The organism is Latilactobacillus graminis DSM 20719, from assembly GCF_001436415.1.
Taxonomy (GTDB): Bacteria; Bacillota; Bacilli; order Lactobacillales; family Lactobacillaceae; genus Latilactobacillus; species Latilactobacillus graminis.
Genome location: NZ_AYZB01000003.1, coordinates 115343 through 203697 on the forward strand (window position 1 = coordinate 115343; position 88355 = coordinate 203697).

Consider the following 88355-nt stretch of genomic DNA (forward strand, 5'->3'; position numbering starts at 1 on the left):
TATTCCTCCTTATCAGTTATACAAAAAAAGAAGCCCAACAACCATTATCGATTGTTGGACCTCTTAAAAAACGTCTCTATTTCTTCTTGTTCATCAATTCATTCGCTTTTTTCTCAAGATTAACCCCGAAGAATCCAGCGACCCCGGCAGCTAGACCGATGACATTCCCAAGAATATAGATCCAGCCACCTAGCGCCATCGAAAGTTTAGCGCCAGTATCGGCTCCAACTTCATCGCCCACTTGGCCCTTTAAAACAAAAACGAAAATAAACGTAATCGCTGGTAGCACAAGCTTAATTAACTTATCATACTTTTTCAAACCATCAACATAATTTGTAATCAAGACAATCAAGGGTAAAGCAATCATTAAAGTGCCTAACATATACTCACTATTAAAAATTAGCTTATACCCCGGGTAAGTAAATGTCGCTGCAAATGCACCGCCGTCATCCTTATAGAAAGCCCCTAAAAATAGCGCAACAATCATAATGATTGCCCCAAGTACGTCTAAATTATCAAAAATCTTCTTTTTTGTTTGTTCACTCATAATACCCACACTCCATTATTTTATATTATTCTTAAAGCCTAATTAAGTTGACCTCGATACTCCCCCGAGACGGTCGCTCCACGTTTACATAGTATAGGTTAGAACCTTTTTAAAGTTTCTACGGTGCCATTTAATGACACTAAATGTTGGCCGTTGAACTAACAATTCTAATTGCTGATTATTAATTTCAAGGTACATATGGTCCCATTCGTTCGTAATTGGATATTTTTCAATATCCATTTTAGTGACGTCACTATTTTTGATGAAGTGATTGTCGTCATTGAATTTCATCATGCCGATACACCCCATTAATAGAATGCCGTCTGCCTCGAAACTCATGATATAGTGCTGACTCTTCATCCCGGTCAAACCACCAATCGTAATCAGATCTGACCAATCGATCGGCGTGGCGACGTAAACAAAATTATCGGGATTATCGGAATAACCCAGTTCGATTTTTCTGTCGATAATCGCCCGTTCACGCATCAACGGCCCGACATCCATCCCGTCTTTAGCCACTAATCCCAATAAGGTATCCGTTGCCGAACTAGTAACATTGCCTTCACTCAATGTTTGTTGCAATTGATCACTATCTTGTTCATTGACTTGGTCTTTTTCTCTCTGTTCGGAAATCACCATCACTTCTGGTGAATCAGCTACAACATCAGTCGTTGATGTTTGCTCATCTTGAACCTCAATCGGTTTAGTAGCTATGGCTCTTTGAATCTCTTCCACCGTTGGCTGTTTTTGCCCACAGTTCGTACAGAATTTCGCTTGTTCTGATAATTCTGTACCACAATTAGCACAATATTTTTGCATATTCTACTTGCCCTCTTCCTAATAATGATTAATTATTTCTTTGTCCAATTGCTTTACTAATCCAACGTTGCGAGTAATCATATTTGTGCATCAGCTCGGCTGTATTGTGCCCGTTAAACTGCTTTTTTACAGATTTCGCAACTTTTTCTCCGGCATACATTCTCATTGGTAATGTTAGCAGTTGACCACGATATACTGTAAAAAGTTTTAACATTGCTTCTTCACCAATTAAATCTACTAATTGCCCATAAGTATCTTATAAATTTTCTTTTTCTACCCCCACATACAGCACTTCCCCTTCAAATTTATACATCAAATATTATCATTAGTTATGTTATCAAAATAGTAAGTCACATGATAACGCCTAACAACTTGCAAAGTGCAATACAACTAACCATTTCAACCACCACCATTCCACAAAAATAGACCCGATTATCTATTCAATAATCGGGTCATAGTTATAATATATATTTAAAATTTAGGTTAGTTCAAATTATCTACCTATTTGTGATACGGCGATCCCTGATTAATCATAAATGCCCGGTAAATCTGTTCGGTCAATACTAAGCGCATTAATTGGTGCGGTAACGTGAGCTTGCCAAATGAGAGTGTATCATTGGCGCGTTTGTTAACTGCATCGCTCGTTCCAAGTGACCCACCGATGACAAACGTGATATCTGATTTGCCATAGGTTGCTAAATCTTGAATTTCTTGCGCAAATTCTTCTGAAGCCCGTTGCTTGCCTTGAATCGCCAAAACAATCACATGCTCCTTATCCTTAATCTTATTGAGAATTCGTTCGCCTTCTTTATCTTTGACGTTGATCATTTCCGCATTACTCAATGATTCCGGCGCTTTTTCATCCGCCACTTCAATCATTTCGAACTTACAGAACTTACTAAGCCGTTTAGCATATTCAGCGATGCCTGCTTTTAAATACTTTTCCTTTAATTTACCGACCGTGATTACTTTAATGTTCATAAAAGCCTCCTACTGTTACTTATATTTTAGGGGAAAACCCTCCAGAAAAAAAGCTATTCACAGTAATTCACCGATATTTACCGGTTATCCACAAAAGTTGTCCACATATGCACAGATGTTCGTCCCAAATATTGTGTCTTGAATTTATCTTGCTACTAAATAGCTAGTAATAAAGTTTTTAAACAAAATTTTCAAAAAAGTTATCCACCATTTTAAAATTGTTCGGTCTTCTACTTATCAGTTAAAAATGCTGTTATTTCAGCGTTTAATAATGGTTATATTTAATCTAAAAATGTTATCCACCGACCTTTTATATTTTTGTGGATAACTTTAAAAGCTTTTCAAGCGTGTTATACCCACAATCCACAGACTTATCCACAACCATTTTATTCTTATGGGTTCTTACTATCCACATTGACATTTTTAAAACTTAACATTCACTCGTAGTTCTCTCAAATTTACCTAAAATTAAAAAGCTGGGATGATCGTATTGATCATCCCAGCTTTTCTTTATTTGGTTGTTAATGGATTATCGGTGGCCGCTGATTCGGTCAACTTGACGTTGGCTTTCTTCAAATGACCATTATGATAATACTGAACTTCAACCGTACTATTCATCGCATAACTGTAAAGTGTCGTGTGTAGGTCAGCCACACTCGTAACGTCCTTGCCACCTAATCCCACAATAACGTCATATTTACTAATACCAGCTTTTTTAGCAACTGAGTTGGTGTTAACAGATGCAACTACCACCCCACTCTTAACAGTGGTTGGTAATTTTAAGACAGATGCTTGTTGAGTGGCTGAAACGTTAGTTAAATCAACGACACCGATTCCTAGCGCTGGTCGCACGACTTTCCCATTGGCAACCAATTGATTGATAATTTTAACAACTTCATTACTTGGAATGGCAAACCCCATTCCTTCAACAGTTGTGCTCCCATTGGAAGCCAACTTCATTGAGTTAATCCCAATAACTTGACCGCCCATATTAACCAACGGGCCACCTGAATTTCCGGGATTAATCGCCGTATCGGTTTGAATAACAGTTGCTTGGCCGGTTGCTTGACCAGTGGTTTCATCGGTTACGTCAATTGTTCGTTTCTTTGCAGAAATAATCCCTTGTGTCACCGATGTCGCGTATTCTGAACCTAGCGGTGAACCAATTGCAAGTACTGATTCTCCAGGTTTGATACTGTCAGAATCACCAAATGTGGCAGTTTTTGTCACCTTAGCGCTATCAATCTTTAAAACGGCTAGATCAGAAACGGAATCCGTCCCGACAAGACTGGCATCAATCTTGGTGCCATCACTAAGAATGGTTTCTAGCTTATCCGAACCGGCTACTACATGGTTATTGGTTACAACGTAAGCATGTCCGTCTTTCTTTTCGTAGATCAGGCCTGAACCTTCACTTGATTCTTCTAATTCACTATTACTACTCTTTTTGCTATCTGAACCAAAAAGGGCACTCAAATCATTATCTTGTTGTTTTTGTAAATTTACAACTGATACAACGGCTTTATTAACTTTATTAAAAGCGGTCGTCGTTTGTGATGAGGCATTCACTTTCACATTACTAATTTTGGTACTACCTGATTTAGTTGGAGTCTGTACGGTACTTGCAACATTCGCGTTTCCCATCTTTGAACCGAAATAGCTAGCAACCCCACCACCAATTAGTGCAGCAACAACAGCAACAACAGCTGTTTTCATTAATCCTGAATTTTGATTCATCTTAACTCACCCAAACTTTCTGATAAATTCTGTTTATCGACTATCTACAGCATAGAATATAAATTTGAAAAAATTATGAACAAGCTACGAATATTAAATTGTTTTTCTACTGCGCATTTTAATCAACTTATTTCGCAAAAACAACTAAAATGTCTTCCAAACAGCTCAATTAAACAGTAAATAACGGATCAGCAACTGTTGGATCAGTATCCAAAATTTCAAAATCGGTGCCAACACCGTAATCGTGTTCCTTTAGGATCGACGCAACCGTCAAATGAGCTAGTTCCTTCATATTATTCTCCTGACTCAAATGGCCCAGAAAAACGCGCTTCGTTTGGTTCCCCATAAAGGCCATTAAAGCTGAAGCACCATCTTCGTTTGATAAATGGCCTGTATCACTGAGAATTCGTTGTTTCAACGACCAAGGATATTTCCCCATCCGGAGCATCTCTAAATCGTGGTTACATTCTACCAAATAAGCATCCGCATTTTCAATTGTGCCACGCACTTGATCAGAGACATAGCCCGTATCGGTCAAGATTGCAAAGGCCCGGTTATTATGATGGAATTGGTAGAATTGAGCAGCGGCAGCATCATGTGACACCCCATAACTTTCGATATCTAAATCGTCAAGTGATAAGGTACTCCCCATTTCAAAAAGGTGCTGATGTTCAGCCGGTACTTCTCCAATAATCGAAGCCATTGCATCCCACGTTGGCTGGTTAGCATAGACATCAATTCCATACCGCCGTGCCAAAACACCAACTCCACTACTGTGGTCTCGATGTTCATGCGTTACTAATAAACTATCAACATCTTTAAGATCACGCCCAATACTGTGCATCAAATCCTGTACGCGTTTACCACTCATGCCGGCATCCACTAACACCTTATGCTTGGGTGTTTCAATATACGTTGTATTACCTGAACTACTGCTTGCAAGCACGCTGACTTGCATTGCGTCTTTTTCTACCATTTTTTGCGCTTATCCCCTTGGTCTCTTTCTAAGATAACTAAACTTCACTGCGATTTTTCATCAGCGCACCAGTAAAGGCATTGATCCGCTTGACGACCACACTTTTTGAATTTTTATTTTCGATAGCGACTTGCCATGCTGGTACGTATACTGTACTACTATTAGCATCTAACAAGGCACTATAGCCAAGTTTAACCCACATAATTCGGGTATTATTTGGAATTTCATTGTCTGTATATAAATCGATGACTGCATCTTGAGCAGTTACCTTCGTACTTTCTTTTTCACGTAAAACTCGAATCTTATTCGTATAAGTTTGCGTGTAATGGCTAATCTGGCCATCTTCTAATGTAAATACTAGCTGGCCATGTTCATCCATCATCTGACCACCGGGCACTTTTTGGATATAAACCAACTGTTGATCACTTGATAATGCGTGTGAATATTGATAATCACCTGCTCGAATAATGTGGCTTTTATCTTTCATAAAGGCGTCTGTTACCAAGCGTTGCTTCCCTTTATGGTAATTCAGCGGTTTGTCCAACTCACTAGTAAGCGTCATCCGGGCCTTATCAAATGAAACAGTTTGCCCAGTTAACGCCGCGCTAGCTGTCTCCAATAATGTCTGATCCTTTTGACGACTGGCCAAATAGTAGCCATCCATTCTGCGATTAGAAAGCCGTTTGACCGAAATTTGATCATCTTTTAAATCCTTCATAATCTGGCTAGTCTGTGAACTGCTAGTAATTGCTGTTGACGTAATCGTTTGACTCCCCTTTAATGAAGCAAACAAATAGATATCCAGCGCAATAAAAATGGCGATAAAAATCATTTCAATTCTGCGAAAATCCATTCATCTAACTCCCTTCGGTTAATTCCGCTTTTTGTGCCATCAATGCTGCCAAGCTGCGCCAAACCCCTTTATATTGCACAAAATAGGTCGGATTTAAATCGATTACTTGTTCATTGCTAGTCTCTTTAGTCCATTCATAACCAACCTGGACATTTTCTACGTCTTCCAGTAAAAACCCGCTACGCGTTAATTGATTCAAGACCGACTCTGTACTTGGAATCGTTACTTGCTTGTCCTCGGCTGGCACCGGTACTTGTAAGCTATAATTTGAAAAATCAATTTTCTGCCCCGTTGACAAGAGTTGAACCTGGACACTGCCAAAATTCGTCTGGTAAAAGACTGGGAATCCTTCAACAAACGTCCGATAAGCGGTTGCGTTTGTTGCCTGGTCGTAACTATAGAATCGCATTCCAGACATTGCATTTCCTGTTTTCTGTAAAACATCAAAACTTGCCTCAAAATTTTTAGTTAGACTAGTTGGCAACTTTTGATCCGCATACTTCACGAAAGAAATTTCCCCCGTCTCATGATTAATAGTCAAACGTTTATATAGATTACTATCTGTCCCATCAGTATAGATGGCGCTACTGCCTTGTTCTTTAGTATCAATTTTATCTGTATTTCGTTGATTCAACAAAGTTGTGATGTAGTAATTTTCTGGTTGTTGATTCACTAAATAACTATATGGTAGCAATGTCTGATCAGCAGCCACATACAACAATGGTTTGTTATTCAACATTTTTTCGGTTACTTTCAAATGGACATCAGCATTTTCAAGTACTTTTTTAACGCGCGCTGGTGGAAAAGCCTTCAATGATGCCTGATAGACTTGATGATTTTGATCATTCATCAACCATAGCTGAGGACTTTTACCTAACGTAATCCGAATCCGATTGAACGTGACGTTTTGACCTAAGTTGCTGTTATGATAACTGAATACCTTTTTAAAAATCGCATATGAAATCTTATCAGGATAGAGCATTGTCACCGTATCGTTTTGATTGATAGCCTGATAATAATCATCTTGATCTAGCTTAACTTGGTTAAACGATGCCGAATTAGTAAGTTTCAAGGTGGCTTTAAACTGTGGTATCAAACTTTCCTTGGAGTTGTAAATTAACTGACTCTGATTTTCCGTCCGCCACAATAATTGCGTTGGTAAGAAAACATCGCCGATTTTGCGCTCGGTTTTATGACTAGTGGACTTAGTTGTTGTTTGACTATTTGTTTGACGCTCATAATGCGCATTACTAGTCCAAATTAGCCATGATAAGACCACACTAACGGCAACGGCAATCAATAATACAATGCGCATTAAAAAATTCTTAAATCGCATCCCAATCACCTCCATCAGAATCAATCGGTTCATAAGGTAACGAGATATAGAACGTTGACCCTTTACCTTCTTGACTATCTACCCAAACTCGACCGTGATGGGCTTCAATCACTTCCTTAGAAATTGCCAGGCCTAGACCAGTACCGCCTTGTTTTCGCGAACGTGCTTTGTCGACCCGGTAGAAACGATCAAAAATCTTTCCCAGATCTTTACGCGGAATGCCTAAGCCTTGGTCTGAAATGCTTAAAATAACATGCCGATGCGTTTCCAATAACCGACAAGTAATGACGCCGCCATCCGGTGAATATTTAATCGCATTATTCATGATATTATCAATAACTTGCATAAATTTATCGGTATCAATTTCAACCCATAAATCACGCTTAGTAAAATCTCGAGTAATACTGTATTTTTTATTCGGATCATCAGTTGGCAATTTCCCAGTACTAATCGAGCTCTTCTGAATATCGGCTTCATGTTCTTGATCACGCTTGATCATCATATCAAACCGATCTAGAGCATAACCAAAAAACTCATTCAAATTGACGTATTCGAGATTCATCTTGGCCGTTCCTTGATCCATTCGCGATAAACTCAATAAATCGTTAATCATCCGAATCATCCGGTCCGTTTCTTCTTGGGTTACCTTCAAAAAATTCGGTGCAATCTCTGGATCTTGCCAAGCCCCATCATTCAAAGCTTCAATATAACTCCGCACACTTGTCAATGGTGTCCTTAATTCATGGGACACATTGGAAACAAATTCCCGTTGTTCTTGTTCGTTCTTTTGTTGTTCTGTGACATCGTGCAATACACAAACCAAACCGGTAATATAGCCTGTTTCTTTTTGAATTAATGAAAAATCAACATGTAAAATTAAATCATGGTCTTGTTGCTCTGAAAAGTCCAAAACCATTTCCTGCTGTGTTTCTAATAAATCACGTAATGAATATTTCTCACTAATGCGTAAGACTTTTAATAGTGACTGCCCGAGCAATTCATCTCGAGTAACATTTAGAAAATCCTGACCGGTTTCATTGATAATCGTAATATTGCCACGGCGATCAGTCGCAATAACGCCATCGGTCATATGACTAAGCACACTGTCCAATCGCCGTCGTTCCGATTCGGAAGCTTCTTGTGCCTCTTCAACACGCACCGATAAGTTATTAACTGCAATTGCGAGTTGTCCTAATTCATCTTGACCGTAAATCTTAACTTGACCAGAGTAATCACCACGTGCCATTTGAATCGCTTGTTTTTTCATCTCATCGATGGGCCGCGTGATTGCCCGGGAAATAACAATCGACAAGGCCATCCCTAATAAACCTGCTACTAAAGAGGATGTTAAAAAAATTACAGTAATTGATGAAATACCTTTATAAACGTCCTCCATACTAGCCCGGATATAAACAGCGCCGACCACAGTATTGCTATCGCCACTTGGATTCGTCAACGGTTGAATCGCTGTATAGTAGCTACCGAGACTTTCACTGTAAGCAACTTCTTGTTCCATATGACCAGAATAAATAACCTGCTTAACGCGCGGATTACGTGTCTTTTGCCCAACAGTACTTTGATTATTTAAGTTCGTAACCCCGCGAATAGTCCCCTTATTATCGATTACCTGAATTTCGGCAGAATTACCCATATCACCGATAATCTCTTTAATATTCTTATTTGTATTACCATTATTATTTACCAACTCACTACTGAGTTGATTTTGAATGTATGGTGTCACTTGTAATGACTGCTTAAAATCACGAATATTTTCATATTCTAACTGTTTGACAAAAGAAGCCCCGATAACTTCTAGCGTCACCAGTAGCAACAATACAAACACAATGGCAATTTTAAAATGAATCGATTGTAGCAACCGAATTTTCTTATTCATGCGGCAAATTTACTCCTGATCAGGATTTCTTAAATAGTAACCAACACCCCGGCGCGTCACTAACCATTCCGGATGACTAGGGTTGTCTTCAATTTTTTCACGTAAACGACGCACCGTTACATCTACTGTTCGGACATCACCGAAATAGTCATACCCCCAAACAGTTTGTAGCAAATGTTCACGGGTCATGACTTGACCAATATGTTTAGCTAAATAGTGTAATAATTCAAACTCGCGATGCGTCAACTCGATTTTATCACCGCGTTTAGACACAATATAGGCGTCAGGATGAATCGTTAAATCACCAATCTTGATCTCATGATTTTCTTCATTGGCTTCTTTATCTGATTGACTAGTTGTCCCTTGACGACGTAAATTAGCCTTAACGCGTGCTACTAATTCCCGGTTTGAAAATGGTTTGGTGACATAGTCGTCAGCACCTAGTTCAAGCCCAATGACTTTATCAATTTCAGAATCTTTAGCCGTTACCATAATAATTGGCATGTCATGCGATTTACGCACTTGACGGGCCACTTCTAATCCATCAATTTTAGGCAACATCAAGTCCAATAAGATTAAATCAGGGACTGCCGCTTCAACTTGTTGTAAAGCTTCTTCACCATCATAAGCCGTATAGACTTCATAGCCTTCTTTAGTTAGATTAAACTTAACAATATCAGAAATCGGTTTTTCATCATCAACGACGAGTATTTTTTTAGCCATGTACAGATCCTCCTTGGATGTAGATGCTTTGCTTCTCATTATACTCATTTTCAGAGGTCAATTCAAAATTACGGTGCTTGCTGGCAATTAAATTAACCATTAATTTGAACGCACTCAGTTATTTTATTTAAAAAAATATAAATTACTGTTTACAAAAGTTTGTGTAATATGCTATGATATTTAAGTCGTAAGGCGAGACATTACATGGGTGGTTAGCTCAGCTGGCAGAGCAACGGACTCTTAATCCGTGGGTCCAGGGTTCGATCCCCTGACCACCCATCAAGTATACATGATAAGTCGTTATAGAGGTGCTTAGGCATTGATATAACGGCTTTTTTATTTCTTTACACAACATAGCATTTCGTAGTGAATACGACAACCAAAATCACGTACAGGGCCATATACAAGTGACCTACATTAAATATAGGTCGTCGAAGAATTATATAATAACTACCAATTTTTCATCGTAAATTACGACTATATTCATTATATCGGTGCCCAAGGGACGTAAAACCTTATAATGAATTTTTAAAAATATAACTTTTTTATAAGATGGCAGTAATGTGTGCGATCTTCACTTGTGAAAGTAAGGGTAGGGTTAATTTTGCATATGCTGAGAATCGACAGTTGCGCTTGCACCAGGGGCTGGTTTTATTTGAAAATCTACTTTTGCACCATCTGGTTCACTAATATTTTCGTTTTCAAACTCTACAACGCCATTATTTACAGTGTACCTAAAGCTATGTCGTGATGCTCCTTGCTTTATACTTAGTGTCCCATTAGATATGCCATAATATCCATCAGAGGCTCCCCCCATATGAGATAACCGCACGCTTTGATCATCTTTGATATACCCATCTGTATAGCCGTCATACATCAAGTTTTGTGGTGCCTTATTTTCCGCTATAGCTTTGGTGACATCTTCCCCATTATACATAATAGGCATAATTATAAAGCCGTCGTTAATATATTTTTTTACTACCAATTCATCCCCACTATACTTACCATCTTCTGAACTAGAGTCAGCACTCTGACTAGTTGAGCTTTCAGTATTTGAGGTACTAGCCTGTGCCGCACTACTTGAAGTTAATTGGGAGTCATCATCTTTTCCTGTAGATTCATCCTGATTAGAATTTACAGAACTATTAGTTTCATCGTCTGATTGAGCGGTACTTGCTACACTTGAACTAGTGGTTGTACTGGTTTCTACTTCTGCCGGTTTCGCAATACGCTGTGCGTTCCCTTTCTTAGAGAAGTAAAATCCGCCACCGGCCACTATTACTAATATGACAAACGCTTGTATCGCTATTTCTATTCTGCGTTTTGATCTAACTTCTAAAAAATCGGCTCGCCATTGCGGATTATCTCTTCGCTCTTTGTAGAATTCGTATGTATGCTTCGTCCTAGTACTTTTACTCAGATATTTTCTAGCCATTTGTATATCCCCCAAGATTAATACTACCATTATAGCAGATTAATCCCTGGACATAAGCAAGCTTCCAATAACGTCTATAGCCCATATGAAAGGGGAGCTTAACTTGCTTTTTAAACACGCAAAAACCGGCCAAAATTTAGATAATGGTCGGCTTTTAGGATTATGCTAAAAAGGCTAACGCCTGCTTGGCAAATAACGTCGGTTCTTGGAAGATTGATGCGTGACCTGCATCTGGATAAATAATTAAGTCACTGTCTTGAATTTTCTTGGCTAAGACGTATGAATTTTCAGTCGGTACCATCCGGTCTTGATCACCATTAACGACTAAAGTTGGTTGGGTAATAAAGTCAAGCGCCTCACTGGATTGTTTGCCCCAAGTATGAATTGCCTTTAGTTGATGGACGTACGCTGGTATCGTAATATTCTTATCACGATTCTTTTTGCGTAAATGTATTTGTTCTAAAAATAAACGTGCTTTTTGTTGGCTAGCAGTACTTGATGTGAAAAACAAGTAAGTTTTAACATCCTTAAATGTCACCAACGACTTTACTAAATCAATATTGCTAATCCGTGTGACCGCCCTAATACCAACTCCTCCACGGGGACCAGTCCCACTGAGAATTAGTTTTCGAACCCGTTGCGGCGCAATTTTAATCAGTTCTTGGGCAACCATGCCCCCCATCGAAAGTGATAGAATATCGACCTTATCATACCCGAGTGCATCAAGCAATGGTAAAACATCGCGTGCCATCTGTTCAATTGTTATTGGTACCCGCCCGCTAGACAAGCCGACACCTTGATTGTCGAAGGTAATCACATATCGTTCTTTAGCTAAGGCATCGATTAACCGTGGATCCCAATTATCCAAATTGGCAGATAAGTGTGTCAACAACACCAGAGGCACTGCTTCTTGAATTCCGGATGTTCGATAAGCGTATCGTACACCATTTGAGGCAGTGATCATTTGATTAGGAACTTCAATATAAGCTTGCATGTATACCCTCCTTAAAATGTAATAACTACTTTACCCTTTGGATGACCCGCACTAACTAACTGTAGAGCTTCGTTAATGTCATCAATCTTGAACTGATGAGGATCAAGGCGTGGCCTAATGTCATGAGTTTCAACTATTTTAGTAACTTCAGCCAATTGCTTAGCATCTGCACGGACAAAGATGAAGCGGTATTCAACCCCTTTGGCATGAGCTAGTCGATCAAACTTACGCCCAACCATTGAAAAGAGAAATTTTTTCACTCCATTAAAATGATGATCAATCGCAAACTGTTTGTTCGGACCGGTTCTTAACGATAGCAAGCCCCCCCCTGGTTTAATAATCGATAGTTCCCTTTCAAATTCTGTTTTACCTAATGTATCAATTACATAATCAACATCTTGCAATAATTCCCAATAATTTTCCACTCGATAATCTAAATAGCGATCCGCCCCGATGGCTAAACTATTTTCACGGGTAGCTGCATTTCCACTGACAATCACATTTAAACCCATAGCTTTAGCAATCGGAATTGCTAATTGACCAAAAGAACCGGAACCACCTGGAATAAAGACTGTTTCGCCCGGTTGTGCTTGCAATTCTTCATGCAACCCTTGATAAGCTGTGAGACCGGTCAATGGAATCGCTGTAGCTGTTTCAAATGCCATGTCTGTCGGCATCTTAGCAATTGCTTGTTCGCTAACAGCTGCAAATTCTGCGACCGCCCCAATTTTGCGTAATGGTAGGCGCGAATAAACATAATCTCCGGGTTGATAGTTCGTCACAGCAGCACCAACTTTTTCGACAATCCCACTTAATTCATTGCCAATCGTGAGCGGCATTTGATAGTTCTGAATCAATTTCACACTGCCACTACTGATGAGCATTTCAAGTGGATTAACAGCCGCCGCCTTCACGCGAATTAATACTTCATCTACTGCAATTGTTGGAATTGGAATATCGCCAACTTGTGCGCCTACGGTTTTTGAATAACGTGTAATCTGTGCTGCTTTCATATTTTAATAACCTCTTTATATTCTATTTTTTTAAGCTTATCGCATTTAGTTACAAAAATCAAATTATGTAACTTAATTAAAAATATGCTATCATAGTGCTTAGAAGGAGGTCTTTTTATGACCAAACATACCCAGACAGAAATTATCCAAGTAACCCTTCAACTGATTCAAACTAAGCAACGTGCTGACTTAACCCTGACAGAAATTGCAGATCACCTTGGCATGACACATGCTGCGTTATATAAACACTTTAGAAACAAACAAGCACTTTGGACGGCAGTCACTACCGCTTGGTTTCATCAAACTATTCTACAAAAAATTCGACAAATCACGCCAATCAAAGATGATCCGGTCGAAACACTCCATCAATGGCTCTGGACATTTGCGACAGCCAAAAAAAACGCCTATCTTAATGATCCTGCCCTTTTTGCACTAACTACCCAATACGTCGACAATCATCCTATCATTTTACGGACCGTTCTCACAGATTTAATGGCAGCCATTGATCAACTGATGGCTTACAACGATCCCGACTATCAACGCGCAGAAACAATTCTCAGCGCCTTTGCACCTTTTACATTACCTACGTTTAAAGAAACTTGGACAGCCCCTAATTATCAACAGCGCTTCGAAACGCTCTGGCAACTCATTAAACCTGGTTTGCAATCAGTTCCACAAGCGTTATAACGCATTACTATTAACAGCCGATACCTGTTAATGACGACAATTTTAATCGTCTACATCTTTTATCTTTACCCCATAGTCTTGACCGAATCGATGACCAGCCTATTAATTTTAGGCATCACGATTATATTAACCAGTTCCAGTTACTTCAAAACGCACCAATTTTATCCAGACAGACCACACACTAAAAAGCCACCGAAATTGGCAATCAATTCCGGCGGCTTTTTAATTTCCCGGGTTAATTCCCGAAAACAGCTAACGTTTGCTGCGTTGCCTTTTGTGTCTTTACGAGTTTGCCCTGAATACACCATCTACGGACCGTTTTGTCACAGGTAATCAATGTCATCATTTTGCGACCTGGTACATCATCAATGACTTTAACATCATAAGGACTAATCGAAGCTTTATAGTCAACTTGATACGTGTAAACCTCCTCCATATCGGTCAAATAAACTTTATCCCCGACTCGTACATTTTCAAGTGGTAGGAAGATATTTTGGAAGGAGTGCCCAGCTAAAGCGTAGTTATTCACGGCACCCATTTGCTGATCAGGTTTCATTGTCCCACCACCTTGCGCCATTGTGTCCTCTGAAACGCCTTTCATGACTGGCAGTGCCATCTTGACACTTGGAATCGCAACTTTTCCGAGAACAAGTACATGCCCCTTAACAGCAGCATTCACAATCTGTTTTGTATCGAGTGAATCAACTTTATCAAAATCAAAACTCGCTTTTTTATGCTGATTCTGTTTAATTTTTGCTGCGGTAACATCCATTTGACGATGAGCCATCATTTTAACCAGCTGATTACGAATTGGATTAATGAAAATCAGTACTAATCCCATTATTAGTAGAATGGCTAAAAGGCCATTAATCAATCTATTTTTCGTCTTTTTTTGCATTATAATTTAAACCCTTCACTAGTATTTAGGCCTATTGTAACACATTATGCCTGACTTACCGGTGCTAGATCCTTATTCCGAAATACTTGATAATGCCATAAAAAACGCCCAGCCTAAATTTATAGCTACGCGCTTTTTACTTATTTCACGTTCAAAATATACATGAAACCTAAGAAAACAAAGAATAAAACATACATAATCGGATGAATTTCTTTACGCCGCCCGGCAGTAATCATAGTGATAGGATAGATGATAAAACCCAGCGCAATCCCGTCTGAAATACTGTAAGTTAATGGCATTCCCAAAACAATTAGAAAGGCTGGAATTGCAATTTCTAGTTTTTCCCAGTCAATTTTTTTCAGTGACTGCGCCATTAAAACGCCAACGATTACTAATGCAGGCGCCGTTACTTGTGACGTGACAACTGTCAATAATGGCGAGAAGAATAAACTACCAATGAATAAAATTCCGGTCACCACAGCCGTTAAGCCTGTTCGACCACCAACGGCAATCCCTGCGGATGATTCAACGAAAGCCCCCACTGGCGAAGTCCCCAATAATGAGCCAGCTAACATCGCCGTAGAATCTGATACCAAAGCTTTCCCCACACGTGGCATCTTATTATCCTTCATAAAACCTGCTTGTTCAGCCAAACCAACTAGTGTTCCAGCTGTATCGAAAAAGGTCACTAATAAGAAGGTCAACACAACGACCCACATTTGTACCGTATTGATATCACCAATATGGTGCAACCCAGCTAGGAAAGTTGGCTTTAAACTGGGGGCTGCAGCAACATAATGTGTCGGTAACTTAATCAAGCCACTAATTGCTCCCACAATTGAAGTTAATAGCATACCGATAAAAATCGCTCCCGGTACTTTTCTAACCATTAAAATCACTGTAATGATTAACCCAAAAACCGTTAGCCAAGTCGTTCCTTGAGAAAAATCACCTAAGCCAACTACGGTCGATTTATTCGCAACAATTAAGCCCCCGCCGTGTAAACCGATGAAGGCCACAAACATCCCAATCCCAGCAGAAATCGCTAATTTCATATCTCGCGGAATCGCATCAATGATTATTTCGCGTAACTTAAAAACCGTAATTAACATAAAAATTAATGAAGCCACGAACACGCCCGCCAACGCAGTTTGCCACGAAACACCCATTCCAATTACTACTGAATAACTGAAAAAGGCGTTAATTCCTAAAGCCGGCGCGGTTGCAATTGGATATTTAGCATATAGCCCCATTAAAAAACAACCAATGGCGCTTGCGATTGCGGTAGCTGCAAAGACAGCCCCCTTATCCATCCCCGAAGCACCTAATACGCTCGGGTTAACAAATAAAATATAAATCATTGAAATAAACGTAGTAAAACCAGCTAAGATTTCCCGCTGAACTGTTGAATGCTGTTCTTCAATTCCGAAGAAACGACTTATTTTTTCCATAACTACTCCTCTGAATCAACTAATTTTCCCACTATCTTTTTAGTGGTAATGTGTGTATAATACTGACTGGTGCCAAACCCACGAGAATGAAAGTTTGTTGGCGTGTTTAACGACATGTTTAGAAAACGAACTTTGCATTCTCTTTTTTTGTGTCTTTTTTCAGCGAGACCTACCAGATGGCTGATAAGACATTAGTTTGTTCGCGGTCTGGTCCGACAGCAAAGGTCGCCAATGGTAAATCAACTAATTCTTGAATCCGTTCAACATAACGCCGGGCATTAGTCGGTAAATCTTCAAGTGTCTTGACCCCAGTAATATCTTCATCCCACCCAGGGAATTCCTCATAAACTGGTGTACAACGAGCTAATTCACTTAAACTGGCCGGATAACGATCAATCCGCTGACCATCTAGTTCATAAGCAATACAAATTTTCAAAGTCTTAATCCCCGTTAAAACATCGACACAATTTAATGAAAGACGAGTCACACCAGCTACTCGTTTTGAATGACGAAGTACAACGGAATCAAACCAACCTATCCGTCTTGGACGACCAGTTACGGTTCCATATTCATGACCAGCTTCCCGAATAAAATCACCAGTTTCATTTAATAATTGGGTTGGAAATGGGCCATCCCCCACTCGAGAAGTGTATGCCTTAGCCACACCAACCACTTCGTCGATCCGTGAAGCACCGACGCCTGAACCCGTTGAAACACCACCAGCGGGATTTGAAGAAGTTACAAATGGATAAGTTCCCTGGTCGATATCCAACAAAATTCCTTGGGCGCCTTCAAACAGAACATTCCCATTTCGATCCAAAACATCATTTAAAACCACTGATGTATCACAAACATATTGTTTTAAAGTTTGTCCATATTGATAATATTCTTCAAAGATAGCTTCATATTCAAGTGGTTCAACACCATAAATTTTAGTAAAAAGCGCGTTTTTTTCATCTAAATTTTGTTTTAATTTCGTTGCAAAAAGTTCCTTGTCTAGTAAATCAACAATCCGAATACCGCTTCTGGCCGCTTTATCCATATAAGCTGGGCCAATTCCCCGATTAGTCGTCCCAATCTTTTGATCCCCTTTGGCCGCTTCTTGTAACCCATCTAATTTAGAATGATATGGCAAAATGACATGGGCGCGATCTGACAATCTTAGTTGGCTCGTATCAATCCCCTGTTGTGCTAAGTGCTTCAATTCAGATACAAGGGTCTTAGGGTTAACAACCACGCCATTGCCAATCACACTGAGTTTATCGCTATTAAAAATCCCGGAAGGAATTAGCTGTAAATGATAAGTTGCGTCACCCAATTGAATGGTATGACCTGCATTGTCGCCACCTTGATACCGAGCGATAGCATCAGCATGCTGACCTAAAAAGTCAGTGATTTTACCCTTACCTTCATCGCCCCACTGTGTTCCAACAACTACTACAGATGTCATATAAACATACCCCTCTATTCGAGCCCATCTTCAGACTCGCTATTTAGTACAAAACTATTGTAGCAACAAATTATTTTAAAATCAATATAAAAGCGAACTTTAATAATACAATTCAATTTATATCCATTAAAATCCTAACTATAAATAAATTAATCAAAATACGAACGCAAATAACGAACATTAAAATCACATTTAACTATCATTTTAAAAAAGAATTAAAATTCATTTGGAATGTATTCAAATTAGATACATTCCACTTTAAATTCGCTATACTTAAGACAATATTTGCTTTGAGAAAGGATTATTGATTATGTTAAACAAATTAAAGTTGCTCTTCCCCATTGTATTTACCGTAATACTAGGTCTCAATGCACAATCCGTTTTTGCTGATAGTACTACAGATTGGTCTCAACCAGTTGCCACGGTTGGGACTAGCCTTTCTAGCACCCAAAAAGCCGAGACACTCAAGACACTCGAAAACGCCGCCAATATCACGGACGTCAGTGAGCTAACAGTAACCGGCTCAACCCTTGTAAAATATCTTGATCAAAATCAACAAACATTTAACGCCAACTCGAGTGTTTACTCAAGTGCTTTAATTCAAAAAAATAACAGCAATACCGGTATTAATGTCAAAATTATTGACTTTAATGGCCGGAACAACATTACAACCATTACCGCTAACCAATACAAAAATGCAGCCTTAACCGCCGGTGTTACCAACGCAACGATTTATGTCACTTCCGCAATTCCAATCGATGGTTCTGGCGCTTTAGCCGGGGTCTACGCTGCTTTCGCTGAAAATGGTGATTCACTCAACCAAGCGCAAGTGACGGCTGCCCAAGATGAAATGAGCACCCTTAGCGACATTACACAGGCCAATAAAGGCACCGATGGTTATTCAGACTCCCAATTGAACAATGCCGTCACCGGCGCCAAAAAAGACATGGCCAACAAAGGCGATAACCTAACTGTTAATCAAATCACGACCATTGTTAATAATCAACTCGAACAAAATAATTTAACTAACATCATCAACAATAATCAGAAACAACAAATCATTAATGTCCTCGTCAAAATTCAAGATTCGGGCGCTTTGAATTCAGATGATTTCAAGAATCAAGCCGGCAAGTTGATGAATAATATCCAAAGTGGTGCGAAAAACATCTTCAATAAACTCAACACCCAAAGCAATCGGAACTTCATTCAAAAACTCTTTGATCGCATGGCTAATTTCTTCAAAGGATTATTTAACTAATAACACACCAAAAAGCCCCGCAAACTGAAGTTTGCAGGGCTTTTTATTTATTCATTATTTCGTTGTTGCTTTTAATGCCACTGCATCGGCAGCAACTGTGGTGTCCATCGCATTAAATTTGATGTAATCAACAGCTGGCATGTTGGTAATAATCACCATCATTGCCGTATTCTTACCAGCAGCAGTAATTTGCTCCAAATCAACCGTTGCTAATAAGTCACCATGTTTGATTGTCTGACCTTCTTCCACAACGACTGCAAACGGAGCACCGTTTAATTCAACTGTATCAATCCCCATGTGCACTAAGACTTCTAACCCATTCGTTGTTTTAATCCCAATGGCATGTTTCGTTGGGAAAACCGTCATGACAGTCCCATCAACTGGCGCGACAATTTTACCATCGGTTGGAATGACAGCATACCCATCACCGAGCATTTTTTGCGCAAAAGTTGGGTCATCAACATTTTCAATATCGATTAATTTACCATTAGCAACCGCGTAAAAAATATCTGTTTCACCCGAGTGAATATCGCTATCGACCGGCGTTGCAACTGATGTAACAGCCGGTTCTGACGTACTTGTTGCAATTGGTGTGTTGTGCTTATCAAGTTCCCTTAAGGCATCGGCCACAAATTGCACTTCTGTCCCGATAATAATTTGAATGTTTGTTTTATCTAAAACGTTAATTCCAGCCGCACCAGCCGCTTTAATCGCTGCTTGGTTGACATTGGCAGTGTCTTCTAATTGTAATCGAAGCCGCGTTGTACAATTATCAATCACCTTGATATTGTCTTTACCACCGATTGCAGCGTAGATCCGTTTTGCTTGGACCATGAACTTGTCGTCGGCAGCATCTGTTTCAACACCGGCAATCTCTCCATCGACAGCATCTTCTGCTTCCCGGCCGGGGGTCATCAAGTTAAATTTCTTAATGGCAAAGTTGAATCCAAAATAGTAAATGACTGCCATAACCACCCCTTCAACCAATAACATCAATGGTTGGTTAGCAACCGGGTTTTTCAGACTTAAAACATAATCGACTAACCCAGCACTAAATGCAAAACCGGCTGTCCAGTGGAAGAAAGCAGCGACGGCAAGTGAAATGCCGGTGAAAGCTGCATGCAATACATAAAGAGGCCATGCCACAAACATGAATGAGAATTCAAGTGGTTCTGTCACCCCGGTAAAGAATGAAGCAAAACCAGCGGCTAACATCAATGAAGCTGTTGCTTTACGCCGTTCTGGGCGAGCATTTTTGTAAATTGCGTAAGCACCAGCTGGTAATCCAAACATCATCACTGGGAAGAAACCGGCTTGATACATCCCGGTCTTACCAATCACAGCTGAACCATTCGCAAGTGATTTTGCCCCTCCTAAGAAGTTGCCAATATCATTGATGTTAGCCACATCAAACCAGAATACAGAATTTAAGGCATGGTGTAACCCAGTTGGAATTAGTAACCGGTTGAAGAATCCGTATAGACCGGCACCAACCCAACCCAATTTAGAGATTGCTTCACCAAATGAAACTAATACTGTAAAGACGGCTGGCCAAACGAAGTACAAGATAGCTGAAACAACCATCATTGCCGTTGCCGCCATAATTGGCACTAGACGTTTCCCACTAAAGAATGAGAGGGCCATTGGCAACTTCACGTTGTGGAAGCGATTATACATTGCAGCAGCAATTAAGCCAGCAATAATCCCGATTAAAACATTCCCTTCAATCTTACCAAAAGCTGGATTTACTTTAGCGATGTCTGATAAACCTTGCATCGCTTGAATTGAAGCAGGTGCCAAGATGGTCTTCGGCACTAAGAAAGCCACTAAACCAGCCAGAGCAGCTGCCCCATCTTGATCCTTAGACATCCCGAGTGCTAAACCAACGGCGAATAATAATGGTAAGTTATTTAAAATTGCACCGCCACCGGCTGATAAGAAAATTGTAAAGACGTTTGCGTTTGAATCGCCATTGCCAACCCAGTTCGCAATCCCCATTAAAATTGCGGCTGCTGGTAAAACAGCAACTGGCAACATTAATGAACGACCCATTCGTTGTAAGTAATTCTTCATACGTTGTTCTCCATTCATTTTTCGTTAATATGATTAAATCATTAATGCAAACGATAAGCAAGCGCTTAATAATCGGTATAGACCTTTATAAATATTAATCGAAGCGGTTACATAGTCACAAAAATTATTGGTCTATACCTAAAAAAATCAATAAATATGCTCTGCTTTATTAAAAAAAAGTTCATCTACGCTAAAGCTGCAAAAAAACCGCTAGAACACTCTTTACGGTGTACTAGCGGCTATTTTATAACATTTTCCCCAATTTAACAGTGCCTGGCAAACTATTCATTAGCAAGAGCTTCAAAATAACTTGCTTTTTGCTGCGCCCAGTAAGCCTCTTCTGCCTCATCAATCGGCCGGAGTACCCGACATGGATTACCAACTGCAATCACATTATCAGGAATATCTTTGGTCACAACTGATCCAGAACCAATCACCACATTATTTCCAATGCTTACGCCTGGATTAACAACGGTATTGCCACCAATCCATACGTCATTCCCGATGGTGATTGGCTTGCCATATTCCAAATCATCCCGGCGTTCTTGTGCGGTTGTTGGATGCCCAGCTGTGTACAAGCCTACTCGGGGACCAAAGAAAACGTGGTTCCCAATTGTCACTGGTGCTACGTCGATGATAATACAATCGTAATTCAGATACACATGTTCACCAATACGTGTCTGACAACCATAATCCGTGCGAAATGGTGGTTCGATATATAAGTCTGCACCACTTTTTGCAAATAATTGTTGCGTTAATTCGCGGCGGTAAGCCTGTTGTTCTTCAGTCGTTTGATTGAACAGACGCGTAAGCACGCGCGCGTGTTTCATATCGGCCCGCAACTCTGGATCGTTCGCCCGATAAATTTGCCCGCCAATCATGCGTTTTTTTTCTGACATTTTTTATCCCCCATCGCTACTAAAATCGGTGCGTCACAATTGTAGCGCACCGATTTAATTCACCAAATTGCAACCCGTTTAGCGGGTGCTAAATACATCTGATCAGCTTTTGTGACATTAAACGTCTCGTAAAAGGCCGCCAAGTTTTGAACTTGAACATTGGCCCGCAACGCATTTGGGGCGTGAACATCGATATTTAATAATAATTGTTGATATTGTTGGGTGGCTTTCATCCGCCAAATCGTTGCCCAATTGATAAAGAAAGCTGCCAAATCAACATCGGGTTCTCCCTTCGCTGCTTCAAGCGCACAACTCAAGCCACCCGCATCGGCGATGTTTTCCGAAACAGTTAATTTTCCGTTGACTGTTGCCCCTGCATATTCTAGCCCATCAAATTCTGCAACCATTTCTTCTGAAAGTGCCTTGAAGTGGGCTAAATCTGATGCTTGCCACCAATTATGCAAGTTGCCATACTCGTCGAATTGCGCACCATTATTATCGAAAGCATGTGAGATTTCATGCGCAATCACCGCACCAATTCCCCCGTAGTTGGCACTGCTACTTTGTGTCAAGCTATAAAAAGGCGCTTGTAAAATCGCCGCCGGGAAAACAATTACATTCTTCGAAGGTGAATAATAGGCATTAACTGTGGCAGCGCCCATTTCCCACTTATTACGATCCACGGGTTGCGTCAGTTTTGCAAAATTCTCCGTTTCAATCGTCCGAATAAAGTCAGCTGTGTTTTCAAATAATGTCCCGTCTTCTGCTTTGGGCACTGTGACCAACTTTTCAAAAATGGGGGCAATTTGATCTGGATAACCGACATGAATCCCGAGGTGATTGAGTTTTACAATCGCTTGCTGGCGTGTTTTTTCGGTTAGCCAATCATTTTGTTCAAGACGTTTTTGATAAACACTAATCATTTTTTGGACCATCTTTTGAACGTCGGCCTTGGCTGCTTCACCAAAGTATTGCCGACCATAATAATCACCAACGACTTGATTAAACATGCCTAAGGCAAGGTAATAAGCACTCTTTTGTTGGGGCCGTGCTTCCTTGCTGCCGGATAACGCCCGACTATAGAGCGAACTAATTTGGCGTGCCTCTTCATTCAGATAACCACTCCAACGACGGACCGTCATGACTAATAGCCACGCTTTAAAAGTTTCAAAGTTGTCGTCTGTCACAAGCTGGTTAAGTTGAGCAAAATATTTCGGCTCTGTCACGATAATTTTTTCTGGTTGAACGGGTAATACCTTATTAAATAAACGTTTAAAATCGAGCGTCGTCTGGTGCTGCATAAAATCACTCAATGGCTGTGGATTATAGAGTTTCGCGTAATCAGCCGCTTCCTCGGTACTCTTGACAAAGGGCGCAAGTGAGCGATCAAATGCCAAGGCTAATTTAACCGTCTTTGTTGCATCCACTGGCGCAATTCCAATTTTCTGTAAGAGCTGAACCATCATATCCGTAAAGACCGTTAATAAATGGTCCGCATTAGGATTATCGGCTTCATAATATGTCTTATCTGGCAAAATTAAGTCGCTAGCTTCCGCATATAATGCGTGATGGGCTGTATCTTTCATATCAGCATCGACAGATAAGCCAAATGGTGTTGGCAAGCCAGAGAGCACCCAATCAGTCAACCCGCGATTATATGTCGCTAAACTATCGAGCGATTGCACCCGGGCCACCATCGGTAAGATTGGTTTTATACCAAGTGCATCACGCGTTTGAAAGTCTGCTGCTAGTTCGTAATAATCTAGAAAATGTTGTAACAATGCGTTTTTGGCAGTTGACATCTTAGCAAAATCAGCCATTAATTGCTGATCAATCTCATCAACCAACGCAACAAAGCCCCCTGTTGCTGGTTTGTCCGCTGGGATTTCAGCCGTTTTTAACCATTCTTGATTCACCGCCGTATAAAAATCATCTTGCATTCGCACGTTTGTCATCATTATCCTCCTCAAAAGCAGATTCTTTCTCAATTCTACCATTTTGCCGCTTTTTCCGTTAATGCTTTGCCCCCGTAATTGTGAAAAACCGCCATTCAGCGGTTATTTCGAAGGCAATTTTTTGATCACTTGATAGTTTGCATCCTGGTTAAGTTTAAAAGTCTTCTTCAAGCCGTTTGATAAATAAATTTTATTATCTTTTGTAATCATGATGGCTTGGATATTCTTCGGTTTGTTGTTAATGAGCTGCATACCGCCAACAATTCCTTTATTAAAGACGGCATTTGAAAGGGCGTCGCCATCCACTGATTTTGGCGAGATGATCGTGACACTTGCCAGATTATTCTCATAGGGATAACCAGTATGGCGATCAAAGAGATAGATGTAAGTATGACCATCTTTTTTAAGATAATGTTCATAAATCCCCGCCGTAACAACTGAAATATCGCGGCCTTTAATCGTGCCGACCGACTCACCACGTGCTTTTTTCGGATCTTGAATACCGACCGTCCATGGTTTGTTCTTCCCTAATGGTGAATGCCCCATAACAATTACATTGCCACCTAAATCAATAACGGCTGATGTCACACCATTTTCCTTGAAAACGTGTTTGACTTGATCGGCAATATAGCCTTTCGCGATACCGCCAAAATCAAGCCGCATGCCTTTTTTCTTAAGGTAAACTGTCCGGTTAGCCTGATCCAAGACAACATCATGATAATCGACTAATGGTAAGGCTTGATCAATTTCTGCTTGTGCCGGCACCCGTGCGCCTGGTAACCCGATTTGCCATAAATTGGTAATCGCACCAATGGCCATATCAAACGCGCCATCCGATTCTTGACTATAATGTAACGCTTTTTCCATTAGTGGCCACATGTCTTTGCTAACCTGGACAGGCTTAACACCGGCATTATCATTAATTTCATCCAATTCAGACCCTGCCTTGGTTAAGGTTGCTTGATTTTCGGACTTTTTAATCCGCGCAAAAGCCTTATCTAGCACAGCTTCCTTGTCTTTATTATAGATTCGTAACGTACAAATCGTCCCCAGATAGTAGTCACTTTTTTCATAGGGCTTTTTGACTAACGTTTCTTGAGCAGTCGGTTTATTCTGACACCCCACTAATCCAATCGTCACCCCTAAAAGTGCCAGACCGAATTTCAGCCATCGTTTTTGCATCCTTTAATCGCTCTCCTTGCTACTAAAATCACGTAGGTCTATCATACCATGAATCCGCTTTAATTGGTTGTCAAAATCGATTACTGGTGCCATTCTTTGTGTTGCTGATAGGTGGCAAACAATGCTTTAAAAATACCTTTGTCGGAATAAACTAGAATATTCCTACGATAGACAAGCAACGCTAAGTAAGTCAGTCCGATGAGTGTCACCATAGCAATCAGAAGCCCCATGCTCGCTCCTAATGTGCCAACATCGCCATTGGCCAGGCGCACCGGTAACATAATCTGTGAAAACAACGGCACATAGCTCACCACGCGAAGCATTGGCATATCGGTCTGTGATGCCAATAAAAAGCCACCCAAATAACTTAGGGTACCTAGTAGAATTAATGGCGAAATAGCTTGTTGTACTTGGTCCATTCGGGACACAGCAGCACCTAACATTGCCGCCAATACCGTGTAGAGTAAGACGCCAATAATTAAAAAGATCCCTGCATACCACATCGCCGGTGCAACCAAAGCACGACGAATAACCGGTAATAATTCTGCTAGTGGTAAGCTTTGTTTCAAAATTTGAAACCCGATAATCCCAACCAAAATATAGGTAACAATCTGCGTGACTAGTAAGGCTAAAATCGCGACAATCTTTGCGAAAAATTGAATTTCAATCGAAACACTTGATAGGACAATTTCCATGATGCGTGACCCTTTTTCTGTCGCAATTTCCTGGGCAATCATTCCAGCATAGTTCACGATAAAGATAAACATCAAGACGGTAATTCCAATTGAGATAATTTGGCTCACTTCTTTGGTGTTTTCCCGGGAAATCTCTTGATGACCATTTTGATAATTAATGGTCACTGGTGCAATGACCGTTGGCGTCATCAAATTCTGAATCTGTTCAGGCGCAACGCCTGCTTGTTGTGCCAAGGTTACTAAATGAATCTGATTTAACTGATTTTCTAGGATACTCGCATCAAATGATGGACTATCTTTTCGTTGATAGTAGCGACTGATAGTCTGTCCCTTTTCTTCACTTAGCAATAAATAGCCATCAATCTGCTCTTTCTGGAGCGCTTTAGTAGCTTGTGCTTGAGTCGTAATCTGCTGATCAATCTGATATGTTTTATCTTTTAACTGCTGTAATTCAGTCTGTTCCGCTGGTTGGGACGCTAAAACTCCAATTCTAACGGGTTCTTTGCTATGATTCATCAAGCGACTGACACTAAGCGTAATCCCGAGCGTCACAATTGGTATTAAAATCATGATTAGATATGCTGGGCTCTTAATATTCTTTAGAAATACCTGCTTAAAAATCACTTTAAACTTAAACACGGCCTTCCTCCACTTTCATTCTAAAGATTTCATCGAGCGTTGGTGCTTGTTGACTAAACTCTAAGATGTACCCCTTTTGGGTGGCTAAGTCAAAAACTGTTTTACCGACCGTTTCGTCAGCCAAAGTTAATTCAAACCGCTTTCCGTGCTGTGTTACACGTGAAACACCATCAATCTTCGCTAAAATTTCAGGTGCTAGAGGCGCTTCTAAGAATAGTTGCGTTCGACCGAACTGATTCCGAATTTCATCGATTGTCCCAGACAACACCACTTGGCCATCACGTAGCATCACGATTTGATCGCTAATCCGGGCGACATTCGTCATATCGTGGCTTGAAAAAATGATTGCCGAACCTTGTTCTTTAAGCCATAAAATACCTTCTTCTAAGCGTTCTGCGTTCACTGGATCGAGTCCACTAAAGGGTTCATCAAGAATAATGAGTTCCGGTTGATGAATCAAAGTCGCAATCAACTGAACCTTCTGCTGATTTCCCTTAGAGAGCGCGTTAATCTTATCAGTACGCTGTCCTTTGACTTGAAATCGTTCTAACCATTCGTCAATTTTCGGCTTAATTTCGGCCCGATTACGACCACGAAGCTGCGCAAAGTATAGGATTTGTTGTTCCACGGTCATCTTTGGATATAAGCCCCGTTCTTCTGGTAAATAGCCAATTTGATCATAATCCGCAGTGGTAATCGCGTGACCTTTCCAGAGAATAGTCCCCGTATCTGGTGCCATAAAATTCAAGATCATCCGAAAGGTCGTTGTCTTTCCAGCTCCATTTTGACCAATTAAGCCTAATATTTCGCCCGGCTTAACAGTAAATGAAACATCGTCGACCGCTAGCATCGTTCCGAAACTTTTGGATAAATGTGATAAAGTCAGCACGTCCCCAACCCCCTACTTTTCATTACCTTAACTATACCGTATTCGTTCCAAAAACGCATCGTCCAAATAAATAGCGATTAAGATTAATGACTGTCTCATCAATGATCCCATTGTTTTGTGATACTATCACCATTCAATTATTCACAATATTTATCGCTTTAATTCTCGCTTGTCTTTCACCTTTTATTTTCGCAACCCAAAGCTACATTTAACTAAAAAAAGCGGTAACTACTATCTAATTTAGTAGTTACCGCTTTTTTGATTTTAATTAATGGATTTCAATATGATTGGCTGGTTGATCTGATTCATTTAACTTCGGTAACATCAATTGTAAGACGCCATCTTTATATTGCGCATCGATTTGATCCCGGTTGACACCAGGTAGATAGAACTGCCGACTAAAGCGACCATAATGCCGTTCGCTTTGAACGATATTCCCTTGACTATCACTATGATCAGCGAAACTATCACGTTTAGCACTAATCTTCAATGTATTATCTTGATAATCCACGTGAATATCTTTCTTGTCCAGTCCTGGTAAATCAACCGCTAATTGGTAATCCTTATCGGTCTCTTTGACATCTGTTTTGAGTAAGTTGTCCGTTTCAGGCGACATTGCCATCAATTGCTGACCGAAATTCTTGAACCAATCATCTCCACCAAAACCATCTAACCAATTTTGACGACCATTCATTAATTCGTTTGCCATCTCTAAAACTTCCTTTCTTAATCTTTACAATTCTATTGTAATTCATTAATCACGAAATGCAAGTATTTAGCACTCAAACTTAGCGACTGCTAATAACTAGTTATAGTTCTACCTTTTTCATTTTTGATATCCGTCCTATCTAGTTTTATGCTATACTTAAGGTTCCAAAAATATTCGGAGGTAGGTTCATATGAAAATTGTCGTCTTAGCGGGCGGGCGTAGTACCGAACGTAACGTTTCATTGACGTCTGGACACAAAATTACCAATGCATTACAAACAAAAGGTCATGATGTTGCCTTCGTTGACCTCTTCTTAGGCAACGATCTACAGGACGTCGCATCAATCGATGATCTTTATTCTGCAACACCCGTTGAAAAAGATTATGACATCAGCGATGAAGTTTTAACGGATGACGCCATTAACACATTACGTACAGATGGCTCGACTCAACTCTTTGGCCCGAATGTCTTAGCGATTTGTAAAACTGCTGATATTGTCTTCCTCGCCCTTCATGGTGGTGCAGGTGAAGATGGTAAAGTTCAAGCGGTTCTCGATCTCTATGAAATTCCCTATACTGGTAGCGATACGCTCGCAGCTGGTATTACAATGAGTAAAAAAGTTTCAAAAGAAATTTTATTGTACAATCAAATTCCAACGGCACGTTTCGTCGCAGCCTATCGGAATCAGCCAATCCCGAAAATTCCATTTGACTATCCAGTGGTGGTTAAACCTAGCAATGGTGGCTCAAGTGTCGGCACGCATATTGTCCATGATGCTACTGAATTACAGCCAGCTGTTGAAGACGCCCTACGTTTCGATCGTGAAGCGTTAATTGAAGAGTTCATTAAAGGTCGTGAATTCTCACTAGGGGTCATCAATGGTCAACCATTGCCAGCTATCGAAATTGTTGTCAATGACGGTTGGTATGACTTCGAACACAAATTTGTGACTGGGAATACCACTCAATTTATTACACCTCCCAACGATTTGCCTGATGAAGTCCATGCCGCAATGAAGCAAATGGCGCTTGATGCCATGCATGCACTCGGTTTAATAAACTATGCCCGGATTGACTTCTTCTGGAGCCCAGAAAATGGCTTACATGTCATTGAAGGTAATAGTTTACCTGGAATGACACCACTTTCACTAATTCCCCAAGAAGCAGCAGTCCTTGGTATCGGTTATGCTGATCTTTGCGAAATGATTGTGCAGGGTAAATTAGACTTACTTAAAGCAAAATAATCAAAACAAATAGCTCCACGGCTACTAATCAGTCGTGGAGCTATTTTTTAGTGCATTGAGATAAACTATATAGTTCCTAATTAGGAACTAATCTTTAAAAAAAACGTCAATTGGAATCCCTAACTGATCATGGAGCAGTTTGATTTCTTTGACGGTAAATGGAATTTTCCCCCTAATTTTACGGTTGGCTGTTGTTAAGGTTTTTCCCAGTAAATCAGCAACAACTTGCTGTTTTAAATCATGACTCTTTAAGTAACCTGATAGAACAAATAATTTTTCTGCCAAATTCAGCACCCCCAGGAAACGTTATCAATTCCGTTCCACATCAGGAATATTACGATAATGTGTTAAATTTGTCAATTAAAAATTATATTCCCCAAGTGTTCACTTATTGACGTCATTTGTCATATAATTAAATTTATAAGTCAAATGTACAAAAAAGGACGGTGCTAAATGTTCGGACAATTATTACATGATAAGCGAATCGCTAAGAATTTAACCATGCAACAGCTCGCTAATCTACTCAGTACAAAATATAATACTAAGATTAGTAGTTCAATGATTTTCCGTTGGGAAAGAGGCGCTGCCCCATCGTTGAAAGCGCTGTTTATCGTTGCTGTTGAATTACAAATTGACCTCAATCAATTAGCGACCTTGGTTGCTGATTCAAATCGCATTAACTAGTTTTATTTTTATCTGCTCGATGAATCGTTTTTACACCTAATACATCGAGAAAGAACGTAAAAATTGGTAAGCCTACAATTAAACCCCAGGTTCCCAAGAAGCGTTCTGCCACAAATAAAACTACAAATGTGAAAAATATTGGTAACTGTGTTTTGCTTGACATAAACCGGGGATTTAGCACATATGCCTCCAAGGCATGAATGACTAAAATCATGATTAAAATGTAGACCACATATTGAATTCCCCCGACGGAAAAAGCAATAATACACAATGGGATGCACGATATAATTACCCCGGCAACTGGAATCATTGATAGTAAAAATATCATAATTGCCAAACTAGGAATATTGGGCATCTTCATCACGGTTAACGTAACCGTCGTTAATACAGTATTTACAATCGCGATAAAGATTTGCGCTTCGATGACTACTCCAAAGGTGTTCACGAATTTTTTAGCAAAATACATGATATCTTGGAAAAACCAGCCGTAGGTACTTTTCAAAAAGAGTTTTCCAAATCGTGGTAAGCGATCTAACTCAATCGTATAGAAAAAACTTAAGACAAATGATAAAACAATTGTCACACCCATTGTCCCAATTCCGGTAATATAGTTAACGATCGTTGATACACCATGTTTTAGTTGATCTGTCAGATTAAACTGCTTCATATAATCGCCGATAGTCCGCATAAACTGATTAGCATCAAATGAAGGACTTTGATAGAAATTATAGACACTTTCAACTAATTTAATCGACTGCTTGGCAATCTGAGGCACATAAATCGTTACAGCTAGATACACTAAAAAAATGACCAGCACATAAAGCGGGACCACTACGGCTGCCGGTGGAATTCGCGTGTACTGTTGCACTTTCCGAACTAATTGAGTTACTAAAAAAGTAAAAATAAACGTTAACAAGATAATGTTCATCATCGAACGCGAAACATAAATGACACCAATCAGCGTTAAGAGCACAACTAACCGCCTTAGCTGTTGATTTGCCACAAATTTTTGATATAAACTCACACAGTTTCCTCCTAGATTAATTCTATATCACCATTTTACAACACTTCCAACTAATTGGATATTCTCGAATTCCAGTAATTGCGACTTACATCTTGCTTAAATTAGTCGTATACTACTCTGGTACTTCAAATTTTCATCCAGAAAGGATTTTCAGTATGTTAGAAAAAACTTTTTATAAGAAATTGCTACAACACTCTTTTGATTTCCCAGTGACCGTTAATTATTGGGACGGCAGTTCTGAGATTTATGGTTCTGGAGAGCCTGAAGTAGCCATTACTTTTAAAAAAGCAATTCCCATCAAACAACTGTCAAGCAATGCTTCATTAGCCCTTGGCGAAGCATATATGGCTGGCGATGTTGAAGTGACTAGTGATACAACAGACACCCCACTTCAAAAGCTCTTAACAGCGGCGTACAACAGTGCTGATAGTTTCATGCGTAATCGTCATTATATTCATCTGATTCCAAAACAATCACATTCAGAAAAAGCTAGTAAGAAAGATATCCAAAGCCATTACGATTTAGGTAATGACTTCTATCAACTTTGGTTGGATAAGACCATGACTTACTCATGTGCTTATTTTGAAAAACCAACTGATGACTTGGAAACCGCACAAATTAACAAAGTGCATCATATTTTACGCAAACTCAATCCCCAACCCAACCGAACATTACTTGATATCGGCTGTGGTTGGGGAACATTGATGTTAACGGCTGCCAAAGAATACCATCTCAACGTGGTCGGAATTACATTGAGCCAAGAACAATATGATTTCGTCCAACAACGAATTGTCGACGAAGGTCTTAGCGATGTTGCTAGCGTCCAACTTGTTGATTATCGCGAACTCAAACATGCACCATTTGATTACATTACTAGTGTTGGTATGTTTGAACATGTTGGTGAAGAAAACCTTGGTGCTTACTTCCAAGACGTGGCTGATTACCTCACTGATGACGGTGTGGCACTCATTCACGGTATCACTCGCCAACAAGGTGGCGCACGCAATGCCTGGATCAATAAGTACATCTTCCCCGGCGGCTACGTACCTGGTTTAGTTGAAAATACCCAACACATTGTTAATGCTGGCTTACAAATCGCTGATATGGAACCACTCCGGCGCCATTATCAAAAAACCCTCGAAATCTGGACAGCTAATTTCAACGCCAAAAAAGACGTGATTTTACCAAAATCAGGTTTAGAATTCGTACGTATGTGGGATCTTTATTTGCAAGCATGCGCCTCATCGTTTGAATCTGGAAATATTGATGTTATTCAATATTTAGTTTCAAAAGGCCCAAGTGCAAGAGATTTACCTATGACTAGAGATTATATGTATAACGTATAGTTCCTAGATCTACTTCTTGCAAGCCATAGCAACAGAATCGATTACAACTAAAAAACGTCCCGATAATCTTTATTGATTATCGGGACGTTTTTTAGTGTACCTTATTTTAGAAGTGCTTCTGCCTTTTCTTTAACATCTGCATTACTCATCTTAAGATAAGGTTTCATCGCAGCGACGGTTTGATCCGTGTTGTGGGCGTTAGCTTCCATATAATGATTCCATAAAGCATCACGGACAATTGTATCATCATCACTCCACTCAAATACCTCGGACATCTTCATATCTAAAACCAATGTTTTTTCAATAGCTGTTGCCATATTAAAAACCTCCCATTTCTTTTACTACAACTTCTATGATAAGCCTCTTTTAAAAAAGTGGCGTAAAATACGCACTTTTATTTTTCAGAGTCTTATCAGGCCGTTCAAAATCACAATTTGACCAATCACAACAACTAGTACGACGTGAGTCACAATTTCAAATAGCAAAATCGCATAGGTGCGATCAAAACGCGCACCCCGTGATTGAAATAAACTAACGCCAATTGCAATATTTAAACTAAAAGCCATCATGACAGCCATGATTAGTACAAACCAGATTGCTACGATTCCAAAAAATAAGGCCGCTAACAGCGCACCTAAGGCTATGACTAAGGTAATACTACTATATGCACTAATCTCCGTTAAAAAGGCGCGTAGCGTGGTTGTCGTCTTTTTCAATAAATAGTGCTTAATTAAGAAGCCACTTCCCACGATAATTACTAAGAATAGTACTTGTAACCCCAACACTTTTAAATCAACCGGTAATAGTTGTGGTCGTTGGCGTAATACAACTTGTGATGCCATCACGCCCGCGACGGCCCCTACTTGCTCTGACCAACTAGCAATCAATAAGCTAACTGTTGCAGTATTCATCAACAAAACCAGACCAAACGTCACTAAACCAAACCATGCATCATACCATTGCCAACGTACCTTTAACGGGTGTTTTAAACTTTCCGCTAAAAATTGATAGTATTGCTGCCACGGTTGTGCCCGTTGGGGTCGTGTAACATGCCGTACCAGACCACAGTTGGGACACTGGCGTAATTGACGGCCATATTTAATATGACATTGTGTACATTCTATCATTCGTCTGATCTCCAAATACTTATTTTTACCGTACGACTGTAACTGAACATGGCGCATATTTCGCTAAATAGCTTGCATGGGTCCCAATTAAATGTTTAGAGGGTTTGGTCTTGGACCCACAAATGACTAAGTCAGGTTGGAAACCCGGAATCACTTCTTCAACAATCACGTGTCCTGGGTTGCCCTCACTTAAAATCGGTGTCACTTTTTCAACACCAAATTCCTTAGCTTTTTGGACATAAATATCTAAGTCAGCTGCAATTTCGTCACGACGCGCTTCAACCACATTTGGTGATAGCGACTGATAGATATTTAAATCACCGGTTTCCAAAATGCTAACGATCCCAAGTGGAATTTGATACGCTTTAGCTAACGTACAGGCATAGTTAAAAGCTCGTTTTGATGAGGTCGTGTCATCGTCATCGATCGCAATTAACAATTTTTGATAGTGCATTGATTCAACTTCAATATTTAATTGGCGTTTTTCAGACATAAGTTAAGACTCCTCGTTTATTTAATTAATAATGCTTCTTTAGCATGGATTAATTCTGTGATTAATTGGTTAACAGGGGTAGCAATCTTCTGTTTGGCTCCCTTACGTGCCACGTAGCCGTTTAAGTAATCGACTTCGGTTAAGCGGTGATGTTGCACTAAGTCCTGATGCATTGACGGGTAATGGCCACCCGCTTGTTCTGGTGCAAACATCTTGCTAATGTATGCAACCATTGTTGGAACGTCTAATTCGACGGCCTCCGTTGCTGCCACAGCTGAAAATTCAGCGACAATCGGTCCTAAGAGCTGTTGGACTTGTGGTGTTTGCCCCAATTGTGCGATATTGCAATCTAGCAAGGCACATAAACTGTTCAACGTCCCATTGACACACGCTTTGCGCCAGATTGAAAAAAGCACATCTGAACTATATTGCGCGTTTAAGCCGGCAGCACTCAACAAGGCCACTAGCGCCTGTGCTGCTTCTTTACCATTTGGATCAACGTTTTGTAACTCAACATTGCCCGAGCCTGTCAATGTAATGGCGCCCGGTCCCGTTAAACCTGCCGTCCAAAGTGTAATGCCTACAAAAATGTTGTTTTTAGGAAGGTATTGTTCAATTGTTTCGGGATGGCCTAAGCCGTTTAATAAACACACAACCTTCGTTTTAGCGCCGATTAATGGTTTGATGGCTTGCAACATGGCCTCCAACTGCATCGATTTTGTGAACAAAATAATGACGTCTTGAACCTCTTTAATATCCGTTGGCAAAGCAGCCGGAATTCGAACCTGAACGGGTTCGTGCCCCGCTGATACAACCGTCAGGCCATTGGTATTAATTGCTTGAACATGTTCTGCCCAATTATCAAGTAACACAACATCATTTCCAGCTGATTGTAGCATGTAACCAAAGCGACTGCCCATTGCGCCTGAGCCAGCGATTGCAATTTTTGTCATAGCTTATCAAAACTCCTTTGCGGATTTGAACTCTTTTTAATCATGCCATATTTTCATAATTTTTTCACCCGTAACCGCTTGCTGCTACTAAAAAAGAAGCTATCTATCCGCTCTGGACGGCCTATCAGCTTCTTAAAATAGGAATTTTCGTTTGCGCAAAATTAATTGATCAATCAATAATAATACTAAACTGTAGCCTAGACTCATTGCCCAAGCAAGTAAAATATCAACCAGTGAAATGGTTCCCAACGTATTAAAGAGTTGTGCCATTGTTGAAACTGGCGGTAAAATGCCTAAGATATAAAGGTAAGGATGCCAATACTTAACAATTGCCTCTCCGAAACTCCCCAATACCACCATTAGAATGGTCAGCAGCCCAGCGATGCGCCGATTAGCTAGAATCCGCCGTTGCCAAAATAAACCGGTCATTACTGAAACTGGCAAAACACTCGTTAACATCAATGTTCCCCCTAACCAATCCCACCAATTTAGCCCCCGTCCAAAAGCCTGCCTACCATTAAGCCAATCAGTAACCGCTAAACTTAAAATCCCAATTAACACAAAAATTAGCCCCAACAAGCTTAAGTAGCTAATCAATCCAAGATAAAATCGCCGTTGCTGCTTTAATTTCAAAATTAAAAGTTTTTCCATTGGTAACGGAAATTGATTAATATAACTGTAAGTTAGCCATGTCATTAAGACAAAGAGCACCATTAATAAGAGTGCCAAGCTACCCACAAAATCTTGTGGTTGGGCACCATAATTGAACAACAAACTGACAACCCAAAATAGTAACGGCCCCCATAGATTACCATTATCAAAAACCATTTTTTGATGTAACCGCAACTGCGCACTAAAGGACTTCATAGCGTAACCCCCTTAGGCTAAAACCACTCTTTAACATTGCGCGAATCAATTCATCGCTGTTTTTGACGTTTGCATACAAGATGACATAGCGTGTCCCATCAATAATTTTCAATGCAAGTTTTTGTAAAGCGGCTGGTAAGGCTAGTGAGCGCGGTGTTGTTGCAAATTCCAAACGCATGACTTTTTCTTCGGGTTGCGGTAATTCCTCGATGGGCAATAAACGCATTGCATCTAAGACGTAAATTTCAGTTGCCAGCTGCTCAATCAAAAAGGCATTGTTGGTACCTACAATAATGGCACCACCTTTTTGCCGATAATCTTTCAACCAATGAATCATCCGCATCTGGGTCGTTCCATCTTGGCCGGTCAGTGGTTCATCAAGTAATAGAATATCTGGCGTGCGCAAAATAGCCTGCACAAAATTTACTTTTTGCAGACTTCCACGTGATAATTGATTTAACGGTGTATTTAACGCCGCCGCTAGCCCAAATTCATACGCCAATTGATTAATTTGGACTTCTAAATTACGGTTGCTAAACTGATCCAATTCACCTAACAACCGTAAATAAGTCTTAGGCGTAAGTCCATTTGGTGCTAGCTGTTCAGCCATATAACCAATTCGCATCTTCGGCGCAATTACCAGTGTGCCACGGTCAATATTGGTTAATCCCGCTAATACATTCAACAAGGTAGTTTTACCAGCCCCATTTTGACCAGTGATAGCAATACAAGCTTGCCGATCAATTGTTAAATTGAGCCGTTTAAAAAGTTGTCGTTGCTGGTATTTTTGCGAGAAATCGCGCAGTTCAAGCACTGATCCCATTTAAATTGCCAACCTTTACTGGATTATTTTGCTTGCCAATTAGCAATATTTTGCGCAGCAAGCGCAAGGCTTAGCACAGCATCTTTTGACAAATCGGCTTGGATTAAGTTGTGTTTAACCGTTACAGCCACTGCACTAATAACGACCAATCCATAGGTCAGGACTTCTAAATCACGTTTAACCAAATATTGATCTTCATAAACGGCTTCATGACTATATTCAAAGTTGACCTTATTATCAGTCAAAACACCATCGACGTGCGTAACCATAATGCGATCCGTAACATCAATCAATAATTTGCGATCATCTGACAAAGTTAATTTGTGATCGGACTCTGACTGATAGTATGTTTCTTCTGTAATATCGAAATATTTAACAACGGGGTTATTTAAAACACCAAAGCTGTCTAAAACAGCAAAAACCGTTTCTGGATTAAGTTTAACCTTACGATCGGCAATTGCTGCCTTATTTTCTTCTAACCAATCTGCTAGTTGGTGAACGTTTTCCTGTGTCATTTATGTGACTCCTTTAAATAATCTAAATTAACTTTATCCTTCCATAATACACCATCCGCAATATTAGCGCGACCGGCTACCTCCAAAAAAAAATTACTGTGGTCTCAAATGATCATCAACTATCCCAATCACTTGTAAAAACGAATAAATAATGACTGGGCCAACAAATTTAAACCCACGCTGTTTTAGATCCTTACTAATCCGTAACGATAAAGCCGACTCAGTAGGTACTTCAGTCCAAGTTTTGGGATGATTTACAATTTGCTGGCCGTCAACAAACCCCCATAAATATCGATCAAAACTCCCCTCACTTGCCTGCACATTTAGCACTGCTTGAGCATTATTAATCGTTGCATTTAACTTAGCGCGATTGCGAATAATCATCGGATTCACCATTAACTGTTCAATATCTTCTGAGGTCATCTGGGCCACTTTTCGAATATTATAATTTTTAAATGCCTTACGAAATGCGGCTCGTTTATTCAATACTGTCCGCCAACTCAATCCGGCTTGATACAGCTCTGAACACAACAGCTCAAACAAGCGCTGATCATCATGTTCCGGTTGTCCCCATTCCGTTTGATAATACGTTAATAATTCTGGTGAGTCATACATCCAATCTGCTTTTGCCATTTTTGCTTACCTCTAAACTAAACGACACAAAAAGGCTAAAAAGAGTGAACACCTTCTAGCCTTTCAGTTCATCATTTATTTTGCTTACTTGCTTTTTGGTATGGTTGGTTCTCAACGTCTGTCTTAACAATTAGGACATCACAGACAGCTGTCCGATTAACATATTCCGTCACAGAACCCATTAACATTCGTTCAACTGCATTTAACCCCGTAGAGCCCATCATGATTAAATCTGTGCCATATTCTGTTGGAAAATCACGGGCAATCACGTTTTTCGGGTTTCCAAATCGCACATGTATTTCAATATCTTTCAGCCCATCAGTGGCCTTAATATGATCTTTTAAATTTTTGAGATAATTCTGTGCATCTTCAGAGATTTGGAAAATTGCATCTCCTGAAAGCATTCCACTATAACTCCCGGCAAATTGCTTGGTATCCAAAACATTTAAAATATCCAAACTTGCCTGATTCATCTTAGCCACTCGAACAGCTTTATTTAGCGCTAACTCAGCTTCTTCAGAGCCATCAACTGGGACGAGTATTCTTTTATATTCTTGAATCATGTCTGTTCATCTCACTTTCTCGATATGCACTTGTTACACTCTAAAGAATATACCGCTTCACAGAACAATTCAAGCAAAAGGCTAAGCGCTTCCGTGGCAATTTAACTTAGAAATAATCCCTCTTCTTTAACCACCAACCGACCGTTATGCTGATTATGAGTGATAATCCTAATAAAAGCAAAAAGCCCCACTTACTATTGGCTAATGGTACCGGGACATTCATCCCCCAGAAGCCTCCGAGGATCGTTGGCACAGTTAAAACAATCGATAATGAAGTCAGTGTTTTCATAATATTATTTAAACGATTCGAAATAATATCTGAAAGTAAAGCACTCAGCTGTTCCAATAATTCACGGTAAGTCGTAATGGCCTTATCTGATTTAGCAAACTGTATATCAATCCGATACAGTAAATTGGTATGCAGTGCGACCCGTTCAAACAGTGGGCTAGCCTTAACTTTCGGCATGATTTGTTGATTACTTTTAAGGCCTAAATCAAGATAGACAACACTTTTTTTCAGTGATTTAAGCGCATATAATAACCGATTACGAGTCGATGTGTGCACATTTTTTTCCAACTGTTCAATCTGTTGTGCAACCACCGCTAAAGCAGCCAGATAACGCTGATAAATCACTGAAACACTCCTTAATGCAAGTGTTTCAATTTGTCCATCAAGTCCTTCAAGCGTCATTAATTCACTAATTAATGACGCTTGTTGATGGCCGACAGTCAATAATGTTTGCCCACTAATAATCATCGAAAACGGTCGAGTGATATATTCTGCGTGCTCTTGGCCATCATACTTTTTCACTGGGACTAACAAACAAATATGCGTCAACACCGCACCCGTCTCGGTTGTAAAGGTCTCATAGCGCGCCACCTCGTTTATATCTTGTGCCACTTCGAATAACATCGTTGGTAAATGATATTTTTTGGCAAAGTGATACATCTCATGTTTAGTAGGCACTTCAAAATGTATCCAGTCCGCATTTTTCTCAGAAGCCCCTTGCACCAGTCGACCTTCATCCGTCATTTCAAAATATGTAATCATCAGATCACTCCACTTCTAATAGCTTTATCATACTGTTTAATCACTCCCACTGACAAGTTAAGTTGATTAACGCTTAAATATGCTACAATATTAGTATCATCAGATAGGGAGTTGACCCAAATGACACACCGCATCTTATCACTTGAAAAAGGCCATAATTTTAGAGAACTCGGTGGCTATCAGACTAAGGATGGTCGATCTCTAAAATGGCACAAAGTCCTCCGTTCTGCCAGTCTAGCGCACTTATCCCCTCATGATTTAGCGTATTTGACTGATTATGGTGTTCGGTACGATGTCGATTTTCGTTCACCTGAAGAAATTGCCAAAGCTCCCGACAAGCTACCTAATCAAGTCAGCTATACGTCAATCCCCGTTTTCAAAATTGATGAAACGGCTAGTACGGTTTCTGAAAATGAGCTTTTTAAAACATTCAGTGCTAACCCTCAAAGCGGCCACCAGCGTATGGTACAAGTCTACAGTGACTTAATTAATCAAAATCACTCCAAGCAAGCCTACCGGCAATTTTTCGATTTACTACTGACTAACGACCAGGAAAACCAATCCTTGCTCTTTCATTGCACTGCTGGCAAAGATCGAACCGGCATGGGTGCCGTTTTCTTGCTGGGCGCACTTGGTGTTCCAGAAAAAACAATTCGTATCGATTATTTACTCACAAATCAAGCCTCTGCTGATTTTATCACCCGATCACTGACAAAAATACAACAGAAAACACAAAATCAATCCGTCTTCCAAAGTTACCAAGCATTACTAACAGTCCATCAAGATTATCTCGATACTGCCAAACAAGCAATTGAAGCCGCTAATGGCTCATTACAAGACTATCTAACCCACGACTTGCAGTTAAGTCCTCACGATTTAGCTGACCTACGTAAAATTTATTTAACATAACCTAACTGTTTCACATGAAACATATAACAAAGGAGCGTCCTTTTCAATGCCCACTTTAAAAGAACAAGTAATCACGGCAAGTAAAGCCATTGGAATCGATAAGATTGGTTTCACATCGGCTGCCCCTTTCGATTACCTCGAAGCCAGTCTTAAAGAGCAGAAAAGCAATGATCATTCAACTGGCTTCGAGCACAAAGTACTCGAAGAACGCCTTTACCCCAATTTGATATTTGACCAACCACAATCAATTATTGCAATTGCCTTGGCCTATCCAACCAAAATTACCAACAAACCCGCCCGTACCGGTGCCAAGCGGGGCAGTTTTGCCCGTGCTTCTTGGGGGATTGATTACCACGATATTTTACGTGATAAAATGGACCAGCTCATTAAGACCATTGAAGAGCTTGCGAATTCGGATACTAAAATCACCTTCAAACCAATGGTCGACACTGGCGAACTGAGTGATGTCGCAGTAGCCCAACGTGCTGGACTCGGCTTCATTGGTTTGAATGGCTTATTAGTTACTCCGGAATTTGGCTCTTATGTCTATCTTGGGGAAATCATCACCAACATTCCATTTGAACCAGACACACCAATGGCTAATCAATGTGGTAGTTGTACGCGCTGTGTCGATTATTGTCCGCCACAGGCACTGATGGGCGATGGGCGGCTAAATGCTAAACGTTGCTTATCGTACCAAACACAGACCAAGGGTTTCATGCCTGAAGAATTCCGTCCTAAAATTCGTAGTGTGATTTATGGCTGTGATATTTGCCAACAAGTTTGCCCATTCAATAAAGGCAAAGATTTTCACTTTCATCCCGATATGGAACCTGATCCAGAATCTGTCATGCCCGAATTACAGCCGATGTTAACCATTAGCAACAAACAATTCAAATTACAATTTGGCCACCTAGCAGGTGCTTGGCGGGGGAAAAAACCACTTCAACGTAATGCCATTATTGCCCTAGCAAACGTCAAAGACCGGACGGCAATTCCCAAGCTATTAGAACTCATCGATACCGATGTACGTCCGGTAATTCGCGGTACCGCAGCTTGGGCCATTGCTCAACTAGTCCGGGATGTCACGCCTGAAATTTTAACTTTCCTCGAAACTGCCGCTAAACGCGAATCAGAACCAGAGGCGCAAGTCGAATTCGATAATGCCCTTCAAATCTTAAAAAAACGTTATTCAGAGAGGTAGGTCCCATTTGTATGTCAGCTATTGCAACCAAAAAAACAATCCTCACTCAACCATTAATTCTGCTAATGGCCTTTATCACTGGCGTTGCTGTTTCTAATCTATACTATATTCAACCGATTCAAACCCTCGTCGCTTCCACTTTTCACGTTACAAGTGGCGCAGTTGGTACGGTGGCAATGCTGACACAAGTTGGTTATGCACTTGGATTATTACTCATCGTGCCATTTGGTGATGTCATGAGTCGCTATCAACTCATCTTACGCATGCTTAGCCTGTCACTCATTTCGCTATTAGCAGCTTATTTATCACCAAACTTCATTTTTTTCGCACTAACCGGTTTGCTCATTGGACTCACTTCTGTAGTCCCACAAATTATTATCCCGTATGCGGCAGTCTTAGCTCAACCACAAAAACGCGGGGCGGTGCTCGGGACGATTCTCAGCGGTCTACTAATGGGAGTTCTTCTTTCTCGTAGTTTTAGTGGAATTATCAGTAGTTATGTAAACTGGCGTTGGGTCTATCTCATCGCAACGATTGCAATTGCCCTACTAATCCTACTGACCGCACTTAAATTACCACGTGACCCCCGACCTCAAAATGGGCCTAATTATTGGCAAACAATCAGCTCTATCCCAGGACTGATTACAAGCCAACGACTGTTACGTGAGGCGGCTATTAATGGTTTTTTCATGTTTGGCACCCTCAGTATCTTTTGGTCAACTTTAATCTTCTATATGGCCAGTCCTGCCTATCATCGCGGTAGTGGGACAGTTGGTCTATTAGCTATTTTAGGCGCGGCCGGCGCACTATCGGCACCGCTCATCGGTCGCTTAGCTGATGCCAAATCCCCACGGTTCATCATCGCAACTGGCTTATTTATGATGACCCTTAGCTACATTTTATTCTTATTCTGGGGCCATTTAATGCCAATTCTCATGTTAGGGATCATCTTATTAGATGTCGGTAATCAATGTGGGCAAGTGGCCAACCAAACCCGTGTCCAAATGCTTGGCGAAGCAACCAGTAGTCGTAACAACACCGTCTTCATGTTTGCTTATTTCATGGGCGGTGCTTCAGGTTCCTTCTTTGGTGCGCTAGCTTGGAATGCCGGTGGCTGGGTTGCCGTTTGTCTTTTAGCATTGGCTTATCAATTTCTCGCTTTATCAGCTCACTTTATTATTTTCCGCGCTAAACAATCAATCTAACCCAAGGACCGGTGTAACCTCTTTAAATAAGTTACACCGGTCCTTTTTCATTCTAGCGTTAATCGTAAGCGCATTCATTGACAGCTATTTGTTACGTACTTAACATAGTTATTATATAGCTCACGCTTTTTAACCATCACAATCGGAGGTCCCTTATGACACATTATCTAACGTTTGATCACGTTTCAAAGCTCTATCGCGGCGGTAATAAAGCCGTTGATGACATCAGCTTCACTGTTGATCAAGGTGAGTTCATCTGCTTAATCGGCACATCTGGTTCTGGGAAAACGACAACGATGCGGATGATCAACCGCATGATTACGCCCACCCAAGGATCCATTACCCTAGCTGGCGAAGATCTCGCCAACGTTGATCCAGTAAAGTTACGCCGAAGAATTGGCTACGTTATTCAAAATATCGGTCTAATGCCGCATATGACGATTCAAGATAATATCACAATAGTCCCCAAACTGCTCAAGTGGTCACCGGAAAAACGCCATACCAAAGCCCTTGAATTACTGAAATTAGTCGAAATGCCTGCTACCTTTTTAGATCGTTACCCGAGTCAACTATCCGGTGGTCAGCAACAACGCATTGGTGTTATTCGGGCACTGGCAGCTGGCCAAGATATTATTTTAATGGATGAACCGTTTGGTGCCTTAGACCCCATTACACGCGAAGCCTTACAAGATCTTGTAAAACAACTCCAATCTGAACTCGGTAAAACAATTATCTTTGTAACCCACGATATGGATGAAGCACTAAAATTGGCGTCACGAATTGCAATTATGGATAACGGCCAAATTATTCAGATGGGAACTCCAAATGAGATTCTCCGCAATCCTGCCAACCAATTTGTTGAGGATTTAATTGGCCATGAGCGTTTAATTGAAGCCAAACCCAATGTTGAAACAGTTGGTCAAATTATGCTCAAAAGCCCAGTTGCTATTACCCCCGGCAAGTCGCTAGTTGATGCAATTCGTTTAATGCGTCAACGTCGTGTTGATACGCTATTAGTTGTTGATGAAAATCGCCATCTAAAGGGCCTAGTCGACATCGAAAATATTGATCATCATTATAAAGATGCAACTAGTGTGAGTGATATTATGACCACCCAGGTTAGTTATGTGAACGAAAAGGACTTAGTGCGTGACACAATTGAACGGATCCTCAAACGTGGCTGGAAATATGTACCTGTCGTCAATGATGACCACCAGCTAGTTGGAATTGTAACGCGGACTGCATTAGTTGATGTTGTGTATGATGCAGTCTGGGGCGATACTGATGAACCAGACACACAATCTGAGCAATAATAGCAAAGGAGGAATCGCTAATGCTAACTTTTTTAAATCAACACGGATCTGATTTATTAATTAAAACCTGGGAACAACTCTATATTTCTACAATCGCTCTGATACTTGGCATAATTGTTGCGGTCCCCTTAGGCATTATTCTAACCCGATTCTCAAAGACCGCTAAAATCGTGATAGCCATCGCTAGCATGTTACAAACAGTGCCCTCATTAGCTTTGTTAGCCCTGATGATTCCATTGTTTGGAATTGGTAAAATTCCGGCAGTCATCGCGTTATTCATATACTCCTTGCTACCAATTTTGCGCAACACTTACATCGGCATGCACGATGTTGATCCCATCTTAAAAGATAGTGCTAAAGGAATGGGCATGACAGCATTTCAATCCATTATGCAAGTTGAAATTCCAATGGCGACGCCCGTCATTATGGCCGGAATCCGTTTATCCGCGGTTTACGTCATCGCTTGGGCAACCCTTGCTTCTTATATCGGTGCCGGTGGCCTTGGCGACTTAATCTTTAACGGATTGAACCTATTCAAGCCTGATTTGATCATTGGTGGGACAATTCCCGTCACATTATTAGCACTAATAGTCGATTTTGGCTTGGGCCGCTTGGAACAACAAATGACTCCGGCCGCTATCAAATAAGGAGGCTTTTATGTCTAAAATACGCCATTTCATCTATTGCTGTGGATTATTGCTTGGCAGTCTTCTCTTGTTGAGTAGTTGTCACTCAAATGGTCTTGGTACTCGTCAATCTCAACCAGTCCGCATCAGTTCACTGAGTACCACTGAATCGCAAGTTCTCGCCAATATTCTTAGTGAACTAATTACCCATGAAACCCACCATAAAGTTACATTAATTAACAATCTTGGCTCCTCAACCGTCACCCACGAATCACTAATTCGTGGTGACGCCGATATTGCTGCTAGTCGGTATGCCGGAACTGAATTAACCGGAACTTTAAAAATGAAACCAACTAAAGATTCTAAAAAAGCGCAGCAGATTGTTAAAAAAGCCTTCCGAGAACGCTACGACCAAAAATGGTTTCCTTCTTACGGATTTGCTGACACTTACGCTTTTATGGTGACCCAAGAAACCGCCCAAAAATACCATCTAGAAACCTTTAGTGACCTAGGTAAGGTGGCCGCCAAGCTAACCGCCGGTGTCGATTCTGTTTGGGTCAACCATGAAGGTGATGGTTATCCTGCTTTTAAACACACCTACGGCTATGACTTTAAGAAAGTCGCTCCAATGCAAATCGGGCTCGTCTACAGTGCTCTTGCAGCTGGTAAGATGGATGTCGTTTTAGGCTATTCAACGGATGGTCGGATTAAAAGCTACGATCTTAAAGTCTTAAAAGATGATCGCCATTTTTTTCCACCTTATGACGCCAGTGTCGTGGCCACTAATCAAATTCTCAAACAACAACCCGACTTAGCGCCACTGTTACACCGTCTTGATGGCAAAATTAATCTTGATACCATGCAAACCCTCAATTTTAAAGTTGATAATGACTTATTGGAACCCGCCGTGGTTGCGCAACAATTCCTCCAAGAACACCACTACTTTCGGAAAGGAGCCGCTAAATGACTGACTTAAATACTTGGCAACAACTCATTTATTATTTTCAGCACAACGGTAGTTATGTATTACGCCAATTTAGCCAACATTTCTTAATTTCGATTTATGGCGTCCTAATCGCCGCATTGCTTGGAATTCCCTTGGGAATTTTTATTGCTCATCGAAAAAAACTTAGTCATGTTATAATTGGAATAGCAAATGTCATTCAGACTGTCCCTTCACTAGCGATGCTCTCAATTATTATGCTTGGCCTAGGGCTGGGGACACGAACCGTCATTGCGACTGTTTTTTTATATTCCTTGTTACCGATTATCAAAAATACTTATACTGGGATGGAAAACGTTTCTGATAATATTATTGATTCAGGGATCGGCATGGGGATGACCAACTGGCAATTACTGCGATTGGTTGAGCTCCCCTTATCATTGGCGGTTATTATGGCCGGGATTCGCAATGCTTTAGTCGTTGCGATTGGTATTACTGCGATTGGCGCCTTCGTGGGAGCTGGTGGCTTGGGTGACATCATCATTCGTGGTACCAACGCAACCAATGGGGGGGCCTTAATTTTAGCTGGCGCCCTACCAACCGCTTTGACGGCCATTATTGCTGATTTGACATTGGGCTTTATCCAGCGCCATTTAGAAGCCCCACAAACACGATCTTAAATTTTAATATTAGGAAGGTGTCACTATGAAATTGTACCAAGCATTAACCCAAGTCACACTGAATACGAATTTGGTTAATGATTTACCTGATTTTCAGATTACGCCGATTTTATCGCAGCCTCTGAACTTCTCTCCTACTCAGCTTTACCACTATATTGATGCTGTCTTAAAGAGTGGTTCGCGCCATGACGAAAATAATCTTCTATACGTGACCGACGCAATTTTTATCACCGAAAATTATCACTTTCAGCAAACCGAATTTGCCGTTTCGGCTGAAAGTTTCGAAGATCGCATCACCTTAGCACGGAAAATTGTGGCTGATCTCAACCGTCATGTTTCAGTTAACCTCGATTTAACGCACCATGTATTTCAACTAATCTTTGTTGATTAGCACTAACCCTGCCAGATTGATGTTGCGTTCTACATTGTCTGGCATTTTTTATTGAAACTAACGAATGGAGTCCTCACCGTGCCAAATGCTCAGCGCCAAAATAGCGCCCTTTACAAATTAAACCGACCTACTAACCAACTGACCGCTCAACAGCAGTCGATCCAAGAACAAGTCATTCAATTTTGTCTAGCCAATGCTAATGCCAAGCAGGCGACCTTCTTAATTCAAGGAGCTGCTGGGACTGGTAAGAGCGTACTGCTCAGTAACCTTTTCAAAACACTTCAGACACTCGCCCGCAAAACACCAACATCACCGCTCTATGGTTGCCAAAACTATCTGCTAGTCAATCACCCCGAGATGTTAAAACTGTACAAAAGTGGTGTCACACCTAGCTCTGTTTTATTAAAAAAAGATTTCCAACGCCCCACAACGTTCATCAATCAAGCAGCTAAAAATCAGCAATCAGTCGATATTGTCCTCGTTGATGAGGCCCATCTATTATTAACTAAACCTGACCCCTACAATCACTTTAAACAAAATAATCAACTTGATGAAATTCAGCGGCACAGTCGTATTACAATTCTCGTTTTTGATGAGCAACAAGTCCTAAAAGTAAAAAGTTACTGGCAACAGCAACAGCTCACCCAGCGAATTAACTTGATTCCTCATCAAACAGCACAACTAACCCAACAGTTTAGAATACAAGCTCATTCGAGTATCGAAAATTGGATTCAAGCTTTTCATCACCAGCAAGTACTCGCTTTGCCTCATGACCCCCACTTTGAATTCAAAGTTTTTGCTGATGCTAATGATCTCTATCAAGCAATTCGGTTTAAAAACCAAACCAGTGGTCTCGCAAGAATGTTAGCAACTTATGATTTCCCAGCTACACTCAACGACGGCCACGATCACTTCGTTGAGACACCAACTTTCAAGCTCCGTTGGGATCGGTACCAACCGACTGCTAAAACTTACTGGGCAGAACGCGAAGATAGCATTGATGAAGTTGGTTCAGTTTACACCATTCAAGGCTTCGACTTGAACTATGCCGGGATCATTATTGGTCCATCTGTTACTTATGACCCTCAAAATGACTGTCTCGTCATTCATCCTGAATATTATGAAGATCAAGCAGCTTTTGCTGGTGCCTCACACCTAGCTGACCCAATAGCTGCTAAGCACCGGATTATTCTCAATAGTCTTTACGTTCTAATGAGCCGGGCTCGCAATGGACTCTACCTCTATGCGATTGATCCCGCACTCCAGACTAAATTATTGAGTCTTTAAGCAACTTTAATTTATTTCCTGGGAAATAAGTCATTTTCCTGTCTATCTTTGCAGAAAACAGGTAGACTAAAGCTAGTATCTTTTGAAAATGAAAAAGGAGTGTTTTATATATGTCTAATTTAACGACCTCATACACACTGACTAATGGTGTTCAAATCCCTAAACTGGGGTTCGGTACTTGGCAAACACCCGATGGTCAAACGGCTGTTGCTGCTGTTAAAGAAGCACTTAAGGCCGGTTATCGTCACATCGATACTGCCCAAGCTTATGGTAATGAAGGCAGTGTTGGGGAAGCTATTCAAGCAAGTAAAATTGACCGTTCTGATTTATTTATCACGACTAAAATCTGGAATAGCAATCATACTTATAATTTAACAATTAGTTCTTTTGAAGAATCACTCAAGAAGTTACAAACTGATTATGTTGACTTACTCTTAATCCATTGGCCTAACCCAATTGATTATCGTGATAATTGGGAACAAGCTAATGCTGAAACCTGGCGAGCCATGGAAGCCCTCTACAAAACGGGTAAAGCGCGTGCAATCGGGGTCAGCAACTTCCGTGTCCATCATTTAGAGGCTCTCAAAAAGACTGCCACTGTCCAACCAATGGTCAACCAACTCTTCTTGGCTCCCGGTGAATTAGAACCTACAACAGTAAAATATTCACGTGACCATGGTATGTTATTAGAAGCATACAGCCCACTAGGAACTGGTAAAATCTTCAGTGTACCTGAAATGCAAACCTTAGCAGATAAGTACCAACGCTCAATCCCACAAATTGCCTTACGTTGGTCATTGCAACACGCATTTTTACCACTACCTAAGTCAGTTCATGCTGAATATATCCAACAAAATACCCAAGTTTTCGACTTTGAATTAACTGCCGAAGATATGGCCCTGATTGATCAGTTAGACGGAGTCGTCGGCCATGCACAAGATCCTGATCAAACAACTTTCTAAACTATGTTTTAAAGCCACTCTAATCAGGTGGCTTTTTTGATTGCTGTTGCCATTTTAGTTTAGATATTTAACAATTTAGTTTACCTTCCTCTAAAATTATGTTATTTTCATTATTATCAAATCCTTTAAAATCGGACTAAAGCCCGACGTTATTTACCGTTTCAAGCTTGAAAATGGTAAAATAGAACTAGTTAGTTAAGAAATGGGGAATTATTTTGTCAAGTGGTGAGTTATTCACTAATCTATTCGTAATGTTAGTTACCTTCTTTTTGGCGGCGTTCTTCGTAGCTGCTGAATTTGCACTCGTTCAAACCCGTCCTAGTGCTCTAGAAGATGCCATCCATTCAGAAAATGGTAATCCAAAAAAATTAAACCTTGCGCTCAAAATGACGCAAAACTTAAATGAATATCTTTCAACGACTCAAGTTGGTGTTAGTGTGGCTGGTATTATTTTAGGGTGGATTGGTGAGTCAACTGTCGAAACCATCTTGGTTGACCTACTCGGACTCACGCATCTCATCTCAGGTGGTGGCTTACACATTATTGGGGCCGTTGCCGGGGTCTTAGTTTTAACTTACTTAGAAGTGGTCTTCACTGAAATTGTCCCTAAAAATATCAGTATTGATATTCCCATGGAGATGTTGATGGCGGTTGCTAAACCCTTGCACTACTGTCACATCATCTTTTACCCATTTGTCTGGTTACTTAATATTTCAGCAACTGGTGTTGTTAAATTAATCGGCTTTTCACCAGCTGAAGAAGGTAGCGATGTCCTTTCTCAAGCAGAAATTATCAGTCTTTCCAAAAATGCAGTTTCCGGCGGTGAATTAGATCGTAACGATTTAGTTTATATGCAACGGGCCTTTGATTTTAACGATCGAATCGCTAAAGACGTCATGGTCGATCGTACCAGTTTATACGTGGTTGATATCACCGATACGGTTAAAGATGTCTTAAAAGATTATTTGCAACAAGGGTTTAGTCGCTTCCCAGTGGTTGCCGAAAATGATAAAGATAAGATTCTTGGCTATGTCTACGCATATGATTTAGTCCGCCAAGCCCAAGTCGATGACTCGATCCGGGTCAGCAAATTACTGCGTTCGATTATTTCAGTGCCTGAAGCAACGCCTATTCATAGTTTGTTAAACCAAATGATTAATAAACAAACTCCAATCGTCGTCGTTGTTGACGAATATGGTGGCACTAGCGGGATTGTCACTGACAAAGACATCTATGAAGAATTATTCGGAACAGTCAAAGATGAAATTGATGATGTTTCAGACGAATATATCATCAAAGAAGCCGACAATCGTTATCGGGTCAGCGGAAAAACGACTTTGTATGATTTTGAACGTTTTTTTAGAACTAAAATTGATGCCTTTGAAGCGTCTGACAGTGTAACGCTTGCCGGTTATGTCCTTGAAAATTTCACCGATTTACAACAAAGTACGGTAATTAATATCAACCAGTTTACCTTAGAGGTTATGGAATTCAGTCGTGGCTATATCGACTGGTTTGAAGTCTCTAGTAATTCACAAAATAAAACAGCTAATGCCACTTTAATTGAAACCAATTAAAAACAACCTTGCGCGAGGCGCAGGGTTGTTTTTTTGGGGACTTATGCTAAATAATCACGACTCCAGATGAGCCCCATGACCTTTTCACCGGTATGCACACCAACCACCGGGCCGATATGACTCGTTTCAATCGGCATCCCTGGGAATTGTTCCGTTAACGTCGCAACCCACTGGGCACTTTCTTCGGGGTTATTCCCATCAATCACACTAACCCGTACTGGATAATCCACGGCCTCGACAGCTGATTTAAAATCGGCTAAAACTTTTTGAAAAGCCCGCTTTTTGGTCCGTTCTTTCGTCAAAGCAACAATTTGACCAGCACTATCAAAACTCAAAATTGGTTTAATCCTTAATAAGTTCCCAACAAAAGCTGCGCTGTTAGAAATTCGCCCTGTTCGTAAAAGATGGCTTAAATCATCGACAACGAAATAAACACCCATCGTTGATCGTAAGGCTGCTAATTGCGGCATAATAGTTGTGGCATGTTCACCTTGTGCAACTAATCGTGCGGCCTCTAAGGCTAAAAATCCCTCACCCGCGCTGGTAATCTTCGAATCAAAAGGATAAACTTGAATTCCCTCAACTGATTGGGCATAAGCCGTTAGATTATTAACAAAACTCGTAATACCACTTGAAAGATGAATACAAATCACCTCATCATAGCCGTCTTTAATCAATTGATCAAAAACCTGTTGCATCTGTCCCATTGTAATTTGTGAAGTCGTTGGTAATTTCTCAGTAGTACGCATTTTTTCATAAAAAGTGGCACTTGTAATATCAATATTTTCTAAATAAGTCTGCTGTCCGAAAATAACGGTAATCGGTACAACGATGATGCCATATTCTGCGGCAATTTGCGGCGCTAAATATGCCGCACTATCAGTCACAATTGCTGTTTTCATGTTAGGCTCCTCTATTAAACTGTTTTTGTTATTATCCCACCTTCGCGTTTAAAGTACAAATCACACCATAAAAAAACATCAGACAATCAAGCTTGTCTGATGTTGATTGATTAGTACATCATTACTTCTTTTTCAAATACTACAATTGAGATGTGGCCATCAACCAAGCCACTATGATTACTCAAAGTTAACATTTGATTTTTGTCGTTAATATCTAAAATTTCATGTTCATCAAAGTAACTAGCTGCATAATCTTTGTAATAAACGGGTCCCAAATTTGATTCGAATTCACCTGGGTAATCCTTAATGTCAGCATCTGCTGGTACTAATAGTAATCTAAAGCTCGTATCTAACGAGCAATACCCAACGTTTGAAAATGGTCCGACTCCATCATCTAAGTCTAACAAAATTTTTTGTCCGGAAGTCATCTTAGCCTGAATCTTAGCAATTGCTGCGGGTGTCATTGTTAATGTCATATCAACCATCCCTTTCATGCATTTAGTTTACTGCTAGTTTTGATTTTGCACAATCTATCTGCTCAAACAATATGCTACAATCGGTTTAACAACTTTTTAAAGGCGGTATTTATGCTTTTTTATCGATATTCATACTTCAGCAACCAAAATGATTTCGAATTTTACCTTAAATTAATTCTGTCAGTGATTATCGCTAGTTTAATCATCATCTTCTTAATTCAATACCTCCGTAACCGTTCAGATTCAAAGTATCGCGATTTACTGATTATCTTTGGTTTAGTCGGGATTTTACTCGCCGGAATTCAGTATACGCGCATTCAACAACTCAACACCGCCCATTCACAACAAGCTCAAATGATCCAATTCATGAAAAGTGTGGCAACCGCACAAAACGCCAAACTTAAAAACGTCGCGGTCAATACGAATGCGCTTCAACAAAATATGGTCGTCCGCGTCGGGCATGAAGATTATCAAGTCACATTTGATAACAATTTTACCAGTTACCAGCTCCAAAAAGCTCAGCTAATTAATCGAGCGATTACTTACCAAAATTAAGGAGTTTATCATGCCATCATATTTCGATATTACGATTAAATTAATTTTCGGTTTTTTCTGCTTAGTATTGCAAATCAATCTGTCAGGTAAAGGTAACTTAGCACCTAGTAGCGGGATTGATCAACTACAGAATTATGTCCTTGGCGGGATTGTTGGCGGCATGATTTACAGTGTTGATGTTTCACTCCTACAATTCCTACTCGTCTTACTCATCTGGACGTTGATTGTCTTCACGATGAAATTCTTAACCACTCATAATCGCTGGATCAAACGTTGGGTCGTCGGTAATCCCCAAACCATCATTACCAATGGCCACATTGATGTTCAAACGGCTGCAAAAAATAGCTTGTCTGCGCAAGATTTATCCTTTAAATTACGGATTGCCGGGATTAACGATATTCGAACCGTTAGCCGCGCGATTTTAGAACAAAACGGCCAATTAACCATTACGCAAAAAGGCGATGCAACAATTAAATACCCACTTATTATGGACGGTCAGATTAATTCAGAGGCACTTGAATTAATCGATCATTCAGACGAATGGCTTCTTGCTAATATTGCCCAACAAGGCTACTCTCTGCAACAAATTTATATGGCTAATTACTTAAATCATAAAATTGTCATTACGCCCTATTAAAAAAGATGACCATTAAGGTCATCTTTTTTAACGTCGTAATTTTCGATAGATCCCAGTCACAATCCATATAATGACCCCACCGATTAAGGCCCACATACTCATCTTCAGACTATCAGATAGGACATTCAAACTATAATCAGTGAGTGTTTGGTTAAACTCACCGGCTTTTTGGGCGACTTGTTCAATCAATCCACTATATTTAATGGCGGCGCTCATTAAAGTTAAGAGTAGACCACTCCAAGCAAAACTTATGCCAATACTTTCTAATAGATACATAAATTTACCACTTAGGCCCCATTGAACAAGCGCTAAGACAATTCCAAGGATGATGGCAACCCACATCAAGACATTCACTACGTTTTTAGTAAACTGTAATTCCGTTGCTAATGGTGTCAGATAAGGGGCTTCAATTTGATTTGTTAGGTACTCTTGTAGTGGTGGTTGCACTGCAGCAACAGCCGTATCAATCAAAACTTTTGTTAATGCATTATCTGGTATAATGGCCGTCAAATGCCCCGCTAATTGTTTCATCATTTGCGTGGTTGGTAATGGTTTTTCTTGACCAGTATACACATTATGAATCGTCTTGGTTAAGTCGGCCTTCACATCAGCCTTCGTTAATAATTGTACTTGGACTTCTGTTGGTAACCCATTTTTTTGTGCTGCATCTAATAAGACAACATTGATTTTATCAGTTATCACAGCTAGTGTTCTCGGCTCACTGAGCTGTTCTTGCGTAAACGCTTCTTTTAAAACTGTTTGATTTAAAATCATTCCGCCAATTCCGCAAAAAACGCACAGAAAAATTAAAAATGTTAAAAACCGACTTAAATGCCGGTGTGGTCTGACTTGTGATTGACGCTGATTTAAACGACTCTGTAATTCCATTAGGTAAACACCCTTTCTATTTGAACCCTCCCCAACCTCAAGACTAGGATTCTCAACCATTAAATGCTAAAGTGAACATATCAGTAGTCACAGGAGGCCATTCAATGTTAAAAAATTTATCGATTCTCTATATTTCTCTTGCGGGTAACACGCGCTCATTTGTAACCGATTTGCAGGACTATGCAAGCAACCAACACGCTACCGACCCTGCATTACCAACGATTAATCTGACGGAAATTTCGGACGCCACGCCTTTAAAGACGGAAACCGAACCGTTTTACGCATTTGTCCCAACTTATCTAGATGGTGGTAACGGGATTGATAATGGCGTCAAAGAATTAATGACCAACAGCCTTGGTGAATACATCGATTATGGTCAAAATGCACAGCTTTGTTACGGCGTCATCGGTAGCGGTAACCGCAACTTCAACGAACAATATTGCTTAACCGCTAAACGGTATGCAGATCAATTCGACGTACCGTTTATCGCCAATTACGAGCTCCGTGGCAATTCTAAGGACGTCGCGCGGATTTATACCCTATTGGTGGCTAACGCGCAACAGCATGCCTAAAATTTAAGATTAGCTGGTAATGACGTGATTAACTCAGTCGGGTGTTGGACGATTTGAACCGCCCCCGCCTTTTTTAGTTCCGCAATCGTCCCGAACCCGTAACTGACTCCGACCGCATCCATCGCATTTTGCTTAGCACCTAGAATATCATTTTGACGATCACCGACCATCATTATTGGTACCATTTGAGGTGATAACCCCAGTTCCGATAACGCATAGGTAATCACATCCGCCTTTTTAACCCGCGTCACTTCATCAACACTAGCGCCAAAGACTCCGCTGAAATAATCGCCTAAATCTAAATGCTCGATAATCTGCTTAGCAAACGGCTCTGGTTTCGATGTAGCAATTGCTAGTTGTAAATCCTGTGCCTGTAATGCGGCTAACGTTTCACGTATCCCTGGATAGAGCTGATTTTCATATAGTCCTTTAGGTGCATAATACGCTTGAAAAACCTTAATGGCTTCTTGAGTTGCTGTTTCATTTAACCCAAAGTGAGTCATAATCGTCTCATTTAATGGCGGCCCGATAAACGTAACTAATTCAGCCCTTGTTTGTGTAGGTAACGCTAATTCTTCAATCATATACTCCAAGGCATTGACAATTCCTTCTTGTGAATCAGCAATCGTCCCGTCTAAATCAAACAACACGGTCCCGTTTATCATATTGATCATCTCTCTATCTTCTATAAAGTACCTTTATTCTAGCATATTCTTCGAAGCTTAAACTTTCCTTATCGCTTTTTTCATAAATCTATAAATCTCTCGTCACAAAATCTTCACAAAATACGATTATAGTTAGCAGTATAGAAAAGTTAATCTTTTCTATTTCATACTACTTAACTTTTTCATTTTACTCCTCCAAAGTAAAATTAAGGTAGATGTTATCTACCGAATACGCATTATTTCCCCCAAAGTAGTGCGTATACCCCTTATTCCTTTTTTGATCTTCGGATCTAACCAAGACCAGTCTTTCCAAGGCTGGTCTTTTTTATGCCTTATTTACAATCCAATAATGATCCCACATCTTTATCATAGTATCTCAAACGAAACAAACCACTGTAATCCGCGAAAAATGCTTTTAATAAAAGGTTACACTTAAATTAACCATTCATTTTAACCCAAAAGGCCGCTAGCATCATCCTGATGCTAGCGGCCTTTTGGCAATCCTTATTGCAGATATTGTTGCATTAGCGCCACAGTTTTGAACTGCGCATCGTCTGATACCTTGTGTTGTCCATTTTTTTCGGTCGTCAATGTTACTAATGCAGTGGTTGGACTTGGTTGGTCTTTAATTTGTTTCATAAAATCCGCGGTGAATTGATAAGGGACCATTGTATCAGCGGTTCCATGATAAAAATGCAATGGTCGTCCAGCTAATTGGTCGCTATTCAATGATAAGTCATAGGCTGTCAAGCGCGCTAGCGTCTCTTCAATTACCCCTTGATACTTAGTTTGCATTGCCATTGGTAATTGACTGACCTGCCATTTAGCAAGTGCTACTGGCATTGGCGCACCAATCTTGTCAACACCAATTTTAACATTGGAATAGCGGGTTAGAATGGCATCGGTTGTAATGCCGCCCATCGAAGTCCCAGTCACACCGATTTGTTCCGGATCAACCAATCCTTCATTACTTAGGACTGCAACCAATTCACCAAATTCGGTGACCGACTGCATCACGATGTCCCAAAATTCAAACATTAACTCAGAAAAAAGCTGACTACCATGGCGTTTACCATGATATTTGGCATCTGGTAAAATAACGCGAAAACCAGCCTTGGCTAAAAAATGGGCCAGCATTAATTCTGATTCTTTCCGGTGGGTCCAGCCATGATATACAAAGACGGTCGGTAATAGACGGTCTTTTTGACCACTAGGGGTCACAATTAAGGTACTTACTGCACCAATTTTTCGTTCTTCAGTGCTAATCATCTCAAATCCTCCTCTGCATCATTCATTTCCCGGGTGATCCTATCCGAAGAATGTTCCTGTAATTTTAAACCGCCGCTTGATATAGATTCGAACCCCAATTAAGATAACCGCGACTACGACTTGAATCATTGGGAGTATTACTGGATTCAAGAAGCTTGGAATCATAATGGTTACCCCATAAGCCACAACGAAAGCCAACGTTAAGCCAATCACTACGAGGGCCATCTTCCAAAATGGTGGCCGTTGTTCTTTTGGCATTTGCGTATAGCGCATTGGATAAGTCATGATAACGCCGGCAAGTGCAGCTGTAATGACAATTGATGTAATCCCAATACTAGTTGCTGAGCCCTTTTTTGAGAAGTAAGCTGCAATGCCATTAAAGGCCAAATACATAATTAAAAAGATTAAGCCATTATCAAGCATTTGAAGCTGAAGTGATGTTTGTTTAGGCTTTTGGGGCGCGTGCAACAATTGATTAATCTTAGTTGTCACTGGACCATATAATTGCGTTGCTGGTTTACCCTTATGTTGTTCTGCCAACATTTCTGGTAGCATCTCTGCTAAAATTTCAGTTTGGCGTTCGGCCGACACTTCTTCAGTCTTTAATGCGCGTTTGAATTTAAATAAATAGTCTGCATTTTTCTTACTGAGTTTTGCTTCTAATCCCTCAATATCAACTGGTTCTGCGGTTACTACTGGTTGGTCATTTTTAGCCAATTGTCTTCCTCCTCGATTATAATTAAACGTTAAATCTGAATTCAATGATGTCGCCATCTTCGACCATGTACTCTTTACCTTCTAAGCGTAAACGGCCAGCTTCTTTAACAGCTTGCATTGAGCCATATTGATCTAAATCAGTAAACGAAACTGTTTCTGCCCGGATAAACCCACGTTCAAAATCTGAATGGATAACACCAGCGGTTTGAGGAGCTTTCATCCCTTGACGGAAAGTCCAAGCCCGCGTTTCCTTCCCGCCGGCGGTGAAGAAGGTTGCAAGGCCTAATAAGTGATATGAAGCGCGGATTAGTTTGTCTAGCCCTGATTCATTGACCCCCTCAGCTTCTAAAAATTCAGCTTTATCAGCATCATCTAATGAAGCAATTTCTTCTTCCGTCCGTGCTGAAATTGCGATTACTTCGGCACCCTCTTTAGTTGCAAAAGCTTGAATTTGTTTAACATAATCGACTTGATCAGGATCAGCCATTGCATCTTCAGCAATGTTTGCAACATACAAAACCGGTTTTGAAGTCAACAGGAAAAAGCCTTTAACCAACTTAGCTTCATCTTCGTTAAATTCGATTGAACGTACTGAGCCGCCTTCTTCTAAGACTGGCTTAATTTTCTTTAAGACTTCAAATTCTGCTAAGGCCTCTTTATCTTTAGTCCGAGCAATTTTTTCAACTCGTGCATATCGCTTTGTAACACTTTCTAAGTCAGCTAAGCTGAGTTCAAGATTAATCGTTTCAATATCATCTAACGGGTCAACTGTCCCCGTTACAGAAGTAATGTTATCATCATCAAATGCCCGTACAACATGGACAATTGCATCGACTTGGCGAATGTTTTCCAAGAACTTATTTCCAAGTCCTTCACCCTTGCTAGCCCCTTTCACAATTCCAGCAATATCTGTAAATTCAAAAGTTGTCGGCACAATTTTTTTAGCCGGAATGATTTCTTGAATCCGGTCTAATCGTTTGTCGGGTACTTCAACCATACCGACGTTGGGGTCGATTGTGGCAAATGGGTAATTCGCCATTTCGGCACCTGCCTTCGTAATGGCGTTAAATAGCGTAGATTTTCCGACGTTGGGTAATCCTACAATTCCAGCGGTTAATGACATATGCTTTTACACTTTCCTTTACATTAAAAATTAGTTTGGTTAGGGCCCTTTTGTAAGGTTTGGTAGTACGGTTCATCCGCCGCAACTACCTGATCTGCAAGAACGAGTTTTTTCTTGAGTTTCTTTTCAAACTCGCGTCGGGGTAATAAGACGGCATGTCCACACCCCATACACTTAATTCGAATATCCATGCCCAAGCGTACTACTTCAAAGCGATTAGTACCACAGGCATGTTGCTTTTTCATCTGCACAAGATCACCTAATGTATACATCTAGCTCGACTCCTCACTTTTAATCAATATTAACATCCAATAGTGCGAGAATCCGATTCAAATCATCAACAGTACTGTAATCAATCTCAATCTTCCCCCGGCCCTTACTATTAATGGCAATGTTAACCTTAGTATCGAATTTATCGACCAATTGATTCTCACTGGCTTGAATATAAGGTGATTTAATCTTCGTTTTTGTCACCTTAGTGGCTTTCATCTGATTCATTTGATTAATTAGCTGTTCCAATTGGCGGACTGTTAGTCCTTCTTCAATCGTTCGTTTGGCTAATGCACTAATCTGGCTTTTCTTCTTCAAAGATAGCAAGGTCCGCGCCTGGCCCATTGAAAGATCACCATTTTGTAAAAGTGTTTTTACATCATTCGGTAAACCCAATAAGCGCAAGTAATTAGCGATATATGGCCGACTCTTACCTAGCCGTTCTGAAACCTCTGCTTGGGTCAGATTTAATTTCTTCAAAAGCGTGTCATAGGCTTGCGCTTCTTCCAATGGTGTTAGATCTTCGCGTTGCAGGTTTTCCAAAACTGCAATTTCCATCATTGCAGTTTCATCAAACTGGCGCGTAATTGCTGGAATCGTTGTCTTGCCAGCAAGTTTAGAAGCGCGAAAACGGCGCTCACCAACAATTAATTCGTATCCATTGATACTTTTACGGACAATAATTGGTTGAAAAACACCCGACTTCTTAATTGATGTTGCTAGTTCCCCTAACGCGACTTCATCAAATGTCTTCCGTGGTTGATAAGGATTGGGCCGGATATCATCAAGGTTAATTTCCTCAACTAGTTCATCCGCCCGATTTTTATTAGGTCCTTCAAACGCTGAAAATACAGCGTCCAGGCCGCGGCCTAATCCTTTGCCGTTTCTAGTTGCCATGAGCTGCTAACACTTCCTTTGCCAAATTTTGGTAAACTTCAGCGCCCCGTGATTTAGGATCATAATCAATAATCGCCATTCCATGACTAGGTGCTTCCGCTAAACGTGTATTTCGTGGCACGATTGTATCATAGACGCGGTCACCAAAATATTTACGCACCTCTTCAATGACTTGCGCGCCTAAATTCGTCCGTGCATCGTACATGGTCAGCAGCACGCCTTCAATCGCTAGGTTCGGATTAAAATGCTTTTGCACCAACCGGACAGTATTTAATAACTGACTCAGTCCTTCTAAGGCGTAGTATTCACTCTGAACCGGAATCATGATCGCATTACTAGCTGTAAAGGCATTAATTGAAAGTTGGCCTAGTGATGGCGGACAATCAATTAAGACATATTCATATTCATTTAAGACCGGTTCTAGCCCTAACTTCAAGCGCATTTCACGTGCCATCTGCGACGTTAGTTCAATCTCGGCACCTGCAAGTTGAATTGTTGCAGGGACAATATCTAAATTCTTATGGGCTGTTTTAATAATCGTATCTTTTAGCGGGAATTCATCGACTAAGACGTCATAAATGTCTTTTTCAACTTGGGCTTTTTGCACCCCAATTCCGCTAGTTGCGTTACCTTGGGCATCAGAATCAATAATTAAGACTCGGTTGCCAGCATCTGCTAAACAAGCACCTAGATTAATTGTGGTCGTTGTTTTACCAACGCCACCCTTTTGATTTGCAATTGAAATAACATGTGCCATAATGCGCCTCCTTATTACTTGGGAATTTCGATTGTAATCCGATAAACATCATCTTGATTTTCTTCGGTGGCTTTCACGGCAATTCCGCTTTGTTCGACCATTTGAACTGATTTTTTGATGGTGTTGACAGCAATACGTGTATCGGGAGCAATTGCCCTTGTGGCTTTATCTTTGGTCTTTTTGACTTTACTAATTGTTTCTTTTGAATTTTTATCTGCAGCTACTGCTGGCTTAGGATTTAGCGTTTGATCGACTAGCGCTTCAGTATCTTTAACTGTCAGTTGGTCCGCTAAAATCTGGTGTAGGAGCATTTGCTGTTTAAATTCATCCAACCGTAATAAACTTCGACCATGACGTTCAGAAATTTCGTGGTTCATGATGGCCTCTTGAACAGGCTGTGACAATTTCAATAACCGTAACTTATTCGCAACAAATGATTGACTTTTGCCCATCTTCTCAGCCAGGTTTGCTTGGGTAAAGTCATTCAATTTCATTAAATTCTTATAAGCTTGAGCTTCCTCGACGGCCGTTAATTCTTCTCGTTGGAGGTTTTCAATCAATGCCATTGAAGCCGTTTCGTGATCATCCATTGTTTGAACAATTGCTGGCAATTCGGCCCATTTAAGGGTTTGGATTGCTCGAAATCGCCGCTCACCAGCAATGATTTCATATTTCTGTGCTTCATATTCGCGTAAAATAATCGGCTGTAACAATCCGTGTTGGTCAATGGTACTTGCTAATTCAGCGATATTCTCAGCATTAAACATTTTCCGAGGTTGGAAGCGGTTCGGCACGATTGCTGCAACTGGCACTTTAACGACTTGATTAATACTTCTATCGTCTTTTTTCTTATTAAAAAATGAGAGCGCCATTATTTCTCCTCCTTAGCGATTAGCGGTTTTTTAACTGGTACACCGGCCCGACGTGGATACTTGTCTGGGGTTGGCATAACCTTATCAATGATGATTAAGTGCCGTTGATCATCGGTTTCAGGCAAGGTCAAGGCAATATCTTGTGCAAATTGGCCACCGAGCAATTCAATCGCATAGGTGGCTTCGGACATTTCTGTAGCCCCTTGACTCGCTTTTAGCGCGATAAACTGTCCGCCTACTTTAACGGCTGGTAAACAAAATTCAGCCAACACATTTAAAGAAGCGACGGCGCGCGCAGTTACCAGATCAAATTGTTCACGATTAGCACTTTTAGAATTGCTAAACAATTCAGCCCGATCGTGCACCAACGTTACATCTGACAACCCCAATTCCGTCACCAATCCTTCTAAAAAATGAATCCGTTTATTCAATGAATCGACAATTGTAATTTTAAGCTGTGGAAATAAAATCTTAATTGGTAACGATGGAAACCCCGCACCTGCGCCAATATCACAGATGGAAAGAGGCTGATTACGTAGTTTTTCAAGGTACAAAGCTGGTGTCACAGAGTCAAAAAAATGTTTTAGATAAACGGCTCCTTGTTCTGTGATTGCCGTCAAATTAACTTGTTGATTAGCTTGTACAAGGCGTTTAAAATACAAGTCAAACTGATTCATTTGTATTTGTGAAACCTGAATGTCATATGTTTTTAATGTTGCTAAAAAGGCCGCTGGTGTCATTATTTCTCCTTCGATATCCTTAAAAACAGGTGTTTAATTCGTGGAACATTATTGTTTCACACATAATAATCAGTTTAACGTACTTATTCTAAAAATACAAGCTACGACTATCATTGAGAATGATTGTTTCATGTGGAACATGATAAGCTGCAATTTAGGAACAATTGTCACTAATTACAAGGTAATCATTCATAATGAAACCCTTTTCTAGGTCTTCAATAACCATTTATTTACTTTTAAGACGAACTATTACGATTATTGAAGAATGTTATATTCGCTTTTTGCTCAATTTCTAATTGAAGTCACTATTAGCGTGTGCTAAACTGAGTATTAACTAAATTTTAACCATTATTCTGGAGGGATACGCGTGGCAGACATGCATTCAAATTCAACACAGCCCATTAATCCAAGTGCAAAACTTTCCCACATCAAAGCAGCGATTCTTGGTTTACAACATCTTCTAGCGATGTATTCTGGCGACGTTTTAATTCCGTTATTAGTTGGTGCTGCCTTACACTTTAACGCCGCTCAAATGACCTACCTCGTCTCAGTTGATATTTTCATGTGCGGGGTTGCCACATTACTTCAATTAAAACGCACCCCACTCACTGGAATTGCTTTACCAGTCGTCTTAGGATGTGCGGTTGAATACGTTGGCCCATTGACCGCAATTGGGACTAATAGCCAACTTGGTATTGATGTTATGTATGGTAGTATCATTGGCGCTGGAGTCTTTATTTTACTAATTTCTGGTCTGTTTGCTCGTTTACGGTGGCTCTTCCCGCCAGTGGTTACCGGTTCTCTCATTACATTGATTGGTTTCACCTTAATTCCGGTTGCCTTCCAAAATCTCGGTGGTGGCGATGTCGCCGCTAAATCCTTCGGTAGTCTACCAAACTTAATTGCTGGCTTTTCAACGATTGCGTTAATTCTCATTTTTAGTATTTGGGGCCGCGGCTTCATTCAACAAATTGCCATTCTTATTGGCATTATCGGTGGTACGTTAATCGCTGCTGTCATCGGTATCGTCTCATTGGATCCAGTTGGTCAAGCCAGTTGGTTCAAGTTACCTGAGTTATTTTATTTTGGCACACCTCGCTTTGAATGGTCATCAATTGTTTCAATGTCGTTGGCGGCCTTAACCACTATGATTGAATCCATTGGCGTGTTCTTCGCACTTGGTGAGATTGTGGGTCGTGATATTACGAGTAATGATTTAAAACGTGGTTTCCGCTCTGAGGGGATTGCCGCGATTTTGGGTGGCCTATTCAACACCTTCCCTTACTCGACCTTCTCCCAAAATGTCGGCATTGTTCAATTATCCGGAATTAAAACGAAAAAGCCCGTTTACTATTCGGCATTTTTCTTGATCATCTTAGGTTTATTACCGAAAATTGGCGCTGTGGCAACCATCATTCCTAGTGCTGTTTTAGGTGGCGCAATGGTCGTGATGTTCGGTACTGTTGGGATTCAAGGCATCAAGATGCTCCACAAAGTCGACCTTGATAATAATCGTAATTTATTAGTTGCCGCCGTTTCGATCGGTTTAGGCTTAGGCATTGCAATTCATCCAACATTACTCCAATCATTACCAACCAGTATCCGTACAATTCTCAGTAACGGTTTAGTCGTTGGTAGTCTCAGTGCAGTTATTTTAAACTTACTTTTTAATTATCGTACATTAATCGTAGCTAAACATGCTGAACAAAAATAATTAATATTCAAAAAAAGGTTGGTCACTGTTGGTGACCAACCTTTTTTGCTTACAACATTATTGATCCGCATACGAAATCGATGAAAATTTATTAAACGTTTTAACAAACAGTAACTTCACAGTCCCCCGTGCTCCAGCACGGTTTTTTTCAATAATCACTTCGACTTCCCCAACGTCTGCATCATCAGAGTGTTGCGGACTAGGTGCTGGTGCGTTCCCTGTGTCAAAATCATCACTATCTTCACCAGGTTCATCACGATAATAATCATCCCGGTATAAAAAGGCCACAATATCAGCATCTTGTTCAATCGAACCCGATTCACGAATATCAGAAAGGACCGGTCGCTTATCTTGTCGTTGTTCAACCCCCCGCGAGAGTTGTGACAAAGCAATGACTGGTACCCGCAATTCTTTGGCAAGTTTTTTCAATTGTCGTGAAATTGCCGAAACTTCTTGTTGCCGGTTTTCTTGTCCAGAACCTTCAATTAATTGAAGATAATCGATAACGATTAATCCAAGACTGCCCTTTTCCTTTGCTAAACGCCGACATTTTGCGCGGATTTCCGCCATTTTAACACCCGGTGTATCATCAATATAAATATTTGCTTTTGATAAACTTCCCATGGCAACAATCAGATTTTGCCATTCGAGCTCATTTAATTGTCCTGTTCTTAAGTGATTCGCATCAATACTGCCTTCTGCACACAGCATCCGATTAACAAGTTGCTCAGCACCCATTTCCAAACTAAAAATAGCGATATTTTCATTTGTTTTTGTACCAATATTTTGTGCTATATTCAGGACAAATGCGGTTTTCCCAACCCCTGGCCGGGCAGCTAAAATAATTAGTTCATCTTCATGTAAACCTGCGGTAATCTTATCTAGGTCCCGATAGCCAGTTGAAAGCCCCGTAATATCTTCTTCATTTTGATATAACTTGTCAATTTGCTCAATCGAGCTAGTCAAAACATCTGAAATCGATTTAAAACCGGCCTTATTTTGCTGTTCAGAAACGTCCATAATTTCTTTTTCGGCAGCATCCAATATATCTGTAACGTCTTCATCTTGCGCATAACCTTTAGCAACAATATTTTGCGCCGTTTGGATTAAACGCCGCAACATTGCCTTTTCAGCGACAATTTTGGCATAGTAAACTACATTAGCAGCCGTTGGCACAGCCTCAGCAAGTTCTGCTAAATAACCGATGCCTCCAATATCTTCTAATTGGTTACGCGCATCAAGTTCACTTTTTAAAGTGACCGCATCAATGCCTTCACCACGTTCATTTAGTTCGACCATTGTTTCGAAGATTAAACGGTGGGCTTTACGATAAAAATCATCAGCAGTCACATATTCCATCGCTTCAACAAGCGCATCACCACTAATAAAGACCGCCCCTAAAACGGCCTGTTCCGCCTCATTGTTCTGCGGCGGTACCTGTTCAATTAGTTCATTATTCACCATTTTTGCTCCTTTAATTTATCACTTCGATTATTCCCTAGTTTACTCAAAAAAGCGATCCCTGGCAACAAACACCCATTGCCTGACATATAAAAAACCGTGATTGTCTACTAATCACGGTTTTTAAAAGCCAATTCAATCAATTATTATTCAGTCACGACATGCACACGAATTGTTGCGGTCACTTCAGGATGAATTCGAACCTTAACGTTCTGGTAACCGAGTGCCTTGATTGGTTCTGGTAAATCAATTTTTCTTTTATCAACATTGATCTTATATTGTTGCGCCAAAGCTTGTGCAATCTGTTTACTAGGAATTGAACCAAATAAACGACTATCTTCACCAGCTTTAGATTTAATCTCGACAATAGTTTGATCATCTTCAATTTTAGTCTTCAAGTCTTTAGCCGCTGCCAATTCTGCTGCCGCATTTTTAGCTTCCGCGTGTTGCTGACCTTTTAAAGCACTAATCGCCGCCGAAGTGGCTGGTTGAGCTTTACCATTTTTAATTAAAAAATTTTGGGCGTAACCATCTGACACCTCTTTGATTTGGCCTTTTTTTCCCTTACCACGTACGTCTTCTAAGAAAATAACCTTCATTGTTCTAACCACCTTATATAATTAATCGTTTGTTGTTTCCTCATCCGTTTCAGGATCGAATAGCTCTGCCAAAACTGTTAATAATTTCGCCTTGGCTTCAGAAACGGTTGTATCTGTCATCTGCGTTGCCGCATTGGATAAATGGCCGCCGCCACCTAATTTCTCCATAATCACTTGAACATTCACATCACCTAGACTCCGCGCTGAAATGGCGATCATGCCATCTGGGCGTTTGACAATTACAAACGATGCTTCAATTCCGGATAACGATAACAACGTATCTGCTGCTTGGGCTGCAATGACCGGATCATAGGTCCGATTATCCTCACCCATACACAATGCCATATTAGGCTCAACCATCTCAATCGTTTCGATTAAGTGATTTTTTTGAATATAATTATCAACATTCTCTTTTAGTAAATGTTGGACCATCGCAGCATCCGCCCCCACCGATCGTAAATAGCTGGCTGCATCAAACGTTCGCGTTCCAGTCCGCATTGAAAACGATTGCGTATCAACCGTAATCCCAGCTAACATCGTTGTTGCTTCAAACTTGTTAATGTTAGCAACATTTTGTGGTTGATATTCAAACATCTCCGTCACTAACTCACACGTTGAAGAGGCATATGGTTCAATGTAAACTAGCATTGGATTTTCTGGGAATTCTTCTCCACGCCGATGATGATCGATAACAATCGTCCGCTGTGCGAGCTTCTCATATAACTTGGGCGCCATTGTGATTGATGGCTTAGAGTGATCAACCATCACTAACAAACTATTAGCCGTTGCTTTTTCGAGCGCTTCTTCTGGAGATAGTACTTCCACCGCAATTTCAGGGTACGCTTTAACTTCCTCTAAAAGGCGTTGAATATCCGTATGAATATTATTTTGATCAACGACCACGTAACACTTCTTACCGTTCATTTCGGCAATCCGGCGAATCCCAAATGAAGCCCCCAAGGCATCCATATCTGGACGAATATGGCCCATGACAAAGACTTCATCAACTTGCTTAAAGACTTCTTGTAACGCTTGGGAAATCATTCGTGCGCGAACCCGCGTCCGTTTCTCCATCGGATTGGTCTTGCCTCCATAAAAACGGGCTTGCCCATCACTAGCCTTCACTACTACCTGGTCACCACCTCGACCAAGGGCGAGATCCAAATTACTTTGTGAAGTCGTTGCCAAAACTGATAAGTCAGATTCACCATATGCAAAACCAACACTCAACGTCAGTGGAAAATTTTGTTTAGAGGTCTCTTCACGGATTTCATCTAAAATCTTAAACTTTTCTTTTTCAGCAGCATGTAATGACTTAGCATACGCTAAAACAAAGAAATGATCATCATCAACTCGTTTCAAAAACATTTGAAACTGATTAGCCCAACGTGATAACTCATTAGTGACATAGTTATTTAAATTCGAAACGGACTGATCATCCATTGTCTGTGTAATTTCATCATAGTTATCTAAGAAAACTTGACCAATCGCTACCTGTTCATCTTCGTAACGGTCTTCAATCGCAGCATAACGCGTTATATCTAATAGATACACCACTCCGATATTTTCTTGAATAATGATTTGGAACTGATTATCGCCCCAGTGGACAATTTTAGTTTCATTTGCACCTTCATTTTGTGCAACCAACGCAGCTAATTCCTTATCAACAGCTTTAATCTGTTTTCCTAAAACTTCTTTATCACCAAAATATTGTTGTAAATAAGGATTAGTCCACTGAATCTCGCCGGACTGGTTGTACAGTAAAATCCCAATTGGCATCTTAATTAGGGCCTCTTGTTCCCCCCGTTTAATCCGGTATGACAAATCAGAAACATATTTAGCCGTATTCTCGGTTACCGTTTCAATTGCATACAAAACAGTGATTACCGTCCCAATCAGTAGTACAAATAGAATCAATGCAATCAACCAATCGAGCATTGCCGCAAAAAATAAACTGACAACTGTTAAAGCTAACAGAATCAGTGCAATAATCCGCAAACGCGTATCATCTAAAAACTGTGGTAATTTTAATTGTTTAATTTTATTTTTCATGTAAACTCCTTAATTCTAGATACCATTCTGGGTCACGTTCATCTATTATTGAGTCTATGCAGTTCTTTATAAAAACTTAAAAATCTTACCTTTATTTTAGCACAATTTCCACCTAATTACCGCTATCAGTCGACAATTTAATCCGCCGTTCTACTATTAAAAACACAAAAAAAGACCCGCTAAATATTATCTAGCGAGTCTCCTGGTTAACTGATTAGTCTTCTGTAACGAATGGTAATAAGCCCATAATCCGTGCGCGTTTGATAGCAATTGTCAAACGACGTTGGTTTTTAGCACTTGTACCCGATACCCGACGAGGTAAAATCTTACCACGTTCTGAGATAAAACGTTTCAATAAATCAGTGTCCTTATAGTCGATATATTCGATGTGATTAGCAGCGATAAAATCAACCTTACGACGACGACGGTTGCCGCCTCTTCTTTGTTGAGCCATTGAAAGTTCCTCCTTCCAAAACAGTTTATTTTAGAAAGGTAAATCATCGTCTGAAATATCAATTGCTTGCCCATTATTAGCAAATGGATCCGCTTGAGTGCTATTTGCAGCTGGTGTATTACCCGTTTGTTGAGGGCTGGTAAGTCCAGACTGTTGACTACCATTGCTTTGGTTGCTGTTAAAGTTTTGGTTTGCACCATCACTTTGTCGTTGCTCCGTTGTTGTCCGTGATTCTAACAATGAGAAGTTATCAACGACCACTTCAGTCACGTAAACTCGTTGACCTTGTTGGTTTTCGTAATTTCTCGTTTGTAGACGGCCATCAACTCCGACTAGTGAGCCTTTCTTAGTGAAATTAGCGAAATTTTCCGCTGATTTGCGCCAGATGACACAGTTAATAAAGTCTGCTTCACGATCACCATTGGCATTCGTGAATTGACGGTTCACTGCGATTGAGAAAGTCCCAACAGCAGCCCCACTAGAAGTGTAACGTAAGTCAACATCGCGTGTTAGCCGACCAACGAGTACAACTCGATTAATCATTCTGTCAGCTCCCCTCTATTCAATAATCACAATTCAAAATTAGTCTTCGCGTTTAACGATCATATGACGTAAAATTGCGTCATCAATCTTAGCTAGACGATCAAATTCGTTTAAAGCTTCATCATTATCAGCTAAAACATTTACGATATGGTAAATGCCTTCGTTCTGATTGTTGATTTCATAAGCTAAACGACGTTTTGACCAGTCTTTTGAATCAATCACTTCAGCACCATTGTCTTTTAAGATGCCGTCGTAACGGTTGACAAGAGCTGTTTTACTTTCTTCATCAAGTGTTGTTGAGATGATGTAAGTAATTTCGTATTTTGATTGAGCCATGACTGTTCACCTCCTTATGGACTTTAGGTTCTTACCTGTGTAAGAACAAGGAGTAACTGACTAATAAAAATTAGCCTCACGATTTAGACCCTGTGTCTAAATCACAGATACTCACAAGTTAAAATTCTATCATAACGGCCGTTAAAATACAATCTTAATTAAAAATCGTTGTCACTAACACGCTTGGTAATAGTTGTTACAAATATATTTACGCAGAAACGATTTTTATTTTTTAATTTTCTGAATCTTGGTCATCTGATGCCACTTGATCCGCTTCAGCTCGTGCGAGTAATTCATCAACTTGTGCTAAGCCAGTATCAGTGGTGTCATCTCTTGGCACGGTCGGTGTTTCAGCATCATCTGGTTCAGCTTCAACTTTCGCCATTGTTGCAACCTTCGCTTCGTCATCCACTCGGATTAAACGCACCCCAAGTGTGGCCCGGCCGGTTTGTGAAACGTTAGCGACTTTGAAGCGAATCAAGACGCCAGTATCAGTGATTAAGAGAATATCTTCTTCACCAGTTACCGCAGCAATCCCTGCTAGTGGACCATTCTTTTCAGTAATATTAGCGGTCTTTATTCCTTTACCACCACGACCCTTGATTGGGTAATCGGCAACCGGAGTTCGTTTACCATAGCCTTTTTCAGAAATTACCAAAATTTCTTGACCTGGGATTAATAAATCAGAGCCAACTACATAATCGCCTTCACGTAAACGAATCCCGCGTACACCAGCAGCAGTTCTACCCATTGAACGGACAGCCGTTTCACTAAATGACACGGCATACCCATTATGCGTACCGATGAAAATATTTTGTTGACCATCAGTCATCAAGACATTACTTAATTCATCTGCATCGTGTAAAGTCAAAGCCTTTAACCCATTACTACGGATATTGGCAAATTCAGCAACGGCAGTTCGTTTAACTGTCCCTAAACGGGTAATAAAGAATAAGGATTGTTCTTCTTGAACTTCTTTGCCAATGTTAACAACCGTTTGAACCCGCTCATCCGAATTGATCCCTAACAAATTAATGATTGGAATTCCCTTCGCCGTCCGACCATATTCTGGAATTTCATATCCTTTGGCTCGATAAACCTTCCCAGTATTGGTGAAGAATAAGAGGACTTCATGGGTTGACGTTGAAATTAAATGCTCAATGAAATCGTCATCATGGACGCCCATCCCTTGAATTCCACGACCACCACGATTTTGAACTTTGAATTCACTAGCTGGTAATCGCTTAATATAGCCGTTATGCGTTAAAGCAATCACTACTTCTTCTTCTTCGATTAAATCTTCGTCTTCTAGGCTAAGCACTTCACCAACTAATAATTCAGTCCGGCGTTTATCACCAAACTTGCTCTGCACTTCAAGTAATTCATCGTAAATAATCTTCTTAATGCGTTCTGGTTTAGCTAGAATATCTTTCAAATCAGCAATTAGCGTCATCAAATTATTATATTCATTTTCGACTTTATCGCGTTCCAAACCTGTTAAACGAACTAAACGCATATCCAAGATGGCCTGCGCTTGTTTGTCTGACAAATCATAACGCTCCATCAATAAGACTTTGGCGGCATCGCCTGTGTTTGAGCCACGAATGATCTGAATAATCGCATCGATATGGTCTAACGCAATTCGTAACCCAGCTAAAATGTGCGCCCGTGCTTCGGCCTTCTTCAAATCAAATTCAGTCCGACGACGAATGACTTCTTCTTGGTGCACTAAATAGTGTTCCAAGATTGATTTCAAACTCAACACTTTAGGGGCACCATTAACAATCGCCACCATGTTAAATGAGAATGAGGTTTGTAATGGTGTCAGTTTGTACAAGTTGTTCAAGACGACCGAAGCACTCATATCCCGACGCACATCGATTACGATGCGCATCCCATCACGATCAGATTCATCGTTTAAATCAGTAATCCCCTCAAGTCGTTTGTCACGGGCTAATTCAGCAATCCGTTCGACCAACTTTGCCTTATTAACCATGTATGGAATTTCAGTGACAATAATTCGCTCTTTACCATTTTTTTGAACTTCGACGTCCACTTTTGCACGAAGGGTAATCGTGCCTTTACCGGATTCATATGCATGCCGAATGCCAGACTTTCCCATAACTAGCCCACCTGTTGGAAAATCAGGTCCTGGTAAGGCGTCCATTAAATCAGCGGTCGTGGCATCTGGATTATCCATCAAGATGTGTAAAGCGCTAATGACTTCAGCTAAATTATGCGGTGGAATATTGGTCGTCATCCCGACCGCAATCCCGGTTGCGCCATTGACCAGTAAGTTCGGGAAGCGTGCTGGTAAAACAGCCGGTTCGCGTTCTGACTCATCGTAATTAGGAACATAATCAATCGTGTTTTTATTGATATCACGCAACATTTCGGCTGCCATTTTACTCATCCGGGCTTCGGTATATCGCATTGCGGCAGCTCCATCACCATCGACAGAGCCAAAATTCCCATGACCATCAACTAACATGTAGCGATAACTAAAATCTTGCGCCATTCGCACCATTGCTTCATAAATTGCTGAATCACCATGTGGGTGGTACTTCCCCATAACATCCCCAACAATTCTGGCAGATTTTTTATAAGGTTTTTCAGGTGTTACCCCTAATTCATTCATGCCGTATAAGATCCGGCGTTGAACAGGCTTTAAGCCATCACGAACGTCTGGTAAGGCCCGCGCAACAATGACGCTCATTGCATATTCCAGGAATGATTTGCGCATTGTTTTAGATAAATTGACGTTTTCAATCCGACCATCTTGGCCAATTTCATTTGCCATTAATCGATAAACCCCTCTCAATCAGTCTTTCAATGTATTATTTATGCATCGATGCTCTTTGGATCCATATAAACCGCATTTTCTTCAATAAAAATTCGGCGTGGTTCAACCCGATCACCCATTAACATTTTAAAAATTTGATCCGCTTCTTCAGCATCTTCAATATTGACTCGCAACATCCGCCGATTTTCAGGATCCATGGTTGTTTCCCATAATTGACTCGCATCCATTTCCCCTAACCCTTTATACCGTTGGACTTCAGGTTTAGGACTTGGTTGGAGCGTTCCTAACACTTCTTGTAATTCCTCATCAGAATCAATATAACGCATCATCTTTCCTTGCTTAATCCGATATAAAGGTGGTTGTGCGATATAGACATAGCCAGCTTCGACAATTGGTCGCATGTATCGATAGAATAAGGTTAAAAGAAGCGTCCGGATATGGGCCCCGTCGACATCAGCATCCGTCATAATAATTAATTTGTGATAACGTGCTTTACCAACATCAAATTCTTGACCAAAGCCAGTCCCCATAGCTGTAAATAAGGTCCGAATTTCATCGTTAGCTAAGATTTTTTCCATGCTAGCTTTTTCAACGTTTAAAATTTTGCCCCGAATTGGCAAAATAGCTTGGGTCAAACGTGATCGTCCGGATTTAGCTGAGCCCCCAGCTGAATCCCCTTCGACGATGAATAACTCTGATATCTCTGGGTCTTTACTACTGTTGTCGGCTAACTTACCAGGTAAGTTAGAGATTTCAAGGCCATTTTTCTTACGGGTCACTTCCCGGGCCCGTTTAGCGGCTAATCGTGCTTTGGCTGCCAATGAACCCTTATCAACAATTTGGCGGGCAATTGATGGATTCTCCATCAAGAACTTCGTGAAATGATCTGAAAACATCCGATCGGTTACTGTTCGCGCATCGGCATTGCCTAATTTAGTCTTAGTTTGACCTTCAAATTGTGGATCTGGATGTTTAACCGAAACAACGGCTGTTAAACCTTCACGTACATCTTCCCCAGAAAGATTATTATCATTACCCTTTAAAATATTTTGCTTGGTTGCATAGTCATTGATGACCCGCGTGAGCGCCGTCTTAAAGCCAGATTCATGGGTCCCACCTTCGTAGGTATGAATGTTATTGGCAAAGGTCATCAAGTTCGTCCGATAATCATTCGTATATTGCAAAGCAACTTCCACGGTAATCCCGTTTTGTTCACCTTCAACATAGATTGGTTCGTCTAAAAGTGTCTCTTTTTTATCGTCTAAATATTCAACGTAACTCTTAATCCCACCTTCATAGTGGAATTCAAGTTTTTCATGTGTTTCGGCCCGTTTATCGGTGAACGTTAACTTCAAGCCCTTGTTTAAGAAGGCCAATTCCCGAATTCGCGTCGTTAAAATTTTATCATCATACACAGTTGTCTCAGTGAAGATATCGGCATCCGGTATAAAATGGACTTTGGTCCCATGTTCATGTTCAGGGGCATCCCCAATCATCTTCATTGGTGTCTGCACTTTTCCCCGTTTGAAATCAATGTAGTACCGTTTACCACCTTGGGTAACCACAGCATCTAATTCAGTCGACAAGGCATTAACGACCGAAGCCCCCACACCATGCAACCCACCAGAGACCTTGTAGCCACCACCACCGAATTTACCACCGGCATGTAGGATAGTAAAGACCGTTTCTAAAGCTGATTTGCCGGTCTTAGCTTGAATCCCCACTGGAATCCCACGACCATTATCAGTAACTGTAATACTGTTATCAGGTTCAACCACCACGTTGATTTCCGTTGCAAATCCGGCAAGGGCTTCATCAATCCCATTATCAATAATTTCCCACACCAAATGATGTAAACCTTGAGAGCTGGTTGTCCCAATGTACATCCCTGGCCGTTTACGAACGGCTTCTAGGCCTTCTAACACCTGAATTTGACTGGCATCATAAGATTTTGCGCGTTCTTCTTTTGCTTTCATTTGTGCTTCTGTCGCTTGATTCATTTGATCATCTGCCAAGAAAAAAACCTCCGTTTGATCGTTTTTTGTCTAATTCACTTCTGTTGTGACCATTGCCACTGTCCCGTTTGTCACAGTAAACACTCGTGGAGCACTAATTATCTCTTTTTTAACGTTTTCCAAACTGGTTGTCGTTAGGAATGTCTGCACTTTATTTTGAAACGTCTTTAATAAGTGGGTTTGACGTAAATCGTCAAGCTCAGATAGCACATCGTCCAATAATAAGACTGGATACTCACCAGTTTGTTCCTTCATCAGGTCAATCTCGGCTAACTTCACGCTTAACGCAGTCGTCCGCTGTTGCCCTTGAGAACCAAATGACTGCACATTCTTGCCATTAACCAAAAATGTTACGTCATCACGATGCGGCCCTACTAGGGTCGTCCCCTGCTCAACTTCACGTGATTGCTGGGTTTCATATAACGTTTGAAATTGTTGATATAAACCTTCCGTATCGAGCGCCAATTGGTCGTCTGGAATCTGACTTTGATACCTAAACGTTAAAAGTTCCCGTTCTTTGGTAATCTCTTGATGCAACTTCTGCGCCCATTTTTCCATTTGCTGAAGAAATTCACGACGAGCTATCGTTACTTCAGCCCCATATGCAGCCAATTGGTCGGACAATACCCCTAGATAAATTAAATCCTTAGCCTGACGTCGCTGAAGTTGTTTTAAATACTGATTGCGTTGTTTTAAAATCGATTTGTATTGCGAAATATTATACAGATATTTCGCACTCATCTGCCCAAATTCCATATCGATAAAGTGCCGCCGAACTGCTGGCGAACCTTTTACAATATTTAAATCCTCTGGGGCAAACAAGACCACATTTAATTGTCCAATATATTGAGACAATTTAGCTTGTTCTAAATGATTGACCTTTGCTTTTTTTCCCTTTTGACTAACGATCAACTCCAATGGGGTGTGGCCAGTTTTTCGCTGGACAATGCCGGTAATTCTTGCAAATTCACTATTCCATTGAATCAACTCTCGATCATTATGCGTTCGGTGTGAACGCGCCAAAGCCAAGACATAGATTGCCTCTAACAAGTTCGTTTTACCTTGTGCATTTTCACCAATTAAAACATTGATATCCGGTGAAAAATGGACATCCACTTGCTCGTAATTCCGATAGTGATCAAGTTGGAGTTCACTTAAATACATAGTCGCCTACAGTCTTTCTTGTTTTTTAATAATAAACTGGCCATTATCCGGTACCGTAATAATGTCTTCTGGATATAACTTACGACCACGGCGATCATCAGCCGTTCCATTTACCAAAACCATTGTTTCTTTCAAAAACCACTTTGCCTGCCCACCGGTTTCAATTACACCGGCCTCTTTAAGGAGCTGCCCAAGTGTAATAAACTCAGTTTCAAGGTTAATCTCTTGCGCCATTATTCAACCCACCATTCTTAACGATATTAATTACTGTGCTAATACCGCTCCATTATACCTACGATTATAGACTTTTTTCAGTTTAAATACAAATAGACGTCGCTAAAATGCTTTCTGAGCGTTTTTAAGAACTTTAAGCTTATCCTACTTACTTTAGTTGAAATCGCTGAAACCGAATTTATTTTAATTTTACCGTAAAAAAACACCTCATTTTTTTTGATGAGGTGTTTTTTATAACTTAAAATGTCCGTACTGGCGTAATCAATTGAATATAATGTTCTTGATCTTCACTTGGTACCAAAGTAAATGGTCGTAAGGCAGCTGTAAAATTAATCATGATTGCTGTCTGTCCAAATGAACGTAGCGCATCTTTCATATAATCGGGGTTAAACGAAATTTCGAGGTCTTCACCCGTTAAATTTTCAAATTGCAATGTTTCTTCAACATTCCCGACATCCGGCGAATTACCATAAATAATAGCTGTATTATCCGCTGTATTCAATGTCAAGCGAACAACATTGTTCCGACTTTCATGTGATAACAAAGAAGCTCGTTCAATTGCCGCTAATAAAACAGGTGCGTTAAACTCGATTTGAGTACTTGAAGAAGTGGGGATTAACCGCGCTGTATCAGGATAATTACCTTCGAGTAAACGAGAGTAAAAGGCTAAGTTTCCCGCTTTGAAAAGAACTTGATTTTCAGCAATACGAATTTCAACAGTTTCATCGCCATCTGCTAAGGTTCTTGAAAGTTCAATCAAGCTTTTGCCAGGAATAATCACGTCGTAATTCACGTCACTTGGAACTGAAACCGTTAATTTACGTTGTGCAAGTCGATGACTATCAGTGGCAACGGCCAACATTTCACCTGAATTTAAGACTAAGTGCACCCCCGTTAAGATTGGGCGACTTTCTTGATTTGAAACGGCGATCACTGTTTGCCGAATCAATTGTTTGAGGACATCAGTAGCAATGCTGAAGGGATTTTGATCCGCAATTTCAGGAAGATGCGGATAACTATTGGCATCTAACCCATTAATCGTAAATTCCGATTTACCAGAGCGAATTGTCGTTTGAAAATTATCACCAACTGCAATTGTCATTTGATCTTCCGGCAATTTTTTAGCAATTTCACTAAAGAAACGGGCTGGTAATACAATAGCCCCAGGTTCTTCAACAGTTAACTGATTTTTTTCATCAGTCGTAGCTAGGGTTGCTTCAATTGAAATATCAGCGTCACTCCCAGTTAGCGTTAACCCTTCTTGGGAAAGGACTAATTTTAGGCCCGTCAAAATAGGAATTGTAGTTTTGGCTGAAATGGCACGTTGAACATCATTTAATGTTTTGATGAATTGGGTACGATTAATTGAGAATTTCATGAACGGTAAACCTCCGAAGGAAAATATATATATTATAAAAGAATTTTAAGTAATAGTAGTAGGACCTGTGGAATCTGTGGAAAACAAAGGGAAAGGATAGCACTCTTAGTTTTCCACCTGTGGATAAGTTGAGAGCAAGTCACGGGATAACTTTCAGGGTTATCCACAGGTGAGTTTAATTTTTTAACGTGTTCTTTAAATCTAAAATGGCATCTTTTAAGTTTTGATCATGATCTAGGGCTTGGCTAATTCGTTCGTGTGCATGCATCACAGTGGTGTGATCTTTGCCGCCAAATTCTTGCCCGATTTTTGGTAATGAACTATCCGTCATCTCGCGGGCAAGATACATCGCAATTTGGCGCGGAAGTACAATCTCTTTAACTCGTTTACGCCCCTTTAAATCGGCAATCGATAGGCTGTAGTATTTGGCAACGACTGATTGAATTTTAGCAATCGAGAGTTGGCTGGACTTTCCATTAAGCTTTAGCCCTTTTAATGCATCAGCGGCCAGACTTGTTGTAATTTCGTCATTTTGCATCGTTGCGTAGGCCTGTACGCGAACTAGTGCACCTTCGAGTTCGCGTACGTTGGAATCAATTTGCCCGGCGATATAACTCAAGGTATCCTCAGGAATTTCGAGGTGTTCTGCGTCGGCTTTATTTCGTAAAATCGCAATTCGTGTCTCTAAATCAGGCGGGGTAATATCAACTGGTAAGCCCCATTTAAATCGTGAAACCAGACGTTCTTGGAGCTTTGGAATCTCGTTTGGTAGGCGATCGGAGGTTAAAACGATTTGCTTTTTATCGTTGTAAAGATCATTAAAGGTATGGAAAAATTCTTCCTGGGTACCTTCTTTGTCCGCGAAAAATTGGATATCGTCAACTAATAATAAGTCGACATTTCGATATTCTTGCCGGAATTTTTCTTGATTTTTTGTTTGGATCGAATTAATGAAGTCATTGGCAAAAGCTTCGCTCGTCACATATTTAACGTTGGTGTCTGGTTTAGAGAGTAAGAGCTGGTGACCAATGGCTTGCATTAAATGGGTTTTGCCCAAACCAACGCCACCATATAAGAATAGAGGGTTGTATAAGACCCCAGGTTCTTCTGAAACAACAAGCGCGGCTGCATGTGCCATCTGATTTCCTTTACCAGTCACAAATGTATCAAATGTATATTTACTATTGAGGTGCGTTTCACGTAAAAAAGTTGGGGTTTCGGCTTTGGTTAAACTACGTTCTTCAGCCGGTTTTTTAGTTTGGAGCTCTTGGGCTTGGTCGGGTAATAGAAAAATAGGGGTCAATTCGATTTCTGCGAATTCATAGGCCCCTTCAACCACCTTGGTTGCCAAATTGTGTTCCCAATACTCTTTGTGTAGCGGTGAAGGGACTTCAATCAATATTTCATTGGCTCTAAAAGCGAGTGGTTTGGCGGTTTTAATCCAAGCATTAAAACCAACGGGTGTTAAATCATTTTGGAATACGTCCCGTAAATAGTTCCAAAGTTCCTGAAGATCAGGCATGTAGCGTGTCCTCCTCACGTAAAATAACCACTTTATTGAAAAAGATTCAATAAAGAAAGACTAAATACATTCTAGCATTCTAAAAAAAAGTTTTCCACAACAAGAACAAAATCCACAGTATGAATTGAAAAAGTTGTCCACTTAAACACAATCAGGGGGATAACTTCTGACCGTGTTTGTGGAAAAGTGAAAAATTAGAGTGACTTTACTATTTATCCACAGAAGTGTGTGGGCAACGGAGGTTATAATATCAAAGGCTAACGGAGTTATACACACCTGGTAAATATCTTGTGGATAAGATAGAAACACCCTGTGATTTTCCGGATAAATCGGTAAACTGACTGTGGACGAAAAGCGGGGATTAAATTAATCTGCGTCGTTATCCACAAGGAAACCAAGGATTATCTATTTGTTGAATAAACAGCTTTATGTTGTTTTTTTATGGAAAGTGTTTTAACTTCATATAAAATATGCTATTATATTTTAGTGAATGTCGTAGGTGGTAGTTATCACCCGTTGTTTCTCAAATCTGAAAACAATAGACACAGTCAATTAGGAGGTGCCAGTATAATGACTACAAAAAGAACTTTCCAACCCAAGAAACGCCATAAAGAACGTGTTCATGGTTTTATGAAACGTATGAATACTAAGAACGGTCGCAAGGTACTTGCAAGACGCCGTGCTAAAGGCAGAAAAGTATTATCTGCATAGGCCACTGATGCTTCAGTGGTTTTTTTATTATCTTCAATTAATTAAATGAAATGCCGGAGTGAATTATGAGAAAGTCGTACCGCGTCAAAAAAGAACAGGATTTCCAAACGGTTTTTGAAGCCGGACATTCAGTTGCAAATCGCAATTTTGTGGTGTATCAACTGGATAAACCGGGTCAAAAACATTTCCGAGTGGGCCTGTCCGTAGGTAAAAAAGTGGGTAACGCAGTGATGCGTAATCAAGTTAAACGGTATATTCGCCAGAGCTTGTTGGAGTTGAAACCAGAGTTACCACAGACTGTCGATTTTTTAGTAATCGCCAGACGCGGGGCTAACCAACTAACAATGGCAGAGACCAAAAAAAATCTAATACACGTCTTAAAAATAGCAAAGCTATTAAAGGAAGAAGCAGATTCTGTTTCTGAATAAGTGAGGGATTACAGTGAGTTCAAAAAATCGCAAACGGCTATTATTAGTGGCCAGTTTATTCTTGTTCATGTTAATCGCTGCGGGATGTAGCACATCACCAGTTGACAGTGGAAGTACTGGCTTCTGGGATCATTACGTTATTTATAACTTCTCCCGCTTTATTTTATGGTTAGCCGATATTTTTGGTGGCAGTTACGGTTGGGCAATTGTGGCCTTTACCATCATCATTCGGGTGATTATCTTGCCATTAACATGGTGGCAAAGTAAGAGTATGCTCAAGCAACAAGCAGTCGCCCCAGAAATTCAAGCACTGCAAAAAAAATATGCTTCTAAAGATGCTGAGACCCAACAAAAATTACGTGAAGAGACGCAAAAACTTTATGCAAAAGCGGGCGTCAATCCAGTTGTCGGCTGTCTACCATTAGTCGTGCAAATGCCAGTTTTGATTGCTTTGTACCAAGCTATCTACCGAACGGCTGCTTTAAAGAGTGGTACATTCTTATGGATGCAACTTGGGAAAGCTGATCCTTACTTTATTATGGCTATCTTGGCAGCCATTTTTACGTTTGGAACATCGTATTTAACCATGATGTCGCAGCCAACCAAAAACGCTGCCTCATCAGCGATGCTTTGGGTTATGCCAATCATGATTTTTGTGATGGCGATGAATATTGCCTCGGCAGTTTCAATTTACTGGGTGGTTACGAATGCTTTTTCAGTGGGACAAACACTGGTTATTCAAAATCCCTTTAAGATTCGCCGTGAACGTGAAGCTAAGGAACAAGCAAAACGGGACCGTGAAAAAGCACTTGCTAAGGCCCGGAAAAAAGCAACGAAGAAACGTTAAACATAAAAAGCTGCTTCCCAATAATGGGCAAGCGGCTTTTTATGTTGAATAAGTAATGTGAATTAGTATCAGGAGGTAATTGCCAGAGTCAGGATTTATGAGATTCCGTGGGGTCATTAATCGCACTTTTACGGAATTTTCGTTATAATAAGCGCAATCGTTTAAGAGTGGAGGGCAAACAAATGACCTATTCAGAACAATGGGATTTAGAATCAATTTTTACAGGGGGCATTGATTCACCAGCGTTGACGCAACGTTTAGCAACTATAACGGCGCAAATCACACCATTATTAGCGACGGTGCGGGCATGGCAATATGCAAAAGATCAGCCAAAATTTACGGTGATGACGCAGATTACTGAACAGTTGCAAATGCTAGAGGCTGGGTTGAAACAAACTGATAGTTTCGTTAACATGATCCAGTCAACCGATGAACGTAATCCGCAGGTGATGCCAATGATGGGTCGGATTAATGCATTGGGAAATAGCGTAAATCAGATTGAGGTTGCGCTTACTAAAAAATTAGTTGGGTTAACAGAAGTTGAATTTGCATCATTGGTAGCGACCCCGGCATTGCAAATTATTAAGTTTAATTTAACTGAAAAGCGGACGAGCGGTGCCACATTATTGGATGCAACGACTGAAAAATTAATTAATCAATTTGCATTGGATGGTTTAAAAGGGTGGAGTGACCATTATGATTCGATAGTAGCAGAAGTTCAAGTGCCAGATGGTCAAACGCTATTATCAGCAGGACAAGCACAAAATAAATTCGAATCCGATCCAGACCCCAAAGTACGGCAACGTATTTTTAAGAGTTGGTATCAAACGTGGGAACGCTATTCACCCTTATTAACGGATACTTTAAACCATTTGGCAGGCTTTCGCCTGACTGAATATCAAGCGCATGGAACGACAGATTATTTAAAAAAGCCATTGGAAACTAGCCGTATGCAATCGGCAACTTTAAAAACAATGTGGGCCGTGGTAAGTCAAAATAAGGCACCACTCGTGGCTTTTTTAAAGCGAAAAGCTGCGTTGATGGGCAAGACTCAATTGGCTTGGTATGATACTTGGGCGCCAGTTGTCGTCGGTGATTTTAAACCACAAACCTATACTTATGACGAGGCTGCCGCTTTTATTGTGCAGCAGTTTAAAACTTTTAGTCCGCAAATGGCGGCAGTTGCGCAAAAAGCATTTGAAAATCGGTGGATTGAAGCTGAAGATCGTCCTGGAAAACAACCAGGGGGGTATATGACGGATTTACCGGAAACTAATGATTTTCGGATTTTTATGACGTTTGATGGAACACCAAGTGGGGTGGCAACACTGGCGCATGAGTTGGGCCATGGATTCCATACGATGATGATTAATGACTTACCCAGTTGGCGCCAAGATTATGCAATGAATGTTGCAGAAACAGCTTCGACTTTCGCGGAATTAATTGTCAGTGATGCGACGGTTAAAGCGGCGCAAAGCCCAGCAGCTAAGATTAATTTATTAGATCAAAAAATTACGAATGCGATTGATATGTTTATGAATATCCATGCGCGCTTTTTATTTGAAGAACGTTTTTATGCTGCTCGGCAAAAGAAATTGCAAACAACGGCTGAGTTAAAGGCGCTCATGCTAGTGGCTCAAAAGGAAGCTTACGCAGATGCATTAACCGATTACGACCCGTTGTTTTGGGCAGATAAACAGCATTTCTTCTTCGATGATGTATCATTTTATAATTTCCCATATACATTCGGTTATCTCTTTTCGATGGGAATTTATGCCAAAGCGCAAACAACGCCAGATTTTGAAGCTGATTATATTGCATTATTGCGGGATACAGCTAATATGTCGACCGAAGATCTGGCCCAAAAGCATCTTAGTGTTGATTTGACTCAACCGGCGTTTTGGCAGGCGGCCGCGGATTCAATTGCTGCTGATGTAGCGCAATTTTTAGCATTAACGGAAGGGTATCAAGAATAACGGAGCAGTATTTTTAAATTAGTTTCACATGGTATAATAGACGAGCAACGGTAACTCGGACTAGGTTGAGTTACCAAATTGATCGGAGGTTTTGAAAAATGCCAACATATGAAGGTAGCGATATGCAAGCAGCAATCGCTGAGGGATTAAGGGCCATGCACTTAACGCGTGATGAGGTCACGATTGATGTTTTGGAAGCTGGCAAAAAAGGATTCTTAGGATTTGGTCGGCGCGCTGCGCTTGTTCGACTGACGCCTAACGAACAAGTGGCACCAACTAAGCAACCGACGCAAGTTCACTCGACCCAGGCCCCAAAAACGAAAGAAGCGCCAGTAAGCGGGTCCGCTAAACAGGAATCTGAAGTAGCAATCACGGCAAAATTAATTGCTTATTTAACGGCTATTACGACTCAGATTGGGACACCTGTCAGAATTCAGGTAACACATGATCATCGCAGTTCAACGTATCATTTAAAGACAGATAAACAAGGATTGTTAATTGGTAAACATGGGAAGACAATCAACGCGCTCCAAGATTTAGCGCAAACCTACTATGATCATCATATGAAGGGTAAACAAACAATTATTTTAGAAGTCGGTGATTACCGGCAAAGAAGAGCGGCAATTGTTAACCATCTAGCGGATAAGGCAGCACGGGAAGTTGTTGCAACTGGCAAACCGGTCTTTTTAGAACCGATGCCAGCTTTTGAACGCAAGATTGTGCATGGGCACCTAGCAGCAAATCGTCATGTCAAAACTCATTCAGAGGGCCAAGGTAATCGCCGTGCAGTTGTGGTAGAACCAGGCCGTATATTTTAAGGGTTGTGAATTGACGCTCTAAAAAAAACGTGTATAATGAAATTAATTAAATATTGATAAAGTAGTGAAAGTGCTTTGTCCACCCCTTACGCATTGACGGGAGAGGTGGACGCTAAGCGCTTTTTTTATGCAGCTATTTTAGAAAGGAAGCATTTAAAATGCCAACGACAGTCACAGAATTTGATACGATTACAGCAATTTCAACACCGCCTGGCGAGGGAGCTATTTCAATTGTACGCCTTTCAGGGGATGCTAGTTTAGCGATTATTAAACGCATCTATCAGGGGAAAGACCTTGATAAAGTGGCCAGTCATACGATTAATTATGGGCATATTGTAGATCCTAAAACGGATACAGTTGTCGATGAAGTAATGGTCTCTGTCATGCGAGCGCCCAAAACATTTACCCGCGAAGACGTAATTGAAATTAATTGTCATGGTGGGATTGTCGCGACGAACCGAATTTTACAGTTATTAATGAGTTATGGGGCACGAATGGCTGAACCAGGCGAATTCACGAAGCGCGCTTTTTTAAACGGTCGGATTGATTTAACGCAAGCTGAATCAGTGATGGACTTGATTCGTGCTAAGACTGATCGGGCGATGCAAGTAGCTGTTGATCAGTTAGATGGCAGTTTAACGCACCTGATTAAGAATTTACGTCAAGAAATTTTGGAGGTGCTGGCCCAAGTTGAGGTTAACATCGATTATCCAGAATATGATACAGATGAAATGACGACCCGAATTCTGCTCGAAAAAGCAGAACTAGTTAAGGGTCGGATTGGTGAGCTACTTCAAACTGCTCAACAAGGGCGAGTCTTACGCGAAGGGTTGGCAACAGCCATCGTTGGCCGGCCGAACGTTGGTAAATCGAGCTTATTAAATCATCTGTTACATGAAGATAAGGCAATCGTGACTGATGTTGCCGGAACCACGCGGGATGTTTTAGAAGAATACGTTAACGTCCGCGGGGTACCATTGAAGCTTGTCGATACTGCTGGGATTCATGCTACCGAAGATAAGGTTGAAAAGATTGGGGTCGAAAGAAGTCGTGCGGCAATTACCAAAGCCGACCTGATTTTACTGGTCCTAAACCAAAGCGAACCTTTAACGATTGAAGATCGCGAATTAATTACGGCGACAACCGATAAGAAGCGCATTATTATTTTAAATAAAACTGACTTACCCAACCGGTTAGACTTAAACGAACTTAAAACATTGGTGAACGCAGACGAAATTATTCAAACCTCAATTTTAACGAGTGCAGGGGTGACCGATTTGGAAGCCCAAATCGCCAAACTCTTCTTCGGTGGAATTGAAAATAGTCAAAACACCGTTATGATTACGAATGCGCGGCAAATTGGCTTGTTGAATCAATCACAGCAATCTTTAGATGAAGTTATCAATGGAATTGCAGCTGGGATGCCCGTTGATTTGGTACAAATTGATATGACGAATTGTTGGGATAAACTCGGTGAAATTACCGGTGATTCAGCGCCAGATGAATTGATTACGGAACTTTTTAGCCAATTTTGTTTAGGTAAATAAGACTTGGATCAAAAATAAAAGGAGAACAAAACATGCGAGAATATGATGCAGCGCACTACGATGTGATTGTCGTTGGTGCCGGCCATGCAGGTTCTGAAGCGGCTTTGGCTGCTGCACGAATGGGCCGCGAAACATTACTATTAACGATTAACTTAGATATGGTGGCTTTTATGCCATGTAATCCTTCACTGGGTGGGCCTGCTAAGGGAATTGTAGTCCGTGAAATTGACGCCTTGGGTGGTCAAATGGGTCGTAATATCGATAAAACATACATTCAAATGCGGATGTTGAATACTGGGAAGGGGCCCGCTGTCCGCGCGTTACGCGCCCAAGCTGATAAGCATGCCTACCACCGGACGATGAAACGGACAATTGAAACGACTGAACATTTAACCTTGCGTCAGGGAATTGCTGAATCATTAATCGTCGAAGATGGTGTCTGCAAAGGAATCATCACTAACACTGGTGCTCGTTACAGTGCCGATAGTGTCATCTTAACGGCCGGTACAGCTTCACGAGGCAAGATTATTATCGGCGAATTAACGTATTCATCTGGCCCGAATAATTCAATTCCTTCTATTAAACTTTCTGAAAGTTTAGAAGATAATGGCTTTGTTCTCACACGGTTTAAAACGGGGACCCCGCCACGGGTGGATGGCACAACCATCGATTTTTCAAAGACGGAAGAACAACCTGGTGATCAGGAACCGAACCACTTTAGTTTCGAAACACCAGACAGTGCTTATCTGAAAGATCAATTATCTTGTTGGATGACTTATACTAACGACACAACGCATCAGGTGATTCGCGATAACCTTGACCGCGCCCCAATGTTTACCGGGGTGATTGAAGGGGTGGGCCCACGTTATTGTCCATCAATTGAAGATAAAATCGTCCGCTTCGCGGATAAGCCGCGCCATCAAATTTTCTTGGAACCAGAAGGCCGCGAAACTGAAGAATATTACGTTGGGGACTTTTCAACGTCAATGCCAGAAGAAATTCAACATAAAATGCTCCATTCTATTGCAGGTTTAGAAAATGCTCAGATGATGCGCCCAGGTTATGCGATTGAATACGATGTCGTGGAACCATGGCAGTTAAAACCAACGCTTGAAACAAAAGTCGTTGAAAATCTTTATACAGCTGGACAAATGAACGGAACTTCGGGATATGAAGAAGCTGCTGGACAAGGCTTAATGGCAGGGATTAACGCTGCACTCAAGCAAACAGGTCGTGATCCATTTGTCTTAGACCGTAGCGAGGCGTATATCGGGGTATTGATTGATGATTTGGTTACAAAGGGGACAAATGAACCTTACCGCCTATTAACATCACGTGCGGAATATCGGTTAATGCTCCGTCATGATAATGCTGATCTTCGACTAACCGAAAAAGGGCATGAGTTGGGCTTAATCAATGAGACCCGTTTTGAAAGTTATAAAGTGAAAAAAGCAGCAGTTGAAGCCGAGTTAGCACGTTTGGCAACTATTCGTTTGAAACCAACCGCAGAAATTCAAGCCTTTTTAGCTGCTAAAGGTGAGGCGCCACTTAAAGATGGGGTTTTAGCCAGTGATTTCTTGAAACGACCAGAAGTGAAGTATGCTGATTTAATTCAATTCATTCCAGCAGTTGAAGGGATCGACAACCGGGTTGTGGAACAAGTTGAAATTCAAATCAAATATGCTGGTTACATTGATAAGGAAAAAGCTAAAATTGCGAAGTTAAAACGGATGGAAGCTAAGAAAATTCCAGCCAACATTGATTATGATGCGATTGAAGGGCTTGCCACAGAAGGTCGCCAAAAATTGCAAAAAATTCAACCTGAAACACTTGCCCAAGCAAGTCGAATTGGTGGGGTTAACCCAGCTGATATTGGGATTTTAAGTGTCTATATTCAACAGGGGAAAATTGCTAAGGTTAAATCGGTTGGTTGATAATTAGCTGTTAGATATGGTAGAGTTAGGCATATTGTTGTCAATGGTAGGAGGCCAGCCGTTTCACATGAAACGGTTGGCTTTTTAGAGTCATGGAAGAAAAGTGAGGGAATTAAGTGATAACTGTTAGTGAAATGAGCTTAACGCTTTCTGGGCGTAAGTTATATGAAGATGTCAATTTAAAATTTACACCTGGAAACTGTTACGGCGTAATCGGTGCCAATGGTGCGGGAAAGTCAACTTTTTTGAAATTATTAGAAGGTAAATTACAACCATCATCCGGCCACATCTCAATGGGGCCGAATGAACGGATGTCGAGTTTGAATCAAGACCACTATGCTTTTGAAGAATTTGAAGTATTGGAGACTGTGATTCAAGGTCATAAGAAGTTGTATGAGGTGATGCAAGCCAAAGATGCCCTATATGCTAAAGCTGATTTTACTGAAGAAGATGGGATGCAGGCGGCTGATTTAGAAGCTGAATTTGCGGAAATGAATGGTTGGGATGCTGAATCAGAAGCTGCTCAATTATTGCAAGCTTTAGGAATTGATGAATCTTTGCACCATGTGAAGATGAGCGAATTAATGGAAGGCCAAAAAATTAAAGTATTGCTTGGACAAGCCCTTTTCGGTAAACCAGATATTCTATTACTGGACGAACCAACTAACGGTTTAGACAGTGCCTCAGTTGAATGGCTAGAGAATTTTTTAGCTGATTTCCCGAATATTGTAATTGTAGTTTCCCATGACCGTTACTTTTTAAACCAAGTATGTACGATGATGTGTGATGTGGATTTTGGTCGAATTAAGACGTTTGTCGGTAATTATGATTTTTGGTTGGAATCAAGTAAGTTAGCTTCGAAATTACAATCAAATGTGAATGCCAAAAAAGAGGAACAAATAAAGGAATTGCAAGATTTTATCGCACGGTTTAGTGCTAACGCATCGAAATCAAAGCAAGCAACTTCTCGTAAGAAACAATTAGAAAAGATTACCTTAGAAGATATCCGACCTTCATCACGACAATATCCGTTTATTAAGTTTGATTTTGAACGTGAATTAGGGAACGATTTATTACGTGTTGAGAATGTTTCAAAGACTCTTGACGGGGTTAAAGTATTAGATAACATCAGTTTTTCAGTTAAGCCTGATGAAAAAGCAGCGATTGTTTCGCGAAATGATGTTGCAACAGCCGTTTTAATGCAAATTTTGGCAGGTGAAATTGAACCGGATACAGGCTCAGTAACTTGGGGTGTGACAAGTCAACAATCATACTTACCGCGAGATACAAATTCAGCCTTTAATGATGATCAGCTGATTATTTTAGATTGGCTCCGGCAGTTCGCTGCTAAAGGTGAAGATGATAATACCTTCCTACGTGGTTTCTTAGGAAAGATGCTCTTTTCAGGGGATGAAGTGACAAAAGAGATTAATGTCCTTTCAGGTGGCGAAAAAGTCCGGTGTATCCTATCGAAAATTATGTTGCAAAAATCGAATACATTACTTTTGGATGATCCAACTAACCACTTGGATTTGGAATCAATTACGTCATTGAACGATGCTTTAATCGATTTTAAGGGTGCTTTAATCTTTACATCGCATGATCATCAATTTATTCAAACAATTGCGGATCATATTATTGAAGTGTCAGCTAAGGGTGTTGTAGAACGTGCTGAAACTAATTATGATGAGTTTTTAGCACATTCAGAATTACAAAAACAAGTAGCAAATCTTTACGTTTAATAGAAAAAAGGGGCGCCTAGTTTAACTAGGCGCCCCTTTTTTCTATGCTGTTATAATTAATCGTCAAGCATGATAGAAAATCCTTGCATTAACAGTTTGAGGTTGGTATACTTGTAAAGTTGTCGCGTGAGAAACGATTCAGTCGAATTTGATAGCACTGAACAAATAAAAAGTTTAAAAAAGGCTTGTTATTTAATTCTGTGCATGATAACATATAATACGTTG

Annotated in this window: 87 protein-coding genes and 1 tRNA gene; 29 read left to right on the forward strand and 59 right to left on the reverse strand. The window is 40.6% G+C overall.

The window, feature by feature from the left end:
- Positions 1-76: 76 nt before the first annotated feature.
- The 10 genes from FC90_RS01820 to yycF all read right to left on the reverse strand — a co-directional run bounded on the left by FC90_RS01820 (position 77) and on the right by yycF (position 9866).
- A complete protein-coding gene (locus FC90_RS01820) occupies positions 77-547 on the reverse strand; it encodes a hypothetical protein (RefSeq protein WP_057907605.1) in 471 nt (156 codons plus the stop codon).
- Positions 548-631: 84 nt separating this feature from the next.
- Positions 632-1366, reverse strand: a complete 735-nt coding sequence (locus FC90_RS01825; RefSeq protein WP_057907606.1) for a zinc ribbon domain-containing protein — start codon at positions 1364-1366, stop codon at positions 632-634.
- A gap of 28 nt (positions 1367-1394) precedes the next feature.
- Complete coding sequence (locus FC90_RS01830) at positions 1395-1595, reverse strand: Mor transcription activator family protein (protein WP_226789498.1); 201 nt, start codon at positions 1593-1595, stop codon at positions 1395-1397.
- 272 nt (positions 1596-1867) lie between these two features.
- Positions 1868-2347: a 23S rRNA (pseudouridine(1915)-N(3))-methyltransferase RlmH gene (rlmH, locus tag FC90_RS01835; RefSeq protein WP_057907608.1), complete on the reverse strand. Its 480-nt coding sequence runs from the start codon at positions 2345-2347 to the stop codon at positions 1868-1870.
- A gap of 510 nt (positions 2348-2857) precedes the next feature.
- On the reverse strand, positions 2858-4084 hold the full coding sequence (locus FC90_RS01840) for a S1C family serine protease (RefSeq protein WP_057907609.1): 1227 nt from the start codon (positions 4082-4084) through the stop codon (positions 2858-2860).
- Between the two features lie 169 nt (positions 4085-4253).
- Positions 4254-5060 (reverse strand): MBL fold metallo-hydrolase, encoded by an 807-nt coding sequence (locus FC90_RS01845; RefSeq protein ID WP_057907610.1) that lies wholly within the window; start codon positions 5058-5060, stop codon positions 4254-4256.
- 37 nt (positions 5061-5097) lie between these two features.
- The gene (locus tag FC90_RS01850; protein ID WP_057907611.1) at positions 5098-5913 is read right to left on the reverse strand and encodes a two-component system regulatory protein YycI; all 816 of its coding nucleotides are present in this window, start codon (positions 5911-5913) and stop codon (positions 5098-5100) included.
- A 4-nt stretch (positions 5914-5917) separates the two neighbouring features.
- Positions 5918-7249 carry a YycH family regulatory protein gene (locus FC90_RS01855; protein ID WP_057907612.1) on the reverse strand — a complete coding sequence of 444 codons (1332 nt, stop codon included), beginning with the start codon at positions 7247-7249 and terminating at the stop codon, positions 5918-5920.
- Positions 7239-9143 (reverse strand): cell wall metabolism sensor histidine kinase WalK, encoded by a 1905-nt coding sequence (gene walK, locus FC90_RS01860; protein WP_057907613.1) that lies wholly within the window; start codon positions 9141-9143, stop codon positions 7239-7241. The genes FC90_RS01855 and walK overlap by 11 nt, the downstream gene beginning before the upstream one ends.
- A 9-nt stretch (positions 9144-9152) precedes the next feature.
- Complete coding sequence (gene yycF / locus FC90_RS01865; RefSeq protein ID WP_057907614.1) at positions 9153-9866, reverse strand: response regulator YycF; 714 nt, start codon at positions 9864-9866, stop codon at positions 9153-9155.
- 206 nt (positions 9867-10072) lie between these two features.
- Here yycF and FC90_RS01870 point away from each other — a divergent pair.
- Positions 10073-10145, forward strand: a tRNA-Lys gene (locus FC90_RS01870).
- A gap of 319 nt (positions 10146-10464) precedes the next feature.
- Here the strand turns inward: FC90_RS01870 and FC90_RS01875 are convergent.
- The 3 genes from FC90_RS01875 to FC90_RS01885 all read right to left on the reverse strand — a co-directional run bounded on the left by FC90_RS01875 (position 10465) and on the right by FC90_RS01885 (position 13308).
- Positions 10465-11301 (reverse strand): hypothetical protein, encoded by an 837-nt coding sequence (locus FC90_RS01875; protein ID WP_057907615.1) that lies wholly within the window; start codon positions 11299-11301, stop codon positions 10465-10467.
- A gap of 160 nt (positions 11302-11461) precedes the next feature.
- A complete protein-coding gene (locus FC90_RS01880; protein WP_057907616.1) occupies positions 11462-12295 on the reverse strand; it encodes an alpha/beta fold hydrolase in 834 nt (277 codons plus the stop codon).
- Between the two features lie 11 nt (positions 12296-12306).
- Positions 12307-13308, reverse strand: a complete 1002-nt coding sequence (locus FC90_RS01885; protein WP_057907617.1) for an NADP-dependent oxidoreductase — start codon at positions 13306-13308, stop codon at positions 12307-12309.
- A 117-nt stretch (positions 13309-13425) separates the two neighbouring features.
- Here FC90_RS01885 and FC90_RS01890 point away from each other — a divergent pair, with 117 nt between their 5' ends.
- Entirely contained in the window at positions 13426-13995 is a 570-nt protein-coding gene (locus FC90_RS01890) for a TetR/AcrR family transcriptional regulator (RefSeq protein WP_057907618.1), read from the forward strand.
- Positions 13996-14230: 235 nt separating this feature from the next.
- Here the strand turns inward: FC90_RS01890 and FC90_RS01895 are convergent, their stop codons facing one another.
- From FC90_RS01895 to FC90_RS01905, 3 genes are all read right to left on the reverse strand, one after another.
- The gene (locus tag FC90_RS01895; protein ID WP_057907619.1) at positions 14231-14893 is read right to left on the reverse strand and encodes a class A sortase; all 663 of its coding nucleotides are present in this window, start codon (positions 14891-14893) and stop codon (positions 14231-14233) included.
- Positions 14894-15033: 140 nt separating this feature from the next.
- Positions 15034-16344, reverse strand: a complete 1311-nt coding sequence (locus FC90_RS01900) for an NCS2 family permease (protein WP_057907620.1) — start codon at positions 16342-16344, stop codon at positions 15034-15036.
- Positions 16345-16513: 169 nt separating this feature from the next.
- Positions 16514-17794 carry an adenylosuccinate synthase gene (locus FC90_RS01905; protein WP_057907621.1) on the reverse strand — a complete coding sequence of 427 codons (1281 nt, stop codon included), beginning with the start codon at positions 17792-17794 and terminating at the stop codon, positions 16514-16516.
- A gap of 310 nt (positions 17795-18104) precedes the next feature.
- Between FC90_RS01905 and FC90_RS01910 the strand changes: the two genes are divergently transcribed.
- A complete protein-coding gene (locus FC90_RS01910; protein WP_057907622.1) occupies positions 18105-19052 on the forward strand; it encodes a DUF1002 domain-containing protein in 948 nt (315 codons plus the stop codon).
- Positions 19053-19106: 54 nt separating this feature from the next.
- Here the strand turns inward: FC90_RS01910 and nagE are convergent, their stop codons facing one another.
- The 7 genes from nagE to FC90_RS01945 all read right to left on the reverse strand — a co-directional run bounded on the left by nagE (position 19107) and on the right by FC90_RS01945 (position 28093).
- Positions 19107-21125, reverse strand: coding sequence for an N-acetylglucosamine-specific PTS transporter subunit IIBC (nagE, locus tag FC90_RS01915; RefSeq protein WP_057907623.1), 2019 nt, complete (start codon positions 21123-21125; stop codon positions 19107-19109).
- A 281-nt stretch (positions 21126-21406) separates the two neighbouring features.
- The gene (locus FC90_RS01920) at positions 21407-22024 is read right to left on the reverse strand and encodes a sugar O-acetyltransferase (RefSeq protein WP_057907624.1); all 618 of its coding nucleotides are present in this window, start codon (positions 22022-22024) and stop codon (positions 21407-21409) included.
- Positions 22025-22083: 59 nt separating this feature from the next.
- Positions 22084-23979 carry a M13 family metallopeptidase gene (locus FC90_RS01925; protein ID WP_057907625.1) on the reverse strand — a complete coding sequence of 632 codons (1896 nt, stop codon included), beginning with the start codon at positions 23977-23979 and terminating at the stop codon, positions 22084-22086.
- 102 nt (positions 23980-24081) lie between these two features.
- On the reverse strand, positions 24082-25161 hold the full coding sequence (locus FC90_RS01930) for an FAD:protein FMN transferase (protein ID WP_057907626.1): 1080 nt from the start codon (positions 25159-25161) through the stop codon (positions 24082-24084).
- Positions 25162-25241: 80 nt separating this feature from the next.
- Positions 25242-26495, reverse strand: coding sequence for an ABC transporter permease (locus tag FC90_RS01935; protein ID WP_057907627.1), 1254 nt, complete (start codon positions 26493-26495; stop codon positions 25242-25244).
- Positions 26488-27384, reverse strand: a complete 897-nt coding sequence (locus tag FC90_RS01940; protein ID WP_057907628.1) for an ABC transporter ATP-binding protein — start codon at positions 27382-27384, stop codon at positions 26488-26490. Before FC90_RS01940 ends, FC90_RS01935 begins: the two co-directional genes overlap by 8 nt.
- Before the next feature lie 268 nt (positions 27385-27652).
- The gene (locus FC90_RS01945; protein ID WP_057907629.1) at positions 27653-28093 is read right to left on the reverse strand and encodes an Hsp20/alpha crystallin family protein; all 441 of its coding nucleotides are present in this window, start codon (positions 28091-28093) and stop codon (positions 27653-27655) included.
- A 190-nt stretch (positions 28094-28283) separates the two neighbouring features.
- Here FC90_RS01945 and FC90_RS01950 point away from each other — a divergent pair, with 190 nt between their 5' ends.
- Positions 28284-29336 carry a D-alanine--D-alanine ligase family protein gene (locus FC90_RS01950; protein WP_057907630.1) on the forward strand — a complete coding sequence of 351 codons (1053 nt, stop codon included), beginning with the start codon at positions 28284-28286 and terminating at the stop codon, positions 29334-29336.
- A gap of 87 nt (positions 29337-29423) precedes the next feature.
- Here the strand turns inward: FC90_RS01950 and FC90_RS01955 are convergent, their stop codons facing one another.
- Positions 29424-29621 carry a helix-turn-helix domain-containing protein gene (locus tag FC90_RS01955; protein ID WP_057907631.1) on the reverse strand — a complete coding sequence of 66 codons (198 nt, stop codon included), beginning with the start codon at positions 29619-29621 and terminating at the stop codon, positions 29424-29426.
- A 168-nt stretch (positions 29622-29789) separates the two neighbouring features.
- Here FC90_RS01955 and FC90_RS01960 point away from each other — a divergent pair, with 168 nt between their 5' ends.
- Positions 29790-30020, forward strand: coding sequence for a helix-turn-helix domain-containing protein (locus FC90_RS01960; protein WP_057907632.1), 231 nt, complete (start codon positions 29790-29792; stop codon positions 30018-30020).
- On the opposite strand, the gene FC90_RS01965 is transcribed toward FC90_RS01960, so the two are convergent.
- A complete protein-coding gene (locus tag FC90_RS01965; protein ID WP_057907633.1) occupies positions 30013-31044 on the reverse strand; it encodes an AI-2E family transporter in 1032 nt (343 codons plus the stop codon). The genes FC90_RS01960 and FC90_RS01965 overlap by 8 nt on opposite strands.
- Positions 31045-31199: 155 nt before the next feature.
- Here FC90_RS01965 and FC90_RS01970 point away from each other — a divergent pair, with 155 nt between their 5' ends.
- Positions 31200-32390 (forward strand): SAM-dependent methyltransferase, encoded by a 1191-nt coding sequence (locus tag FC90_RS01970; RefSeq protein ID WP_057907634.1) that lies wholly within the window; start codon positions 31200-31202, stop codon positions 32388-32390.
- A 101-nt stretch (positions 32391-32491) separates the two neighbouring features.
- On the opposite strand, the gene FC90_RS01975 is transcribed toward FC90_RS01970, so the two are convergent.
- The 10 genes from FC90_RS01975 to FC90_RS02020 all read right to left on the reverse strand — a co-directional run bounded on the left by FC90_RS01975 (position 32492) and on the right by FC90_RS02020 (position 39415).
- Positions 32492-32707 carry a P8 family protein gene (locus FC90_RS01975; protein WP_057907635.1) on the reverse strand — a complete coding sequence of 72 codons (216 nt, stop codon included), beginning with the start codon at positions 32705-32707 and terminating at the stop codon, positions 32492-32494.
- An 84-nt stretch (positions 32708-32791) separates the two neighbouring features.
- Entirely contained in the window at positions 32792-33517 is a 726-nt protein-coding gene (locus tag FC90_RS01980; protein ID WP_057907636.1) for a hypothetical protein, read from the reverse strand.
- 25 nt (positions 33518-33542) lie between these two features.
- On the reverse strand, positions 33543-34010 hold the full coding sequence (locus tag FC90_RS01985) for a universal stress protein (RefSeq protein WP_057907637.1): 468 nt from the start codon (positions 34008-34010) through the stop codon (positions 33543-33545).
- 17 nt (positions 34011-34027) lie between these two features.
- Positions 34028-34963, reverse strand: coding sequence for a 2-dehydropantoate 2-reductase (locus tag FC90_RS01990; RefSeq protein WP_057907638.1), 936 nt, complete (start codon positions 34961-34963; stop codon positions 34028-34030).
- A 132-nt stretch (positions 34964-35095) separates the two neighbouring features.
- Entirely contained in the window at positions 35096-35830 is a 735-nt protein-coding gene (locus FC90_RS01995; RefSeq protein WP_057907639.1) for a hypothetical protein, read from the reverse strand.
- On the reverse strand, positions 35817-36653 hold the full coding sequence (locus FC90_RS02000; RefSeq protein WP_057907640.1) for an ATP-binding cassette domain-containing protein: 837 nt from the start codon (positions 36651-36653) through the stop codon (positions 35817-35819). Before FC90_RS02000 ends, FC90_RS01995 begins: the two co-directional genes overlap by 14 nt.
- 23 nt (positions 36654-36676) lie before the next feature.
- Positions 36677-37168 (reverse strand): hypothetical protein, encoded by a 492-nt coding sequence (locus FC90_RS02005; protein WP_057907641.1) that lies wholly within the window; start codon positions 37166-37168, stop codon positions 36677-36679.
- A gap of 93 nt (positions 37169-37261) precedes the next feature.
- On the reverse strand, positions 37262-37801 hold the full coding sequence (locus tag FC90_RS02010; RefSeq protein ID WP_057907642.1) for a DNA-3-methyladenine glycosylase I: 540 nt from the start codon (positions 37799-37801) through the stop codon (positions 37262-37264).
- A 71-nt stretch (positions 37802-37872) separates the two neighbouring features.
- Positions 37873-38364, reverse strand: coding sequence for a universal stress protein (locus tag FC90_RS02015; RefSeq protein ID WP_057907643.1), 492 nt, complete (start codon positions 38362-38364; stop codon positions 37873-37875).
- A 106-nt stretch (positions 38365-38470) separates the two neighbouring features.
- Positions 38471-39415, reverse strand: coding sequence for a magnesium transporter CorA family protein (locus FC90_RS02020; RefSeq protein ID WP_057907644.1), 945 nt, complete (start codon positions 39413-39415; stop codon positions 38471-38473).
- 120 nt (positions 39416-39535) lie between these two features.
- Between FC90_RS02020 and FC90_RS02025 the strand changes: the two genes are divergently transcribed.
- The 11 genes from FC90_RS02025 to FC90_RS02075 all read left to right on the forward strand — a co-directional run bounded on the left by FC90_RS02025 (position 39536) and on the right by FC90_RS02075 (position 50512).
- The gene (locus FC90_RS02025; protein ID WP_057907645.1) at positions 39536-40324 is read left to right on the forward strand and encodes a tyrosine-protein phosphatase; all 789 of its coding nucleotides are present in this window, start codon (positions 39536-39538) and stop codon (positions 40322-40324) included.
- Positions 40325-40370: 46 nt separating this feature from the next.
- Positions 40371-41528, forward strand: coding sequence for a tRNA epoxyqueuosine(34) reductase QueG (gene queG, locus FC90_RS02030; protein ID WP_057907646.1), 1158 nt, complete (start codon positions 40371-40373; stop codon positions 41526-41528).
- A gap of 11 nt (positions 41529-41539) precedes the next feature.
- Entirely contained in the window at positions 41540-42733 is a 1194-nt protein-coding gene (locus FC90_RS02035) for an MFS transporter (protein ID WP_057907647.1), read from the forward strand.
- A 155-nt stretch (positions 42734-42888) separates the two neighbouring features.
- On the forward strand, positions 42889-44046 hold the full coding sequence (locus FC90_RS02040; protein WP_057907648.1) for a betaine/proline/choline family ABC transporter ATP-binding protein: 1158 nt from the start codon (positions 42889-42891) through the stop codon (positions 44044-44046).
- 20 nt (positions 44047-44066) lie between these two features.
- Positions 44067-44693, forward strand: coding sequence for an ABC transporter permease (locus FC90_RS02045; protein WP_057907649.1), 627 nt, complete (start codon positions 44067-44069; stop codon positions 44691-44693).
- Positions 44694-44703: 10 nt separating this feature from the next.
- Positions 44704-45639, forward strand: a complete 936-nt coding sequence (locus tag FC90_RS02050; protein WP_057907650.1) for an osmoprotectant ABC transporter substrate-binding protein — start codon at positions 44704-44706, stop codon at positions 45637-45639.
- A complete protein-coding gene (locus FC90_RS02055; RefSeq protein WP_057907651.1) occupies positions 45636-46295 on the forward strand; it encodes an ABC transporter permease in 660 nt (219 codons plus the stop codon). Before FC90_RS02050 ends, FC90_RS02055 begins: the two co-directional genes overlap by 4 nt.
- Positions 46296-46320: 25 nt before the next feature.
- Positions 46321-46686, forward strand: a complete 366-nt coding sequence (locus FC90_RS02060) for a hypothetical protein (RefSeq protein ID WP_057907652.1) — start codon at positions 46321-46323, stop codon at positions 46684-46686.
- Between the two features lie 78 nt (positions 46687-46764).
- Positions 46765-47973 carry a DUF2075 domain-containing protein gene (locus FC90_RS02065; protein WP_057907653.1) on the forward strand — a complete coding sequence of 403 codons (1209 nt, stop codon included), beginning with the start codon at positions 46765-46767 and terminating at the stop codon, positions 47971-47973.
- Positions 47974-48083: 110 nt separating this feature from the next.
- Positions 48084-48935: an aldo/keto reductase gene (locus tag FC90_RS02070; protein ID WP_057907654.1), complete on the forward strand. Its 852-nt coding sequence runs from the start codon at positions 48084-48086 to the stop codon at positions 48933-48935.
- 215 nt (positions 48936-49150) lie between these two features.
- Entirely contained in the window at positions 49151-50512 is a 1362-nt protein-coding gene (locus FC90_RS02075) for a hemolysin family protein (RefSeq protein ID WP_057907655.1), read from the forward strand.
- Positions 50513-50553: 41 nt separating this feature from the next.
- Here FC90_RS02075 and FC90_RS02080 read toward each other — a convergent pair whose 3' ends face one another.
- Together FC90_RS02080 and FC90_RS02085 are read right to left on the reverse strand one after the other, a co-directional pair.
- On the reverse strand, positions 50554-51414 hold the full coding sequence (locus tag FC90_RS02080) for a DegV family protein (RefSeq protein WP_057907656.1): 861 nt from the start codon (positions 51412-51414) through the stop codon (positions 50554-50556).
- Positions 51415-51524: 110 nt separating this feature from the next.
- On the reverse strand, positions 51525-51890 hold the full coding sequence (locus FC90_RS02085) for an iron-sulfur cluster biosynthesis family protein (RefSeq protein ID WP_226789470.1): 366 nt from the start codon (positions 51888-51890) through the stop codon (positions 51525-51527).
- 111 nt (positions 51891-52001) lie between these two features.
- Here FC90_RS02085 and FC90_RS02090 point away from each other — a divergent pair, with 111 nt between their 5' ends.
- Positions 52002-52445: a DUF3290 domain-containing protein gene (locus tag FC90_RS02090; protein ID WP_057907658.1), complete on the forward strand. Its 444-nt coding sequence runs from the start codon at positions 52002-52004 to the stop codon at positions 52443-52445.
- A 10-nt stretch (positions 52446-52455) separates the two neighbouring features.
- On the forward strand, positions 52456-53082 hold the full coding sequence (locus tag FC90_RS02095) for a DUF421 domain-containing protein (protein ID WP_057907659.1): 627 nt from the start codon (positions 52456-52458) through the stop codon (positions 53080-53082).
- 27 nt (positions 53083-53109) lie between these two features.
- On the opposite strand, the gene FC90_RS02100 is transcribed toward FC90_RS02095, so the two are convergent.
- Positions 53110-53856, reverse strand: a complete 747-nt coding sequence (locus FC90_RS02100) for a hypothetical protein (RefSeq protein ID WP_151886710.1) — start codon at positions 53854-53856, stop codon at positions 53110-53112.
- A gap of 218 nt (positions 53857-54074) precedes the next feature.
- Here FC90_RS02100 and nrdI point away from each other — a divergent pair, with 218 nt between their 5' ends.
- Positions 54075-54542 carry a class Ib ribonucleoside-diphosphate reductase assembly flavoprotein NrdI gene (gene nrdI, locus FC90_RS02105; RefSeq protein WP_057907661.1) on the forward strand — a complete coding sequence of 156 codons (468 nt, stop codon included), beginning with the start codon at positions 54075-54077 and terminating at the stop codon, positions 54540-54542.
- Here the strand turns inward: nrdI and FC90_RS02110 are convergent.
- The 9 genes from FC90_RS02110 to rsmG all read right to left on the reverse strand — a co-directional run bounded on the left by FC90_RS02110 (position 54539) and on the right by rsmG (position 61852).
- Positions 54539-55216, reverse strand: coding sequence for an HAD hydrolase-like protein (locus FC90_RS02110; RefSeq protein ID WP_057907662.1), 678 nt, complete (start codon positions 55214-55216; stop codon positions 54539-54541). The genes nrdI and FC90_RS02110 overlap by 4 nt on opposite strands.
- Before the next feature lie 495 nt (positions 55217-55711).
- Complete coding sequence (locus tag FC90_RS02115) at positions 55712-56476, reverse strand: prolyl oligopeptidase family serine peptidase (protein ID WP_057907663.1); 765 nt, start codon at positions 56474-56476, stop codon at positions 55712-55714.
- Between the two features lie 39 nt (positions 56477-56515).
- Complete coding sequence (locus FC90_RS02120) at positions 56516-57193, reverse strand: DUF1129 domain-containing protein (RefSeq protein WP_057907664.1); 678 nt, start codon at positions 57191-57193, stop codon at positions 56516-56518.
- A gap of 22 nt (positions 57194-57215) precedes the next feature.
- The gene (gene ychF, locus FC90_RS02125) at positions 57216-58316 is read right to left on the reverse strand and encodes a redox-regulated ATPase YchF (protein WP_057907665.1); all 1101 of its coding nucleotides are present in this window, start codon (positions 58314-58316) and stop codon (positions 57216-57218) included.
- 23 nt (positions 58317-58339) lie between these two features.
- The gene (locus FC90_RS02130) at positions 58340-58588 is read right to left on the reverse strand and encodes a DUF951 domain-containing protein (protein WP_057907666.1); all 249 of its coding nucleotides are present in this window, start codon (positions 58586-58588) and stop codon (positions 58340-58342) included.
- A 19-nt stretch (positions 58589-58607) separates the two neighbouring features.
- Entirely contained in the window at positions 58608-59483 is an 876-nt protein-coding gene (locus FC90_RS02135) for a ParB/RepB/Spo0J family partition protein (RefSeq protein WP_057907667.1), read from the reverse strand.
- The gene (locus FC90_RS02140) at positions 59473-60240 is read right to left on the reverse strand and encodes a ParA family protein (protein WP_057907668.1); all 768 of its coding nucleotides are present in this window, start codon (positions 60238-60240) and stop codon (positions 59473-59475) included. The genes FC90_RS02135 and FC90_RS02140 overlap by 11 nt, the downstream gene beginning before the upstream one ends.
- Positions 60241-60254: 14 nt before the next feature.
- Positions 60255-61112: a nucleoid occlusion protein gene (noc, locus tag FC90_RS02145; RefSeq protein ID WP_057907669.1), complete on the reverse strand. Its 858-nt coding sequence runs from the start codon at positions 61110-61112 to the stop codon at positions 60255-60257.
- The gene (gene rsmG / locus FC90_RS02150) at positions 61112-61852 is read right to left on the reverse strand and encodes a 16S rRNA (guanine(527)-N(7))-methyltransferase RsmG (protein ID WP_057907670.1); all 741 of its coding nucleotides are present in this window, start codon (positions 61850-61852) and stop codon (positions 61112-61114) included. The genes noc and rsmG overlap by 1 nt, the downstream gene beginning before the upstream one ends.
- Positions 61853-62228: 376 nt before the next feature.
- On the opposite strand from rsmG, the gene FC90_RS02155 reads away from it, so the two are divergent.
- On the forward strand, positions 62229-63566 hold the full coding sequence (locus FC90_RS02155) for a nucleobase:cation symporter-2 family protein (RefSeq protein WP_057907690.1): 1338 nt from the start codon (positions 62229-62231) through the stop codon (positions 63564-63566).
- 57 nt (positions 63567-63623) lie between these two features.
- Here the strand turns inward: FC90_RS02155 and dnaB are convergent, their stop codons facing one another.
- From dnaB to dnaA, 12 genes are all read right to left on the reverse strand, one after another.
- Complete coding sequence (gene dnaB / locus FC90_RS02160) at positions 63624-65027, reverse strand: replicative DNA helicase (RefSeq protein ID WP_192937880.1); 1404 nt, start codon at positions 65025-65027, stop codon at positions 63624-63626.
- 146 nt (positions 65028-65173) lie between these two features.
- Complete coding sequence (gene rplI, locus FC90_RS02165) at positions 65174-65626, reverse strand: 50S ribosomal protein L9 (RefSeq protein ID WP_057907672.1); 453 nt, start codon at positions 65624-65626, stop codon at positions 65174-65176.
- 21 nt (positions 65627-65647) lie between these two features.
- Positions 65648-67678, reverse strand: coding sequence for a DHH family phosphoesterase (locus tag FC90_RS02170; RefSeq protein ID WP_057907673.1), 2031 nt, complete (start codon positions 67676-67678; stop codon positions 65648-65650).
- A 214-nt stretch (positions 67679-67892) separates the two neighbouring features.
- A complete protein-coding gene (gene rpsR / locus FC90_RS02175; RefSeq protein WP_004265822.1) occupies positions 67893-68132 on the reverse strand; it encodes a 30S ribosomal protein S18 in 240 nt (79 codons plus the stop codon).
- 30 nt (positions 68133-68162) lie between these two features.
- Positions 68163-68675: a single-stranded DNA-binding protein gene (gene ssb, locus FC90_RS02180; RefSeq protein WP_057907674.1), complete on the reverse strand. Its 513-nt coding sequence runs from the start codon at positions 68673-68675 to the stop codon at positions 68163-68165.
- Between the two features lie 39 nt (positions 68676-68714).
- Entirely contained in the window at positions 68715-69011 is a 297-nt protein-coding gene (gene rpsF / locus FC90_RS02185; protein WP_057907675.1) for a 30S ribosomal protein S6, read from the reverse strand.
- A 232-nt stretch (positions 69012-69243) separates the two neighbouring features.
- On the reverse strand, positions 69244-71811 hold the full coding sequence (gene gyrA, locus FC90_RS02190) for a DNA gyrase subunit A (protein WP_057907676.1): 2568 nt from the start codon (positions 71809-71811) through the stop codon (positions 69244-69246).
- A gap of 41 nt (positions 71812-71852) precedes the next feature.
- Positions 71853-73814 (reverse strand): DNA topoisomerase (ATP-hydrolyzing) subunit B, encoded by a 1962-nt coding sequence (gene gyrB / locus FC90_RS02195; RefSeq protein ID WP_057907691.1) that lies wholly within the window; start codon positions 73812-73814, stop codon positions 71853-71855.
- Positions 73815-73859: 45 nt separating this feature from the next.
- A complete protein-coding gene (gene recF / locus FC90_RS02200; protein ID WP_057907677.1) occupies positions 73860-74993 on the reverse strand; it encodes a DNA replication/repair protein RecF in 1134 nt (377 codons plus the stop codon).
- Between the two features lie 6 nt (positions 74994-74999).
- Positions 75000-75227: a S4 domain-containing protein YaaA gene (gene yaaA / locus FC90_RS02205; RefSeq protein ID WP_057907678.1), complete on the reverse strand. Its 228-nt coding sequence runs from the start codon at positions 75225-75227 to the stop codon at positions 75000-75002.
- Between the two features lie 238 nt (positions 75228-75465).
- Positions 75466-76605, reverse strand: a complete 1140-nt coding sequence (gene dnaN, locus FC90_RS02210) for a DNA polymerase III subunit beta (RefSeq protein WP_057907679.1) — start codon at positions 76603-76605, stop codon at positions 75466-75468.
- 175 nt (positions 76606-76780) lie between these two features.
- The gene (gene dnaA / locus FC90_RS02215; RefSeq protein WP_057907680.1) at positions 76781-78127 is read right to left on the reverse strand and encodes a chromosomal replication initiator protein DnaA; all 1347 of its coding nucleotides are present in this window, start codon (positions 78125-78127) and stop codon (positions 76781-76783) included.
- A 570-nt stretch (positions 78128-78697) separates the two neighbouring features.
- Here dnaA and rpmH point away from each other — a divergent pair.
- From rpmH to FC90_RS02255, 8 genes are all read left to right on the forward strand, one after another.
- Positions 78698-78838, forward strand: coding sequence for a 50S ribosomal protein L34 (gene rpmH, locus FC90_RS02220; protein ID WP_004265830.1), 141 nt, complete (start codon positions 78698-78700; stop codon positions 78836-78838).
- A 65-nt stretch (positions 78839-78903) separates the two neighbouring features.
- Entirely contained in the window at positions 78904-79266 is a 363-nt protein-coding gene (gene rnpA, locus FC90_RS02225) for a ribonuclease P protein component (protein ID WP_057907681.1), read from the forward strand.
- A 67-nt stretch (positions 79267-79333) separates the two neighbouring features.
- Positions 79334-80113, forward strand: a complete 780-nt coding sequence (yidC, locus tag FC90_RS02230) for a membrane protein insertase YidC (protein ID WP_057907692.1) — start codon at positions 79334-79336, stop codon at positions 80111-80113.
- A 182-nt stretch (positions 80114-80295) separates the two neighbouring features.
- Positions 80296-82089: a M3 family oligoendopeptidase gene (locus tag FC90_RS02235; protein ID WP_057907682.1), complete on the forward strand. Its 1794-nt coding sequence runs from the start codon at positions 80296-80298 to the stop codon at positions 82087-82089.
- 98 nt (positions 82090-82187) lie between these two features.
- The gene (gene jag, locus FC90_RS02240) at positions 82188-82907 is read left to right on the forward strand and encodes an RNA-binding cell elongation regulator Jag/EloR (RefSeq protein ID WP_057907683.1); all 720 of its coding nucleotides are present in this window, start codon (positions 82188-82190) and stop codon (positions 82905-82907) included.
- Positions 82908-83065: 158 nt separating this feature from the next.
- The gene (gene mnmE / locus FC90_RS02245) at positions 83066-84454 is read left to right on the forward strand and encodes a tRNA uridine-5-carboxymethylaminomethyl(34) synthesis GTPase MnmE (RefSeq protein ID WP_057907684.1); all 1389 of its coding nucleotides are present in this window, start codon (positions 83066-83068) and stop codon (positions 84452-84454) included.
- A 32-nt stretch (positions 84455-84486) separates the two neighbouring features.
- Complete coding sequence (gene mnmG, locus FC90_RS02250; RefSeq protein WP_057907685.1) at positions 84487-86388, forward strand: tRNA uridine-5-carboxymethylaminomethyl(34) synthesis enzyme MnmG; 1902 nt, start codon at positions 84487-84489, stop codon at positions 86386-86388.
- 116 nt (positions 86389-86504) lie between these two features.
- Positions 86505-88130: an ABC-F family ATP-binding cassette domain-containing protein gene (locus FC90_RS02255; RefSeq protein WP_057907686.1), complete on the forward strand. Its 1626-nt coding sequence runs from the start codon at positions 86505-86507 to the stop codon at positions 88128-88130.
- Positions 88131-88355 lie beyond the last annotated feature (225 nt).

Bases quoted from the DNA above. Each gene is read 5' to 3' on its own strand.
- FC90_RS01820 (WP_057907605.1), bottom strand. From the start codon at position 547: ATGAGTGAACAAACAAAAAAGAAGATTTTTGATAATTTAGACGTACTT.
- FC90_RS01825 (WP_057907606.1), bottom strand. From the start codon at position 1,366: ATGCAAAAATATTGTGCTAATTGTGGTACAGAATTATCAGAACAAGCG.
- rlmH (WP_057907608.1), bottom strand. From the start codon at position 2,347: ATGAACATTAAAGTAATCACGGTCGGTAAATTAAAGGAAAAGTATTTA.
- FC90_RS01840 (WP_057907609.1), bottom strand. From the start codon at position 4,084: ATGAATCAAAATTCAGGATTAATGAAAACAGCTGTTGTTGCTGTTGTT.
- FC90_RS01845 (WP_057907610.1), bottom strand. From the start codon at position 5,060: ATGGTAGAAAAAGACGCAATGCAAGTCAGCGTGCTTGCAAGCAGTAGT.
- FC90_RS01850 (WP_057907611.1), bottom strand. From the start codon at position 5,913: ATGGATTTTCGCAGAATTGAAATGATTTTTATCGCCATTTTTATTGCG.
- FC90_RS01855 (WP_057907612.1), bottom strand. From the start codon at position 7,249: ATGCGATTTAAGAATTTTTTAATGCGCATTGTATTATTGATTGCCGTT.
- walK (WP_057907613.1), bottom strand. From the start codon at position 9,143: ATGAATAAGAAAATTCGGTTGCTACAATCGATTCATTTTAAAATTGCC.
- yycF (WP_057907614.1), bottom strand. From the start codon at position 9,866: ATGGCTAAAAAAATACTCGTCGTTGATGATGAAAAACCGATTTCTGAT.
- FC90_RS01875 (WP_057907615.1), bottom strand. From the start codon at position 11,301: ATGGCTAGAAAATATCTGAGTAAAAGTACTAGGACGAAGCATACATAC.
- FC90_RS01880 (WP_057907616.1), bottom strand. From the start codon at position 12,295: ATGCAAGCTTATATTGAAGTTCCTAATCAAATGATCACTGCCTCAAAT.
- FC90_RS01885 (WP_057907617.1), bottom strand. From the start codon at position 13,308: ATGAAAGCAGCACAGATTACACGTTATTCAAAAACCGTAGGCGCACAA.
- FC90_RS01890 (WP_057907618.1), top strand. From the start codon at position 13,426: ATGACCAAACATACCCAGACAGAAATTATCCAAGTAACCCTTCAACTG.
- FC90_RS01895 (WP_057907619.1), bottom strand. From the start codon at position 14,893: ATGCAAAAAAAGACGAAAAATAGATTGATTAATGGCCTTTTAGCCATT.
- FC90_RS01900 (WP_057907620.1), bottom strand. From the start codon at position 16,344: ATGGAAAAAATAAGTCGTTTCTTCGGAATTGAAGAACAGCATTCAACA.
- FC90_RS01905 (WP_057907621.1), bottom strand. From the start codon at position 17,794: ATGACATCTGTAGTAGTTGTTGGAACACAGTGGGGCGATGAAGGTAAG.
- FC90_RS01910 (WP_057907622.1), top strand. From the start codon at position 18,105: ATGTTAAACAAATTAAAGTTGCTCTTCCCCATTGTATTTACCGTAATA.
- nagE (WP_057907623.1), bottom strand. From the start codon at position 21,125: ATGAAGAATTACTTACAACGAATGGGTCGTTCATTAATGTTGCCAGTT.
- FC90_RS01920 (WP_057907624.1), bottom strand. From the start codon at position 22,024: ATGTCAGAAAAAAAACGCATGATTGGCGGGCAAATTTATCGGGCGAAC.
- FC90_RS01925 (WP_057907625.1), bottom strand. From the start codon at position 23,979: ATGACAAACGTGCGAATGCAAGATGATTTTTATACGGCGGTGAATCAA.
- FC90_RS01930 (WP_057907626.1), bottom strand. From the start codon at position 25,161: ATGCAAAAACGATGGCTGAAATTCGGTCTGGCACTTTTAGGGGTGACG.
- FC90_RS01945 (WP_057907629.1), bottom strand. From the start codon at position 28,093: ATGGCAAACGAATTAATGAATGGTCGTCAAAATTGGTTAGATGGTTTT.
- FC90_RS01950 (WP_057907630.1), top strand. From the start codon at position 28,284: ATGAAAATTGTCGTCTTAGCGGGCGGGCGTAGTACCGAACGTAACGTT.
- FC90_RS01960 (WP_057907632.1), top strand. From the start codon at position 29,790: ATGTTCGGACAATTATTACATGATAAGCGAATCGCTAAGAATTTAACC.
- FC90_RS01970 (WP_057907634.1), top strand. From the start codon at position 31,200: ATGTTAGAAAAAACTTTTTATAAGAAATTGCTACAACACTCTTTTGAT.
- FC90_RS01975 (WP_057907635.1), bottom strand. From the start codon at position 32,707: ATGGCAACAGCTATTGAAAAAACATTGGTTTTAGATATGAAGATGTCC.
- FC90_RS01980 (WP_057907636.1), bottom strand. From the start codon at position 33,517: ATGATAGAATGTACACAATGTCATATTAAATATGGCCGTCAATTACGC.
- FC90_RS01985 (WP_057907637.1), bottom strand. From the start codon at position 34,010: ATGTCTGAAAAACGCCAATTAAATATTGAAGTTGAATCAATGCACTAT.
- FC90_RS01990 (WP_057907638.1), bottom strand. From the start codon at position 34,963: ATGACAAAAATTGCAATCGCTGGCTCAGGCGCAATGGGCAGTCGCTTT.
- FC90_RS01995 (WP_057907639.1), bottom strand. From the start codon at position 35,830: ATGAAGTCCTTTAGTGCGCAGTTGCGGTTACATCAAAAAATGGTTTTT.
- FC90_RS02000 (WP_057907640.1), bottom strand. From the start codon at position 36,653: ATGGGATCAGTGCTTGAACTGCGCGATTTCTCGCAAAAATACCAGCAA.
- FC90_RS02005 (WP_057907641.1), bottom strand. From the start codon at position 37,168: ATGACACAGGAAAACGTTCACCAACTAGCAGATTGGTTAGAAGAAAAT.
- FC90_RS02010 (WP_057907642.1), bottom strand. From the start codon at position 37,801: ATGGCAAAAGCAGATTGGATGTATGACTCACCAGAATTATTAACGTAT.
- FC90_RS02015 (WP_057907643.1), bottom strand. From the start codon at position 38,364: ATGATTCAAGAATATAAAAGAATACTCGTCCCAGTTGATGGCTCTGAA.
- FC90_RS02020 (WP_057907644.1), bottom strand. From the start codon at position 39,415: ATGATTACATATTTTGAAATGACGGATGAAGGTCGACTGGTGCAAGGG.
- FC90_RS02025 (WP_057907645.1), top strand. From the start codon at position 39,536: ATGACACACCGCATCTTATCACTTGAAAAAGGCCATAATTTTAGAGAA.
- queG (WP_057907646.1), top strand. From the start codon at position 40,371: ATGCCCACTTTAAAAGAACAAGTAATCACGGCAAGTAAAGCCATTGGA.
- FC90_RS02035 (WP_057907647.1), top strand. From the start codon at position 41,540: ATGTCAGCTATTGCAACCAAAAAAACAATCCTCACTCAACCATTAATT.
- FC90_RS02040 (WP_057907648.1), top strand. From the start codon at position 42,889: ATGACACATTATCTAACGTTTGATCACGTTTCAAAGCTCTATCGCGGC.
- FC90_RS02045 (WP_057907649.1), top strand. From the start codon at position 44,067: ATGCTAACTTTTTTAAATCAACACGGATCTGATTTATTAATTAAAACC.
- FC90_RS02050 (WP_057907650.1), top strand. From the start codon at position 44,704: ATGTCTAAAATACGCCATTTCATCTATTGCTGTGGATTATTGCTTGGC.
- FC90_RS02055 (WP_057907651.1), top strand. From the start codon at position 45,636: ATGACTGACTTAAATACTTGGCAACAACTCATTTATTATTTTCAGCAC.
- FC90_RS02060 (WP_057907652.1), top strand. From the start codon at position 46,321: ATGAAATTGTACCAAGCATTAACCCAAGTCACACTGAATACGAATTTG.
- FC90_RS02070 (WP_057907654.1), top strand. From the start codon at position 48,084: ATGTCTAATTTAACGACCTCATACACACTGACTAATGGTGTTCAAATC.
- FC90_RS02080 (WP_057907656.1), bottom strand. From the start codon at position 51,414: ATGAAAACAGCAATTGTGACTGATAGTGCGGCATATTTAGCGCCGCAA.
- FC90_RS02085 (WP_226789470.1), bottom strand. From the start codon at position 51,890: ATGACATTAACAATGACACCCGCAGCAATTGCTAAGATTCAGGCTAAG.
- FC90_RS02090 (WP_057907658.1), top strand. From the start codon at position 52,002: ATGCTTTTTTATCGATATTCATACTTCAGCAACCAAAATGATTTCGAA.
- FC90_RS02095 (WP_057907659.1), top strand. From the start codon at position 52,456: ATGCCATCATATTTCGATATTACGATTAAATTAATTTTCGGTTTTTTC.
- FC90_RS02100 (WP_151886710.1), bottom strand. From the start codon at position 53,856: ATGATTTTAAATCAAACAGTTTTAAAAGAAGCGTTTACGCAAGAACAG.
- nrdI (WP_057907661.1), top strand. From the start codon at position 54,075: ATGTTAAAAAATTTATCGATTCTCTATATTTCTCTTGCGGGTAACACG.
- FC90_RS02110 (WP_057907662.1), bottom strand. From the start codon at position 55,216: ATGATCAATATGATAAACGGGACCGTGTTGTTTGATTTAGACGGGACG.
- FC90_RS02115 (WP_057907663.1), bottom strand. From the start codon at position 56,476: ATGATTAGCACTGAAGAACGAAAAATTGGTGCAGTAAGTACCTTAATT.
- ychF (WP_057907665.1), bottom strand. From the start codon at position 58,316: ATGTCATTAACCGCTGGAATTGTAGGATTACCCAACGTCGGAAAATCT.
- FC90_RS02130 (WP_057907666.1), bottom strand. From the start codon at position 58,588: ATGTATACATTAGGTGATCTTGTGCAGATGAAAAAGCAACATGCCTGT.
- FC90_RS02135 (WP_057907667.1), bottom strand. From the start codon at position 59,483: ATGGCAACTAGAAACGGCAAAGGATTAGGCCGCGGCCTGGACGCTGTA.
- FC90_RS02140 (WP_057907668.1), bottom strand. From the start codon at position 60,240: ATGGCACATGTTATTTCAATTGCAAATCAAAAGGGTGGCGTTGGTAAA.
- noc (WP_057907669.1), bottom strand. From the start codon at position 61,112: ATGGCGCTCTCATTTTTTAATAAGAAAAAAGACGATAGAAGTATTAAT.
- rsmG (WP_057907670.1), bottom strand. From the start codon at position 61,852: ATGACACCAGCGGCCTTTTTAGCAACATTAAAAACATATGACATTCAG.
- FC90_RS02155 (WP_057907690.1), top strand. From the start codon at position 62,229: ATGCATTCAAATTCAACACAGCCCATTAATCCAAGTGCAAAACTTTCC.
- rplI (WP_057907672.1), bottom strand. From the start codon at position 65,626: ATGAAGGTTATTTTCTTAGAAGACGTACGTGGTAAGGGAAAAAAAGGC.
- FC90_RS02170 (WP_057907673.1), bottom strand. From the start codon at position 67,678: ATGAAAAATAAAATTAAACAATTAAAATTACCACAGTTTTTAGATGAT.
- rpsR (WP_004265822.1), bottom strand. From the start codon at position 68,132: ATGGCTCAACAAAGAAGAGGCGGCAACCGTCGTCGTCGTAAGGTTGAT.
- ssb (WP_057907674.1), bottom strand. From the start codon at position 68,675: ATGATTAATCGAGTTGTACTCGTTGGTCGGCTAACACGCGATGTTGAC.
- rpsF (WP_057907675.1), bottom strand. From the start codon at position 69,011: ATGGCTCAATCAAAATACGAAATTACTTACATCATCTCAACAACACTT.
- gyrA (WP_057907676.1), bottom strand. From the start codon at position 71,811: ATGGCAAATGAAATTGGCCAAGATGGTCGGATTGAAAACGTCAATTTA.
- gyrB (WP_057907691.1), bottom strand. From the start codon at position 73,814: ATGAATCAAGCGACAGAAGCACAAATGAAAGCAAAAGAAGAACGCGCA.
- recF (WP_057907677.1), bottom strand. From the start codon at position 74,993: ATGTATTTAAGTGAACTCCAACTTGATCACTATCGGAATTACGAGCAA.
- yaaA (WP_057907678.1), bottom strand. From the start codon at position 75,227: ATGGCGCAAGAGATTAACCTTGAAACTGAGTTTATTACACTTGGGCAG.
- dnaN (WP_057907679.1), bottom strand. From the start codon at position 76,605: ATGAAATTCTCAATTAATCGTACCCAATTCATCAAAACATTAAATGAT.
- dnaA (WP_057907680.1), bottom strand. From the start codon at position 78,127: ATGCCTGATCTTCAGGAACTTTGGAACTATTTACGGGACGTATTCCAA.
- rpmH (WP_004265830.1), top strand. From the start codon at position 78,698: ATGACTACAAAAAGAACTTTCCAACCCAAGAAACGCCATAAAGAACGT.
- rnpA (WP_057907681.1), top strand. From the start codon at position 78,904: ATGAGAAAGTCGTACCGCGTCAAAAAAGAACAGGATTTCCAAACGGTT.
- yidC (WP_057907692.1), top strand. From the start codon at position 79,334: ATGTTAATCGCTGCGGGATGTAGCACATCACCAGTTGACAGTGGAAGT.
- FC90_RS02235 (WP_057907682.1), top strand. From the start codon at position 80,296: ATGACCTATTCAGAACAATGGGATTTAGAATCAATTTTTACAGGGGGC.
- jag (WP_057907683.1), top strand. From the start codon at position 82,188: ATGCCAACATATGAAGGTAGCGATATGCAAGCAGCAATCGCTGAGGGA.
- mnmE (WP_057907684.1), top strand. From the start codon at position 83,066: ATGCCAACGACAGTCACAGAATTTGATACGATTACAGCAATTTCAACA.
- mnmG (WP_057907685.1), top strand. From the start codon at position 84,487: ATGCGAGAATATGATGCAGCGCACTACGATGTGATTGTCGTTGGTGCC.